A 115,343-nucleotide genomic window follows, 5' to 3' on the forward strand; every position below is an offset into this window, starting at 1 on the left:
AGAGATTCGGCTTTATCTTTTCCCAAGTAGTCCTCGAAAGACTTAACATTGTCCTGCTTGTTATTGCATGAAAACAAAAGTAAAATTATAATTAAGTATCTCATTTCTCCGAAGTATTGTGCCTAACGCTTGTGTAAATGCAGTAGCGCTGAACAAATATATAAATAATCAAAATTCATCAGCGCTATTGCATTTACACATTGTTAGGCGCTTGTTACATTCTCCTCATTTTAATCGGAGTTCGATTTTTCTTTTCTCAATGTCCAATTTAATCCAGTCTGCTGATTTTTCACTGGGTAAACAATCAATCAGATCAGAGTCGTTCGCATATCTGTCAATTGATAAAGGTCCGAATATAATGGTCATTTCATACTCATCTTGTCCATCGGGTCCAATAAATGCATTGGTAATTATTGTTCCTGTTTTTAGCAGCACTTCTTTGCTCAATTGAGATTCAACAGAAGGATACACAATACCATCGCACCAAAGTCCTTTCAATTGGCTGTCCTCCGAATTTTTAAATGTCCGTCCTATGTGGTACTCCAGGTGTTCGCAAAAATCCTTGTTGAATGATTCTGTATTATGGGTGTCCATCTGTCCTTAGTAACTTGCGCCTAACGGTCTGTGTATGCGCTGTGGCTTTTCCATCTTATAAAGTTAAAACTATTTTCGAAGCTATAGCGCATACACTTTGTTGCCGGCAGTTATTTTATATCAGGTTTCTTTCTCTCAAATCGTTAATTATTAAACTAAATATTCCTTTTAGTCTAAATGGAATATACGACCCAGTTGTTCTAAACACAATCCTTTGCCCGTTTCCATAAGATATTTCTATGCCAAGAGCCCAGTCGTCAATAGCACTATTTACTTTACTTGTGTCCAACTTGTGTATGTAAGTCCACTGAAACAAACTGTCAATTTTTCTTTTCTTTTCTCTCTCAATTGTAAACGTTTTTTCTTTATCCACCTTGCAATTATTAATCGGTTTGAATTGAATCAGTCCACTGTCAGTAATTCTTAGATTGAATTCTGGACAATCACCGAAACATTTTCCAGCGGTCAATTTTATCTCATTAAATTTTAATTTCTCAACGAACTCTAGCTGTCGAGAGTAGTATTTGTCTTCAAAAATTCCACCAGTAAGAATCAAACTGTCTTTGGTTAATTTTTTTATTCGCCTCGTCTTATTAATCTTTTCTCCAAATTCGCTAACGATAATTGTGTCCCCGTTAACTAAAAATTTTCCTTCTTGAGTAAGTCCACCGTCATGGATTGTATACAAAGTGTCATTTTTAAACTTGAGTCCAAAGTAGTCAATCGTTATCTCTTCTGGATTTTCAATAAATATCCAATCACCATTAATTGTTGGTGATTCAATTTTATTCTCAATCGAACAACCTATTAGTAATAGTCCTATGATTAGTAGTCTCATATGTCCAAAGATAATTGCCGGCAACGGAGCCGCTAAGAAACGTGGGGCTTTCAGAGTTCTTATCTGTCCGCCCGTGACAAACTAAACTACGAAGTTCTATGCTTGCTTTCAGTTCATGTCGCCCCATGTTTTCTTAGCGTTTGTTGTAGCACGTTTTTTTATTTTTTATTCTGGAATCCATCCATTTTCAAATCGTTCAAGTATTTTCTTCAATTCATTACTTCTGTCGTTTCCTTTCAGGTCGGTACAGATTATTGAAATGTTGTCTAAGTCAGCTGTCTCTGGTAAACAAGTTGCGAAGAAACAGTCCCAAAATGTGTCTGCAAGGGTTTCGTCATTGTGCCAAGTAGTCATTACTGAAATCGGCTCGTGATTTTCAACAACTTCCATTTGAGTAATAATTTCATCAAAAAGGTCATGAATTTTTTCTCCAAACTTTCCATGTCCTTTAAATTCCAAAATTCCGTTGTCAATTGAGTGTCGAACGAGTTTTTCAAACTTCTGATCATTTGGATCAATGTCCGAAGTTGCAAGACATAACCAATCCTTTTTTGGCAATTGGTCAAGCTGAAATTGGTCATAGTCGAACCAAAATACTTGTCGAGTTTGATATGTTCCGATTGGTTTCATTCTAATGTGCTACAACGCTAGTATATAAAACGTATGCGTTTTAAAACCTTCATCTTTGTCCCACGTTGCTGACGAAATTTAACAGCACGCACTTTAAGAACCTACAATACAGCATATGTTTTATATACATTGTTATAGGGCGTTTTTATTTCTGTCCACCAAGCCATATGCAGCCTCTCTTAAATGAGTATAGTTCGGTTGTCTCGTCAATCTTAGTTGTCCTGTGTGGCTTTCTTAAAGTCCTTGTAAACCATTTTTTAGATTCTTCAAAATCTGCCAGGGTTGAATAAAGTCCAGGTTCACCAACTTCATTATTGTCAAAATGATCTTCGTCTACACGCCAGTCCCAATTTAAATTTTCAATTCTACTTTTTATAGGACCGAAATTGTTGGGTTCTAATCTCGCAATATTGTCAGACTTAAAAAAAATATTTTCATAGTAGGAAATCTTGTCACCAACAGCACAGACAACTTGCGATTTTGAAAAACGTGGTTCATAAAGCCAAATTTTAAGATAGTATGATTGTCCTATTTTATCCAATTGTTTTTTCCATGAATCATAGATATCAATTAGACCACTTAACATTAAATATTTGGTCTTTCCTTTTGGCTCAGGTATGGCACTATCTATAATTGAAATGTCACACCAAGGATGCACAACAATGTCGATATGGTCTCCATTATACTTTTGAATTAAATCAAGTCTTAGGTCAAGATTTTTCAATCTCCATTCTTCGATATGCTTATGTCTTCTTCTGTGTCCTCGTATTTTTTGTTGTCTCACAATGTCGTCTTTAAAATGCCCTATAACGGGTCGCAGCTAAGAAACGTGGGGCTTTTCGAAGCAACTTCCTCTCCGCCTGTGACAAAAGTAGCTACGAAGAACGGAACTTGGGGTAACTACTGCCCGCCCCATGTTTTCTTAGGTGCTGTTAGCTACTGTTTCTTTTATTTTTATTTCATTAAATAGTCCAATTTGGATCAGAATAGCACTAGTCCACCAAGCATAATAAGTTCCACAATTGGAAAACCAAAGTCCAATATCATATTTTTGGAATCCCATATCTGCAACAAATTCCATCGTACAATTTCTGTCATTCAAAAACAAATAAGTCAATATTACAAGAACGACAAACGATATATACCAAGTCCATTTTTTGCTTTTTATAGATTTATAAATTAACCAAATAAAAAGGAATGTCACGAGAAGAAATGGATATAAAATCGAGGTAGCTCCAATTCCTAAAAGTGATCCATCGTCTGCTAAAAAGTCAATAAAGTGGTCAATTAAATCAAGTTGAGTCAAAAGTAGAAATGTAGAAAGATAAATTCCGATTAAATACTTTTTCATAAGAATCAACAAGAGAATAATAGGGAAAAGCAATAATCCATAAATGCCGTATCCTATTTGGTTACTTTTTGCAAAACTTATAATTGTTGCAAAGTCATAACTGGTTAATCTACTTGGTAAGAAAAACGACAACAGAAAAATCAGTACTGCAATTCCTATCAATATTTGTGTCGTTCTTGTCATTTTAAATAGTAGCTAACGGTCTGTGTATGCGCTGTGGCTTTTCCATCTTATAAAGTTAAAACTATTTTCGAAGCTATAGCGCATACACTTTGTTGCCGGCAGTTATTTTATATCAGGTTTCTTTCTCTCAAATCGTTAATTATTAAACTAAATATTCCTTTTAGTCTAAATGGAATATACGACCCAGTTGTTCTAAACACAATCCTTTGCCCGTTTCCATAAGATATTTCTATGCCAAGAGCCCAGTCGTCAATAGCACTATTTACTTTACTTGTGTCCAACTTGTGTATGTAAGTCCACTGAAACAAACTGTCAATTTTTCTTTTCTTTTCTCTCTCAATTGTAAACGTTTTTTCTTTATCCACCTTGCAATTATTAATCGGTTTGAATTGAATCAGTCCACTGTCAGTAATTCTTAGATTGAATTCTGGACAATCACCGAAACATTTTCCAGCGGTCAATTTTATCTCATTAAATTTTAATTTCTCAACGAACTCTAGCTGTCGAGAGTAGTATTTGTCTTCAAAAATTCCACCAGTAAGAATCAAACTGTCTTTGGTTAATTTTTTTATTCGCCTCGTCTTATTAATCTTTTCTCCAAATTCGCTAACGATAATTGTGTCCCCGTTAACTAAAAATTTTCCTTCTTGAGTAAGTCCACCGTCATGGATTGTATACAAAGTGTCATTTTTAAACTTGAGTCCAAAGTAGTCAATCGTTATCTCTTCTGGATTTTCAATAAATATCCAATCACCATTAATTGTTGGTGATTCAATTTTATTCTCAATCGAACAACCTATTAGTAATAGTCCTATGATTAGTAGTCTCATATGTCCAAAGATAATTGCCGGCAACGGTTAGTATATGAAAAGTAGGCGGTTACGAAGCACTAAACTTTCGGTTATGCACATACTTTGATACGAAGTAAAAGCCTTGATTTCACTACTATTTTGCCTATTTTTTATATACATTGTTGGCATTTCGTTTTTTTCAGAATTTAAATTTCATTTTATCTCTTTTGCCTAATTAATATAAGGCTGAGAACTATTATTTTAAAGGTCGTCTAACTAATTGGACGTTCTTGTCTACATTAAATGTGTTCACTTCTCTTGACTGGAATTTATTTTGAGTATGATATACATAACCAACTTCTCGTCCTAGAAGCTTACTTTCTTCTTCCATTAGCTTTATACGTGCAGGTTCAGCTTTAATTATACTCTTAAATGCACCTACAAAGTCTCCACTTCCAAGAGAAGTTAATAATCCGGTGCCCATATTAATAATAACTTCAATTATTGAATTTCGAGATTTAAGCTTATGTATCTTGTATTGTCTGTTATATTCACTTAATAGATAATCGTATTCATCTTTAATTTCATTTACATCGAATTCGGATTTTGAGACCTTGTTAATCCAATTAACCAAAGCGAGGTACTTATTTCTAATTTCTTCGTCAGATTTGTAATCTAATATTGCCTCCCAAGGAGTTCCTGGTTCAGGTTCAGGTATATCACCCAAAATCAAATTTATGACATTCGCCTTCTTATTCTCTATAGGGGTAGTTGGATTGATTCTCAGAAATGGATAGAAGTCATCATTTGTCTTTTTACTCAGATAAATGGCATCTAAGCGTGCCGATAGATCGCTTGCTAAGAAATTATCAAAAAAGAACTCTTGTCTTAATTTTTCAATTTCTTCTGGGGTGTAATCTGAAAGCTTTACTTTTTTCGACTTTTTTGAGTTTGGTAAAGAAAAATTTGAAAGAACATTTTTTAATTCTAGTTGAATATCGTTGACGGTTTTATTGTTTTCAGGATTATCAAATTTTTCAAAATTATAAGGAAATACTTCTATGACTTTCTTATCAATTAGATATTCCATTGTGGTTTTTTGATAATTTAAGTATTCAGGAGTACTACCCTCAAAAAGAAGACTTAAGGACGCTTCGCAAACATAAATTTTATCATAAAGCAATGATATCTTCTTTAAGTATGGTTCGTCTAAAAACTCGCTAAATGTCTCAAAGGGATAAACAATATTCTTTCCCATAAATGTGATTATTAGATTGTCAGTTCAATGAATGCCAACACTTGTGTTTACAGCATTCCCGCTACCTTATTGCGTCTATATCGTCCTTGTCCACAGGCCTTCGGGGTTCTGATGTGACCAAATTAATAATTTCGTCTATCCCGTCAAGAGGACTTTGAATAGTTTTGTTGGAAATAGACAGCACATGGGTATAGATTTCGGTTGTCTTACTGCTTTCATGCCCCAGTAGGGCCTGGACGTAGCGTAGATTGGTCCCCTTTTGAAGTAGGTGGGTAGCAAAGCTATGTCGTAGCGTGTGCACAGTCGCCCAGGGATTGGAGTTGCTTTTCTCTACTGCCCGCCTAAAAACTGCCTGAATGCTCGTAGAGGAATATTGTCCACCCTCCTGCCCTTCAAAAAGCCAGTAGCTAGGTTTATATACTTTGTAATATTGCCTGAGAAGTACCAGCAATACTGGCGAAAGTACTGTTTTTCGATCTTTTTTGTTTTTGGCGCCTTTGATGAAAATGTAGCCTTCGTCGGAATGGATGTCTCGGTTCCTCAGTTTAATTGCCTCGCTGATTCTCAGTCCTGCACTGTAAATGAGCATCAGGATCGCCCGATGCTTGAGATTGTCCACACTTTGTAGGATTGCTTTTACCTCTTCCTGACTTAGAATATTGGGCAGGGTCAAGCTTTTCTTTGGGCGCTGGATCTCATAAGTCGTTCGCTCTCTACCCAGCACGTGCTCGTAGTAGGCTTTAATCGCATTTATCAGCGTGTTCTGAGCGCTCTCCGAAATCTTATATTTGGTAATCTGATGATATACGAAGGCTTCTATTTCTTCCTTGGTGATGTCTGTTAGATCCCGGCTTTCAAAGAATCCTAAGAACTGCGACAAGGAAGAAGCGTAATTCTTTACCGTGGAAGGACTGTAGGCTTTTAGCGTGAGCTTCTGCTCCAGATCAGCCAATGCCTGAATAGATTGCCCGTTTAAGGCTTTTACTGGAGTGGATACCTTTTTTTCATCCTGTTTGATTTCAAACTTGCCCCGATAGACCCGTTGAAGCAATTCCCAGTTTTCTTTGGTATTGACTAGACTCCAGAGTTTTTGTTGGGGATGGTAGTAGCTTGTAGCCAATTTCTTTAACAATTCGCGTTCAGCTTTAAGCTGATAAGGTATGAAAACCTTAAACCGGCCAGCTCTGTGATGTGGCATAAACAATAAAATCCGATCCATAGCTTTTTTGAAAGCTTAGGTAGGAAATGAAAAATCATTAGCCGGTAATTAGTCGATTGTAGTCGAATGTAATCGTTTGTTGTCGAATAATTCCCCATCGTGGTTTGTGTTCTCACAGACCCACTTACTCCATTTTTCCCTAGAAAATCTGCTGATACATCTCCTCCAGCTTGCTCAGCGCAACGACTTCGATCTTGTATTTGCTTAAGTCGAGTCCCTTGACCGCATATTTGGAGACGACAATCTTCTTGAAGCCCAGCTTCTCTGCTTCCGCGATGCGGTTTTCTATGCGCGAAACCGCACGGATTTCTCCACCCAAGCCTACTTCTCCCGCGAAGGAAATATGCTCAGAAACAGGCGTATCCTCATAGCTGGAGATCAAAGATGCGCACACCGCCAAGTCTAGCCCCGGATCGTCCACACGAAGACCTCCAGCCACATTCAGAAATACGTCCTGCTGGCCAAGTCGCATTCCACCTCGCTTTTCCAACACGGCCAAAAGCATATTGAGCCGCTTGGCGTCATGGCCGGTGCTGCTGCGCTGGGGCGTGCCGTAGGTCGCCGGACTGACTAGAGACTGGATCTCGATGAGCAGTGGGCGGTTGCCCTCCATCATCGCGCCGATGGCGACTCCATTGAGCACTTCCTCGCGCTGGGTAAGCAGGATCTCGGAGGGGTTGGACACGGCGCGAAGACCCTCGGCTCGCATCTCGTAGATGCCCAGTTCGTGGGTGGAGCCAAATCGGTTCTTTGAGGTGCGGAGTATGCGATAAGTCAGGTGTCGATCTCCCTCAAACTGCAGCACGGTGTCCACCATGTGTTCCAAGACTTTTGGGCCGGCGATGGAGCCGTCCTTGGTGATATGCCCGATCAGGAATACAGGCGTTCCCGTTTCCTTGGCAAATTTCATCAGCTCAGCCGTGCACTCTCTGACTTGGGACACCGATCCCGCTGCCGATTCCACATACTGGCTGTTGAGTGTTTGTATCGAGTCGATGACCAAAAAGTCCGGTTTCAGAACCTCGATCTGCTGGAAAATCTGCTGGGTGTTCGTCTCGGAGAGCACGTAGCAGTCTGGGTTTTGGGCTTCCATGCGGTCTGCCCGCATCTTGATCTGCGCTTCGCTCTCCTCGCCGGAAACGTAAAGGATGGTTTTTCCCTTCAGCACCAAAGCGATCTGCAGCATCAGGGTAGACTTGCCGATACCTGGTTCCCCGCCGATCAAAACCAGCGAACCCGGTACGATCCCGCCTCCCAGCACCCGATCCAATTCCGGATCGCCAGTCACCCATCGCGCTTGTTCCTCGTACTTGACTTCGGCGATTTTCTGGGGTGTGCTGGCTTTCTTCAAAGTCGAGCCAGACGGTTTCCAGCTGCCTTTTCCACTTTCCTCCTTTTGGATGATTTCTTCCACGTAGGTGTTCCACTCCCCGCAAGCGGGGCATCGACCGATCCACTTGGGGCTTTGCGCGCCGCAGTTTTGGCAGAAAAAGGAGGTTTTGGTTTTGGCCATTTTTGGATGGTGATTTTTGATTTCAATATTTGGCAATCCTAAGTAGAAGACCTTTCGACTCCGCTCAAGGTGACAAAAAAGGCTAGTGGCTAGAATTCAATATTTTAATGCGCCTGTAGCCAATCCGTACCCACGCCGACTTCGACCTCGATGGGTACGTTGAGTTTGATGGCATTGGACATCAGGCTGGGGATATGCTGCTTCAGCAAGTCGATTTCGTCCTTGTGTGCGTCGAATACCAATTCATCGTGCACTTGGAGGATCATCTTGGACTGGAGTTTTTCTTTTTTCATCCACTCGTGCACATGGATCATGGCGACCTTAATCAGGTCGGCGGCTGATCCCTGGAGAGGTGCATTGATCGCGTTTCGCTCGGCAAAGCCGCGGGTGGTGATATTGCGGCTGTTGATGTCACGCAGGTAGCGACGGCGACCGAGGATGGTTTCGACAAATTCTGTTTGCTGGGCCTTTTGGATCGCTCCGTCCATGTAGTCTTTCACCGCGGGAAACTCCATGAAATAGGCGTCGATGATTTCCTTGGCTTCGGCCCTTGGGATAGACAATCGCTGGGAAAGCCCGAAAGCCGAGATTCCGTAAATGATCCCAAAATTGGCCGTTTTGGCCTTTCTTCTCATATCGGAAGTGACATCTTCCAAAGGCACTTTAAAGATCTTGGCAGCGGTGGTGGAGTGGATGTCGCGGCCGTTTTTGAAAGCGTCCAGCATGGATTCGTCTCCCGAAAACTCGGCCATGAGCCGTAGCTCGATTTGGGAATAATCCGCAGAAAGCAGGAGATGATTTTCATCCCTTGGTACAAAAGCCTTGCGGATCTCGCGTCCCCGAGCTGTGCGGATTGGAATGTTTTGCAGGTTGGGGTTGATGGAGGAAAGCCTTCCGGTAGCCGCCACAAATTGGTTGTAGGTCGTGTGGATTCTGCCGGTTTTTGGATTGATCATAGTTGGCAAAGCATCCACGTAGGTGGACTTCAACTTGACCATCTGTCGGAAATCCAAGATGGCCTCGGCAATTGGATGCTCGTTGGCCAGCCTGCTGAGAATCTCCTCTCCCGTGGCGTATTGGCCGGTTTTGGTCTTTTTGGCCTTGGGGTCGAGTTTCATTTTTTCGAAAAGCACATCACCCAATTGCTTGGGTGAGGCGAGGTTGAAGCGCACACCAGCAAGCTCATAGACTCGTTTTTCAATTTCTTTACTTTCTGTGTCCAGAAGCACAGAAAGCTCCGCCAGGCTTTGCGTATCGATACGAACTCCCTCAAACTCCATTGCCGCCAGCACCTCAATCAGCGGGTTTTCCACCTCGTCAAAGAGCTTGGTCAGTCCATTGGTATTAAGGATTGGGTCGAATTTCTCCTTCAACCTCAGCGTGATATCGGCGTCTTCGGCAGCGTATGCGGTGACTTCGTCCTCGTCCACGTCCCGCATGTTGCTTTGGCCTTTTCCTTTTTTGCCAATCAGTTCGGTGATGGAGACAGGCTTGTAGTGGAGGTATTGCTGGGCCAGCCAGTCCATGCCGTGCTTGCCGTCTGGATCGATGAGGTAGTGGGCCAGCATGGTGTCATAGATTTTTCCTTTGACTTCGATACCGTAGTTCTTTAGCACCAGTATGTCGTACTTGATGTTTTGGCCGATCTTGACGATGGACTCATTCTCGAAGAAAGGGCGAAGAAGTTCAAGTACTCCCTGAACTTCTTTTTGGTCCTCCGTGACAGGAATATAGTAGGCCTCTCCCGACACATAGGAAAAGGAAAGTCCCACCAATTCGGCTTTCATCGGGTCTAGGTCGGTAGTCTCTGTGTCAAAGCAAACTTCATCCTGAAGTAAAAGGTAGTCGACCAACTCCCGAACCTGCTCTATTCCTTTGATTTTATGGTAGTTGTGTACATTTCCCCAAATGGTGTCCAAGACGGGAGGCGGGCCGATTTCCAGTGTCGTGTCGGGAGCATCGCCTTCGGTTTCAATCGTTACAGTTGCCACGGGAGCGGCGGGTGCGCCGAAAAGGTCCATTTGGGCGGGCGCGTTGATCGACGCTTTTTTGGCACCGGGATCCTTAAAAATCCTCGCGGCCAAGGTTCTGAATTCGAGTTCGGTGAAGATCGCCCTCAGTTTTTCCTCGTCAAATCCCTCGTAGCGCAGGTCCGCCTCGTCAAAGTCAACCGGTACATCGATCTTGATCGTCGCGAGCTCTTTGGACAAAAGGCCTTGCTGCGCAAAATTCTCCACATTTTCCCTTTGCTTGCCCTTGAGCTTGTCCACGTTGGCGATGAGGCCTTCCACGGTGCCATATTCCTTTAGGAGTTTGACGGCGGTCTTTTCGCCGATTCCAGGGATCCCGGGGATATTGTCCACCGCATCGCCCATGAGGCCGAGGATGTCCCTGACCTGATCCACATGGCTGATATCCCACTTGGCGCAGACCTGCTTTGGCCCCATGATGTCTACCCCATTTCCCAAAAAGGAAGGCTTGTAGAGAAAAATGTGCTCGTCTACTATCTGCCCATAATCCTTGTCCGGGGTCATCATGTATACCGTAAACATTTCCCTTTCGGCCTTCTTTGCCAAAGTTCCAATGATATCGTCGGCTTCAAAGCCGTCCAATTCCAAAAGCGGTATCCTAAAAGCCTTGACGATTTCCTTCACCCAAGGGATAGCGGTGGTGATATCCTCTGGCTGTTCCTGGCGATTAGCCTTGTAGGGTTCGTACTGCGCATGCCTAAAAGTTGGGGCTTTGGTATCAAATGCCACCCCAATGTGTGTAGGTTTTTCCTTATCCAATACCTCGACCAGTGTGTTGGTAAAACCCAGCATGACTCCGGTGTTCAATCCTTTGGAGTTGATTCTGGGGTTTTTGCTAAAGGCAAAATGAGCCCTGTAGATCAGGGCCATCGCATCGAGTAAAAATAGCTTACAGGCTTGTTTTTGGGACATTTCTGGACTTTCGTTTAAAATTCGGGAAGGGGGGAATAAGGCTTCTAAGTTACAATTTTTCCGGTACGGGCTTTCCCGGATTTGTTTTTCGGACAGGAGATGACGCAGCCTTGGAACCGATTTTGCCTTTTTACGGCAGAACAACAGCCAAGCATTATGAAAAACTTTATCCTATTACTCGCACTTTTCTTTACCGTCAACGCCGCTGACGCGGCTATTGATGCTAAGCCCGGCAAGACACCCAAAACAGAACTGACGGAAGCCCAGCTGATCCGAAAGGCAGAAATGGAAGCCCGCCTCGCGGAAATCAAGGCGATGGATTTCAAATCCATGAGCAAGTCCGAAATCAAGGAAATCAAGGAAGAAATGAAGCTGATGAAAGAGGAAGCTAGAGCAACCGGCAACGGGATCTACCTCTCGGTTGGCGCTATCATTATCATCATCCTGCTGCTGATCTTGCTTGTGTAAAAAGGCTTTAGTCCTTTATATCAATCGGGAAGATGGTTTGTTTTCGACACCGTCTTCCCGTTTTTTTTTGGCTAGCTGGGAAAAGAGATTTTTGTCTCCGTCGCTTCAATCTATTTCGGAGCTTCGGATTGGTTTAGGTAGTTTCTTACTTGCAGTGCCCGGAGAAAAGTCAAGATCAGCGGAATCAGCCAAAGGAGTTCATTAAAGACCAATTGGAAAATGCTCCGCTTGTTCCATCCCAAATCGGGCGCAAAGCCCAAGGTAAACCAGCTTGCTGAGATAAGCTTTCCGGTGATGCCGGCCAAGATCAGCCAAACCCAGCTGACCGGGTAAAAAGCGGAGACAAAGATCACCAGGCCAACCACCAGTCCAAAGGAGCCGAAATAGTTGGAAGGCATAGCCTCAAGGTCAGCGCTTCCCATTGCCATCCATTTCAGCAGCTCCAGCCCAAACCACTTGTAAAAAGCCGACCAAGCAATCGTGTAGATGCCTGCCAAAAGCAGCAGGCCTCGAAAATGCATGGGGAAAATGGGGAAGGGCGGTTTTTGGTCCATGGGGTATTTGATTTGTTGGGCGATTTCAACACCTTACGGATAGTTGATTTTTTTGGCATCGTTACAAAACTATCCAATGAAACTTAAAAACCGCTCGCAGTCCCGCGCTTTTCTGGCTTTAGGCGCTATGGCATTCCTGGCTTTGGGATTTACCTTGGGAAGGAATGCGGGGGAAATCACCCCTGCTACCATTGATTCCGCCGGCGAGCTGATCGGCCTGACCTTTTCTCCCCAGGAAAAGGACAGCATGGTCAATACACTCACGAACCAGCGGAATAACTTTGAAATCCTTCGGCAAACCAAGCTGGAAAACTCCGTAGGACCTTCGCTTGTTTTCAATCCCTTGCCGCAGGGCTTTTTCCCCAGCCAAGTGCAACAAGAATACGATTGGGGACTAACGACCTCTGTGGCCTTGCCATCTAAGGAAAGCGACATTGCCTTTTTGCCAGTCCATCAGCTGGCAGTTCTGATCAAAAACAAACAACTCAGTTCTGAGCGTCTCACCCAGATCTACCTTGATAGAATCAAGACCTATTCAGATACGCTCCAGTGCCTAATCACGCTCTTGGAGGAGCCTGCTTTGAAGCAAGCCCGAGCAATGGATGCCGAATTGGCGGCTGGAAAATACCGCGGTCCACTGCATGGCATACCCTATGGGGTCAAAGATCTGCTGGCCGTAAAAGGAACCAAGACCACTTGGGGCGCCAATCCATATAAAGAACAAAGTATAGATGAGACGGCTACGGTGGTCCAAAAACTGGAAGAAGCCGGAGGGGTTTTGGTTGGGAAATTTACGCTTGGCGCGCTGGCCATGGGAGACGTGTGGTATGGAGGCGTGACCAAAAATCCCTGGAATCTGAAGCAAGGATCGAGCGGTTCTTCGGCGGGATCGGCTTCTGCGGTCAGTGCCGGTTTGGTCCCCTTTGCCATTGGTACTGAGACTTTGGGGTCGATAGTTTCGCCTTCGACGCGCAACGGAGTGACGGGCCTTCGGCCGACTTTTGGCCGGGTCAGCCGGCATGGAGCGATGGCGCTGAGCTGGTCTATGGATAAGATCGGCCCGATATCCAGATCGGCAGTTGACAATGCCATCGTACTCTCGATCATACATGGAATCGACGAAAAAGATCCCTCGACCATTCCCTCGGCTTTCAACTATTCGGCAAGAAACGAAGTCAAACAACTCAAGATCGGCTACTTCAAATCCTTTTTTGAAGGGGACCGCCCAAACCTAAAAAATGACCAGGCTGTGTTGGAGGTGCTGCGGGCGCAGGGCATCGAGCTTCACCCGCTCGAGCTCAAGCCCAGTGTCAACCCCGCACCGATTGTGAATATGCTGATGGTTGAGGGTGCAGCGGCCTTTGACGAGTTGACCAGGTTGGATCTGGACGATCAGCTGGTGGCGCAGCATCGCAATGCCTGGCCCAATATTTTCCGCTCGGCAAGATTCATTCCGGCAGTTGAATATGTCCAGATGAGCCGGCAGCGTACGGTTTTAATCCAGGAGATGCATACGCTCATGAAGGATTATGATGTGATCGTTACTCCCTCCTTTGCAGGGCAGCAGCTTCAGATTACCAACCTCACTGGCCATCCGGCCCTTTGCCTGCCCAACGGTTTTTCAGAGAACGGAAGTCCTACCTCCATCACGCTTCTTGCCAATCTTTTCGATGAAGAGAAACTGATCATGCTGGGAAGGCTGATCCAAGAGAATTCGGATTGGCAGGCCAAGCGACCTCCGATGTTTGACCAATAAGAAAACCGGAGACATTGCCCTTTTGCTGATCCGAACGAAAAAGATCCGCCAATTGGCTTGGCGGACTTTTTTCTGAATTCAGATTTTATCGAATCGCCCCGGAAATCTTGATATGGGTAGGGTCGAGGAACCAAACCTTTTGGGTGGTTTCGATAGCGTAATGGTCTATCTTTTCTGTGGCTTGATTCATGTAGAGCTCTCCGACGGTTATACTTGAGAAAAAGAGATTTTTATCGGTGGTGCGGATACTGATAGCTACAGGATATTCTTTGATATACCTGATTTTTATCTCCTTCACTTTTCCCTTTGAGTCTGGCAACAGCCTGTGGATAAGGTATTCCCCCTCGGTCTCTGTGGAATAAGAAAGCGCAAGTGCGGGGGTATTGATATCGGCGCTGTAAAACGCCTCAAACTCCTCTTTCCAATCTTGCAGGGAAAATGTCTTGTCCACCGTAGTTTCCTCGCCGTTGATTTCTGAAATCTTGGTGACCGTCGCACCGTCCAGCTTGGCTAGCTCCAAATCCACAAAGCCGCTCAGGTTGAAGTAAGGCAGCTTCTCCATTTTTTTGTCGGCTTGGCCTGATGTACAGGAAAAGGCTGCCCAGATGAGCAGCCCGAATAGCAGTTGATTTTTCAGATTCATTAGTTTAAGAGGATATCTCCGGTCATTTCTCCCGGGATAGCAATACCCATCAGTTTTAGAATAGTAGGCGCCAGGTCTCCCAATTTACCATCTTTGACTCCGAGCTGCTCCTGATCATCCACCATGATCACGGGGACGAGGTTGGTGGTGTGGGCGGTATTTGGTGTGCCGTCTTCGTTGATCATCATATCTGAGTTGCCGTGGTCGGCAATCACGATAGTCGTGTAGCCATTGGCCAGGGCGTTGGTGATGACGCTCTGGGCACATTCGTCCACGGCCTCGCAGGCTTTGACCGCGGCGTCGAAGTCACCCGTGTGGCCTACCATGTCGGCATTGGCAAAATTGAGGCAGATAAAATCAGCGCTTTTCTTTTTCAGCTCCGTGTTGATCTTGGAGGCGATTTCATAGGCACTCATTTCCGGCTTGAGGTCATAGGTAGCGACTTTCGGCGATGGGCAGAGGATTCTGCTTTCTCCGTCAAACTCCGTCTCCCTTCCTCCCGAAAAAAAGAAGGTCACGTGGGGATATTTCTCAGTCTCGGCGATGCGGATCTGCTTTTTGCCCGCTTTTTCCAGTACCTCGCCAAGTGTGTTGTTGAGGTTGTCTTTTTCGAAAAGCACCTGCACTCCCTGAAAAGTGTCGTCGTAGTTGGTGAAGGTGACGTAGTCGACGTGGAGCTTTTTCATGTTGTAGTCCTCAAAATCTTTCTGGGTGAGGACTTGGGTGATTTCCCTACCTCTATCAGTCCGGAAGTTGAAGCAGATCACCAAGTCGCCTTCCTCGATGGTAGCGAGTGGTTTGTTGTTTGGTCCTACATGGATGATGGGGCGGATGAATTCGTCGGTGACATTATTGTCGTAGGATTTTTTGATCGCGGCGAGGATGTCTTTCGACTTTTCGCCTTCTCCTTTCACCATGGCATCGTAGGCGAGCTTCACTCTTTCCCAGCGGTTGTCTCGATCCATGGCATAATACCTGCCAACCACGGATGCAATTTGGCCGGCGGAGTTTTGGAGGTGTTGCTGCAGGTCTGCCAAGTACTTGATGCCTCCTTTTGGATCGGTGTCGCGACCGTCGGTAAAAGCGTGGATGAAGACCTGCTCCATGTTGTGGAACTTGGCTGCGTCGCAGAGGCCTTTGAGGTGTTCTATGTGGGCATGGACGCCACCGTCAGAAACCAGTCCGATGAAATGCGCTTTTTTGCCGGCGGCTTTGGTTTTGGCAAAAGCCTCGGCCAAGACCGGATGGGTATTGAGTTCACCGTCGGCTACGGCAAGATTGATTTTGACCAAGTCCTGAAAAACGATCCTGCCGGCGCCAATGTTCATATGGCCTACTTCGGAATTTCCCATCTGACCTTCGGGAAGTCCCACTGCAAGTCCGGAAGCTTCTAGCTTGGCATGCGGATATTTGGTGTAAAGGCTGTCCACAAATGGCGTTTTGGCTTTGTCAATTGCAGAAACCGCTGGGTTGGTAGCGATGCCCCAACCATCCAAAATCATCAATAAAACTTTCTTGTCCATGCGGCAAATATATTACTTTTCAGTCCAAACTTCCCCCCGGTATTCAATTGTAAGCGCACGTATCCTGCTTTCTTTTCGCTCGGGGAAATAAGATCCGCCTCGGTTTTTTTTGGCTTGGAATTTGCCAACTAAGGCTGATGCAAGTGCTAAGTCTTATTTTATCGGTTTTCCTTTGGATCTCGGTTCCAGAGCTAGAAGGAACTCCGGACGCCAATATAGGGCCTGTCGTATCTGCTCTGGAAAGTGGTTCCAGCAGCGATTTGGCTCGTTTTTTTGACTCCAGCATTTCCATGAACGTCAATGGGCAGCAAGGCGAGTACTCCAAAAACCAAGCGGAGATCGTCCTTCGTGATTTTTTCAAGAAGCATCCCTCCCGCGGTTTTGCCTTGGTATTCCAAAACGAAAACCCAGGCAGTCTCAGTACCTACGTAGGAGAATATTCCAGTAGCCAGGGCAAATTCCAGGTTTTTATCAAGGTTTCCCAAAATGCGAGTGACTTCCGGATTTACAGCCTGGATTTTGTAAAAAGTTAACCGCGAATGCTCAAGCCAGTAGTTTTGGCTATTTTTGCGGCATGAAGCCAAGTTACCTCAGTTCAGACGCCCTCCAGAATTTTATCCAATTGGCACTCTCAGAAGACATCGGCCCCGGAGACTATTCGGCTTTGGCTTCAATTCCCGCCGACAAAACTGGGAAGGCCCAACTCCTGATCAAGGATGATGGAATCTTAGCCGGAATGGAGCTTGCTGGTGAAATCTTCAAAGCCGTTGATCCGAGACTTGAGGTTGAATTTTTGAAAAAAGACGGGGATGAAATCAAGGCTGGTGACATAGGATTGATGGTGACTGGTCCTTCCGCTTCCATTCTTTCTGCAGAGCGATTGGTGCTCAACTGCATGCAGCGCATGAGCGGTATCGCCACCAAGACCCACCGTCTTACCCAACTGATTTCGCATACCAAAGCCAGGCTGATGGACACCCGCAAGACTACGCCAAACTTCCGCCTGATGGAAAAGTGGGCGGTATATATCGGTGGAGGCATCAACCACCGCTTTGCGCTTTATGATATGGTCATGCTTAAGGACAACCACGTGGATTTTGCCGGTGGCATACGAGCTGCAATTGAGCGTACCCAGGCCTATTTGGCCGAAAACAAGCTCGACTTGAAGATCGAAATTGAAACCCGTGATCTGAATGAAGTGCGCCAAGTATTGGAGGTCGGCGGCGTGGACTACATCATGCTCGACAACATGGACTATGCGACCATGCGGGAGGCTGTGCGGATGATAAATGGTAAATATCCTACCGAGGCTTCCGGGGGAATTACCGATGAGACACTCGCTCCAGTGGCTGAATGCGGCGTGGACTTTATTTCCATGGGTGCCTTGACCTACTCGGTTACAGCGCTGGACATGAGCCTGAAGGCGGTTTGATAACAAAGACGAAGAAAGCATCTGGCTGCTCTTCTCTCGCCAAGACGCTAGAGACGCAGAGAAATTGAAAGCCAAGACCTTCCTTTCGGTTTCTCTCTTTGCGCCTTTTCGTCTCTGCGAGACAACCTGTTTTCTTGCCAGAGAATACAAGAGGGGGGCATTCCCTGCTACTTAAGAAAATCCACATTTCTTCTCAGTCCCGCATACTTCGCGCGCTTGACAGCCGATTTCGCAAAGACCCGCTTGAAGGTTTCTTCGGTCATTTCCTTCCATTCCCTTTGTGAAAAATCCAACAGCTCGGGGCTGGGTTGGAATCTAGGCTCTTGATTGGGTTTGGAAAAGCGGTTCCATGGGCATACGTCTTGGCAGATGTCGCAGCCAAAGGCCCAGTTTTCCATTTTCCCAGCAAATTCATCCGGGATCGCATCCTTCAGTTCGATAGTCAGGTAGGAAATGCAGCGTGAGCCGTCCACTGTTCCGGGATTTACGATGGCATCGGTGGGGCAGGCATCGATGCAGGCAGTGCAGGTGCCGCAGTAGTCTTTGGCCAAGGGAGTATCCGGAGCGGCTTCAAGATCGATAATCAGCTCTGCGAGAAAGAAAAAACTCCCCATTTCCCGATTGAGCAAGAGGCTGTTCTTCCCCAGCCAACCCAGACCTGCTTTCTGAGCCCACTGCCGCTCCATTACCGGCGCTGAGTCTACAAAAGAGCGCCCATTGATTTCCCCGATTTCTTCCCGGAGACTTTCGAGAAATTCGGTCAATTTCTCTCGGATCACGAGGTGATAATCCTCGCCGTAGGCGTATTTGGCCAGCTTGATGTCGGATTTTCCTTCGGAAAGCTTCTGGCTCGGATAGTAGTTGTAGATCAGGGAGACGACGGTTTTGGCGCCTTCAACGAGCTGGGTGGGGTCGAGGCGCTTGTCAAAATGGTTGGCGAGGTAGCCCATCTTGCCCTGGTAGTTTTGGCTTAGCCAATGCTCCAGTCGGGGGGCCTCTGACTCCAAGAATTCCGCCTTGGCTATGCCGCAGTAGTCAAAGCCCAGCCGCTTGGCGGTGGACTTGAGGATAGCGGCGTTTTTTTCGGCGGAACTCATGGGGCAAAGATAGGGGACTTGGCTTGTGGGCCAATTCCTGAAAAGCATATGAAAAAATTGATTCCTAGATTTGATTTTTTATTCCGAAATAATTAGACTCAAAAAATTTTTAACCACACTTACCTAATATTTTATGAAAGACAATTTTGCCCCCCCTAATTACAATTTTCTGATCTTGCCCATCTTAATGGTGATTTTAACTATCTTGGGATTTGCCTGCGTAGAAAACAATGAAACCCCTGAAATTAATAGGGTGTCGAATATTGCCGATCTACAAAATTACGTCAGCAAGAATTTCCGTTTTTCGGAATTGGATGAAACAACCCTCTCTTGGTCTTCCGCCATTTTGAAGGATAGTCTAGAGAAAACGTTTTTTGATATTCCTTTTGGGCAATCCTATGATTCATCGGATTTAGCTTACATCTTTAGGTTGACTGGTGAAATGAAAAATTCGGAAGTTTTAAGCTCCCAAATCGTGCGGATGCAGACTTTTGATCAAGACCTTTCGTTTAGGGATTTGGAAGGAGAGAATGCCCACGAAAACTTCAATGGGATCAAAATATTTTATTCCATTATTGGTGAGTTTGCTTACTATGAAATTTACAAGGACGGAGTTTCTGCCCAAGTAGGAACAGACATTCAAAGCAAGGCTACTGAAAATAGTAAGGGCTTCGGGTATGAAAACTTCAATATGCCAGTCGGAGATTGCGGACAGATTACTAATAAACATTGTGAAAGAGTCTGTTATTACTTTATGTCTGGTGCCGCAAAGAAATATTTTGCCTGTTCCACTTGGGAATGCTCAAGTACAGTAGTAGACGCTTGCCCTGGTGGAGGCGGGAGTGGTGGAGGATCTGGTTCCAATAGCTATAGTACTGATGAAAAAGCTAACTTCAAGTATCCGCCTGGCTCCAATTACGAAACGGAGTATACTAAGCTGACGGAGTACATCAAAAATAAAATCCCACTTTTGAAGACAAACTCAACGATTATTAATGCCATCCAAGGGATAACTGGTCTTACGGTGGAAGAGATTCAGCAAGATTTTGAATGGGGGGAAGGCCCAACAATCTGGGTGGAACAATTGGATAATTATGCTCCAAATACTTCTAGCAACACATTGGCGTTGTTTGACCCCACCCATCCAAATCGTCTATTTATTGATGAGGACTTAGTAATGGAGCTAGAAACTGGGTCTTCGATTATGAATTCAGACGCGTTAATATTTTTAATTGGAGTTTCAATTCTGCATGAGTATGTACACTACGGTGATTTTAATCAGGGTGTGTACAATGAAATTGAAGAGGGAAATCTATTTGAAGAGTCTGTCTATGGAACGCGAATTACTAGAAGTAATGCAGGAGATTTTATTTTAAAAAGATGATAGCACTATGAAGCAACTAATATTTCTAACAACTTTACTTTCACTAAGATTGATTGAGCTTCCTGTTTGTAAGGATTGCCCATTGGAAACGGCCAAGATGATCCAGCAGATGCTAGACCACGAGCGCTTTGATAATCACAGGTCAAGCAGAAGGCAATATTATATCCAGAAAAATGACTTAATTCCCGCCAATCTTGATATCGAATTTGGGAATAAAAAAATTCTAGTAACTAAGGCTGATACTGGGGCAGTTTTCAAAGTCAAACGTTTGGAAAATACAGAGGATGGCAATCCTGTTTTGAGTCTTTTTCTTGTCAACGACAATTTGGACGCGTGGAGCACTTTCGAATGCCAAGACGGTGTGTGGAAAATGGCCAGTTTCAAATACGTGGTCTATTGAAAAACTAACATGAAGGAGCCGAAATCCTAAGCGCGAAATCCCATGCACATCAAATTAGCTCTAATCATGTTTTTCTCTGTTGTCACATTCAGGCTAGAACTTCCCTGTACGGTGGAAGCGATGCTGTAGCAGGTTTTGGCCCAGCAGCTATTTGATTCCCAAAGAGGATCAGACAGCGACTATTATTTGTTCGAAAACGAGTTGACAGAGGGATGTGAATCCGTAAAATTTGGAGCAAAGATGCTTGAGCGCTCAAACTCCAGAGAGGGAAACGTGTTTGTCATCGAAGGGCTGGAATTCGATTCCCTGAAAAATCAGGCAAATATGAAGGTTTTCCTGGAGGGTGAAAAGCTATTGATCAATGCATGGTTTCTGCGATCGGGGGAAGGGTGGAAGCTTGAAAAGCTGAGTTTTGTTGAGACTTGAAAGCTAACAAGTAAAACAAAGCAGCCCGAGACACTCTTTCTCGGGCTGTTTTGCTTAAATAACCTCGGTCTGTGGGGACACAGACCGGATGAGCAGAGGCTTTTACCTCGCGTAGATTTTCAGTTGTCGCATCGCCCAAGGCTGATCGCCTTTTTCGGTGGTTTGGATTTTGAGGAATCGGCCTTTTGCCTGTGCTTTAAGTCGGAGGGTGTTGAGGCCTTTTACACCGGTTCCACTGCCGACTTCGGTCCAGCTTTTTCCATCTGAAGATACGGAGACGGTGTACTTTATTGGGAACTGCTCAGCGCCGGAGTCAAATTCCAATTCTGCGAATTGCTGGTCCTTGGGAAGCTCTACTTGGAACCACATGCTCGGCTCTTGGGCTGTCTCAGTCTTCCAGCCCTTGAAGCTAAACGCATAGGAAGGATCTTTGGTCGAACCCACTCCCTGAAGTGCGGTGCTGCTGGCACTTACTTTCCAGTTGTCTTGCGGGAAAAGTGCCTTTGGAATCTCGCCTACCAGCTCGTCGTAATTGTAATTGGATTCACGGCTGGCAGTTTCCTTGCGAATTTGCGCGACATAGTCCGGATCGACGAAACTGCCTTTGTTGCCAAACTCATTGCGGATGTAAGATACCACCGAGGCAACCCACTGGTCGTCATTGCTGCTCATGGAGATCATCACGCCCTCATATTCTTTGCCCTCGATAGCTCCCGTGAGTCCATGAAGTAGGGTTTTCACGGCATATTCAGGATGGCCCATGATGCGGGGTGAACCAGAGAATGCAGGCGCAATCAGTTCTCCTCCACCGGTTGGAGTACCCAGGCCTTTTGGACCGTGGCAGGTAGCGCAGTAGCTGTCAAAGATGGTTTTGCCTTGGGCGAAAAGCGCCTGTTCTTTAGTACTGTACTTTGTAGCCGCTGCTTTCTTGGCTTCGGCTTCTCTTTCCAAAAGTTGGGATGCAACCAATTGGATGCCTTTCGAATGGTTTGTTTTGAGGCTTGACTGTAGTAGCTTTTCCACGTCGTCGATTTTCAGCAAATACGCGCTTTGTACTGCCTGGATCGCCACTTCTGGATTGGAATCGGAGGCAAGACCGCGGTAGTCTTCCGCTAGACTTTTCTCCCCGTATTTGTAAAGTGTCTCGCTGGCACGCAAAGCTTGAATGCGAATAGCCGGGCTTGGATCTTTCATCAGCTTTCTCACCAAATCGACATTCAGCACGCCCAGGCCTTCCAGCGTCCAAAGCGCATGGATTCTCGCCAGCTCGTTGGAGGAGGAGTTCACCATTTTTTCCAATTCACCAGCTACCGATTTGTCCTGGCGGAGGATGATATTTTGCTGGGCTTGGTCTCTCCACCAGCCGTTGGGATGCTCGAGGTGCTTCACCAGTTCGGCCGTCGTCTCGTCATACATGCGCGGCTTCTCTTTGCTTCGAGGCATGCCCTCATAGGTCAGTCTCCAGATCCTTCCGTTGCCGATGACGTCATCCATTTGGTACTGCTGGATCTTGGTACGCAAGTAGCTGCCGTCTTGAGTCCAGTTCCCCTCTTGGATGATGCCGCGATACATATCGACTATGTACATAGTGCCATCCGGAGCGGTGGCCATGTCCACGGGTCGGAAAAGAGGATCGGTGGACTGGATAAATTCCGATTCGGAGTCCTTGTATTGGTTTTGGAGGTAGGTAAGGCCTTCTTTTTTGTCGGATCTGACCTGTCGAACGATTCGGGCGACCGGCTCTCCATAGAAGTATTGTCCGACCAGTTCCTTGGGCAGCTTATCACCGCGGAAGACATCATTTCCTGCCGACCCGGTTACATTGTTGAGCGAACCGTCAGGTTTGGTTTCCCGCATTCCCGGCTCGAAGTCGGCTAACTTCACCAAGCTGTATGGCTCGCGGAAGCCTTCTTGAAACTGGCCCTCTACGCGAAAGTTGCCATAAACCAACGGAAACTGGAAGCTTTGCGGTACGCCCCCGGCCCCGTCTTGGAACCACATTTGGCCATAGTTGTCTTGCGTTACGCCCCATTGTCCCCAAGGATTTCCCGTAGGCTCCTGGATGACTCCGTCGGGAGTCCAGCGAATTCTTCGGGAGTTGTAGGTGCTGTACATCCAGTTGTCCATGGTCCAGGTGAGGAAGGAAGTTTGGTGCTCCACGTTTCCGGATCGGCCTAGGCCTGTGGCAAAAAGCTCCTTTTTGTCGGCTTTACCATCGCCGTCCGTGTCCGTGAATTTGTAGACATGGTCCTCGTTGGACTCCATGGAAAGGATCGTGTTCGGTCCAAAAGGAACCACGAATCTTGGGAACACCAAGCTGTCCAAGAAGACGACACCTGTCTCATACACGCCATCATCGTCCTTGTCTTCCCATCTTGAGATCCTGGAAGTCGCAAAAAGTTCTCCGTTGGCATCGATATCCTGCATATAGCTTCGCAGCTCCAGCACGTACATCCGCCCATTGCCGTCAAACTGGATCGCCGCAGGTTCGCGGATTTGCGGTTCGGAGAGGATGGGCTCCATCTTATAGCCAGGCTTCAGCACAAAGGATTTAGCTTCCTCGTTTGCGGAAACCGGGATTACCGGCGGAGCCGGGGTTAGATCGATGCCTTTCCAGCGGGGAGACTCCATGTCCGCATCTGCGGGAATCTCAATGGCTGGGTAGGGAGCTTCTGCCCGTTTGGGATCCATGCTTTCCGCAGGGGAGATATCAAAAGGCGATCTCTCCGGAGTACAGCTGGCGAATGCCACCAGGGAAGCGCAGGAGAGCACAAGGAGTTCTTTGGATAAATGCATCAACAATAGGGTCTGGTCCTGGCCGAAAGATTTGCAACTCTGGCCATTTGGTTTTTTGGAAGGGGCCAAAATAGTCGATTTTGTCCTGAAGTAGGTACCGCAAAAGTAATTTTTCGGGCTACTGAACTTTCGAGATGATTGAAAAGACATGGCTGGTCACTTTAAGTCCCGTCAAAGAAATCGGGGCAGGAATTCAGCACTTTCCTGGGTTTTACACGTATCTTTATTTTAAACACGTGTATTTATGAAGACGAAACTTACACTGACGATCAAGAAGGAAATCGTAGAACAAGCGAAAAGAAAAGCAGCGAGCCGAGGAATCTCTCTGTCCAGACTGATAGAGGAAATTTTTGAGAAAGATGATGCGGACCTTCAGACCTCGGAATCACAACTTGCCGCCAAACGGCTGTTGAAAAGATTGGAGGAAATGGAGGCCACCCGGGCACCCCAAGAATCCGAAAAAGTCGCTTTGACCCGTTATTTGAAAGAAAAATATGGTTAAGATTTTTTTGGATACCAATGTGGTCTTGGACATTTTGGGAAAAAGGGAGCCTTTTTACGGGGACGCTAAATCGTTTCTAGAGCTACACGCCAATGGCCTTGCAAGGCTCCAGATTGCCGAATGTAGTTTGGGCAATCTTTACGACTTGGCCTTCAATGTTTACAAACTCCCTCATGCCGAGTTTACGATGAGTGAGCTCATTATGGCTTGCGAGATCGTGTCCGGCGGAAAACAGGCGATTTATGGGTCGTTGAACTCAACTTTCAAAGACAAGGAAGATGCCTTGCAATACTACACGGCCCTGGCCAACAAATCCGACTTTCTGATCACTAGGGACAAAAAGGATTTCAAATATGCCAGCGATATTCCGGTGATGACTCCCAATGAGTTTTTCTCTTCCTAGTCCAGCTCAGGTTTTTCGCTTCATATCAGGCCTGTCCTGGTACCACTGTTCTTCAAAAGTCTCCGGAATGTCTACTGGGGCAGCGAGCACCCTCCAGACCATCCAGACAATCAGGATAGGGCTGGCCAAAAAAATCCCCCAGATCAGGAGATGGGCGATATCAATCCTGATCAAGGTGACAAAGACGATCAAAATCCCCGTCACAATTCCCACACAAGTCAAATCGTTTTTCATCTTTTCGGGAATTTTCTCTGTTATATTAAACTCGAATAGCCCACCTCTTGTTATCTCTCGGTATGAAAGGATTTCGGTTTACACAATATGTACCTCCTCAGGATCCTGAGAAAAACACCTTCGAAAACCTCCTGAATATCTTTTTGCAGTTGGTGACGATGACAGGAGGTGATGCGGCCGAGGCACTTAGCTGGCTGAGCAATCTGGATAAGCGCTATGGTCTTACCAATCCAAACTACGGCATCGGTGATTTTATCGAAGAACTGAAAAGCAAAGGATATCTCACAGAGGAAAACCAAAAAGGTGAATTCAAGATCACCGGAAAGTCGGAACAGACGATCCGAAAAAACGCACTGGAGGAAATCTTCGGGAAACTGAAGCGGGGAAAATCCGGGCAGCACAAGACGACCCACTCCGGCATTGGCGACGAACGCGGAACTGATCGTCGGGCCTTCGAGTTTGGGGACAATCTGGACCAGATCGCATTAACAGATTCTTTGAGAAATGCCCAAGCAAACCATGGCTTTTCTGGAGATTATCTACTGACTGAGGACGATCTGGAGGTGATGGAAAATGAGCAAAGGTCTCAGACCTCCACCGTGCTGATGATCGACATTTCACACTCCATGATTCTCTACGGGGAAGACCGGATCACGCCTGCGAAAAAGGTTGCGATGGCGCTGGCTGAGCTGATCAAGACCCGCTACCCAAAAGACACCTTGGACGTGATTGTCTTCGGTAATGACGCTTGGCAGATTGAAATCAAGGATCTGCCTTATCTCCAAGTCGGCCCTTACCATACCAACACGGTTGCTGGACTGGAGCTGGCGATGGACCTGCTGAGAAGGAGAAAGAATCCCAACAAGCAGATTTTCATGATCACCGATGGGAAGCCTACCTGCCTGAAAGTCGGAATCAAATACTACAAGAATGCTTTCGGCATTGATAGCAAAATTTTGGGCGAAACCCTGAAATTGGCTGCCCAATGTAGAAAGCTAAAAATACCGGTGACTACCTTCATGATCGCGTCGGACCCCTATCTGAAGGAATTTGTGAAGGAATTTACCAAAGTAAATAATGGGAACGCTTACTACAGTAGCCTCAAGGGGCTCGGCGACCTGATTTTTGAAGATTATAGACGAAACCGAACCAAACGTTTTTAACCCACATGGACTACCAAAAACTGAGCGGAAAAGAACTTACCCAAATCAAAACCTTAGGCCAGCTCAAGGCATCTGGTTACCAGCCCAAATCCATCAAAGAAGAACTTCGAGACAATTTGATCCTAAAAATAAAGAGAAAGGAAAATGTCTTTGAAGGAATCTGGGGCTATGAGGATACGGTCATTCCCGACATAGAGCGGGCCATTCTTTCCCGGCACAACATCAATCTCCTCGGGCTTCGCGGCCAAGCCAAAACAAGGATTGCCCGGTTGATGACGCAACTCTTAGACGAATATGTCCCGGTTGTCTATGGATCGGAATTGAACGATGATCCCATGAATCCGCTTTCCTCCTTCGGGAAACGAATGGTGGAGGAGCGGGGCGATGATATGCCGATTTTCTGGATGCATCGAGACGAGCGCTATACCGAGAAACTGGCCACGCCTGATGTATCCGTAGCCGATCTGATCGGGGATGTGGATCCTATCAAAGCCGCTACCATGAGACTGAGCTACAATGACGAGCGGGTGATCCACTACGGTCTCGTGCCCAGATCGAATCGCTGCATTTTTGTGATCAACGAACTTCCAGACTTGCAAGCAAGAATTCAAGTCGCCTTGTTCAATATCCTGCAGGAAGGGGACATTCAGATTCGCGGCTTCAAGCTCCGACTTCCTTTGGATATCCAATTTGTGTTCACTGCAAACCCGGAGGATTACACCAACAGGGGAAGTATTGTGACACCGCTCAAGGACCGAATCGAAAGCCAAATCATCACCCATTATCCTAAATCCATCGCTATAGGCCGTCGCATCACTGCCCAGGAAGCCAACCTTGGCGGAAAGCCCGTGGAGAATATCCACGTGCCAGAACTGATGAAAGACCTCATCGAGCAGATCGCAATCGAAGCCAGAGGCTCCGAGTATGTGGATGAGAAAAGCGGCGTGTCAGCGCGTCTGACCATTTCTGCCTACGAAAACCTCATCTCCGCAGCGGAAAGAAGACTCTATCTCAATGGTGAAAGTAATACCGTGGTGCGGATCGCAGATTTGATCGGGGTGATTCCCGCTATTACCGGAAAAGTCGAACTGGTATACGAAGGCGAACAGGAAGGCGCGGGACTAGTTGCCTACAATTTGATTGGGAAGGCGATTCGCACACAATTTGTCAATTATTTCCCCTCGCCGGAGCAAAAGAAAAAGGACAAAAGCGGCAATCCCTACGTAATCCCGCTGGCTTGGTTTGGAGAGGGACATGAGCTTGACATCCTCGCCTCTCAGCCGGACAAGGTATACAAAAGCCTCCTTCATTCTGTGCCTGGTCTCGAGGAGGTCGTTACACAGATGGTCAAAAATCTACCCGAAAAGGAGAAAGAGTTCTTTATGGAGTTTGCGCTTCACGGGTTGGCAGAATATTCTCAGCTGAGCAAGAAAATGCTGGATACGGGCTTACAGTTTAAGGACCTGTTCAGCTCGATGTTTGACATGGGAGGAGATGAGGATCTCGAGGAAGACGATTTGTGAGTTTATTCACCGCGAAGACGTTGAGAAGGCGGAGATAATCAAAAAATGAATAGGCGTTCTCTGCGACTCTGCGGCAATAAAATCTACCTCACATGGAGCAGGATCAAGGCGATCAATGCAGGAAGTCCCTGCACTAAAAAGACCTTCTTGGTGGCTGTCAACGCTCCGTAAATTCCGGCGATGAGTACGCAAGTCAGGAAAAATATTGCGACGTAGAAGGACCAATGGTGATCCTCGATCAGCAGGGACCAAACCAGACCCGCCGCCAAAAAGCCGTTGTAAAGCCCCTGATTGGCGGCGAGGATTTTCGTTTTGGGGAAAACCTCTGGCGGGATCTGCTTGAAAGTCTTTCGCCCGATGGTGTCCCAGGCGAACATTTCGAAGTACAAAAAATACAGATGGAGAGCGGCTATGGCTGCAATCAGGATGTCGGCGAGGAGTTGCATGTTTTTATTTGGAAGATAGCGAAAAAGGCCATTAGTCCACAGACGACAGACCACCGCTGAAACCGCCGACCGGGGTGCTGTGGACTGTTGGCAGTCGTCCGTCGACCGAAAAAGCTATCTTTGCGCCATGCCAGACATCCAGCTTCCTCCGGCCTTTGAGTCCCAGATGCTCAAGCTACTCGGCGATGCCGAATTTGAGCAGTTCAAAAACGCGATCGATCAGCCCTCCCGTACTTCCATCCGACTCAATCCCGCCAAGCCTTTCTCTCTAGCCTGGTCCAAAACGCCCATTCCTTGGTCAAAGGAAGGGTATTTTTTAGAGGAAAGACCCAGCTTCACGCTTGATCCAGCCATCCATGCCGGAGCCTACTATGTCCAGGAGGCTTCTTCCATGTTTATCGAGCACATTCTCAATTCACTCGAGGTTCCCAAAGGACTTTTCTTGGATCTTTCTGCAGCTCCGGGAGGAAAAAGTACGCTTCTTTCCAGCTATTTAGGTACAGACGGACTTTTGGTTGCCAATGAAGTGATCCAAGCCAGAGCCCAGATTCTGAAGGAAAACCTCATCAAATGGGGGCTTGGAAATGCCGTGGTCACCAACAACGATCCGGATCATTTTGAACCCTTGGAAGGATTTTTTGACTTGGTGCTGGTGGATGCGCCCTGCTCGGGTGAGGGGATGTTTCGTAAGGATCCTCAGGCCCGGGAAGAATGGTCGCCAGACAATGTCCAACTTTGCTCCGCCCGCCAAAAGCGCATCATGGACAAAGCCGGCACCCTAGTCAAGGGTGGTGGTTATCTGATCTACTCTACCTGTACTTTTAACGAAGCTGAAAACGAGGACATGATCCGTTTCCTCACCGAGGAATTTGCCTTTGAGCCCGTGAGGATTCAGTTAGAAGGGGATTGGAATATCGTCGAAAGCTCTGTGGAGACCGACGACGGTATGTTCTACGGTTACCGTTTTTTCCCGCATCGGGTGCAGGGAGAGGGATTTTTCATTACTGTATTGAAAAGACCCGACTCGGTCTCCAGCCAAGAGCCGGGGAAGATCAAAGATTTTAAGCATCCGGTGCTCAAGGGAGTTTCGGAAAAGGAGTCAGAGCAGCTTGATCAAGAACTCGTCTTTGACGGAACAGGGAAGTACTATACGCTTAATGACTCTTATTTCCGAATCCAGCGGGCGTTTTTTCGACACTTCGAGAAGCTCAGTCAGGTGCTCAGTCTGCGTTATTTTGGCGTAGAGCTTGGGAAAAAGCAAAAGCAGGACTGGATTCCCTCCCATGAATGGGCACTTTCACTTTTGCCCAAAAACCAATTCCCGAGCCATGAACTCAGCCTCGAACAGGCCTTGGAGTTCCTTCGGAAAAATGATTTCGAACTGGAAAATCTACCCACTGGCTGGGTGTTGATGACGTACCAAAACCTGCCTTTAGGTTGGGTGAAAAATCTGGGCAATCGCGTCAACAACTATTATCCGAAGGAGTGGCGGATTAGGATGTAATCCATTATCAATTTCTGCAAACTTGCCAGTAATCGAATTTACCTCTTCACAGGGGCTGGAAGACCGATGACGGAAGACCGAAGTTTCGGCAATCCCAGCATTAATCGTTTTTTGTGTTAGGTACGGTCATGTACCGGCGTGAAAGCTAATATTCTTATCAATTAAAAATCTGAATGAGGATACTTCCGTCTTCGGTCTCCCCTCTTCCAGCTTTTACTCCTTCACAAACTCAAACCTCGCCCACTGCTTTCGATGCCTCAATTCATTTCCTACGTTCAAGAATGGAGGCAGGTAAACCAGTTTTTCCAGCCGGATTTCATGGATGCCTGAAGAGAGGTGGCCAATGGGAATCTGTCCAAACAGGGCCTTTTGTCCGGTGTGGCCGGCGGTTACCTTTACCCATTTCTCTGCTTCCACCAGGGAGTCATTGAGATAGATTTGGTATTGGTCGATGAGCGATTCCACCTTTTTCCATTGGATCGTGTCAGACTGTAGGAGCTCGTTCATGTTTGGGATGGAGTTCTCCTCCCGCTCATACCGCGCCAGATACAAATCCATCACCTCGCCGCTTATTTTCTTGTTCGGAGTCCACATCCGCGCAAAACGTTTTTTCCCGGAATTGAATTCCTCAAAGTAGCCCCTATCGTCTGGCCATGCATAGTGAGAATCAGAAGTGTTGACGCTGGCTTGGTAAGAGGAGAATCCCTCGATATCCTGTGCAATAAATGGTGATGCCAGCACGATCAAGCCAACAGAAAACACGACAAAAAACCATCTTCCCAGGTTGCTTTGGTAGATGGCCCCGACCGTGCCACTCATGCTTTTGCCCACCATGTTTTTGATTTTGAACCTCTCCCCGGCAAAAGAGCCAACAGCAAATACAAGCATCGACAAAATGAAGACGATATAGACCACCTGAAAGTCAAGGTTGAAAACCAGGTAAATGCCAATCAGAACAAGGAGGTACAGCGTGATCGAAAAAATGGGGATGACGACGCCAATCGGTGCACCATAGAGCATGCTGCACCATTGTTCCAGCTTCAGGAGATAGTATTGTGGGGGACGGTAATCTACCGATTGGGAGTATTTGAATAGCTTTTCTTTCACAATACCATTGGGAAAAGCATAGGTGATGCCCAGCATTCCCGCCCAGACAAAGCGCATCACCAAGTGGCTGACCAGAAAGATCTTGAAAACCGAAATGATCACGGAAAAATAAACCAGGATCAGCTGTGCCGGAATCTGCTCCAAGCCATAGTCCTGAATCAGGATGATGGAAATGTCAAACAATCGGGAGGGAATCACAAAAAGTACCGCTAGGGATATACCCGATATGATCACCTCGGGCTCCCAGCTGTTTTTCTGCAAGTTTTCCAGCCAGGTCATGTCCTGCTGTTTTTTGATTGGGGATTCTTCCATGGAAAATTTGAATAAGCTATTTACTGCCTTTGATCCACTCGAACACCTGCTGCTTGGGAAGTGCTTCGATGCGGTGGCCGTCTTTGCCGGTCATGGTTTCCGCTGCAAAGAGCGAATTGACGATGGCCTCTTCGGTTGCCTCGATCACCGCGAGGAAAAGTGCCGTCATGTCGTCGTTGGCCAAAAATTCAGCGTTAAGGAGTTTTTGGGATGGATTGGAGTAAGGGATTCGAAGCTTTTCGTTTGTGGAAAAAGCAATTACATAGTCCCCCGATCCATTGGAGGCGATGCCTCCCGTCTTGGCTAAGCCCATCATCGCCCGCTGTGCCATACGCTCTAGGTTTCGCTCCAGCACGGGCGCGTCCGTGGCGACGACGATCATGCAGCTGCCATCGGATTTTTCCAGAGCGTCTTTAAATGGATATCGGCCTAGTTTCTCTCCGACGGGAACACCTGAAATCTGGAGATTGCCTCCAAAATTGGTCTGTACCAACACGCCCACGGTGTAGCCGCCAAGCGGTTCGGGCAGTTTGCGGGATGCGGTTCCGATACCTCCTTTCCAGCCAAAACAAACCGTGCCCGTGCCCGCGCCCACATTTCCTTCCAAAACAGGACCGGATTTGGCCGAGGAGATGGCTTGTATGACTTCATCCGAAGAAATGTGCATCCCCCGGATGTCATTCAGATAGCCGTCGTTGGTCTCGCCGACCAGGGCATTGGCTGATTGGACGTTTTCATTTCCTGGCTGTGCCAAAGAATAACGGACTGCACCCTCGATTCCGGCTGCGACGCTAAGCGTGTTGGTGAGGATGATTGGGGATTCGATTGTTCCCAATTCCTGCACTTGGGTCACCCCAGCCAACTTGCCAAAACCGTTGCCAACGAAGATAGCGCCGGGTACTTTCTCTTGGAAAAGGTTGCCTTCATGAGGAAGGATGGCCGTAACACCGGTGCGGATGTTGTCTCCTTCGACTTTGGTAAGATGACCGACTTTCAGTCCTGCCACATCGGTGATAGCGTTGAGGGGACCCGTGGGCAGCACGCCAAACGGTAGGCCTAGCTCTCTTGGCCGGGTTTGGGCGAATGAAAGACTGATGGGAAAAAGGAGTAAAAGCAGGAGATAAGGCCGCCCCATTTTATTTTTTGGAGAACATTGAAAAAACATCGTGCAAAACTTAGGATCATCTAGCTTGTCAATAGCTGAGCCAGCCAGTTTTTAAAGCTAGCAATTTTGTCAAAAATATCGGGCGTATGGCTCATGGCGAATTTCTTGGGGGACTTTTCCCCAAGAAATCAATCTGGAAGACCCCTCTCAAACCTTGGCTTATTTTGGGAATTTTGAGTAAAATCACCAGAGAAAAATGGTCGTAATGGAAGAGCTTCTGAATGATGAGGATTTGGAAAAATCCCAAAAGAAAAAAGCAAGGAAACTGATCCAACTGGAGAGAACGCGGACTGCCTTTGAGCGACTTCAGCTTGCTTGGGTACGTACCGCGATGACTTTTCTGGGAATCGGCATCGCGATCTATGAATTTTTCTATCGACGTATGGAGTCGGGTCAAAAGCCTCTTTTTGAATCCTTTACCGGGCAGGAGCTCGCCTTGACGCTGTATTGCATCGCGATGCTCGTCTTAGTTCTTTCTCTTCGCCAGCACCGCGTCAGCATGGCCAAACTAAAAGAGAGCTTCCCTCAAAGCCGTTATTCTGTCGCCGCGCTTTTGTCAATGATTCTCCTTTCCCTTTGCATCTTCATGGCGGCATTGCTGGTCTCTCGATCCTTTGTTTTCTGACTATTTGGCGACAATCCAATAGTTCAAATATCCGCTGGGTGTCTCCAAGACGATTTTGTAAAAGTCTGATGTTATCCCCTTACTGGGAATCGTTGCGTTCCCTTGGTCTAGTTGTACTTCACCCATCAGCCAATAGTTGTCCAAGCCACCTGTTTGGAAGTGGTTGGTCGTGCTGACCCAGACTCTAGCGGTTTTTCCTGATGAATATGGCTTCCACGCCAACTTGAAGTTCCCGTCAACCAATTCGGCCTTCAGATCTGTGGCTTCGATAGACCCGACAAACGGGCTACCGTCCAATTCCATGGCTATCCTTTTGGGCAGCTCCAGTCCTAAATGGCGGGCGATGCTCGGAAAGATATCCACCATCTCCGCGGACGCGCCGAAGTGGGAATTCAGATGTTGTGCGTTGGTGGCGATCCATATTGTGCGTTCCCGTTCGCTGTGACCGCCGTGCCCGAATCCATCGGCGGTGCGGCCATGATCCGTCGTGATGACGATCAGCCAGTCTTCGTCAAAATTCTTTTCCCGATATTGGATGGCCTCCCAAACTCGCCCGATTTGGGTGTCAGCCTTTTGCACCCCGTCCACCATCTGGGGACTATTGCCAAAGGTGTGGCCCATGTCGTCAGAGTATTCGAGATACATCCACGATAGGTCTGGGGCTTTCTCGCGAATATAGCGGGCAGCCTCTTTGGATACCGTTTCGTCGATTTGATGAATGTGGGATCGGTCTTTTTGATGGGGAAAACTCAAGGTGTCCAGCTCAAATCCATCAAAATAGTAGTCAAAGGCAAAATTGCCGGTCTGGGGTAGGTTGTCGCCCACAAGTTTGGTTCGGTTGTCCAGCCAAGTGGAAAATATAGCAGTCTGCCGTGATGGTTTAGCTTCCTTGAAAGCGCGGAAGATCGTCCAATAGTGATAGTTTGGATCTTCGATACCGTTTCCCCAGACGTTGTGTTTGTTAGCCCAAACACCCGTCAGCAGAGAGTTGTAGCCCACTGCGGAGATCGTGGGGGTCTGGCTGTAGGTGCCGACGTCCCCACCCATCAGGGCCTTGGTAAATCCTCCGATTTTGCTGATCTGATCAATGTTGGGAGTAGGGACAGTATCCACCACATCGGCAGGAATGCCGTCTACGATGATGAAGAGCGCTTTTTTGGTTATTTGTTGAGCGATTGCAGGGATCATGAGGAACCCTAATGCAAAGGCGAGTACTATTTTTTTCATCTTGAATAAAAAAGACAAACGCCGATAGAATGGCGATTGGGTCTCGGTATGTTTTATTGGTCAATCTAGTAAATGAAAGCCAGCGATCTGATGTAGTCCCGAGATCGCTGGCTCGAATTTAGGTCACTTGTTTATTCCCACCCGTAGATCTGGACCAAATTTGGATTCAACACCATCTGCTGCATGGGTACGGGTCGATAGTAATATTTGGGTTCTTCGAAGTTTCTTGCCTTTGTCTCGGTTACCATATTGCCGCCGCCTTCGCCATTTTCAAGGAAGACGTCCACATTTTCAGAGATAAGGCCGGCCTTATAATAGATCAGCGCCACGCCCAGGCTGTTCTTTTCCTTGGCATCGCCCACAGGAATCGTAGTGTCTTTGTCCACCAGAATGATATCCTCCACTCCGTCTCCGGTCATGTCATATTTTCCGAGTCCGGGGAAGTACATTCCTTGGGGAATCTGCTCCAGCAGTTTGCCTGCATGCCAGCGCATCAGGTCGTCATAGCGAAAGCCTTCCATCGCAAGCTCGACTCTTCTTTCTCTCCGTATCTCAAGCAGTACACCCAGGTTTGATCCGCTTAGATTGGGATATTTTGCGGCTTGAAATTGGTCGGGATTGGCATTGGCAGCGGACATGACCAAGGCGGGCATACCGACACGTGACCTGAGGAGATTGATGGTATTGTCCAGATCTGCTTGCGACAACTGCTCCAGTTCGGCTTTGGCCTCTGCTAGAGTCAGCAAGATCTCGGCATAGCGATAGACTGGAAAATCCACACTTGCACGATCTACGTTGTTGGTGGTATTCTTGAACCCCTTCAATTGATGATAGCCAGTGAAGTTTTTATTCAAAGTCTGGATGTATGGAGTCGTATTCGGCTCTCTGATCCAACCAGGATAGGCCATGGTCTGCATCAATCGTGGATCCCGATTCTGAAACTCTTCCACAAAACCTTTAGCCTTGAAATTTGCTTGTTCTGTATACGGCGTTCCGTCGCTCATGAGGTAGGACATGACCATATCCCGGGAAGGTGACTGCTCATAGTCCCCAAAAATGCCGGTATTGTTATCGCTGCTTCTATCCTTGTTCACGTCGTAGGCATTCACCAAAATAACTTCTGGATTGCCGACGAGGTTGGTACTGTTGAAAAGTGTAGCGTAGTCTTGGTTTGGTTTTCCGGTAGAGTAAAGTGAAAACTTCCCCGAGTTTAGCACATCGGTAGCCTGGTCTACGGCTATCTGCAAAAACTGACCTGAGGTTCCCCCAAGACCAAGTTCTGTATGGTATTTTCTATAAGTACCTTCATAGAGCGCCAATCTGGCGTAGAAGGCCTTTACAGCCCATACATTGGGAGTACCTTCGGGGCTAGTCTCGCGGACATGTTCCGCAGCATACTCTAGGTCTTCCAGTACATTGGCCATCACTTGCTCCCTAGAATCCTGCGTTTTGTAGAGGTCCTCGTCTCCAGGATTCAGGGTCTTGTCATACCAAGGTACATTGGAATACCTCTTGATCATGCCGAAGTAGAATTGTGCCCGATAGTATCTTGCCAAGCCCACATAGTGTGCTACGGCTTCATCGGGGGCAGTGGCTTTTTGGTAATTGTCCAGGAAATAGTTGATGTTCCTCAGCCTAGCCCAGTCCCAGCCAGAAGTGATCGTTTGAGAGGAAGGCGAGCCGGTCATGATGTTTTTGATCTCTATGGCGCCGGTGGTTGCCATGTTGTCGCTACTTTGGTCGGCGAGGTAGTTGCCCATGCCCGGCATGGAAAGCAGTCCGTTGACATACAGTTCCAAGTCCTCTTCGGATTTGAAAAACGCTTCCGGGGAAATGGAGGTCTGAGGGTATCTGTCCATGAAATCGTCCTGACAAGAGGACATTGCGAAACAAATTCCGATGATTGCGATATATTTTTTCATGATGCTGTTCTCTTTGATTATAGATCGATGTTTACCCCAAAAGAGTACTTGCGCTGAAATGGATAGGCCCAGCCGTAGCCGTCGTTGATGGCTTCCGGATCGACAAACTTCTTGATGGAAGAAAACTCAAACAGATTCTCCCCAGAGACAAAAATCCGTATTCTTTGCACATTGATCCGGCTGGTCATTGCCTCTGGGAAAGTATATCCAAAGGTTACGTTTTTGATCCGCAGGTAAGCGGCATTCAACAAATAGCGGGTTTGTGGGATATCTAGACCCGCTCCGTAGTTGGCATCGGCAAGCCAAGACTGTAGGACGGGAAAGTTGGAATCCAAATTTGCGTCTGCGAGTCCCGCGTCGATGTAGGATTGCGAGTGCTGCGCCATCAACGCAGGATCGTCGGCTTCCGCTCTATAGAAGTCCAGATTCCAAGGATACACGTTGGCATAGGGCTGCTGGTAGGGTCCCCAGAAAAGATAGTGTCTCGGATAGTAGTCTCTTTTACCAACGCCTTGAAGAAACAGGGATAGGTCGAATCCATTCCAAGAGACATCGAAATTGGCCCCGTATCGGTAGCGAGCGGTACTGTTGCCGATCAGCTGAAGGTCTTTGGGATCATCAGAGGAAAGACCCTTTTCGATTTTTCCGTCTCCGTTCAAGTCCACATATTTTGGCCAGCCAGGGACTATGTCCAGCGCGCCCCAGGGAACAATGGCAGACTGGTCCAGCTCGGCGATTTCATCTTCGTTTTGGAAAAGGCCGTCGCTGACCAAGCCCCACATCTCGCCGGTGTATTGGCCCACTCGGTAGTTGGAGAACAGATTTTGGTCGTTTTGAAATCTGGTGATCTGTGATCTGGAGTCAGATAGTATCAGCCTTGTGCCGAAATTGATAGGTTTGGAAGTACTTCCAAAATTGTCCCGGTATTCCAGGGAAACCTCAAAGCCTTTGGTCCGCAAGTCGGCAGCATTTTGCTTGGGAGGACTGGTGCCCAGCACACCCGGCAGCTCGACGGGGTCGGTCAGCATGCCCTTGGTGTCCCTGATAAAATAGTCGAATGAACCGATGATCTTGTCGTTGGCCAGGCCAAAGTCCAGTCCGAAGTTGCTGGTCACGACTTCTTCCCAGGTGTAAAAGTCAGGGTCAACCGCCAGAGGAGGAGACGAAGTGATGACTGTCTGACGATTGCCGTTGATCAGGTAGCTGGACAGACCAGTAGGCAGGGACTGGATGTATCCAAAGTCACTCACGTTTTGGTTGCCCAGAGCACCATAAGACGCACGCAGTTTAAATGTCGAAATGGTGTTGGTGAGTCCCGAGAAAAACTCTTCATCCATCATCAGCCAAGAGCCCGACACGGAAGGGAAAAATCCCCAACGGGATGATTTGGGAAAGCGTGATGAGCCATCATATCTCCCGTTCAATTCAAAAATGTAACGGTTTTTGAAGGTGTAATTTGCCCGGCCGAACACGCTTTGGGTTGCAAAGGTGCTGTAGCTGGGCGTGATAAAGGCATCGCCTGTCGTTAGTCCAATATATGGCAAGGAGGAGGAAATCAGGATACGCTTTTCTGCCTGGATGGAGCTATACACATAGCTTTGCTGATTGTATCCACCGAGAATTCCAAAACTATGGTCACCGATTGTTTTGGAGTATCGTCCATAAATATCCAAGATGATATCCGAGAGATCTCCGTTTCGCTCAACCACGGAGCCGTCTCCGCCTTCGGATCGAATGTCCTCAGGACCGTACCCGATCTGGAATTTTGTCCTGTCCCAATGATACTTCCACTGCTCCCTCTTGAAGCTGGCATTGGCATTGAAAGTCAGATCGCCGTTCAGGAAGGTCGCGGTATTTCGCAGGATGTTGTGAAAGCCAAACATAGTTTCCTGGTTTTGGCCACCGTCGGTCAGTCTTCCTGCCAGCCTTCCCGCGTCGGTGTTGGCCCAAGTCCCGTCGGGATTGACCGCTACATCCGTTGGCTTCAGGTAGTAGATGTCTGTGAGACTGGTGGTAGGATCGGCTCTCTCCGTTTGATAGATGTTGAGGTTGTTGTCCACATTGAGCCATTTGAGCGGATTCACCGTTACTCTGGCTCGCATGGAATACCGATCCCAGTAGTCTTCGGCCAGTTTGTTCATCCCGTTTTCATTGGTATAGTCACCGGAGATGTAATATCCAACTGGAGCTTTGCCCCCGCTGCTACCACTGATGGACAGGCTATGGTTCATCGAGAATGATGAATTGTTGAAAAAGTATCCGTACCAATCGTTGTTTCCCATGTATGCCCAGCGGTCGGGATTTACAGGATCCAGTCTTGTGTCAGGTATCGATGAATCTTCAGATCTTTCCTTTGCCCATTGGTAATGTGCATCAGAGTAGTTGACATAGTCCCAAGGGGTATTGTTGGTGGAGGTTTCCAATACCCTGGAGAAAATATAAGGGTCTGTCACCGGCTCTGGGAGTACGGTGGGTTTGCCCCAAGCGAAGTAGTTGTTGTAGCTGATCTGCTGCTTGCCCTCCTGACCTTTTTTTGTGGTGATCAAGATAACGCCAAATGCCGCTCTCGCGCCGTAGATTGCGGCAGAGGCGGCATCCCTCAGCACGGAATACGACTCGATATCGGAAGGGTTGAGACGTAGTAGGTCGCTGTTGTTTCCCGCCACACCGTCTATGACGATCAGTGGCCCACCCCCATTTATGGAAGTGAATCCCCGTATGTTGATGTTTGGCACTGTGCCCGGCTTGCCCCCGAGATAGGTGATGTTCAATCCTGGACTGGCACCTTGGAGACCCTGTACCAAGTTGGCGATCGGCCGATCTATCAGTTGATCCCCGGAGATTTGGTCTACGGCTCCGGTCACATTGATTTTTTTCTGCGTTCCGTAGCCGACGACGACGACTTGCTCAAGGAGCGTGTCCTCCTCTTCCAGTTGGACGTTGACCGTCGTCCTGCCATCCAACAGCACTTCGACTGTTTGGTATCCGATAAATGAGAACACCAAAGCTGCATCAGCCGTCGAGGTCTGGATCGTGAATTCCCCGTTGAGATCTGTGATTACACCGTTTTGGCTATTCTTCTCCAAAACCGATACTCCTGGCATTGCCGCTCCTGCTGGATCGGTCACCGCTCCTTTGACTACCGTCTGCGCTAGCGAGTGAAATACCATGGCCAAAGACAACATCAGAAGTAGTCCCAGCCTTTTGAGCTCAGATGCCAGCGCTGGCCGCTCTTGTAGATTTTGTTTCATAGCATTTAAAGTTGATACCTCTCCCTTCCCTGAATGCTCACAATTCGGAAGGATAGAAATATATTTAGATTGAACATTCATTCAATACTAAATACTGTAAATGAATAAAAAAAGACTTTTGATGAATAAATACTGATTTAACTGCCAGATAATATTCTCATAAAGTTGGGGCTTCCAAATTATCTGAAAGTAACGGAGGGGTAATCCGCGGATCTTTTTCCTAAAAATGACCAATGACAGCTTGAAATTTCGAAAAGCTTGGAATACAGGTATTTTCGAAGTCGTCTTCCCGTCGGTCTATGGCTGAAGTTTTACGATTTTTTTCAAAAACCTCTTTGCAATCTTGGATCAGGCCAAAGGGTAGTAGGTGTTTTCAACTTCGCCATTTTCGAAAAGCTCGAGTATCGCATAGCCGGGGGGAGTTTCGAGATAATATTGCTTGCCTGCTGAAAACTCGTCGCCCTCGCCCCACCAGAACCCGCTCAGGGAGCCATTGCAGTAGTAGTGCACGCCGTTGTACCAAGCACGGTCCAACATATGTTGGTGTCCGCTGAGGCAGACCTTTACCTTGTCCCGGTGCTTGTAAAATAGGGTTTTTAATTCTCGGTGATCTTTGTGCTGTCCTCCCACGAGCGCCTCTGTGACGGAAGTGATGGGAAAGTGCGACATCACCAGAGTCGGCGTATTGGGAGCAAGGGAATCGAGGTCTTTTTTAAGCCAAGCCATTTGTTCCTCGCCGATGCTGATTCCCTCATGATTGCCATCCAAGATGATGAAGTGCCAGTTGCCTTTGTCAAAACTATAGTAGGCGGCGGAAATCCCCAGTCGTTTGACGACATAGGGCTTACCATACATTGCATCGGTTTTGTCTGTAACATCCCACCAAGGGTCGTGATTTCCAATGCAGCTGTAAACCTCAAAGTCCGAGATCTCATTTCTGAAGAGATCCCACGCGTCCCATTGTTCCAGCGTCCGTTGTTTGCTCACTCCATCGTAGGATGCGTCATGTATACTGTCTCCACCATTGAGAAAGAAATCCGGCTGATGGGATTTTACCTTTTTGAGCCAGGCAATCGCCCGCTCCGGTATATTTTCCTCCGGGCGGATATGGACGTCTGTGATATGGGCGACTTTTAGCGATCGTCCTTTTGGATGCTTCCCGGCAAGTACTTCGCCCGACGTTAAAAGTGATCCTGCGGCAATTCCCGCCATTCCGAAAAAGTCTCGTCTTTTCATAGCTAGTTTTGGTATCTGATTGTTTGAAATTATGCCTCCCAATTTTCTTGGGTGGATTTTGTTTTTGTGGAAATTATTTTTTTCAGATGCTGCCAAAAAACATTGGGAAATCTGATTTCGGTCTATAAATTGAACAATTGTTCAATATTATATTTCGAAATATAAAATCCAAGTTCTCAGAAAAACAAAAAATCAAGGTTATTCTTGTATTAAGAAATCAAAAGATATGAAGGAGAAAATCTCGACCGCTAGAAAACAGGAGATCATCGAGGGATTTTACAGGCTCTCTGTCATCCATGGCCTGGAGAACACTTCGATTGCCAAAATCGGTAAATATCTGGATATGCCGCCAAGCCTGATCATGCACTATTTTCCCACCAAAGACATTCTGATTTCGAATTTGATTGATTTTATCCTGGAAAAATACCTGCTGATCTATCAGCCCATCATCAAGGAACTCGAGGTGAGCAAAAATGCGGACTCCACCTTGATCGTCGAGACCCTGTTTTCCAGAAATTGGAATCTGCTTTTTGACGACGGCGTGTTTTACAGTTGTTTTGCGCTGATTTTCAGGAATGAAAAAATCAAAAAAGAATACCGAATACTCCACAAGAAACTGAGGGAATCGCTAAAGGAAATCCTGGACAGCAACCCGGACATGGAGGGAAGGGATACCGCCGTTCTTGCAGAGCAGATTTTTGTAGTCGTGGAGGGTGCCTATTATTACCTCTCGATGTTTGATGACGAGGCTGACTATAACCTCAAAGTCGGGTATTTCAAAAATCAGGTCTACGATTTACTGCGAAAAACTGCCGTCCAGCAGTTGTAGATCGCCATGAGGGCTATTCCCGCCCAAACGACGTTGACCAAAATATTCGCTGTGTCCCGGAAGTGGATGGCATTCACTACTAAGCAGATTGCTCCGAGCAGGTTCAAAACGTGGTATTTTGCCTGATTTTGCTTCCAAATTCCTTTGGATAGCAGATAGTAAGAAAGGATAAAAAGGATGGCGCCAACCCAACCGATCAGTTCAAACAGCATAACTAGTTTAGTTTTTGGAAATTTTTGCCGACGCCATCATGCTCAGATCTTTCCCGGAGAATTGCGTAAATATAATCGGCTAAAGAAATTTGAGCTGCAAATTCTCCCAATATCCAAGTCCTTAGTTATATTCGGAGGCAAATCCCAACTTCGCTTATGCTGAAAAAACAGCGCTTCGAGGCTTTTATTTCCCATTTTTCCGAAAACATGCCCGCCGCCGAGACGGAGCTGCACTACGAAAACCCCTTCCAGTTATTGGTCGCCGTAGTCCTATCCGCCCAGTGTACCGACAAGCGGATCAATATGGTCACTCCCGCGTTGTTCCGGGATTTTCCGACTCCCGAGCATCTGGCGGCTTCCCATTTTGACGAGCTCTATCCCTATATCAAATCCGTATCCTACCCGAGCAACAAGACCAAGCACTTGCTGGGATTGGGGAAAATGCTGGCGGAGGATTTCGGAAGCGAGATTCCCTCGACGGTGCCAGAACTGATCAAGCTGCCTGGCGTGGGGCGCAAGACTGCCAACGTCATCACCTCGGTCGTTTGGAATCAGCCCAATATGGCGGTGGATACGCATGTGTTTCGGGTGTCGCGAAGACTAGGCCTCGTGCCAATGACTGCAAAAACTCCCCTTGAAGTCGAAAAGCAACTCGTGAAGCATATTCCAAGGCAATATATCCACCTTGCACACCATTGGTTGATCTTGCATGGTCGCTACATCTGTCTTGCCCGGCGGCCTAAATGTGAAGAATGCGCGATCACACATTTTTGCAGATTTTTCGAGAAAAACCAGGGCAAAACCGTACTTGACCAGCAGGATTTCTGATGTGTGGCATTCATCTGATATGGGGAAAGGGTGCAAATCGGCACGCGATCCAAAAGCTCGTTGATGCTGCCAATCACCGGGGTCCGGATCAATCCGCAATATATTCTCCTTGGGCGGGACTGTGGATCGGCGTCAATCGGCTGAAAATCCTCCATCCTGGTCCTGACGCGGATCAGCCCTTTTGGGCTCCTGATGGGAAAAGCCTGCTGGTCTTCAACGGCGAGATCTACAATTTTCAAAAGTTGCGAAGCCTGCTCACCAAGATGGGGGTGGAGTTTGCAACACAATCCGACACCGAGGTTTTGCTCCACTATCTCAGACATTTCGGCCAAAATGGCCTGAAGAATCTTGAGGGAATGTTTACCCTAATGTATGTCAACCTAGTGAGCCGTTCAGTCTTGGTGGCGGCGGACAGGAACGGGGAAAAGCCACTCTACTACTTTCAAAGCCAAGAGACTCTGGTTATTTCTTCAGAAGTTCGGGGGATTGTGAGCCTGCAGGAATTTAGACCAGACTGGGAGCAGATAGAGCACTACTTCTATTTTCGGACTCCCCTTCCCGGCAAAACTTTTTTCCGCGGCATTAGAGCTTGGAAGCCGGGAAGACACAGCCTGATCCACAGACACGACACGTTTAGATGGGATACGATTTCGCTACCGAAGGAGCCAAACAGCCTCCCTAGTCAAGCGCTTTTTGCAAAGGTTCTGGAAGAATCAGTGCTGCGCCAGTTTCAAGCGGATGTGCCGGTGGGTATTTTGCTGAGCGGTGGAACAGATAGCACATTGCTATATAGTCTTTGGTATCAAAATACAGGAACCAAGCTACCCGCCTACACCGTGCAGTTTGAAAAGAAATATCGCGCAAAATACGCAGATGGAGATGCCTCCCTTCGGGTCGCCAAGGAAGTGCCCATGGATCATCGTCTCGTCGCGGTTGACCAGAGATTTTTTTTTGAATATTGGGAGGAATACCTTCGGAGTGTCGATCTACCGATTGGGGATTCGGCCGGGTTTCTGACCTGGATGATAGGTAAAAATGCCAAGCCTGAGACCAAAGTCCTGATTTCCGGAGCTGGCGCTGACGAACTTTGGGGTGGATACCAGCGCCATGCCGCGTTTTCCAGATATTTGGCGCAGAACGCTTTTTGGAACCGATGGGCAGGCATTCTAAAAAAATTGCCCTTGGGCAGAGGCTGGGGGAAGTACATGGCCGCGATAGACCCGGATCCCAACCAGACTTTTTTGAATTTCACCGCTTTGCAAAATCCTCCTGCAGATATGGCGGCCGATTACGCCCGAATTTTCAATGGAAATCTTCCGGAATTCAAACGGATGCTGGATTTTGACCGACAGGTCTATTTGGTCCAGGATATCTTGAAAATCCACGACAATGCGCTCATGGCGCATGGCATCGAAGGACGATCCCCCTACTTAGATGCTTCGATTTTGGGCCTTTGGAGAAAAGTAGATGATCCGACTTTGCTTACAGGAAAACCCTGGATCAGGAATATCCTAAGGGAAAGAGGACTCGCCTGGGTGGCGGATCGGAGAAAATTTGGCTTTGGTTTACCACTTGAAGAGTGGCTAAACACAAAAAACGAATTCTCGCTCCGGGTATTCGATTCCTTGAAGACTTTTGAAAAAAGCCATGGAGAACACCTGTCACCCACCATCCGGCAGGTTTTGCAAAAGCCCGAGCAGTCAGCCAAAAACCAATTTTTGACGCTCTATAATCTGTTTCTGTTGGCAGAATGGGCGAAATTGCATGATCTATGAGAGTCGTGTATGTCCACCAGTATTTTCGCACTCCCGACCAGGGAGGCGCCGTGCGTTCCTATCACTTGGCCAAAGGCCTGGTGGAGGCCGGAATCCGCGTGGATATGATCACCGCCCATAATCGCCCTGGATACGACCAGTGCTGGATTGACGGGATACGAGTCCACTACCTTCCCGTGCCCTATGATCAAAACTTTGGGTTTCTGAAGCGAATTCTGGCTTTTTGGAGCTTTGTGAAGAAGGCCAAAAAGCTGCTCAGAAAGCTTTCCCGACCGGATTTGCTCTACATCACTTCGACCCCCTTGACCACCGGGCTAGTTGGTCTTTGGGCAAAAAAGGAGATGGCCCTGCCCTATATCTTTGAGGTGAGGGATCTATGGCCGGAAGCTCCGATCCAAGTTGGTGCCATCCGAAATTCGATTTTGAAAAGATTGCTTTATTCCCTCGAGAAGAGGATTTATGACCAATCGTTGAGCTTGGTAGCCCTTTCTCCTGGAATAGCTTCACACATTCGAAGGTCAAGCTCTGGAAAAGTGGTCGCACTGCTGCCCAATTTTTCCGACTTGACAACTTTTTTCCCTAAAGAGCGAAATGAAAAACTTGCCAAGGAACTCGGCCTCAGTGGGAGACTGACGATCGCATACACAGGTGCGCTGGGATTGGTGAATGCGGTCGAGGAATTGTTGGATTTGGCTGAATTGGCCCAAAAGCGTGGAAAAGACTGGGATTTTCTGATCATGGGAGCGGGCAGCCACGCCCAGAAATTAATAAACCTCAGCTCTTTGAAGAGTCTGTATAACGTCCACTTTATCCCTTTTGGGTCGAAATATGAAGTGAATGAGATCCTAAATCTAAGTGACATGGCCTGGATTTCCTTCGCACATTTGCCGGTTTTGAAAACGAATAGCCCAAACAAGTTTTTTGACGCGCTTGCAGCAGGCAAGGCCATTCTCGTCAACCACAAGGGCTGGGTTTATGACTTGGTAAAAACACACGACCTTGGCATTCCCTGTTTGCCGGGAAAGATAGAAGTTGCTTTTTCCAAACTGGAGACTTTGGCGGAGGATAGGGCCGAATTGGACAAAATGGGAGAAAACTCCCGAAAGCTGGCAGAAACTTTTTTTTCCAAGGAAATCGCAATCAGCCGAATGCTGGAGATAGTCAATCCCAAGCCAAAACCTACTCTGGGCGGCGAGGCCGATATCCGGATTGCCTAAATATGGTCTCGGCATTAGACTCCCGCATCAGCTCTGGTAGCGGCACATCCCGATTTGCCTGATAGTCGTCCACTATATTCCATCCCAGCCATCTTCCCAGTCGGCCAGGAGCTTTCGTGGAGATGGCATCGGTGAAGGGGGCTTCCCCGATGTACTTGCGGATTTCGAAGGGATTAGTCTCATAGAGCAGCTCGTTTTCCACGAAGTGCGACCAGATAAATTCCTCGTTGTCGTAGGTTTCGGCTAGCTCTTCAGGAGTATAGCCGATAATGTATTGCTCGGGCGTGCAAGGCATGATGGCTTTCACAAAATGATAGGCTTTGCCATAATAGATCATTTCCGAAAGCAAGGTGTTATCCTGGGGATTGATGGCATTGTACTGCGAGGAAATCGCCAAAACGATCATGGGCACTAGGAAAGGCTTTTCGTAGCGCTCAGCCATATACCTCGCGATGTCCGGTTGAAAACTGTGGTCAGCCGGCAAAAAGTAATCGAGACCGATCACGATCATGTCTTGAGTCACGACCAAGTCAGAGTTTAGACCCGACACGAAGGTGTACACCTTGGGTGTCTTGAAGTCCGGGAAATAATGCTTGATGTATTTGAATGCGTTGGTCAGGTCACGTTGGATATCTGAAATATCGGGGAATTCCGCCTTCACCGAGTCATATAAAACACGCATAGCTGAGTCCTGGTGGATCGCCAAAAGGCTCGATGCAAGCGAGTCTGGCGAGGGATAGTTTTTTTGCTCGAGATAGACTTCTGCAAATTCAGGATACTTTTCCAGGAGAAAGACAAAGTCCTTTGTGGTATTAGCTTTGAAAAATTCATCTTCCAGCCTCGTAATATTCAGCTCAAGTTCTTGGACCAAGATCTCTGGGTCGAGTTCGCAGCTTTGGTTTTTTTCGCCGCAGGCAAATGCAAAAAGCAGCACTGCGATCGGATATATACAACGGATTAGCCTCATGGGTAAAGGGTTTCAATTCCAAAAGTAAGGAATCAAATCTAATCCCTCGAAACGACGGCGTAGGTGGATTGGGATCTACCCGGTTGTATCTTCTCGTTGGATTGCCGTATTTTCCCGGGTGAAAAACAAATGGATCACCGGGCTGGCGTTTTTTCGGTACCTGACTTTCCAAAAAGTCGTCAACTTCCTTCTTTTGCGAAGCTCTTTTTACATAAGCCAGTTGATGCAGAAACCGGTGATGTGGGGAAAACCCACGACACTTAGCATCGAACCCACCACCAGCTGCAACCTTCGTTGTCCGGAGTGTCCTTCAGGGCTTCGGTCTTTTACGCGTCCTACAGGCATGCTTCATGAAAAGCTCTTCGAGCGAGTGATAGAGCAGGCGAAAAGCCATCTCGCCTGGCTTCACTTGTACTTTCAGGGAGAGCCTTTCCTCAATCCCCGCTTTTTGGAGATGGTTAGGTATGCTGACGAAAGGGGAATTTTCACTTCCACTTCCACCAATGCGCATTTCCTTGGTGAAAAGCAGGTTGCGGGTATTTTGGGGAGTGGTCTGAAACAGCTGATCGTCTCGATGGACGGGATCACGCAAGAAGTGTATGAAAGCTATCGGATCGGAGGAACGCTGGAAAAAGTGCAGGACGGTCTGAGACTTTTGCTTTCAGAGCGGGAAAAGGCCGGTCTTCGTTTCCCCAGGATTATACTCCAGTTTTTGGTCACGGGGCAAAATGAACGACAGATTCCAGCGCTGCGGACGTGGGCCAAGGAAGTAGGCGTGGACGAGCTTCAGCTCAAGACTGCCCAAATCTATGACTATGAAAGCGGTTCGGACTTGATTCCCTCTGACTTGGGCTTTTCCCGCTACATTCCAGCCGGGGAGGGGAAATGGAAGCTGAAAAACAAGCCCGAAAACAGATGCTGGAAAATGTGGCAGGGTGCCGTCGTGACCTGGGATGGCAAAGTTGTACCCTGTTGTTTTGACAAGGACGCGGAGCATGTGATGGGAGAGCTTAGGACGGGTTCATTGGGGTCGATCTGGAATTCAGAGGCCTATGCGGCTTTCCGGAGACAACTATTGGGCGACCGAAGCCAGATTGAGATTTGCAGGAATTGCACTGAGTAGATCGGCGCTATTGGCCCCGATGCCTACATTTTGGAGCTATATTTGGTAGAATTAAGAAATTCACGGATTTTTAGATCCCAATTTGCCCGATATTCACCCGGAACAGTCTTTCTACACATGATTTTATTTACGAGAATCTGGTATTTTTTTGCCTTAGTCATCTTACTGATAGTTTCAGCACCACAGACAATTGCCCAGCAAAACACCGATCTGACGACCATCAGAGTGGACGAACTCTCGGATCAACAGGTTTCGGAGTTGGTCAATCGCGCAAATGAAGCGGGACTGGGCGTGGATGAATTTCTCCAAATGGCGCAACTTCGCGGCATGCCTTCAGCAGAGGTTGAGAAATTGCGAAGCCGGATTCAGGGTTTGGATACAAGTGGCTCCGCCAAGCGTAATACGAACGCCTCCAGAAGGGAACCTCGGCAGCAGCTCGATATGAACGAAATCACCCGGGGTCTCTACCAACCCCAAGCCGAGCTTCTGTCAGATACGCCAAGCAGCGATATTTTTGGCACCGCTCTTTTTTACCAAAAAAATCGACGTCTGAGCTTTGAGCCAAGTCTGAACCAAGCCACACCAAAAGGGTACATCCTAGGGCCAGGCGACGTGGTCTTTGTGGATATCTATGGGCAATCGGAGCAATATTACGAAGCAACGGTCAATCCGGACGGATTTATTCTCTTGGACAATATCGGGCCGGTACCGGTATCCGGCAAAAGCATAGAAGCGGCCACCGAAATCATCAAAAATCGGGTGGGCAGATTCTACCCGGGACTATCGGGCAGTAATCCCAATACCTTTCTCCAGGTGACGCTGGGCAATGTGCGCACGATCAAAGTGCATATCCTTGGAGAGGTCAGACTGCCGGGGACTTTTACTTTGAGTGCATTCTCCACGGCATTCAATGCGCTCTACGCTGCGGGAGGGCCAAACGAAAACGGAACCATGCGGGCCATCAAGCTCGTGCGGAACGGCCAGACGGTTGCCGAGATCGACATCTACGACCTGCTGATTAAGGGCACGGCTAACTTGGACGTGCAGCTCCAGGATCAGGATGTGATCTTGGTTTCTCCTTTTCTGTCTAGGGTAAAAGTCAACGGGGAGGTAAAACGACCCATGACCTTTGAGATAGGCGAAGAGGACACCTTTGAAGATCTTCTCGACTACGCAGGTGGCTTTACCGATGTCGCTTTCAAGGACCGTGTGGCCATTTCCCGAATCACCGGAAACCAGCGCTCCGTGTCTGATGTCTACCAAAGCCAATTCGGTATGTTTATCCTCAAAGGCGGAGATGAAATCACCGTTAGCAGAATTCTCGACCGCTATAGCAACCGAGTTCAGATCAAAGGAGCGGTGTATCGGGAAGGAATATTTGCACTTTCCGAGGGTCTAACTCTATCTCGATTGATCAAAAATGCCGAGGGTCTTAGAGGCGATGCCTACACCGAGCGGGCAAGTATCCTGCGGACCAAAGCGGATCTCAGCTCCGAGATGATCGAAGTCAACTTGAAAAATGTTTTGGCAGGCACAGCTCCAGATATCGTGTTGCAGCGCGAAGACGTCGTCCGCATTTCCAGTATCTACGATATTCAAAACGAGCGCTACGTGCAGATCTTGGGTGAGGTGAAGAAGCCTGGAACCTATCCCTTTTCCGAATCCATGAAGATCGAGGAACTGATCATTCTCGCTGGGGGCTTACAAGAATCCGCGAATCCCCAGGATATCGAGATAGCCAGAAGACTGGAAGATTCGGATTTGGGCACGCTATCGGACATCATCCCCAGCAGGGTCAATGCAGATCTCTCGATCAGCACTGACTCACCTTCGCTTCAGCCATTTGACCAGGTGATCGTGAGAAAAAGAGCAAACTTCACGATGCAAAGGCTCGTGGCAGTGGAAGGGCAAGTGAACGCGCCGGGGATCTTTGCCATCCAGAATAGCGTAGAGCGGATCTCTGACTTGGTGAAAAGAGCCGGAGGGCTCAATCAGTTTGCCTACGCAAAAGGGGCGACCCTAATCCGTAGAACGGAGTTTTTCAATACAGAGTCCGAACAGATCCGACGACAGCGCAATCTGGAAGCGCTCAAAATGCGACTGATCGAGGACCCGAACAATTCGGAAGCCCAGGAGGAACTGCTACAGCGACTGTTCAGAGATCTTCCCAAGGAGAAAGTAAATCCGGTCGATACCTTGTTGGCCAATGCCAAAAAGGAATCGCTGGACCAGATTGCCGCGGGCACGCCGGGATTTGCGGTGAAGCTCAAGGAGTCCGAAGCCGTGGCCATTGACTTGGCCAAAATCATCCAAAATCCAGGCTCGGACGATGACTTGATTTTGGAAGAAGGAGATATTCTATCCGTTCCCAAGTTGCTGCAGACCGTGAGGATGCGGGGAGACGTGGTGTACCCGACGACCCTTCGCTACGAAAGCGGACGCAGCTTAAAGCATTATATCAACAGTGCGGGTGGTTTCGAACGCCGCGCAAACAAAAAACAAACCTATGTCGTCTACGCCAATGGAGCCGTGAAGAGGACTAAAGGCTTGTTCGGAATCAAGAATTTCCCGCCGGTAGAGCCGGGAGCTGAAGTCATCGTCCCTACCAAAGGGCCGAAGGTTCCGCTCCGCCTCGGAGAGATCGTAGGAATTACTACAGGCTTGGCAACCTTGGCTTTGGTCGTTTCTCAAATCAACTGGTAATGGCAGGATCAAAGCATTTTTCGGATAGTCAGTTTACACTTAAAGAGGTGATCCAAAACCTAGGAGAGTGGTTTGCTTTTTTTCTTTCCCAATGGAAAGTTCTCCTACTCGCCGCCATACTTGGCTTGGGCCTCGGCGTCTTGGCTTCTATCATCAAAAAACCCGTGTTTCATGCCGAAACGTCTTTCGTATTAGAGGAAGGCGATGCTGGAGGTATAAGCCAAATGTCTGGTTTGGCCTCACTGGTTGGCGTGAATCTCGGCTCGCTTGGCAGTACGAGCGGGCTTTTTCAAGGTGACAACATCATGGAGCTGTACCGGTCAGACCGAATGCTCGGTGAGACATTGCTTAGTCCATTTCAGGATGATCAAATGCTGATTGACCGATATGTGAGTTTTCAGGAGCTGGACGAAAAATGGGCATCCAAGGTAGATTTTGCTTCCCTTGATTTCTCCATTCCCAGGGAAGAATTCAGCGTCACCCAAGACTCTGTGGTCAAAGAAGTCGCAAAGCTGATTCGTGAAAACCAGCTTAACGTCGCCAAGCCTGACCGCAAGCTAAGCATCATTCAGGTGAGCATCTCATCGAAGGACGAGCTTTTCGCCAAGGCATTTAATGAAAAACTGGTGGAGAAGGTCAACTCCTTCTACTTCGAAACCAAAACAAAAAAGACAGGAGAAAACCTGTCCATCTTACAGTCACAGGCGGACTCCGTGAGAAGTATCCTGGACGAAAGCGTGAACGCCTACGCTGTCGCAACTGACCGCGTCCCCAACGCCAACCCGCTGATGAGTTCGGCAACGGTGGAGAGCAAAAAGCGCCAGATCGATGTGCAGGCGACCGGTGCCGTGTATCAGGAGATCGTCAAAAACTTGGAAATCGCCAAGGTCAACCACCGCAATAACTCCCCGCTGATCCAAATCATCGACTCTCCCAGACTGCCCTTGGAGCGCTCCGAGATCCGGCTGGTGAAAGGAATGGTGCTGGGAGCGGTGATAGGGGGGCTGTTGGCATTTTTTGGATTGTATTTTCGCAGGCTTTATGAAAAGCATGTGCGGGAAAGCTGAGCCTAAGCTGACATGTTTGAAAAACTAAACCAGCTCCTCCCTCTCGGAAATTTTATCCGGAACAAGTCGATCCAAAACTTCCTGTTCCTCGCCTTCATCCAGTCTTCCAATGTGCTGATTTCCATCATTTCGATGCCCCTGCTGATCCAAAGTATAGGAGTGGACCAGTTTGGCCTAGTCAATCTTTCGCTATCGGTGATTGTTATACTGAATATCCTGGTGGGTTTTGGTTATAATCTTAACGCTCCTAGGGAAGTGGCGATCAATCAGCAAAACAAAGAGGCGCTATCGCACATCGTTTCCAATATTTTTTCCGCAAAGTTTTTGTTGGCTGGATTTGCATCATTGGTCATTATGGTTGGCGTTTTTGGCTTGGGGCTCTTCAGCGAGTATCGTATAATTTTGGTCTATTCCTTACTTCTCCTTTTTTCAGAGGCTACCCTCCCCCTTTGGTTTTTTCAGGGTATGGAAAAAATGAAGCTCGTTTCCATCGCCAACGTCTTTTCCAAACTGCTTTTCCTGTTGGGCATTGTTTTGTTTATCCATTCTCCCGGGCAAAGTAAATGGGTCAACTTCATGCTGGGCTTTTTGGGTCTGGGGATCAATCTTTTCCTCCTTATATATATTCACATTTTTCTGGAGATAAAGCTTTATAAACCGGAGTTTTCGGCCATCTGGAAAAGCCTAAGGTCTAATGTTCTCTTGTTCTTTTCCAATCTCGGAAGTCACATCGCGGTAAATGGAGGATTGATTGTTCTGAGTTTTTTCTCTACGGCGGAGACCTTGGGTATGTATAGTCTTGCCGAGCGAGTGATCATGGTCATGAGGATAGTGCCCGCACTCATCGTGCAGGCGATATTCCCAAATGCTGCCAAACTGTACGCCACAGACCTTCCGGGATTTCTGGCTTTTTCCACCAAAGTATTGATGATATCAATTACTGTTTGCGCGGTGTTGTCTATCGGGACCTATTTGGGAGCGGAGATTATCATAGAGATCCTTTCCAGAAGATCCCTTCCGCAGTCAGTAAGGGTACTAAAAATACTGGCATTTGTCCCTTTATTGGCCTCCGCCAACATATTCAACATTATCTTATTTCTCATAAATGATCAAAAACAGCTCCTTTTCACCACTTCTTGGCTGATGTGTGGATACATGCTGATGGTCTCGGTATTCGCGGCTAACTATTATGGGGAAATAGGCCTTGCTATTGCGCTACTTTCCACTGAAATGGTCGTTTTTTTCATCTCTTGTTTTTTCAATTGGAAGTACAATCGGGTTCTGATGAATGAGCTTTTTTCGACTTATCGTTAGAGAAAAGCAGCCGTTCTTTCAGTTTGGACTGTATATTTGAGCGCAAATAGAATGTTTAACAGGCTCCTGATTTTGGATTTTTGTCCTCCATGACTTCCTCTTCTTTTCCCTCCGTCGCCGTAATCTTGATCAATTGGAATAATTACGAGGATTCGAAGAAATGCCTGATTTCGCTCCAAAAATGCACCTACGATAATTTTCTTCCGATTGTAGTCGACAACTTTTCCCAAGACGGTTCGACCCAAAAGCTGGCAAGTGAGTTTCAGGATTTTGCCCATTTCATTTTTAACCAAGAGAACCTCGGATTTAGCGGTGGAAACAATGTCGGGTTTCGATATGCGCTGGAACATGGATTCGACTATGCCATGGAGCTTAACAACGACACGGAGGTGGAGCCTGATTTTCTTGAGAAGCTTGTCTTTTCCATCCACGACAAGAAGGATTTCGCGGCAGCCCAACCCTTGATTTACTATAATCAGCAAAGAAGGCATATCATTTGGAATGCCGGAGGGAAACTCATCCCCCAGTTGGGACTCTCACTTACCAAAATGGAAGGAAAGACCAAGCCGGAATCCCTGCATGGGCAAGAAACAGACTGGATCACAGGCTGCGCATTCTTCATCAAAACAAGCGTCTTAAAAGAAACTGGTCTGCTTAAGGAATTTTTCTTTTTTGGTTCATTCGAGGATGTGGATCTGTCGACAAGGATCAGAAATGCGGGCTACAAACTATGGTTTGAGCCCTCCTCGGTCATCTACCATTCCGTGGGAAACTCGTCCAGCTCGAAGGTTAAAGGAAAAGAGGGATTTCTAAACCCCCGCGTTCACTATCTTGCGCAGCGAAACCAAATGATCTATATCAAACAGCATACAAGTCCAATATTCATCCCATTGGCGGTTTTGGTTCAACTTGGAAAAATGGGAGCCTACACCGGATACTTTCTGGCCCGATGGAGGCCAAACAAGTTGAAACTTGCTTGGCGGGGATTTTGGGACGGCTTACTAAAAACCTACCATGATTAATTTAGATTTTCTTGAAAAAGAGGCGGCCACTTTTCAATCCGCCAAACCGTTTCCCCACCTGATCATCGATGATTTTGTTGACGAGTCGATTGCTGTAACGCTGTCTTCAGAGTTTCCCAATATTGACGACGCAGGTCTCTTCAGCTATTCCAACCCCCTTGAGAAAAAATCCGCGCTGAACGACTGGAACCGGTTTCCCTCCACTACCTACAAATTTTTGGAGTATCTATGCTCTGAATCGGTGGTAGCTAGGCTGAGCCAAATCCTGGGAATCAAGCTTTACCCCGATTTTGGCCTGCACGGAGGGGGATGGCACATGCATCCGGATGGGGGAAAGCTCAATCCACACCTAGACTACAGCATCCACCCCAAGCTGGGGCTTCAGCGTAGGATCAATTTGATCATCTATCTTTCCCAAGATTGGCAACCTGACTTTGGAGGGCATTTTGGCTTGTGGAGCAACGATCCGAAGACCAGTTCGCCTTTGCGTCTGGAAAGCGAGGTCGAGATTAAATTTAATCGGGCGGTGATCTTCGACACGACCTTTATGTCCTGGCATGGCTTGAGCAGACAAGTGAGTACCGATGGGAAGAATATCCGAAAGTCACTTGCCGTGTACTACCTATGTGATCCTCCTTCAGACGTAGCCAGCCGTGAGCGTGCCCTCTACGCGCCGACTGAAGATCAGAAAAACAACCCTGAAATCGAGGATTTTATCCGAAAACGCGCGGATAGCCAACTCTACAAGGATCACTATGTAAGCAAAAAGTAAGCTCCCAATTGGGGGAAAAATAAGCTAGTCCAATGTTCCAAGCCTCTCTCTGTCGTATCACATCGCCTAAAGGCATTTGCCGCTCGACAGCGACAGCGCTGCTTTACTCCCCAAGGTTCCTAACCCCTTGGAAAGTCGAAATGTCATCTGCGCTAAACCCCCAAACGCTGCCCGGATGGCCCTAATAATATTCCTCATACTGGCGGTGATCGTAGGGATGGGTTTTCTCTGGATACTGAAGGAGATGATCTTCAAGGGGAAATGGGCATGGTTTGTGTTTTTTCTGGCAGCTTATCTTCCTTTCTATATCACCAGCTTAAGCATTACCTTCCTGGCAACCCGCTCGCCTGAAGTAGTCGCTTTGTTTCAAGCGCTCAAGGAAGTCGTCGTACTCGTCGCGCTCTTGGTTTTTATCTTCTACCAAAAGAACATTTTTCAGTATCCCTTTCGTCTCCAGTCAACAGACTGGCTGATGCTTGCGCTGTTGAGCCTGGCTTTTCTATATCTATTACTGCCGCTTGGCGAGGCCTCTTTTATCAACAAGGCGCTGTACTACAAAAGTATGCTGATCCCCGGATTCGTCTATTTTTTGGGAAGAAACACACGCTTTGCAGACTTCGAGATCGGATGGCTCTTTCGCATCATCTTCGTGGTTGCGATCGGGGCATTTGCGCTCAATTGCATTGAGCACTTCGTTTTGGATGCCCACCTGCAGCAGTTCAGCGGCTATGCACTGTACAACCAGGCGATCAACGACATTGAGCCCACAGGAAATTTTGGGCTGACTTGGACTTTTGAGACCCAGGCTGTGACGAAGCGACTCGCCAGCTTCTTTTCTGATCCTTTGGAATTGGCGAGCTCGGTTTTGATGGGCTTCACAGCTGCACTGATCTGGTTTTTGACCTCAAAGAAAGAATACAGTTGGCCCTATCTGCTGGTAATGCTGTGTTCATTGGGCAGCTTGGTGTTTTCCTCCTCCCGGGCTGCTTTCGGAGCCTTTTTTATTATGCTTTTCTTTGTGGCCTTGGTTTTCAAACTTTACAAGCTGATCGGCTTGGGCTTTTTAGCGCTCTTCGTTTTCGTGGCGTACATACTCTTTTTCGCCTCTGAGGATTTCTATTACTTCGTCTTGGACACATTGACCTTTGAGAGCGACTCCAGTGTGGGACATGTGGTCGAGTGGCTGTTGGCATTGGACTCCATGTTTGCCAGTCCCTTGGGTATAGGCTTGGCGATGAGCGGAAATTTTGGAAGTGTGACCGATGAGCTGCGGGTCGGGGGCGAAAACCAATTCCTGATCTATGGAGTCCAGCTGGGCTGGTTGGGGATGATGCTGTTTATTTTCCTGCTCGCTTCCGGGGTAAAAAACTCCATAAACGTATTCCGAAACACAGACAATCTGGGAATAGCCCGAATCGCATTTACGGGAGCAGTAGTCAAAGTGGGATTGCTTTTACCTCTTTTCACGGCAAACGTAGAGATTTATACCTACGTCTCCTGGATATCCTGGTGGATGATCGGAACCAGTGTCAACGAATATTCCCATCTAAAAAAATCCAAAACAGCCTTACATGATCCTTCATAAAATTTGCCCGATCTGCCAGTCCGACAGTCTAAGAGGCTACGCGATCGACACCTACAGAAAGGGTCCCCATATCTCGAGGGTACAATGCAACGCGTGCAAACTCGTCTTTGCCAATCCAATGGCAGATGAGAAAGAGCTCGTGCAATATTACACGCAGTACTATGAAAAAGACCGCTATGAGGCGATGGATTACAAGTCCTTGATCGAAGCACATTTTGCCAGAATCAAAAACCTCACACCGGAAGCTATCAAAGGTGAAGCGAGATATCTTCGTGGGCTACAGTCTGGATCCAGATTTTTGGATGTGGGTTGCGGCTTGGGATTAGGTTTGGCCTATGCCAATCAGCTTGGATGTGATTTGTATGCTACCGAATTCGACCAAGGAGCACTCGATTTTGTCTCGGATCATTTTAGTGTCAAGACCTTCAGGGGAGATCTTTGGTCAGCTTCCTTTCCAAATGATTCCTTTGACTTTATCCACATTTCCCATGTAATTGAGCATGTGCTGGACCCACGGGCCTATGTGCGGGAAATGAAGCGAATCCTGAAACCGGGGGGAAAGGTTGCCATCGGGACACCGGATATTTCGAGTAGTCTCTACAGACTCCATCGCTGGACGAAGCTGTTGAGATTAGAAGTGCCTGATGTAATCGATGGGCTGGAACACACCTTCATCTTTCCCAAATCGGTGTTGAGAGCACTTTGTGAATCTGAAGGTTTGAAGCCCATCGACCACTTCACCCATTCCCTGGGAGAAAAAATCGGCAATTTGATCCGCTATAAGATGCCACTTAGTAAAAAAGTCAATCGCCTGATTCAGAATTTCTTTCAGGTTAATCAGTGGATAATTTGCCAAAAATAGGCCTTGAGTGGGTTATGGTCACAAACCGAGAGTTTTGAATACCAAGCTCAAGACTTGATTTGATTTATTGGAGATTCGGATCTCTTACCTAAAAAATTTAACGATGGATAATATTGAACTTTTGGAGTTGGAGATTGCCAACACAGTGGGTGCAGTTGCCAATGAGCAGGTGTACTTTGATTTTCACCGGAAACGGTACAGAAGGTTTGATCAATTTTTGGAAAAAACCATCCCTGATTCCAAGGCCGAATTGAAGGTCTTAAATATAGGCAGCCATTACCTGCACACTTCAATCCTGCTTGCCCAAAGAGGCTACCAAGTGGATGCCATGGATGTGGCTGAGTTTTGGGATATGGATTTTGTTCAGGCCCGAGGCAGGAAGTTTGGACTGAATCCTATTGTGAACAACGATATCTCCAGGATGGAGGCTTTTGTTAATGTCGTAGACCACTATGACTTGGTCGTGTTTACCGAGATCATGGAGCATATCACCTTCAATCCGATTCTGTTCTGGAAAAGAATCTATCAGATCTTGAAGCCTAGCGGAATGATCTACATCTCCACACCCAACGCTTTTGCACTACCCAACTATATCCGCAATCTCAAGAACACCCTGCTGATGAAGTCAATCGGCATCACGGTGGATGATATCCTGTCCAAAGTGACCTATGGACACCACTGGAAGGAATACTCCCCAAGGGAGATCAAGACCTATTTTCAAAGACTCTCACCCGACTTTGAGGTACAGATTCATCCCTATCATTACGTGACCCACGAGCTGAAGCCACCATACTTTGTGTTCAAGCTTCTTTCGAGGATAGGCAACACGACCAAGATTTTTGCCGACGATTTGGAAGTTATTGTTTCTCTCAAGCAGAAAGCCTATTGGAGTATCAAGGAGCCGGAATATTGAGAGAAATAATGTTAGGGCAAATTTGGAACATAATAGAAACTTAAAGTTAAAAAATTGGGGTTAAACCGACTGGAGTATTCATTTATTCGATCTCCGCTATTTCGTGCTATATCCTCTTATAAGAAAGGTCTGGTTGATATATGTCGCTATATTGAAAGCCAGGGATGAAAAACTCATTGCCATCATTTCGCAATTCGTAGTGAATCTCATAGGATGAGCGTACAGCATTGTTCTTTTGCAGTTCTTCTTTATTAGTGATGGGTTCGGCGGTGATGGAATAGGGCGCATGGTAGAATTCATTGCTTTCTACGATTATCGTGGATATTGTTGCGCGGAATTTGGCTTTCTCGAATGATTCCCACCGGATAAAATTCCCTGATTCAGAGTTTCTGATAAATCGCTCTATCTCCAAATCCCCACTTTTTGAAAAACTGTAGACTGTTACATATTCTTCATTTGCAACTTGACGTTCAGCTGAAGAACTTTCAAATTGTCCGATCAGTGGCTGATAGATTGGATCCTGCTCCTTTTCGCAAGATGAAAATGATAACAGAAGAAATAAAAACAATGAGACCACGTTTGGATTTTTCATGATTTTGAGATCAATATTGGTTGGAAAAGAAACAGTCAGTTTTATGACGTAAATTTAGATTGGTTTGCTACAACTGCCAAAAAAAACTCTGGCGCTAACATGGTGAATTTTGTTGGAAGTCATCGTTCGCCTGAAACAGAAATCTCAGTGGAGCAGCGCTAGAGTATTGATGATGCTGTACGGTTATTCAGAAGTACACAGCCAATATCTTGTACTACGAAACCTATAATTTGACGATGGAGAAGACTGGCAAAGTCTTTGGGTGAATCTGATTATCTTTGCCCAAAATTCATCGGTTTGAAAGTTCTTCTCGATCTCCAATACCTCAACGTCGCATCTACCGGAATCAAAACCTACATGCTGGAGCTAGCCCATGCAGCCAGAGCCTATCCGCATCCGGAGATTGAATGGATTTTTACCCACGAGACTGAAGAAAGACTTGCAGACCAGACCTATAGAGGTACACAAAGCAAGATTCAAAAGCTGAACTTCCACTTGGATTATTTCCGGTGGAAGGAATTTCAACTTCCCGATTTGGTCAAGAAATACCAGGCTGATGTGCTCCTCTGTCCGGACTTCGTCTCCCCGGCGGCATCCTTGCCGTGCAGGAGACTGACGGTCATCCATGATGCTTTTTTTTGGCAAATGCCCCAAAACTACCCAAGGTGGTGGAGGAAGTATTTTCTCAGTCTAATCAGAAAAGGACTCAAAGAAAATACCGAGATCATCACGACGACTGAATATTCGAAAAACTCCCTCCTCGAACATCTTGGATCCTCGCTGCCGATTTCGGTCGTCTATCAGGCACCGAAATTTTTGAATGGGGTTACTCCATCCTCCTCCTTGCTTGCTGCCCATAATCTTGTCAAAGGAGGTTATTTTCTCCATATCGGCACCTTTGACAAACGGAAAAACCTACCCTTGCTGGTTCGAGCCTACGCCGACTTTTTATCCAAGAGCCAATCCAGTAAAAAGCTTGTCCTAGCGGGCGGACCAGGACAGAGCAAGGTGATGAATGACTTGCCCCATGTCGAAAAATTAGTCGAGAGCTTGGGACTCCAGGAAAAGGTAATCCTGCCAGGATATCTGGATGATACGGAAATACGAGCACTGTACGAGGAAGCCTTTGCTTATGTTTTTCCTTCTGAAAATGAGGGCTTTGGGATTCCCGTACTCGAAGCGATGGGCTTTGGGGTGCCAGTGATCCATTCCGATCAGCCTGCCTTGATGGAGGTGGCGGGAGCAGCAGGCTTGCCCTTCTCTACCGGATCGGAGTCAAACTTGACAGAAAAAATGATACTTTTGGAACGTGAAACAGACCTGAGATCCAGCTTGGTTCATGCCGGGATGGCCAGGTCCAAAGATTTTTCCGCACAAAAATTCATAACAGCTTTTCAAGAGATTATTCTTCGTTCGCCACTAGCCAGATGAGGCAAATTACCTGTCCTGTATGCAATACCCCGCCCGAAAATAGACCGGAATCCCAATCCGTCTGTAAGTGTGTATGCTGTGGGTTGTATTGGACCTATTTGCCGGAAGAAGTGGACGCAGAGGCCCTTTACTCGGACGAAGTCTATGCGGTGGTGGACAATAGAAAGAGTCTTTTTGAACGGATAATTTTTTCTGAGGCAAGAAAAGTTCTCAGAAGGGCGAGAGAAATATTTCCGACTGCGGAAAATGTGTTGGATTTTGGTTCGGGCAAGGGACAATTCTTGGCTGTAGCCAAAGAAAATGCTTGGAACGGGTTGGGAATTGAAACTGCTGCTGAGAGAAGTGGTTTTGCCCGGTCAAAATATCAGGTTGAAGTGTTGACTGAATTCTACCGGGGTGGGGTCATCCAAAATGGGAACTTTGACTTGATTACACTCAATCATGTCCTGGAGCACTTGCCGCATCCCATGGTATTAATGTTCGAGCTGCTTGGGAACAATTTGGCCTCCAATGGAGTGGCTTACATAGAAGTGCCGAGAGCTGACTCCTGGCAAGCCCGAATCTCTGGAAAAAATTGGATGCATTGGGATATTCCAAAACATTTGACCCATTGGACAGAGTCAGGCTTAGAGAGGGAGTTTTCCAAGATTGGCTTTCATAAAGTAGCCGCGCGCGGGCTGTCGGTCCATTTGGGGATTTTGGGAATGGTACAGGCCTTGCTTTCCATATTGGGGTACCAAAAGAACATCATCCTACAACTGAAGCGGGGAAAATCTATTGGCCTTTTGTTGTTGATTGGGCTTGTCTTGCCCTTTGCCTCAACTATTGAGCTGCTTTCTATCGTATTTGACAAGTCCGGAATAGTAGGAGTTTATCTGAAGAAAAATGGCTAAACCGCGGAATATACTGGTACTCCAAAGCTCCTCAGACCTCTATGGTACTGGGAAAATCATCCTGCAAGTGCTCCGCCTATACCAGCGCGAGGGCATCAATGCCGTGGTGTTGCTTACCGGGCCAGGGCCGCTAGAGCCCATTTTGAGAGCCGAAGGTTTTACGGTATACATTCAGAATTTGGGGATTCTAAGAAGAAAATATGTGAGCCCTGCCGGACTGGTCAACCGCTTTGGTAAAAACTTCCAAGCTTTCCGATTTCTGACCGAGCTGCATAATAAATATGAGTTTGAGCTGGTGTACTCGAACACGCTGGCGGTAATAGTAGGAGCCTATTGGGCCAAAAAAAACAAGGTGCCCCATCAGTGGCATATCCATGAGATTTTTCCGGGTCCGAGACCTCTGGTGAAGTTCGTGTGTAGTTTGATGGACAAGACCACGCCGAGTCCGATAGCGGTCTCACGTGCCGTGGCAAATCATTGGCAGCCCCTGCTCAAGAAATCCCGAATCGAAGTCATCCACAACGGCATCCCCTACGATGAGTTTTTGGAGGCACTTCCCAATGCGAAAGCTAAGGTAGGCCTACCGCAAGAGCAGCTGATCGTAGGAATGGTCGGCCGGGTGAACCCGCATAAGGGACAATCTTTTTTTCTCGAGATGGCGGAGCAGATTGCAAGAAAGTATTCAAACGTCCACTTTATTCTGGTTGGAGATCCATTTTCGGGCTACGAGCCAATTCTGGAAGAACTGAAGCAAAAGATAGTGGACAAAAAACTGGGAGACCGGGTATCTTATCTGGGCTATCGGACGGATGTGCCTGATTTGATGAGGGCTATGGATATCTTCGTACTCCCTTCCACATTCCAAGATCCTTTTCCCACCGTGGTTTTGGAAGCCATGGCCTCTGCGCTGCCCGTAGTAGCGACAGATTCGGGAGGATCGGTGGAAATGGTCGTCGATGGAGAAACAGGATTTTTGATACCCGTCGGAAATGTGGACATTGCGGCCGAAGCGCTGGAAAAATTGATAAAAAACCCTGAATTACGTTCGGAATTCGGAATGGCTGGAAGGAAACGGGTGCTTTCGGAATACAGTCTCGAAGCATTCGAAGAAAAAATGAAATCCATTTATGGCAAAATCTAAAAAGAAGCTGAAAGTAGCCATTATGGGCGCTAAAGGCTACCCCTATGTGTATGGCGGTTATGATACGATGGTACGGGAACTCGGAGAAAGGCTGGTACACAAGGGGGTGCACGTAAGAGTCTATAACCATCGCGCGCTTTTCCCACAAAAACCCCGCTATGTCAACGGAATCGAATGCATCTATACTCCAGCTATCGAGTCCAAGTATTTCACACAGCTTTCCCATTCCTTTTTTTCGATGATCCACGCCTGCCTTTCGGATGTCGATGTGATTTTTGTAGTCAACAGTGCTAACGGACCGTTTGGAATGATATCCAGGTTTTTCCGCAAGCCTACACTGATCAATGTCGATGGTCTGGAGTGGCTAAGGCCCAAATGGAGAGGTTTTGGCTCCAAGTACTTCTTTTGGGCTTCCCGCATGGCCACCAAATATTACGATCGAATCATCAATGACTCTTTCGAGATGGAGCGGGTGTATAAGGAGCTGTTTAACGCCAAGTCTCGAGTTATTGCCTATGGGGCTAACCCACTGGAGATTACCGATCCCTCTTACATCGAAAAATGGGGAATTAGTTCGCAGGAGTATTTTCTTATTGTCGGCAGACTAATTCCGGACAACAATGCAGACATTATAATCCGGGGATTTCTCCAATCCGATACCAAAAGGAAGTTGGTCATCGTGGGCGATGTTCCCTTCATGGACGACTATGCGTCGCTTCTCAAAAACATTGAAGACGAACGACTTCTTTTCTTGGGCTATGTAACCGACAGCAATGAGTTGGCGGCTTGGTACTCCCATTGTTACGCCTATTTCCACGGCCATGAATACGGAGGTACCAATCCCGCAATGCTCAAAGCCCTGGGCTATGGATGCGCGATCTTGGCGCTGGATACACCTTTCAACCAGGAAATGCTTCAGGAAGGTAAGCATGGCTGGTACTTCAATAAGGACGAAAAATCGATCAAGGATATCGTCGAGGCAGCGGAAAGTAGCCCCAAGAGAATGGAATATTTCCGCTCAATTGCTCGAACAGGCCTGGTAAAACGATACAACTGGGACTATGTTACCGAGCAATATCTGGAAGTATTCCAAGACTTGGCTGGGTTCAAAATAGAAATTCCCTCACCAGAACCCGTCAAGGTTGAAAAAATGATTCCTTGAGATTCCTTTGTTTAGAATTTGTATTTTGAGTCAAAATTAGACTGATATCTTTTCATCTTTAAACTCTTTAACCACATGATCAGAAAAGCAACCGCCGTATGGAATGGAAGCGGCAAAGAAGGCAAGGGCCATCTCACCACGGCCAGTACGGTTCTCAACAAAACCCAATATTCCTTCAATACCAGATTTGAAGACGGAGTTGGCACAAATCCAGAGGAATTAGTGGCGGCGGCTCACGCGGGCTGCTTTGCGATGAAGCTCAGCTTCAACCTTTCCGGAGCGAATTTTCCTCCAAAGGAACTTGAAGTGACTTCCAACATTACCTTCGAGGAAGGAACATTGAAGAAGTCCCATCTGGTGCTGAAGGCCTCTGTTGAGGGCATTTCCGAAGAAAAGTTTGCCGAACTGGTGAAGGATGCCGAAGAAAACTGTCCCATCTCCAAAGCACTGAATATGGAGATCAGCACAGAATACACGCTCAACGGTTGATTCCTACAATCGGTCGACAGGATAAAAGAGCAGGCACTAAGCCTGCTTTTTTCATTTCCACCGGAAGTTTCTCCAGCTTTCCTGCTGTTTGGGATTGAGAAAAGTCCAAGCCACAAAGCGGCTCTGTTTATTGCCTTGGGCCATCGGTATGGTTTTTTGCTCGCTTGCTCCGATTTTCTTGAGCAGGTTTTCTATAGACTTGAGATTAGCTGATTTTGACACCAGTGTGGTAAACCAAAATACCTGATTTTTGAACCTGCCGCTTTCCGAGATCATCTTTCGGATGAATTCCAGCTCACCACCGGCTGTCCAAAGCTCTGCCGCTTGACCTCCAAAGTTCAACTTGGCTTCGTGGACCTCTTTTCCAGTGAGGTTTTGCACTTTTCTTCTGCTGCCGGCTTGGGCTGCCTCTTGTGACTCATGAAAGGGCGGATTGCAAAGTGTCAGGTCAAAAAACTCATCTTGTCGAATGATTCCTTCATAGATTTTGTCCGGGCTGGCTTGGCTTCTCAAGTCGATTTTTTTCAACCGGGGATTTTTCCCCAAAATCAATCTGCCTGAATCCACGGCCTTTGGATTGAGCTCAGAACCGACAAAAGTCCATCCGTAGCTCAGATGGCCCAAAATCGGATAGATCAAATTGGCTCCCGTGCCGATATCCAAAATTTGGATTTTGTGTCCCTCGGGATTCTTCCCATGATTTGAGGCGGCTAGCAGATCCGCCAAATGATGAATATAGTCCGCCCGGCCGGGGATAGGTGGGCAAAGGAAGCCATCCGGAATATCCCAAAAGTCAATCCCATAGTGGTGTTTTAACAGCGCTTGGTTTAGGGCTTTTACGGCATTGGGATTGGAAAAATCCAGACTGAGATTTCCAAATTCGTTCTGGACTACAAATGGCCCGAGTGTTGGAAAACTGGCGGAAAGTGCCTCCAAATCATATCCGCCTTGGTGAAGATTGCGGGGATGGAGTCGGGGTTTTTCCTCTTTTTTCATCCTCAAATCTATAAATCAATCCACTTCAAACACCAGCTTCATCGTGATGGAGGCAGTTTTGTTCTTCGCTGAGGTATTGAAGGTGCCTCCCCAAGAGTAGTCTTCACCTGAGTTTTGACCCGTGATTTGGAAAATACCCATGTTGGCAGTGATCAGGTCACCAAGTTTGGCCTTCGAGTTTTCGGCGATACGTTCTGCTCTCACTCGCCCATCTTCAGTTGCCTTGGCGATCATCTCGAGTTTGAGGGATTCCAGCTGTGTATAGTAGTAACGGGGAGGCTGTGAGTAGAAGGTGATCCCCTGATTGAGTAGCTCGGTTATTTCCCGGCTGATTTTCTCGACTTTTTCCACTTCCTTGGATTCGATGACCAGGGTCTGGCTGAGTTGATAGCCTGTGAAGGTTTGCCCCGCGTAGGTGCCGTTAGCCGCGTAATTTTGCTGATAGAGCGGACTCGTTGTCACAGCGTTGAAGACAAGCTGCTCTTCAGGTATCCCTTTCGACTTTAAATATTGGGTCACCGCGGATTTGTCTCTTTCCAGACTGGCGTAGGCTTCTTTCAAATCACCGCTTTCCCTCGAAAAATTGCCCTCCCATACGATGAGGTCCGATGTGAAATTTTGCTCGCCCAAGCCAGTCACGGTGACCGTGCCCTGAGGGCGGTTGCGGTTGATCACCGCATTGCCCAGAACAAAGGCCGCAATGACAATCGCGATAGAGAAGAGGATGGAGGAAAGATTGGCTTTCATTGCGCTAAAAGTTGGGTTTATGGAAGATAGGACTTTTACATTTCGTGATCAAACGCAAAAAACCCACCGTTTTGGCGGGTTCAAAATTGCGTTGGGGATTTTTAACGTCTAGAGTACGCGGTTTTTATATTCTTGGGTTTTCGGGTTTTGCAGATCGATCAGATAGCCGTTGACGACAGCATATTTGAGTTGCCCGTCTTTGGAGAGAAAGAAATTTGGAGCTGAGCCCGTCATCCAGCCCCCGGAGACTTTTTCGGTGCTTTTCAGTACTTGGATGGGTAAGTTGTGAAGTTGCCGCGCGGTACCGTTTTTCACTTTGGCAGCCAAAAAACCGCCACGAAGCAATTCCAGGGCTTTTTCTTGGGAAATACTCTCTACGCTTTCAAAAGCCTCGGGATAAACCTTTCCTAGGGTGAACTCCATGCCCGTGGCATCCAGTGTCTCAAATCCAAAATAAACCTGCATATCGCCCAAATCGTCGATGGAGCCGGATACATAGTAGGATCCGTTAGCCTCGGATTCTCTCCTTCTGATCACCAGATCGATAGGGTATGGCTTTCCATTGACCTTCACCTGCATCTCGTTGATCATCAGATCCACCAGCTGCATGCCATTGTCAGGGATAGCAAAGTACTGCTCGGTGCTGTAGTTTTCGTAGCCCTTGGTGGCGATTTGGTGTAGGGCGTTGAGGATAATCATAAAGTTGATCTTTCTGATCTCCTGCTTTTCCGGATCATTGGGATAGCCACCCGACTCGATGAGGATGGTGCTGGTGCCCCATTTTTGGATATTGTCCCCAAAGGCCCGTGGCTCAAAGGCATCGTCGTACTTCCCAACACCGCCTGGGATCAGCTCTTGCAGCAACTCGTTCATCCCTGCGATAGTCTTCATTGCCCGACCGCGTACTTCGTTGATTTCGGTCTCGTAGTTATATGCGGGGGCCAAAAGCGAGATGGTTGCCTGCTTTGGCGTGTTGACCACGTTATAATAGGTCTGCTGGTCGTGGAGGTTAAAGCCAAACTCCGGCTCGAAGTCATCGCGGGCTTTTTTTAAAATCACCGCCTCCGGAGAAATCTGGGAGATGGCATCCCGATTCAGGTCGATGTCCAGGGAATTTCTACGCTTAAAAGCCTCTGCTCCATCGGGGTTGATCATAGGGATGAATTTGAGGTTCAGTTCCGAATTCAAGAGATTCCTCAACTCGTCGTTTCCATCATTTTTCCCCTCGAGGAAATTGAAAAGGTCAAAAAGTGCCATGGTGGCCGTGCTTTCGTTTCCATGCATTTGCGACCATAGCATTACCTTGATACTTCCATTGCCCCAGTCTAGGGAGGATATACTTCTTGCGTCGACCGACTCCCCGAGTTTTTCGACCTTAAAAGCTGAGGCATGTTTTTGGATCAGCGGCTGCAGGTCGGCGTGTTTGAATCTGCGGTGGGCAATTGCAGGTTCCTTGTATTTTTCATAGACAGACTGCAATTGACTGACCGGAAGTTTAGAGTAGGTTTTTTGGGCAAAACCCAGATTGGCCGTAAGGGCCAACAGAAAGAGAGTTTGGGTCAAAAATTTAAGGGACTTGGCAATGTTCATAGGATAATTCATTCAAACTGTGTTAAAACTAGCCATTCGAGTGAAACTATAGTGTGTATTTTTGTCAATCGCTGAAAAATCGTGCCATGAAATTAAGCTACCAAGTATACGACCTGCCGCTGAAGCATACCTTCACCATCGCCCACCAAAGCCGAGACGTACAGGATACGCTCATTGTCAAGCTGGAGGCTGACGGGTTTTTGGGTTTGGGTGAATCCACGACCAATCCTTTCTACGGCATGACTGTAGAAAATATGAGTGCCTGCCTAGAGGACTTTCGGCCTGTTGTCGAGAAGGGAGCCTGGAAAAGCCCGGAAGAACTTTGGGAGCTGGGCAGGGAGGTTTTCCACAACAATCCCTTTGCGCAGTGTGCATTGGATATGGCAGCATGGGATTGGTTTTCAAAGAAGCAGGGAAAGAAACTATACGAATACCTAAATCTTGATCCGAAGAAAATTCCTACGACCAATTTTACCATCGGCATAGATACAGTCGAGAAGATGGTCTCAAAAATGAAGGAAGTTGACTGGCCGATCTACAAAATCAAACTTGGAACCGAAAATGACCTGGAGATCGTGAGGGCGCTGCGCAAACATACCGATTCCATCTTCCGGATCGACGCCAATTGTGCATGGACCGCTGAGCAGGCTATCAGAAATTCCGAGGAACTGGCCAAACTTGGTGTAGAATTTATGGAGCAGCCTCTGGGCAAAGACGACCTTGAGGGCATGAAAGAAGTCTACGGGCATTCCAAACTACCGGTCATGGCAGATGAAAGCTGCATAGTGGAGAGCGACGTAAAGAAGTGCCACGGGCTTTTCCACGCCATCAACGTCAAGCTGGTCAAGGCAGGGGGAATCACACCTGGGCTCAGAATGATCAAAGAAGCCAAGTCTTTGGGGATGAAGACCATGGTCGGTTGCATGACTGAATCGTCAGTTGGCATCACGGCCATCGCACACATTGCGCCCCTGCTTGACTACGTGGATATGGATGGGGCCATGCTCTTGGCCCGGGATCCTGCCAAAGGGGTGACTATTACTCCCGAGAAAGTAACCTTTCCTGACGGGTCGGGGATCGGGGCGGAATTGGTGGGGTAGATAGCAAAATCCCGAAGCATTTACCTCGGGACTGTCAAGTTTTTTGTCTGGCGTTTGGATGTTTACATCTACTTGCTCAATCACCCTTCTCCCACGATCAGCTTAAAACCCTCCCCGTGTACGGTGATGATCTGCACTTTGGGATCGTCCTTGAGGATTTTGCGGATTTTACTGAGATAGACGTCCATGGAGCGGGCGTTGAAGTAGCTGTCATCACCCCAGATCTGCTTAAGGGCATGGCTGCGGTTGACTAGCTTATTGATTTCAGAAGCGAGCAGGCGAATCAACTCGTTTTCCTTCGAGGTCAGTTTGTGCTTTCCTTCAGGACCTTCGATGAACTGCTCATCGTAGTGAAGTACAAAGTCCCCAAAAGTATAGGTTTTCAGGGCGTTGACTTCATTGGATTTCTGGGTTCTGCGAAGTATGGCCGTGATCCGTAGGAGCAATTCTTCCATGCTGAAAGGCTTGGTGAGATAGTCGTCAGCACCAATCTTCAGCCCCTCGATGATGTCATCCTTTTGGTTTTTCGCTGTTAGGAAAAGAACCGGAAGATCCTCCTGTACTTTTTTGATCTCCCTGGCAAGGGTGAAGCCGTCCTTTTTAGGCATCATAATATCCAACAGGCAGAGATCATACTTGTCCTTTTTGAATTTGTTCCAGCCCTCTTCTCCGTCCCGGCAAAGGGTGGGTTCGTAGCCCTTCATTTCCAAGTATTCTTTCAGGATGTCGCCCAGGTTTGGGTCGTCTTCTACGACTAGTAGTCTTGCCTTGCTCATTGTTTTTTGGGTAGGTTAATGGTAAAGGTACTTCCTTTTCCCAATTCTGATTGTACGTGAATTTCGCCTTTGTGGGCTTCCAGCATGGTTTTCACATAGGATAACCCCAGTCCGAAGCCTTTTACGTCGTGGACATTGCCGGTGGGCACGCGGTAAAATTTGTCGAATATTTTTTTGACTGCATCCTTACTCATCCCTATGCCCTGATCCTTGATAGTCACCACTACCTGATCTGCATCATCCCAGGCCTCCACCCGTATCACCGGATTTTCCCTGGAGTATTTGTTGGCATTGTCCATCAGGTTGTTGAAGATATGGGTGAGGTGGAAAGCGTCGCCTTGGATTTCCGGATTTCTCAATTTGTTGACAAAATCGATTTTGCCGCCGCGTTTTTCGATCTGAAGGCTGATATGGTCCACCGTGCTCTCCAGAAGCTCGGAAAGATTGACGGATTCCAGCTTGAGGTTAAAATCCTTTTTGTCCAAGGCTGCAGCTTGCAAGACCTTTTCTACTTGGGTAACCAGCCTTTTGTTCTCGTCTTTGATGATGCCCAGGTAGCGGGATCGAAACTTGTCCTGGGCGGATAGTTCCGGATCCTGAAGTGCCTCCACCGCCAAGCTGACCGTAGCGAGGGGAGTCTTGAATTCATGGGTCATGTTGTTGATAAAGTCGTTTTTGGTGTCGGACAACGCTTTTTGGCGAATGATGACCTTGATGGCGTAGATGAAGCAAAATACGATCACCAGGATGAACACGATCGAGCTTGATATGGGCAGCCAGACTTGGCGGATCACGTGGCTGTTTTTCTCGGGGAAAAAAACGAAAAGGAAATTATCCTTGCCAAGTATGTCATTTGGAAACAGCTTGGCTTGAACGCCCTGACTTTTAAGCCGAACGGGGTCGGCAACTTTCCCTATCGGCATAATCTCCGATTTGTCGTTGAGTAGCCCAAGCTCAAAATCTTGGGAAATGCCTTTTTCGATCAATTGCTTTTTCAACAACTTTCTCACAAAGCCGGTATCCAACCTATCCAAAATAGCCTGCTGTCCCTCCGCCAGCTCAGCAAAAGCTTGATTCATCAGTTCGATTTTCAAGTTGGTTTTGCGGATCTTGTCTAGGGCGTCGTCAGTGATGTTGATTTCCCCCCTTATTCCGGACGGGCTGGATTGGGCCCTTCTTGGATAGCCTTGGTTTTTGCTCATGTAGTCGAGTTGCCGTTCTTTTTCCTCCAGCAGGATCTGCATTTCGTCGGGGGTAAACATGGTCGAGGCGATCTCCGGAGTCATGTAGGCAAAGAAAGTCTCCAGCTCGGAAAGGACTGAGATATCCACACCCCTAGAAAGCAACATCCTGCGGAATGTAGCGCTGACTTGTGGCACGGAATAAGAAAGCATCGTGTCGACCAAGGATGGACGATTATAGGATGTTACCGCCTCAATACTGAGTTCGATGGGGTCGATTTTTTTAAATACAGTCTCTTGGAGTGCGGAGTCAAGGATAAGCTTGTTCAGTACGATGTCGCTTGCTTCCCCCTTTTCCAGCTCGGCTATCGTACCAGACAGCGCTTGCAGCACGTTTTGGTCAAAGCGCTCTTGGTTGATCCGGATGGCATTGCTGATCCAGTAGGATTGGAAGGCCATCAATCCAAAACTTGCCAGAGACATCAGGACTACGATCAGGGTGATACTTCCTTTGGTCATGTTACAAATTTAGAGTGATTCGGAGGGTGGGCACATTGCTTAACATGTTTTAACTCAGGCCTTCTTAGATCCCGAATGTATTATTCAAACAATCAGCGTATTCTTGTCGTAGAGTTTCTAGTTTTCTTAATTACACTAAATCCAAAAAAAGGGGAGCTTCTTGCTTCCCTTTTTTATTGAATAGGTAACTTGCGCCCTCAAATTCAAAAACCTAGTTGCCGTGCCAAATCCTACGCACATTCAGGGCGTGTCGATCGCCTCTCTTGCCGATCAGTTCGGCACTCCGCTTTACATCTACGATGGCGAAAAAATAGCCGCCCAAGTCAAGACGTTACAGGAGGCTTTTTCCGCGGTGCCCTTGAAAATCAAATATGCCACTAAGGCGCTTTCCAATGTCAATATCCTCAAGCTGATCCGAAACGCCGGGGCAGGCGTAGATGCCGTGTCCATCGAAGAGGTAAAACTTGGCATGATGGCTGGCTACACCGCTCCAGAGATTATGTACACACCAAGCGGAGTAGCTTTTGCTGAAATTCAAGAGGCGGTCGAGCTGGGGATTATGATCAACTTGGACAGCCTTCCTCTGATGGAGCAGTTTGGGCAAACGTATGGCGGCAAAATCCCCGCCTGCATTCGCATCAATCCACATATCATGGCCGGCGGTAACCTAAAAATCTCCACGGGCCACAAGGAGAGCAAGTTTGGCATTTCGATAGAACTATTGCCAAAGATCCTAGAAACGGTGGAAAAGTATCAGCTACAAATCGTGGGGCTCCATATCCATACAGGTTCGGATATCTTGGATGCTGAAGTATTTTTGAGAGGAGGGAATGTACTATTCGAAGCTGCATTCCGGTTTCCTGACCTGAAGTTTCTCGATTTTGGAGGAGGGTTTAAGGTAGCCTATAAGCCCAATGACGTTTCCACCGACGTGATGGAAGTGGGCAAAAAGGTTGGCGAAGCTTTTCAGGCTTTTTGCAAGCAATACGGAAGACAGTTGGAACTCTGGTTGGAGCCGGGCAAATTTCTAGTCAGCGAAGCAGGATATTTGTTGGTTAGGACAAATGTCGTCAAGGAGTCGCCTAGTGTCACATTCGTGGGCGTGGACTCTGGATTGAATCACCTGATCCGACCAATGATGTATGATGCCTACCATAGCCTCTACAATCTGAGTAATCCTGATGGGGAAAAGTCCAAGTACAACGTCGTCGGATATATCTGCGAGACAGACACAATCGCATCCCACAGGGAGCTGAATGAGGTCAAGGCGGGTGATTTGCTGGTGATCAAAAATGCGGGTGCGTATGGCTACAGCATGGCTTCCAACTACAATTCGCGACTAAGGCCAGCAGAGGTGTTGATATGGAACGGAAAAGCTCAGCTGATCCGCAGGCGCGAAGAATTTGAGGATTTGATTCGAAATCAGGAAATAATTGAATTTTAAACCAAAGGCGCCGACATCGGCGCCTTTGGTATAATTATTGAGTTTCATGCTGTTTAAAGTAGCGGAAAGTCGAGCTTTCTCGCTAGACGTGAGGTTGAGACCGAATGATTGCTAGCCCCAATCCTAAGCCCTGGTAGTTTCATCTTCTTATTTATTAAAAATCAACCCGTATATAAAGTATTGATTATAACTTTGTTGCGGGCTTGAGGATTGGTTTATGCCAAATAGAATAGTTGGGATATGGGTATTGTTTTTGGGGCTCTTGAGTAGTGTGCACTTGAGCGCCCAAGACGTGCAATATTCCCAATTTTATGCGGCGCCGCTCTATCTCAACCCTGCGCTCACCGGCGCTACAGAACTCACCCGTATCGGTGTCAACTACCGAAACCAATGGCCAGGTTTGGACCACAGTTTCAATTCTTACTCAGCCTATATCGATCACTATATTTTTGACTACAATAGTGGTATTGGCTTGATATTCAACGGAAATCAGGAGAGTATGGCCAATCTGTCTACCAATGAAATTGGGCTAAGTTATTCCTACCGGCTACGACTGGGCGAAAGTTTTTTTTTCCGAGTGGGCGGGCAAGTCAGCTATATGCAGCGGGATGCCTTCTTTTCTGATTTGGTATTCGGCTCCATGATCGATATTGTCAATGGCAGCGTAGGGAGCATTACCGATGAACTCAACGGGGTACCGCTGGATAGCCGCTATTCCTTTGTGGACTATGCGGTGGGCGGGATGTTTTACAACGACAAGTTCTGGCTAGGGGCATCTGCGCATCACCTGACTGAGCCCAATATTTCTTTTGTGGATGACCAGACAAGTGTATTGCCAATGAAGGTATCCTTGCAAGGCGGCTACAAGATTGATCTTGTTCCCGGTAGGAGGGATTATTTCACCCACAATTACCAAGAAAGATCTGTTTCCTTTGCCTTTAACTTCAAGCAACAGGATCCATTTAGCCAGCTGGATGTGGGTGCACAGCTATTTTTGCAGCCTTTGGTTCTTGGTCTTTGGTACCGCGGACTTCCGACCAAAAACAACCTGCCAAACAATGAAGCGGTGATCGCCTTGGTGGGGATGGCGCTAGACAGCGGTCTGGATATTGGCTATTCCTATGATGTCACCACGTCGAAGCTTGGCCAAAAAAACAGTGGAGGAGCCCATGAGATCTCCATTCGCTACACCTTCCTCTGGGGAGATCCCAACTCTAGAAACCAGCGATCCAGAATTGTTCCCTGCTTTAGGTATTGATAGTAGCGAATTAAACGGAAAAGTCGACATTGATACTCTTTTTAAGGCTTTTTTCAGAACACTTCTTCCTATTCTGCGGGGAAACGGGGAAATAGGAATTCTCTATTCACTAGCGCCTGAAGCCATTTCATCGTCTTTAGTCGAAGCTTGTTCGAATGAAATTCTCATTTTTGGCAGTGTTTGGGGATAGTTTTTCTGAAGGAACTCAACCATCTTTTCCCTTACATGTACCCGGAGGTCCCATGCAGTTGGGGAATTTCGGGCAGATACCAAAATCCGACTTTCAACAGTCCGCTCTTTGGCATCCGTCACTTGGAGAACTTTCACTTTCTTGTCCCAAAGTGGGGTGTTTTCCAAGATGCGGTCCAGCTCGGCACGCATCGCGTCAAAAGGAACGGTATAGTCTGTATAGATAAATACTGACCCGATGATTTCAGCAGAAGTTCGCGTCCAGTTTTGAAAAGGTTTTTCCAAAAAATAGGTAGAAGGCAAGACTAGCCTCCGTTGGTCCCAGATTCTCACTACCACGTAATTCAGGTTGATTTCCTCGATCCATCCCCATTCCCCTTCTACGACCACCGCGTCGTCTAGCCGGAAAGGTTGGGTAAACGCAATTTGGATTCCTGCGATGAGCGTTCCGATTGCTTTTTGTGCCGAAAAGCCGATGATAATTCCCGCAACTCCAGCTGAGGCAAAGAGACCAACACCGACCTGGCGAACGGCTTCAAAAGAAACCAAAATCAAACCCAAGCCGATGAGGATGATCAGGAAGTTGGCAATTTTTGCAAGGATGTTGATCTGCGTATATACTTTCCTTGCTCGGAGATTATTCTCCTCAGTGAGGTCAAAATGCTTCAGAAAGATACGCCTGAGAATTTTGACCGCCTCCAAAAAGCACCATGTAAAACCACAGATAATCAGGATGGTGTTCAGATGAGGCAAATACGAAAAGGGAAATTCCCAATTCTTGGAGCTTTCGCCAAAGTAGATTTTGGAGAATCCCAAAATCAGAGTTACCAGAAACGGGAGGATCAGGCGTCTATATTTTCTTAGTTTCATCGGATTTGGCAGATTCAAAAATCAAAAGCGAGCAAGAGCTGCAAATCAGGTGATTTTGGGCACGGAAAGTAGAAAGTAGGCAATAGAAGCCACTTATTCAAGTTTGGATACAAATTGATCGCAGGGGATCGGCACGAGGTTCACTTCATGTCCATAGTCCAGCGAGTCGATATTTTTGTACGTGACTACTCCGTCTAACTCTTGGATATCGCCATAGCCCTCTTTCCACCCTTCTTCGAAGCGTTTGAAAACCACCTGCCTCGTACTGGTGTCACCCTCCGACAAGAAGGTATATTCTGCGATGAGTAGAGAGTCTCTCAGAGTGCCTTCTATCGTTCCCCAGCTCTTGTCCTTCTCGAAAAACAAATAGGCGAGCTCACCGCTGACGTTCACCTCTTCCGGCTGGATTCTCAGGCGAATCGTATCATTTCCGTTTACATATTGGAAACAGTCCTCTCTGATCTCCGCGGTGGCGACACTGTCTGGGGAAAAATGGGCATCAATTGGGGAATCTTCCTTGGGGCCTTTACAGGCTATAGTAGCCAAAATAGCGCCTATGAGCAAGAATTGTGTTTTCATGGCTAATTATCAGTTGCTTAGGTAGGTAAGGGTACAAAAAAACCGCCAAAGAGGCGGTCTTTACTTTCTTGAATTCGATTGTCATGGGTCTAGTCCCCAATCCACTCTGCTACAAAGAGATTGGTATCGCGGGTTCCACCGTTGTTTCTATTGGAGGCAAAGACGAGATGTTTTCCATCATTGGAAAAGACCGGAAAGGCATCGAAAGTCCCGTCATGTGTGATTCGGGTTAGGCCCGTTCCGTCCAGATTGATCATGAACAGATTGAAGGGAAATCCACGCTCGGTCCGGTGATTGGAAGCGAAGATCAGTTTTTCACCAGATGGATGGAAAAACGGCGCCCAATTGGCTTTACCAAGGCTGGTGATTTTTCGGATATCCGTTCCATCCGCATTGGCTACATAGAGCTCCATATCCGTGGGTTTGACTAGTCCCTCCTTGAGCAAGTCTTTGTATTCCTTGATTTCTTCGTCCGTTTGGGGTCTAGAGGCTCTCCAGACCAACTTCGTGCCGTCAGGAGAGAAAAAAGCACCTCCGTCATATCCCAAATCTGAGGTAATTTGCTTCACGTCACTTCCATCGATGTTCATAGTATACAGCTCCAAATCGCCCGTGCGCATGGAAGTGAAAACGATTTTGTCGCCCTTTGCAGAAACGGTGGCTTCAGCATCGTAGCCTGGTTCGCTGGTCAATTGATTCAGGATATTTCCGTCCAAATCAGCCGTGAAGATGTCAAATGAGTCATAGATCGGCCAAACGTATTTGCCATCCGATCTTCTTTCAGGCACCGGAGGACAAGTCTCGCCTCCTAGGTGAGTGGAAGCGTAGACAAAGGTTTTATCTCCGGGGAGAAAATAAGAGCATGTTGTACGTCCTAGACCTGTGGAGATTTTTTTCGGGACATTCGCCTTTAGGTCATCGTTTTCCCAATTCACGTAAAACATCTGATCGCATTCGTTGCCCCATCTTGCAAAATCGGACTGAAAGACGAGCATAGAGTCGTCAAATGACCAATACGCCTCCGCATTATTCCCGCCGAATGTAATCTGCTTAATGTTTTTGAGGTATTTCATCTCGTCTGGATGAAGGAGTAGGGAGTCGGAAGCGGAGTGTGGCTCGGGCGCCGAAGCTTCGGTGGTTTCACTCTTTGGGTTACAGGCAAAAGCTGCAAGCAGGGCGACAGCAAGCAAAGATCTCATTTGGCTAATTAGAATGGTTATAAATTGCTGAGCGAAGATACCAATTATTATCTTTGAGCCGAATCCAAACTAATAATGAAGACTAACTTAAAATATTATGTAATTCTGGCTGTTGCCGGTGGGCTTTTCTTCAGCTGCGATCCTGCTCCGACGGACGAAACTTTGCTTGCAGGCTTAAAATCTGACGTGACTTATTTGGCGGCTGATGATTTGGGCGGAAGAGCCATCGGCACGGAAGGAGAGCAAAAAGCCTCCGAATATCTGGCGAAAGAATTTGAAAAAATCGGGCTGGAGCCTAAAGGCACGGAAGGCTTTTTCCAACCTTTTACCGTTTCCAAGCCCTCCAATCCGCACGAGGAGGCTGTCATTGGTACCGACGGTGATGGAGTGACAGGCAGAAATGTCGTCGCATTTTTGGACAAAAAGGCTGACAAGACCATCGTGATTGGGGCCCATTTTGACCACCTGGGCATGGGAGGTCAGGGATCGCTTCACCGCGGAGACTCCGCCATCCACAACGGGGCTGATGACAATGCTTCCGGCACCGCAGCTTTATTGGCTTTGGCGAAAATCCTAAAGCACGAAGAGCTCCAAAGCAATGTGTTGTTTATCGCTTTTTCCGGCGAAGAAAACGGCCTTTGGGGCTCTAATTATTTTGTGAAAAACCCAACAGTCGACCTCACCACCGTCAATTTCATGATCAACATGGACATGGTCGGGAGATTGAAAGAAGATAATTCTTTGGCAATTAACGGTGTGGGAACCAGCCCGAGCTTTTCTCCGGTTTTCGACACCATCAATTCCGACAGCCTGAAGCTAGTGACTTCGGAATCTGGCGTGGGACCATCTGACCACACGTCTTTTTACCTTCAGGATCTTCCTGTGTTGCATTTTTTCACTGGGCAGCATGAGGATTATCATAAGCCAAGCGACGATTCTGATCTAATCAATTATGAAGGTTTGGTAAAAGTGGTGAGATACATTTCCAGAGTTGTACTGGCGCTGAATCCAGAGGAAAAATTGGCCTTTACCAAAACCAAAGATTCAAGTGACAATCCAAGATTTACTGTTTCCATGGGTGTAGTTCCAGACTATATGTATGATGGCAAAGGGATGCGAATCGATGGCGTCTCCGAAGACAAGCCCGCACAAACTGCTGGTTTGCTAAAAGGCGATGTGGTTGTCCAGTTGGGTGATTCCACAGTTACTGATATGATGAGCTACATGCGTGCTTTGAGTGTTTTCCAAAAAGGTGATTCCACCAAGGTCACCGTGGAAAGAGCTGGACAAAAAATCGACGCAACGATTAAGTTTTAAACTTTGAATTCGAAAGGCTAAGCCAAAATGCCTCGAAGAAATTCGGGGCATTTTTGTTTGTAGCGGAAAGTTGACTTTCCCCGTTTCGATACTATCTATTGACCAAAATGCCTTTGGCATGAAAAGAAACTTTTACTTCTTAGTTTTCGCAGTTTTTTTAATTACTTCCTGCAAGGATGACGAAGCTCCTCGGAGCTTTTTGAACGGAACCTATGAGAGAACCGGCATCATTTCCGAAACAGGAATTTACTATGTGCTCCAGTACATCTTTACCGTTGACGGTACTTTTGAGCGGATTACCCTAGTGAGGCAAGATGGGCTACTGCTCGGCTATAACTACTACGCCAAGGGCACCTTTAAGCTGCGGGGCGAAGAATTTACACTACTGCATGTGCAGATGGCTGGCCTGAATTATGAGGATTATCCTGAGGGCTATGTGGAAAGTTTGGATTTGCTGGAGGACTACAGCATCGAGCCAATGGAGTCAAAAGGTACTTTGAGGCAAATTGACAGGGGCGAAAAGATAGCTATTTTGATGGAATGCAACGACGTGATCGGCTATTCTTCCATGTGCATTGGAGAACAGGTTTTTGAAAAAGTTGACTAGCAAAAAGGCCTCTGAGATATCTCAGAGGCCTTTCTACTATTTGATCGGATTAGCAGCGACCCCTTCAAAAGTCATCTTGATCGGCTTGATTGTTCCGTCTTCGTTGAATTCCATCATGTCGATGCAGGTCACCCTATGGTCTCTTCCCTCATTGGGGATTGGACGACGGTGATAGACCATGTACCATTCGTCGGAACCGGGCTTTTGGATGACAGAGTTGTGTCCTGCGCCGGTGGCGATGGTGGTGTCAGCTTCGAGAATGGTGCCGATTCTGCGGTAAGGGCCAGTTGCTTTGTCCGCCATGGCATAAGCCACCTTATAGCTGTCGTTAGTCCAGCCACCCTCAGACCACATGAGGTAGTAGACGCCATTTCTTAAAAACATAAAAGGGCCCTCTACATAGCCCTCAGGCGTGATTTCGTGGAAAAGCTCCCCGTCTTCCCAAGGTTCAAAGCCGGTGAAATCTGTATTTAACTTGCCGATGTTGCAATGGCTCCAGCCTCCGTAGAAAAAGTAGTGCGTGCCATCGGTGTCTTTAAAGACAAACTGGTCGATAGGTTGGGCGCCGTTGTGGAAATCTGAAAGCAGCGGCTTGCTAAGGTAGTCTCGAAACGGACCCCCTGGACTGTCCGCCACCGCCACTCCGATGCCACCAAAATGGTTGATATCATTGTTGGGGTCATAGCCTGGACGCTCGGGCGTGAGCGGATCGTTGGCCGCGAAAAAGAGGTAATACTTGCCGTCTTTTTCGATGGCGGCCGGAGCCCACATGGCTTGTTTAGCCCACTTGACCGCTGAAGAGTCCAGGATGCGTTCGTGCTTTTCCCAAGTCACGAGGTCTTTGGAGGAAAAAGCATCGAAATGCATCTGCTCCTCAAAGGCTGCCGAAAAGGTAGGGTAGACCCAATATTCTTCTCCAAAGACTACCCCCTCAGGGTCGGCATACCAGCCATCGAAGATGGGATTGCCGGAGGGCTTTTTCTCAACGATTTCAGTATTTTCTTCTTTTTGCGGAGAGGAGCAAGCAAAGCTGACAAGGGTGACGGCAAGTAAAAGTTGGTTGATCTTCATGTTGAAATATTCGATGAGAGGTAAAAATGGCAATTTTTGCCCCAAATTTCCCAACTACTCTCCCACTTCAGTCGAATTTCGCTGCAATTCAGTCCCACTTTTTGACACTTCAGTCACCTTTGGTTTTTTACCTCGGCTGGACTGCGCAGTTTTGGTTCAAATACGAATCGAAATGAAGATCCGCCTGATACTTTTCTTCTACTTTTTCCTCAGCCAAACCCTGGTCTTCGCTCAGACGATTGTTTCCGGTACAGTCTTAGACGAAAAGTCCAAACCTCTCCCAGGCGTGAACATCTTCATCAAAGGGAGTTTTGACGGAGCCAGTAGCGATGCAGAAGGAGAATTCACCTTCGAAACCGGCGAATCTGGCGAGCAAATTCTCGTCTGCACCATGATGGGTTTTGAATCGCAGGAGATTTCAGTTCAACTGTCAGGAGCCCAACTGAGGCTGCAAAGCCTAATACTTCGAGAAGAATTCAACGAGCTCAACGCCGTGACCATCTCCGCGGGGGCCATGGAAGCTTCCGATGAAAAAAAGTCGGTCATCCTTCGACCTTTGGACATCGTGACCACTCCATCCGCCAACGGGGACATCATCGGTGCGTTCCAGACTCTGCCTGGTACCAGTACCGTGGGAAATGACGGACGACTCTTCGTACGTGGAGGCGATGCCAGCGAAGTGGGGATCTACATCGACGGGCTGAAAGTCGCCAATTCATACGGCACTACCGCCGCCAATGTCCCAACCCGCAACCGATTCAACCCCAACCTCTTCAAAGGAACTTTCTTTTCCACCGGCGGCTATTCGGCTGAATATGGTCAAGCGCTTTCTTCTGCACTTGCAATGAATACCAAAGATGTCGCAGCTCGCAGTCAAGGAGATCTTTCGGTGCTTTCCGTAGGCGCAGGCTACTCTCATACCCTGGCAAACGACAAACAGAGTATATCGCTAAGCGGAAACATCCTCGATTTGACACCTTATCAAGCCTTGGTCAAACAAAACTTCGAGTGGGAGCGAGCACCTCACGGTTGGGATCTTGAGCTTGCGGCGCAAAGCAAACTGAGCAAAGGGGGAATGCTGAAGGTGCTTGCCCGTACCGAAGCGGGAGGGATGGAAGTTTGGCAGGCGCTACCGGGAATCGATGGAAAGGGAGTACTGGTCAACCTGAAGAATCGCTACTCCTATGCCCAGACCAACTGGAGAAAGGCTTATGACAAGGGCTGGACGCTGTTTGCGGGAGCATCCTTTTCCCACAATAAAGATCAGATCCGCTACGACTCGGCGGAGATCGATCGGAGCAATGACCTCAGCCACTTGAAATTGACCGCAGTCAAGGACTTTTCCGGGCGGGTTTCGGCCAAAAACGGGGCGGAGCTTTTTGTCCATTCCTATGCGGAAAATTTGGTGAGATCTCAACTCAGTCGGAGTTTTGAGGACCAAGAGACGTATCTCTTCACCGAGTGGGATTGGTACCTGAGCCGAAAGTTTGTCCTGCGTGGAGGCTTGCGAACCGGCTATTCTTCCTTGGCGGAAAAAGGCTGGCTTGACCCACGGGCATCGCTGGCCTATCAAGTTTCGGAAAACGGCACCTTGTCATTGGCCGCCGGACGATTCCATCAGTTGCCTGTGGATAACTTTCGGGTTTTGAATCCTAACCTACAGAATTCCCAGGCTAAGCATCTGATTTTAAACTATCTACTTCAGAAGGATGGGCTTACTTTTCGTGCCGAAACCTTCTACAAGTCCTATGACAAACTGGTCGTTTTCCAAGGAAATCCACAAAGCCCCAGCCTACTGCAAAACGGAGGAGAAGGCTATGCGCAGGGATTTGACGTCTTCTTCCGTGACCGAAAGAGCCTTAAAAATACCGACTATTGGATCACCTACAGTTTTGTGGACAGCAAGCGTAGCTACAATCAATACCAGGCCCAAGTGCGGCCGGATTTTGCTCCAAAGCATAATTTTTCGGTCGTGGTGAAGCATTTTGTATCCTCGCTGAAGTCGCAGATCGGAGCCTCCTTTTCCTTCAATGACGGCTATGCCTATACCAATCCAAATCTCCCCGGGGAGATGAACTCTAAGACCGACGCCTACCAAAACCTCAGCCTGAGCTGGAGTTATCTTCCCAAACCCAATCTGATTGTCCATGCGGCTGTCACCAATGTGATGGGTGCTGACAATATCTTCGGCTACACCTATACGGCACGACCAGACGAGACTGGCCAATACGGTTCTCTGCCCATTGAGCAGTCCGCTCCACGCTTCATCGTGGTCGGCGTATTTCTGACACTTTCCAAAGACAAAAACGCAAACATGCTAAACAACCTCTAATTCTTCTACTATGAAAAAGTTATCCACAACCCTCGCCTTGGCAATAACCTTTGTTTTCTCCGCTTTTTGCGTCGATCCGGCTTATGAAAATGCCATGAAAAAACAGGTAGCTGCCATGAAAACCATCCGTACGCTGGAGGAATGCCAAGCGGTGACCAATGCCTTTCTTAGAATCGCTGAGGCAAAGCCCGAAGAGTGGCTCCCTCTCTACTATGCCGCCTATCTTCAAACGACGGCGGTTTTCCGCTTCGATGTCAACAAAGACCAATACCTAGACCAAGCGATGGAACTGGTAGAAAAGGCCGAGAAAGTCGCTGTGGATAACTCAGAAGTCACCGCTATGAAAGGCTATGTCTTGATGGGTAAAATCTCCATCGATCCTGCTTCCCGGGGCCAAAGCCTGAGCCCCCAGGTGATGCAGTTGTATGGAAAGGCGATCAATCTGGACCGGGAAAATCCCCGAGCCCTGATGCTTATGGCACAGATGGAACAGGGAATGGCTCAGTTTTTTGGTCAGGGACCGGAGAAGGCTTGTGGATTGGCTAGAAACGCCCTCGATCTCTATGCCAAGGAAGAGGCCAAAGTGAGCGGAGACTATATTCTCCCTACTTGGGGCAAAGGGCAGGCGGAGCAGGTGGCAGACGCATGCAAATAATAGATTTATGTTGATTGCTAAACCAACTCCAGTCTCCGGCATGGGTCGGAGACTGGCTTTTGCCTTCTGATTGATTTGGATAACCCTTTTTGACTATCTTCCGAAATGACACCAACCGCTGACGGGGCAGGCTGCAGAAGCCGGAGCAATTTCTGGTACGATACCAGAAAGTTCATCTTAATCAACTTGGGAATTGCTTTTTCCATTCAAGTGGTATTCTGTGCCACTTGTTTCTTTTCGTTGGAGGGAATCAAGAATATGATTCCTGACTTTATTTTTTCCTTCTTCGTCTCGGTTGTGCTTAGCTGGGGAGGCAGTCGTGTTGAGCATTTTCTTGATCCTCGAGTATCTTGGATCCATACTCCTGTAAAGCGGCTTTTGTTGACCACCATCCTCTATCTCGCCTATGCCTTTATCGGGTGTTTTCTCATCGTTTTTTCCTATTCATGGATAGTAAACAAATTTCCCCTAACGCAGATTCCTTGGATGCACATTCTGCGCTTCAGTTTGATGCCGATGTATATCGCTTTGGCATTCATGGCAATTTTCACCACCCGTTCTTGGCTGCTGGAGTGGAGAAAATCTGCAATAGAAGCCGAACAGCTTCGCTCCGAGATGCTTGCCAGCCAAAACCAAAGCCTCAAAGACCAGCTCAATCCGCACTTTCTCTTCAACTCACTCAATACGCTTTCCAATCTGGTCTATGAGGATGCTGACCGCTCAGCGGCCTTTATCCAAAAGCTTTCCCGGATCTACCGCTATGTACTGGAGGTGCAGCAAGAGGAGCTCGTGCCCCTAGCTAGCGAACTCGACTTTGCCCGCAATTTTCTGGAGCTTCACAAAATACGTTTTGGGGAAAACCTGAACTTCAGCATCAAGGTCCCGGATGGCCAAGGTCTTTTCTTGCCTCCGCTTTCTCTGCAGTTATTGCTCGAAAATGCCATTAAACATAACATCGCCTCAAACGAAAATCCGCTCTTCATCCAAATAATCCAAAAGGGGCAAGAGCTGTGGATAAGTAACACGCTCCAACCCAAAACCAGCCAAAGTGAGCCCTCGACGGGAATCGGACTGAACAATATCCAATCCCGCTACCTGCTTCTGAGCAAGGCGCAGCCTGAGGTGATTCGAGCCGAGCATGAGTATCTGGTCAAACTGCCCCTACTGACTATACAGCAATGAAGATACTGATCATCGAAGACGAAAAGCCTGCAGCTGCCCGTTTGGAAAGGCTACTGGCAGGCCTTTTTCCGGAGGCGGAATTCGGGGAAAATATCGATACCGTTACCATGGCCGTCCGTTGGTTTGGGGAAAACACAGCTCCAGATCTTATTTTTTGCGATATACAGCTTGCTGATGGGATTAGTTTTGAGATTTTCGATAAGGTAAAAGTAGCTGCGCCCGTGATCTTCACCACAGCCTTCGACCAATACGCAATCCGGGCTTTTCAGGTGAATGCCATCGACTATCTGCTGAAGCCCATCGATCCCGTCGAGCTCTCGAGAGCTGTGGATAAGTTCAAGTCCCGACAGGTAAAACCCGTGTTGGATTTGGAACTATTGAAAGGGCTGCTCCAGCCGGAGAAGAAAGTGTTCAAAACCCGGTTTTTAGTCCGTTATGGTGAGAAGATCCAAAGCGTCGCAGTTGAGGATGTCGCTTTCTTTTTTAGCGAAGAGCGGGTGAGCTTTTTACAAACCGTTGCTGGGAAAAAGTATGTTTTGGACGCCACACTGGAGCAGGTGGAAAGCCAGGTAGACCCTACACACTTTTTCCGTCTCAACCGAAAATACCTGGCCAAGGTCGATGCAGTCGAAGAAGTCTTGACCTACTCCAATAGCCGTCTGAAGGTCAAGCTCAGCAATTGCGCAGACCAGGACATCCTAATCAGCCGCGAGAAGGTAGGTGATCTAAAGGAGTGGCTGGATCAGTGACCTGTTAAATTTTGTGTCCACCTCGTCCGAAATCCCCGTTTTTGGCGTTTTATTTTTTCTAGATTCCGGCTATGAAACTCCTTTTGCTTAAGCTACCCGTTCTTTTCGGATTTATTGTAGCTGCGTGCAGTACGCAAACCAGCCCTGATTTAGCTGTGGAAACGGCTGCTTCTTTTGCAGAGGTGGCAGATGCGCCCCCGTCAGGCCAGTCTGGTGAAGATGTGCCGCTTGCGGAGCGGAAGGTAATCAGGGAAGGGGAGATTTATTTTGAGTGCAGCGATATCCAGGAGACGAGTACTTTTCTCCGAAATGAGGTGTCCGCGTCCAAAGGCTATATCTCAAACGAGTCATCCAACAGCTACGGGGAGCGAACCGAAAGGCGCATGAGCTTGCGTATTCCCTCCGATCAGCTAGATGGGCTGCTGCAAAAGATCCAGTCTCACGCAGTCCATATCGAGAATATGAACATCCGGAGTGAGGATGTGACGGAGCAGTACATCGATGTGGAAGCCCGGCTGAAGACCAAAAAAGAGCTGGAAACCCGGTACATGGAGCTGCTGAAGCAGGCCCGCAACGTGGAGGAGATCCTTGGCCTGGAGCGTGAGCTTGCCAATGTGCGAGGGGAAATCGAATCCATGCAGGGACGGCTTAACTACCTGGGAGATCGGGTGGCGCTCAGTACGCTCACCGTTTCGTTTTATGTGGAGGGAGCTAGGGAGTTTGGCTTTTTGAAAAAAGCAACCGAGGGAATCGGAGCCGGCTGGGAAAATCTGCTGTGGTTTGTGGTGTTTCTGATCAATCTCTGGCCCTTTGTGCTCTTTTTTGGGGTCTTGCTTTTTTGGCTTTTGAGGAGGAAAAAGACCCCTCCTCCAATGAGATAGATTTTGTCGTTGATATTTTGACCAGCCGGAAAAATGCCAAACCCTCCAAGAGTTTCAAACCCTTGGAGGTTTGTGAGCGTCCTATGTAAACAAGTCGATCAGGTTCTTTTTGAAATATTCGGCGCTGTCCTTCACACTTTGCAGGGGATTTTGGGCAAAGTTTCCTCCTTGCTCTATGTAGTAATATTTCATGCCCGAGAGAGAAGCATCCGGCAAGATCTTGGTGTAGTCGATTGAGCCGTTTCCCATCTCCGTGTAGTCCCTGCTGACCTTGTGCATGTCTTTGATATGCCACATGACGAAGCGGCCAGGAGCTTTCAGAAAAAGGTCATGAGCCGAGAGGGGTGAGCTGTGCGCCACCCAATAGAGATCGACCTGGAGTTTGACCAAATCAGGATCGGTATTATTCAGGATGATGTCATAGCCATTTTCGCCGTTGTGGTCGATAAATTCAAAGTCGTGATTATGGTAGGCGAAGCCCAAATTGGCTTGGGATACCCGTTCGCCGATTGCATTCAGCTTGTCAGTCAGCAGTTTGAACTTTTCGATAGATCGCGATTCTGGATCCAGCCAGGGCCAAGTGATATACTTTTGACCCAAAGCATGCGCCCCTAAGATGCACTGGTCGGTATAGCGCATGAGCTCATCGTTAGAGCCATTGAAATGTTTGATAAAATCATAGTGGCCGCTGGTACTCGTGAGGGAGTTGTCCTCCAGTACTTTTTTGAAATCAGCTGCTGGCATTCCGTAAAACCTGTTTGCAGGGCCATCATAACCATAGATTTCCGTATCCTGGTAGCCAAATCCGGCGACGGCTTGGAGTGTCTTTTTCGGATCTTCCGCCATCGGCTGCCTGATGGTAAAAAGCTGAAGGCCCATTTTGTAGGTATTTGCTTTTGAAAAATCAAAGCCGGAAAGTCCAAGGCTGGCAAGGGAAAAGGCAAAGCCGGTTTGCTTGATGAAATCGCGTCGGGAAGACATAAGGAGGAGGTTAGGTTTGGGTCAAATTTGATGGTTGGTAGGAAGTGTTCTAAATATACGATTGCAAAGGAAATTAGTCGTAATGGAAGAGGGGCGGATGATTCTTCACTTTTCAAAAAGCCTTTATCTTTAGTAAAATGTCACATGAACACCACCATCACCACGAATCCGGGAAAAACCTGAAGACAGCTTTTTTCCTGAATCTTGCTTTTACGCTCATCGAGCTGGTCGGAGGATGGTATGTCAATAGCGTCTCGATCGTGTCGGATGCGGTGCATGATTTTGGGGACTCGCTTTCCCTGGGGACTTCCTGGTATCTGGATAATCTTTCGAAAAAGAAGGCGACTGATTCCTACTCATTTGGCTATCGTCGGTTTTCCCTACTTGGAGCAGTGATCAATGCGATTGTGTTAATCTTGGGTTCGGTCTTTGTGATACGAGAAGCTATCCTGCGACTCATGAGCCCAGAAGAGTCCGACGCGCAGGGTATGCTCTATTTTGCGCTCTTGGGAGTATCGGTCAACGGGTATGCTGCCTGGAAACTCAGTAAGGGGAAAACCCTCAACGAGCGCGTGATCTCCTGGCACTTAATCGAAGACGTGCTGGGTTGGGTGGCTGTTTTGATTGTGTCGGTCGTGCTGCTTTACTACCCCAATCCCTACCTTGATCCGGGCCTATCGCTGCTGATATCGGTTTACATCCTCTGGAATGTGGCCAAAAGACTCCAGGAGACCATCTTTCTTTTTCTTCAGGGCCAGCCAGCAGACGTGGATAAGTCAGGCATTGAAGCCGAAATCCGCCAAATCCCATATGTAGAATCCACCCATCACACGCACATTTGGTCTCTCGATGGGGAGCACCACGTCTTCACCACCCATGTGAAGCTCAAGCCCATTTCTTCTTTGGATGATTTGCTTGCGGTGAAAAACCAACTCAAGCGCATCATGAAGAAGCACCCTTTTGAACATTACACCATCGAAACGGAAATCGATCGGGAAGACTGCGTTCTGCTCAAGGGAGGGCAACACTCACCGCACTGACATGAAAATATTTCACTTGATAAAGCCGGTGTAGGACATCGGATCCTTGCTGTTGCTGGTAATCCTGAGAGAGGCATTTCCGGAAGTTTGGATCGTGAGAAATATCGACCGGACGTCGTTGGACTCCTTGGGTTCGATCGTAATATCCCAGCCCCCTTTTTTTCGGGGTTTTACAGTGTAGTCATATTCAGAAAAGTCGAATTTTAGCCCAATGTCGGTACTACCCGGAGTACCTTGATATGACCTGCCAAAGAAGGGTAGGTTTCCAGATACCTTTTCTCGACTTACTTCCAGTGTGTAGCCGGGGTCTAGCTGGATCATCCTTCCCCGCATACCCGAAGCTTGCCGCCCTTCAAACACGAAGGTTTTGGTGTCTACGGCTTCCTGCAATTTTTCAGGATCGTTTTGCTGGGCTATGGCTGCTGTGCTCAGCATGAGACAAAAAAGGAGGAGATACGCAAGCTTATTCATATGTCTGCGGAGTTTGATAGAAGCTTTAATTTAGCGAGATTTTATCAAAATTGGATTTCTCGAAAATCATGGACGGCGGATTCCAAAAAGCGCCGAGTGGTCCTAAGTTTTCATCGATTTCCCTGAATTCAAAACTGATTTTCGTCATGATTTTTGGCGGATGCTCAGTATACATTTGGTTTGGACAACATTGTTTATAGCCAACAAAAACTACACAGCGCTTATGAGACACGCACTTCTATTGGGATTTGGTCTTACATTTTTCTTGGGAGCTGCTCATGCTCAGGTCTTTTCCAACCGGGAAGTGGGCGAAAAAAATGAACGGATCATAGACAGTGTCAAAATGGCGGAATATCCCTACGCTTTGCCCATTTTGGGTGATAAGGCGGTGGGCTTGGGATTTGAGCTACCGTATTCGGCGGGTCTGAGCGTGCAATATTTTTGGCAGGAATCCGATCTGATAATCGAGAACATGTCCATAGGCTTCAATGGGAGCCAGATGGTAAATGTAGACGAGATTGTTCGCTTTGATGTTGCCCGGGCCAAGGCTAGCTCCCTGACCGTTAGGCCTGACGTGTGGTTGTTTCCCTTTCTCAACGTGTATGGGATTTTGGGAAAATCCCAAGCTTCTACGGAGGTTGGATTTGGAGTCTATCTGCCAGATGGAGAAAATGATTTCAGCGAGGTACTATCGGCCAGCACCTTGGTGGAGTTCAACGCGACCAGTTTCGGGCTTGGTATGACGCCCACGGTTGGTGTTGCGGGCGGGTTTATCGCCTTGGATATGAATGTGGCCTGGACAGATGTGCCCCAATTGAACAAACCCGCAAAGACCTTTGTCTTTGGACCCAGGTTTGGGAAGCGGTTTGATCTGAAGAAACCTGAGCAGAATATCGCGGTTTGGGTGGGAGGCTTTCGCGTGAAGCTCAATTCTGAGACGGTTGGTTCCATTGCACTCGACGAAGTCTTTGATACTTCAGCTTGGGGATCTCGGGTGGACGAGGGGATCGAAAAGGTGGAAAACGCCCAAACTAGCGTAGACGACTGGTGGAACGGTCTGAGCCAAGCGCAACAAAACAACCCGATAAACAAAGCCAAGTACAACAAGGCAAACCAGATATTGGGCACGGCGAGTGAGTTTTTGGTTGCGGCCGACGGAGCCCTAAGCAATGTCGCCAATTCCACGGTCCAATATTCTATGGACAAACGTCCAGCTGACATGTGGAACTTTATCGTGGGAAGCCAGTTTCAGATCAACAAGCACCTAATGCTCCGGGCTGAATATGGTTTTTTGAGTTCTAGGGTTCAATTTATCGGTGGTTTGCAGTATAGGTTTGGCCTATAGTCTTCCCTTGGGGGAAAGGAGGTACGCGCAGCATAAAAAGAGAGGCTGTCCGATAAGGGCAGCCTCTATAAATTTAAGAAGGGAATGACTAGTCCACTACGGCAGTGTTCACTGTCGGTGCCTCTTTAGTCCAAGAGCTCACGTCGAGTTTTCGCGGAGTGGGCAAGACCTCATCCAAGGTATTTCCGTCATATACTCGGCCATTTTTCACCACATGGGTGATGGTGTTTGTGTTTCGGATGTTTTCCAGAGGGTTTTTGTCCATGATTACGAGATCGGCTAGCTTTCCTACTTCGATGCTGCCTAGATCCTGATCCAAGCCCAAAGCTTCGGCACCGAGGATGGTCGCTGTCTTCATAGCATCGAGGTTACTCATTCCTCCGCTCGCGACAGACCAAAGTTCCCAATGGTAGCCCAAGCCCTGCAACTGACCGTGGGAACCAATGCCGGCAAGGCCACCCTGAGATACTACCGAGTTGACGCCTTTTGCATGTTTCTGGAAGACGTGGTCTTCCGGGGCAAACCAGCCGCCTAGGCTTCCTACACGCCGTCTGGCTTTAGAGTTCATCTCGTTGTAGGGAGTGAAGCGATTCAGTTTAGGATCGTGGAGCGGGCTTTCGGTAGTATAGTAGAAATTCTCCGCCCACGGACCTCCATAGGCCACCAAAAGAGTCGGCGTATAGGCCATCTTGCTCTCTGCGAGGGTCTGCGTCACATCGCTATAAAGAGGATAAATTGGAATGGCATGCTCATGCCCAGGATAGCCATCAAACAGCTGGGTCATATTTAACTTAAAATCCAAACCGCCCTCAGTCGTAGGCATCAGCTTTTGTTCATTGGCAGCCATGATCACCCATTGGCGGTGTTGGCGATTGCCTACCAGGTACATTTTGATGTATTGGGTGTTGTAATACTTGCTGTACTGCTTGAGGACATTCTTGGTCTGGTCCAGGGACTTCATGTTGTACATCCAGTATCCGACACCTGGCCCAGTCGAGTAGACGCGCGGACCAGGCACCACGCCCGCTTCTACCATATCTCCATAGGTGAGGACATCAGTGGTAGCGGTTTGGGGATCTCGGGTTGTAGTCACGCCATAGGCGAGATTTGCAGCGTAGATCCACACGGTGTTCTTGTGCAGCCCCCAGGTCGGCCACATGTGAGCATGGGTATCGACAAAGCCCGGCGTGATCGTTTTTCCGGAAGCATCGATGACTTTTGCGTTTCCAGCGTTCAGGGACCCGGTGGGACCGACAGCCTTGATACGGTTGTTTTCAATGAGTATATCTCCGTTTTCGATAACCTCGGCTCCCTTCATGGTGACGATTCTAGCATTTTTCAGGAGTATGCTGCCGTTCGGGATGTCCTTGGCAAAATACACCTTGACCTGTTTTTCGTCGGGCTTGTAGGTTTCCTTTTCTTTGAGCTGAGCCTTGTAAACGCTATCCGCCTTGAATTTTTCTTTGTCGGCTTTGAAGAGTGAGTCGATTCGCTTCTTGTCTGCTTTGGCCAAGGAGTCCGCAAGTTTTACCGCATCCTCACCCTTGGCTTTCAGGCTGGCCACACTGTCCGCATCGGCGAGGGTCTTGGCTTTTTTGACTGCCTTCACAGAATCTTCTACAAACTGCGCTCGGTCAATGTCGTAAACCCAATGGCCATTTCCCAGTGACCAGTGTACCTTTTTACCATCAGCCTCCCATGCGGGCCATTCCCCACCGATCTCGGTCAGTTGACGTGAAGGGAAATTGCTGCTTGAGGGATCTGCAACATTGATGGTTGGAACCTTGCCGGCCGTGGGGATAGTCACCACGTAAACGTTGTTGTTGACTTGTGCCAACGCCTTATTCCCGACCGGTGCCATATAAATGGTGCTGGCGCTGGCAGGCATCATTTGCGGCTCGCGGGAGTTGGAGCCATCCGGAAGCATGCAATAGTTGACTGCGTCAGCATTTGAAATAGGCTTGCCCATCACGTAGCGTACGGTGGAGGCCTCTTCCAAGCTGGCATGCTCGTGGTCCGAATGGGGATCGGCAGCAGAGCCAAAGGGCGTAATGCCCGTGATTTTGGCGTAGACTTTTTCATCAGTTCCATCCCACTTCACGCTGAGAAGTGCTCCGCCTGGACCGTTTAGGAATATTCTGGAAGTGTCTTGGGTGAAGTGCGGATTTCCATAGTTCCCCGCGTCCATGATTTTTCTAAATGATCCGCCCGATGCTGGTATCCAGGCCAATATCGCCTCTGCCCCACTTATTCCAGGCCCTTCTGACTCCTGTAGCAAACGATTAGATCCCTTATAAACCACGATTTTATTGTTGGGACCCCAGATTGGAGAATAGTATAGGGAGGATTCTGTGGTCAATCGGGTGACCGACCCCCGACCTGCAAGAGATGCCTTGTAGAGATGTCCCCCGTTTTTTTCCTCCCAACTCGTAAATATCAACTGGGTACCATCTGGACTCCAAGATGGCATGGCTTCTGTAAATTCATTCGTTGTGACACGCTTCGGAGTTCCGTCTGGATAATCCATCACATAGAGCCTATTAAGAGCCGTAAAGGCAAGTTTTTTTCCGTCTGGCGAAGGGACGGCATCCCGGATTTGCGTTGCAAGCTTTGCTGTGGTGTCTTTGATTTCGTAGTTGAAATAAAGCCGCGGGCCCATTGCCAGCTTGACGTCAGCTTCAAACGGTATCTCCACGGCGCCGGTGCCATCAACTGAAAGCTTCCAGATTTTTCCACCGTAGGAAGCGATAATGTTTTTGCTGTCTGGAGTGAAGGCCATGGCCGGAAGTACCCCCTGCGGTGCAATTGATTCCTGTTCGTCACGCTGGACAGGGTAGGCTAGCCATTTTTCGTCACCTGTCTTGAGATTTCTGAGGACCAGGCCAGTCTTGTCTTCCCAGCGGGTGCCGTACACCAGCCATTGACCGTCTTTGCTCAGCGTCGGCGTGAAGGCAGAACCATATCTGGAGGTAATGGTGCTCAACTCTCCTTTTTCAAAGTCATAAGTGCCAATTTGGTACTGAGGTAAAAGCGCATTGTAGTTCCAAGACCCGAACCTTTGGGAGAAATAGATTTTTTTGCCGTCGGGACTTACGAATGGGTCGATGGTCTTCATCGAGGTTGGATTTTCGTTCAGCTGGATTCCCCCACCTCCATCTTTGTGATACATCCATAGTTTTGAGATTCTGCGGCCCTTCGAGACGATGATGTATTCTCCGTCCGGGGTCCAGTGAGCTCCAGGAACATCACCGTTTTTGTCCTTGGTGATTTGGACCGTGTCCTTTTTGACCTGGTCGATATACCATAAGTTATCGCTGCCTGCTCTGTCGGAGGTAAACAGGATTTTGTCTCCGTCGGGAGAAAATCTTGGATGGGTTTCGTAGGCGATTCCGGTTGTGATTGGTGTCGCTTTACCTCCTTCGATGGGAAGGGTGTAGATGTCACCCATGAGGTCAAAGGCTATCGTTTTGCCATCGGGACTCACATCAACACTCATCCAAGTGCCTTCTTTTGCGGTGAATTTTACTTCGCGCTCCGGTTTCAGGGGAAGATCCTTGAATTTGGGGTAGTTCAGGCTGTCTTTTTTCGAGCTATCGGCCTTTGCGTTTGACTCGCGATTGAGGGGGAAAAGCTCTCCTCCTGGTCTGGGAACCAAAGCTGCGAAACTGACCGAAATACCGAGAGCGACTAAAAGCGCGGGTTGGGTAAGTTTTCTCATATGATTTGAATTTGGACGATTAATCTACTGGGAATCTTTGGTTTTTTGCAATACCTCCCAGTCACTGGGTGAAAATCGATCGAATTCGGACGTTTCCCGAAATTATATTCGTTTCAGCGACATTGGGACATGGCTGTTGTAAACGGCCCGTCCTGCTCGTTTTCGGGATCAATGAAAAAGCAGTTGATGCGATTCACAGTTAGTTGCCAGAACTGTGATTTTGCCAACGCCCGAAAGGTGGTTTTCACGGTGGGTTTGGCGCAATTGCAACGCTGAAATGACCCGATCACTGTGGGGCGAAAAACATGGGTTTAACCCAATACTTCAAAAACGGTCACTGGGTTGGCCTTGTTTTTCAGCTTCATTTCCCCGACGACTTGGACATCAAACGTCTCCTTGATCGTTTCGGCACAACGGTCTAGAATAAGAATTTGGTTTGGACCCGCTGCATTCTGTAGCCGGGAGGCGATATTCACCGCATCGCCGATGACCGTATAGTCGAGTCGCTTGAGGGACTTTGACCCAATATTACCGGATACCATTTCACCGGAATTGATGCCAATAGATACTTGGGGGCGGAAATGGGTCTCCGCAGAATATTCGGGTATCGCCTCCATCTTTTTTCTGATAGCGAGGCAGGCGTTGACCGCTCGGATAAGATGATCGGAGCCTTGGAATACCGCCATGACTGCGTCTCCGATAAACTTATCCACACTGCCTTTTTGGTCGATGATCTCCCGCACCATCAGATCAAAATATTCGTTGAGCAGGCCTACGACGGTATTGGGTTCTTCATTTTCGGATATTCTCGTAAAACCTACCAGGTCGATGAATGCAACGGACGCGTCAATCGTTTCATTTTCCATTAGGGCGGACTCGATCTCTTTTCCTCCCATAAAATTCAAGACCGTCTCATCCACATACATTCTCAGGATATTGTTTTCCCTCATGGCTTGCAGTGTTCCTTTGATCTGGTTGATGTAGCCAAGGGTTTTTTCGATGGTTATTTCGAGATCCTGAAAATCCACTGGCTTGGTCACAAAGTCGAAAGCGCCCAAATTCATGGCCTTTCTGATATTTTCCATATCTCCATAGGCAGAGATGATGATAGTCTTTACCAGCGGATTTTTTTCCTTGGTGTTGGACAGCAGCGTGAGACCATCCATCACAGGCATGTTGATGTCGCTCAGGATCATGTCCACGTCCGGATTATCGCGGAGTGTGTCCATCGCCAGTTGGCCATTAAGCGCAAATAGCATTTCGTACTCTCCGGCTCGGATTTTTTGTCGATACTTCTGTCGAAAAAGCATCTCCAAATCCTCCTCGTCATCGACTACCAGAATTTTCGCCATCTTATCGGTTAGTTAGCAATTCAGCGATTTCGTTTTTCAGGGAGTCAAAGTCAACTGGCTTGGTAAAAAATCCTTTTGCTCCAGAATTGATCGCTTTGTTGTAGTTTTCTCTGTCTCCGTATGCCGAAATCATGCTTACTAATATATGGGGAAATTTGCTTTTGATCTTTGACAAAAGTTCTAGGCCATTCATTCCTGGCATGTTGATGTCCGAAAATACGTAGACAATCTCGGGGTTGCCAGAATTTCCCAATACATCCAAGGCTTGTTCGCCAGAAAAGGCAAATTCCACCTCAAGCAGATTGGATTTGATCTCTCGCCTGAATTTTTGAAGGAACATGATTTCTACATCCTGTTCATCATCCACAATCAAAATCTTCATTGTAAAAAAAGTTAAGTTGATACGCTGGGTAGTAAAGTTCTGAGCCTTTCGAAATTCAGGCCAATGTCCCTCTGAGGCTACGCCCGATAGCGTTGCCAAAAAGCAAACGACCAAGGCGCAACGTGCTAGACCTATCTAGTCCCAAATAGCGCTATGTGCAGTCCGTCATTTCAATATTCGATGATAGACCTGGATATTTCATGCTCCGAATCAGATACCGACAGTTGTCCACCGAAAACAGGGACAGGGCACTAATTTAACTTTATATCCGGATCCTTCCGCATATTAATTTGCGGTATGAAAGCGAAAAACTGTTTTTTGCAAAATACTTCCTTTGATCTGTAGAGCGAGAGTTATTTGCCACTGGTGAGCGCCGCAATCTCCAACTTCAATTTTTCGAAATCGACAGGTTTCGTAAAAAAGCCTTTGGCACCGGAGCTCATTGCTTTGTCGTAGTTCTCTTGGTCTCCATAGGCTGAAATCATGCTCACTTGAATTGCTGGAAACCGGGATTTGATTTCTTCCAACAATTCCAGTCCACTCATTCCTGGCATATTGATGTCGGAGAATACGTACACAAACTTTGGAGGGTCTTCGCTATTGAGGAGGTCAAGCGCTTCTTGTCCTGAAAAGGCGAAGGCGAGTTCCAGGTGGCCACTCTTGATTTCTTTCCTGAACTTCTGGCGGAAAAGATCTTCCACGTCTCGCTCATCGTCTACAAATAGAATTTTCATGGGGTTGGTTGGTTTTCTTTTGCTCGGCCAAGGGCTTCGGTCAGTTGTGTACCAAAATATGCTAGGCTGAGCCGGACAGCCTAATCTGTTTCGGGTTTATTCGGTTGATTTTGGCAGTAGAATGCTAAAGCAGGTGAATTTTCCTTCCTCGGATTTTATTTCCAAGGTTCCCTCATGGGACTTGATGATGTCGTGGGTAATACTGAGTCCCAATCCGGTTCCTTCTGTACCCTTTTTCGTGGTAAAAAAAGGCATGAGTAGCTTATCCCGAATCTGATCGGGAACCCCAGGTCCATTGTCCTCGACTTCGATCAGGACCTTGTCTCCAAGATCACGGGTGCGTATTTCCACTTTGGCTTTGTATTCCGGATTCTTGGCGGATAGTTTTTCCCTCATCGCATCAAAGGCATTTTTGACCAAATTGAGGATCACTCGGCTGAAATCTTCCGAATTGAGTTTGATCTTTGGCAGGTTTTCATCCAGGGATAGCTGTATATCCACATTGATAGGATTGGGATTGGCACGCATGCCGTGAAAGGCAAGATTGGAATACTCCCGGATGAGTGCGTTCAGATCGGTGGGATCCATGGTGCCGGTACCGCCACGGGAGTGCATCAGCATAGATCTGACGATGCTGTCGGCACGGGAGCCGTGGTGTCGGATTTTGGCGAGGTTGGATTTGATGTTTTCCAGCAAGTCGAGGATATTTTCCTTTTCGGGGCTGTCCGGGATTTTTGGCATTTCCTCGCTGATTTCGTGGAGGAAGTCGGCGCTGAGCTCTGAGAAGTTGTTGACAAAGTTGAGCGGGTTTTTGATCTCGTGAGCAATGCCCGCAGTGAGCTGGCCAAGCGACGCAAGTTTTTCTTGCTGGATGAGTTGCTCTTGGGTAGCCCTAAGATGATCCAAGGCGTGTTGGAGTTCTTCTTTTTGGCTGAGGATTTCGGAAGTTCTTTCCGCCACCAGGAGTTCTAGCTGGCTTTTCTGCTCTTCAGTCTGGCGAAGTTGCCTTTCCTGTTCTTTGGTGATGATGCGTTCGATTTCGATCTCTTTCATCTGTTTCCGGTGGTTGAGCCACATGGTCACTGCCCAGATAAACGCAAATACACCAGCTGCATCGAGGTAGTTTTCGACGATTTCAAAAATCGCGGGACTGATGGTTCTGACTAGGTACTCCAGCAATTTGACGCCGACGATGGGCAGGGGAGTGATGGCAAGGGTCTTCAGGTAGACCAGTTCGGGGGTATTCAGCATCAGATAGATGACAGCCCCCACTAGCACAAAGGACAGCAGTTCAAAGAGAATCTCGGGAGGAGCATTGGAGATGCCCAAAGCGATGAGCACTCCTGCGGCGATCATGCCATACTTGAAGTACCGATGGAGGCGCTCCGGAAATTCCTGTGCACCGGAGCTTTTCTTCAGGTAGTAGAGTAGGGAAAGTGAGATCAGGTTGATCAGGATCATAGTACTCGACGGCGTTTCTTAAGGTTGGGTGGAAAAGTGTTCGACAAAAAGAGTTCTAGCTTCGTAGGATTTCGCCGATTTCCCTCCTCAGGGATTCGAAATCAACGGGCTTTGTATAAAATCCCCTTGCGCCAGACCTCATCGCTTTCCGGTAATTGTCGGCATCGCCATAGGCTGAAATCATGTTGACGCGTAGCTGCGGGAAGCGGTCTTTGATGATGTCAAGCATCTCCAGTCCACTCATCCCGGGCATGTTGATGTCGGAGAAAACGCTGGCTACTTGGGGCGGATTGTTTTTTTCCAAAATTTCAAGTGCCTCCTTTCCGGAAAAAGCAAACAGCAACTCCAAGCCTTCGTTTCGGATTTCTTTGCGGAATTTCTGGCGAAAAAGAGCTTCCACATCGCGCTCATCGTCTACTACAAGGATTTTCATAGGGTAAAAGTTAGGTTTTTTAAACCGGTAAAAAAACGGTGAACGTGGTAAACTCACCGAGCACCGACTTGACATCCAGTTCGCCGCCATGCGCTTTCGCTATATCGTAGCTCAGAGACAGGCCCAATCCCGTGCCATGACCGGCGGGTTTAGTAGTAAAAAATGGCTGAAAGATTTTGCCGATGATTGACTGGGGAATGCCGGGACCATTGTCAGTCACCGAGATCTTCAGCCATTCCTTCGACTTGCCATCCTTCTCGATTTTGGCGGTGACCTTTACTTTTGGCTTTACTTCCGGGTTTTCTCTCCTGAAGTCCGGATTGGCGCAGGCATAAAAGGCATTGTTGCACAAATTGAGCAACAATCTGGAAATGTCCTGCGCTACGAGATTGACTTGGGGAAGGTCGGCCTGAAGTTCTGTTTCAAAGTCTGCACTAAAGGTCTTGTCCCGAGCCCTCATCCCGTGGAAGGATAGGCGGAGGCATTCATTAATTAGGTTTTTGACGTCTGTTTGGACTTTCTCGCCGGTGCTGGCCCTGCTGTGTTCCAGCATGCCTTTGACGATAGAGTCCGCCCTTTTACCATGCTGGGCGATCTTGCCCATATTGACCTGGATGTCTGAGAGGATTTCATCCAAGAGCTGCGGGTCTTGTTCTTCGGGTTTTTTGGCACGTTCCTGCTGGATCTCTTGGATCAGCTCGGTGCTGAGCTCAGAGAAGTTGGTCACGAAGTTCAACGGGTTCTGGATCTCGTGGGCAATGCCGGCGGTAAGTTCGCCGAGAGATGCCATTTTTTCGGCTTGGATGAGTTGTGCTTGTGCCGCCTTCAGCTGACTTAGCGCTTTCTCAAGCGCCTCGTTTTTGGAGGCAATTTCGTTGGTTTTCTCTTGAAGTGCGTGATAGGCCTTGTCTAGGTTCTTTTTGTTTCGGAACTCCACAAATAGAACTATCAGGAAAGCGACCAATCCAGCGCAGGCGGAGAAAATGACCCATCGCTGCCGAAGGCTCGCTCTCTCATATTCCATCGCCCTTTTTGAAAACTCATACTCCGCTTCCAGGGAGGCGGTAAGGCGCTGGGAATGGGAGGTGTTGATGCTGTCGTTGTATGACTTGAAAAGCTGAAAGCTTTTGAGTGCTTCCTCAAAATTCCCCTGATCTTCGTAGATCCTCGAAAGCAATTCATTTGCGTTTCGCATGAGCATGGGCTGGGCCATCGTTTCGGCCTGCGCCAAGCCTTGTTTTCCAAGGTCCAAAGCCTCCTCAGCCTTGCCATTTTTATAGTAAAGGCCAGCCAAGCCAATTAATGAATGCGCGTAGGGCACCCCGTAGCCATTGGCCTGGGACATCGAGATGGACTGGAGGTAAAGCTGCTCTGCTTTTTCCGTGCTGTCGAGTTCAGAATAGATGTCGGCAAGTGTTCGTGAGGTCATTTCGATGAACTCGGGGCTTTCCAATTCCATGGCAGACTGGTAGGCGATTTTGAGGTTTTTCAGCGCTTCCATCGGCCTCTTTTGCTTGAGCTCCACATCACCGATATTGTTGTAGGCAAGAATTACCCTGCCTTGGTTTCCAACGACTTGGTAGATTGCGAGCATTTCCCGGTATTTTTCTTTGGCATCGTCCAGCTTGTCCAGCTCGAAATAGATGAGGGCGATGTTGTTGAGTGCTGCCGCTTTGACATTGGAGTTTTTGGTTTGATCGGCTCCTTTTATGGCTTCATAAAAGGTATTCAATGCTTCGGCATAGTTGCCGAGATTATAGTTTACTAGCCCGATATTGTTCAGGATGCCCGGAACGAGAACTTCACCTTCCAAGCCTTTGGCAATTGCCAATGCACTAGTATAGTACTCGATAGAGCCAATGAAATCACCTTTGTTTTGAAGGGCATTTCCGTAGATTTTCAGCGCCTCGGCCTCCCCCGTTTTATAGTTTGCCTCGCGGCAAAGCTGGAGCTGAATATCAAGAAAGCGAATCGCGCTGTCTGGACTGCTCTCTGCCAAAATAAACCCAAGCTCATTGCCCTTGTTGAGATAGGCTGTGTCCGAGGCATAGCCTGGTACTCTTTCCAATCTGTCCATGTCCGCTTTCAAGCTCTCTGCCGTTTGGGAATGACCAGGAAGATAAGGCAGCAGATAGGCGCAAATTGCAAAAACAGCGATAGCCTGCTTCATACACCTCAGATCTCCAATGGAATGTTTCATGGCTTGATAAAAATTGGTTTTAGGTCCGAAGGGCTCTGTTTGACCATATTAATAAGCAATATAATTTGGATTTATATTCAAAAAAATTATATTTAGCATATAAAATTTGCATTTTATGTATCTACATACCCCGATTTCCCACGTAAGAGCTGATTTCGCGAAGCTTTTTTTTCTAGCGGCGATAGTTATTGCCACGGATTCAGAGGATGAGGAAGAAAACCAAGACGATTCGCCAGCTGAGGAGGAGCCAAACGTGGAGGAGCCTTCTGAAGGCGAGACCCGAGGTGGCGGAGATTCTTCATCATTTTCGGTTGATCCAGCGAGAACGGACTTGGTCGATCCCGCAAGGACAAGACGTGTTGATCCAGCACGTACCAGGTAGGATCTATATTTAGAAGTCGTCTCTATTATCGTCCCTTCGAGGAGGGTTGGGTTTGAGTTTTTTGCCAACTAAGCTTAGAAAAGTGACTTTTTTTTGCCGCTTCTCCAATTTTTTTAAGTTCCGAGTGAGCGTGGCCAAGTCCAAGACTCGGTTTGCCGGCCAGATCGTACATGGCAAATATTTTTCCCTAGTCCCCAACTAGTTTCAATGGGAAATTTTTCCCACAATATCTGCCTGATATCGTTATTGCAGAATTAATGTTTATATTAAATACACTATGCCTGTATTTAATTCTGAGTTTTTAAGATTATAGTAACCCAAGATAACTATGAAACCGACTGATGTCCGGAATCCGGAATATTACCACAAGGTGGTAGACTGCCAGTACGCCTGTCCGGCACATACTCCCGTGCCGGAATATATCCGACTGATAGCAGCGGAGAAATATACGGAGGCCTATATGATCAATTGGGAGTCCAATGTTTTTCCCGGCATCTTGGGGCGTACCTGTGACCGACCCTGTGAGCCCGCCTGTAGAAGGGTCAGAGTAGAAGAAGAGCCGGTCGCCATCTGTAGGCTGAAGAGAGTTGCCGCAGATCAGAAAGGTGAGGTCAGGCAATTGATGCCTCAGGCCCCGTTTCCGAAAAATGGCAAAAAGGTGGCGTTGATTGGGGGTGGGCCCGCCTCCCTTACCGTTGCCAGGGACTTGGCGCCCCTGGGTTATGAGATTCACTTGTTTGACGAGCAGATTGCTGGAGGAGGGATGATGCGAAGCCAGATTCCTTCTTTTCGCCTTCCTGAGAAGGTATTGAACGAAGAAGTGGACTATATCCTGGACATGGGAATTCATACCCAGTTTTTAACCTATGTGAGCAGCCTACGGGAAGTGCTGGCAAAAGAGTACGATGCAGTTTTCGTAGGTACCGGAGCTCCTAGAGGCAAGGATCTGCCAAAGCTCCCCGGTCGTCAAGAAGGAGCCGCATCCATCCATATAGGGATCGAATGGCTTGCGAGTGTGGCCTTTGAGCATACCAAATCCATTTCCAAAAAAGTCATCGTACTAGGAGGGGGTAATACAGCCATGGATTGCTGCAGGACCGCCCGGAGATTGGGGGGTAAAAGTGTCAAAGTGGTTGTAAGGAGCCCTTTTGCCGAGATGAAGGCCTCTCCCTGGGAAAAGGAGGATGCCATGCACGAAGACATCGAGATTTTTGACAACCATGTGCCGGTCAGTTTCGAACTGAAAGACGGAGTGCTAGTAGGAATGAAATTCCAGAAAGTGCGTGCAGTCTATGACGAAAAGGGAAAAAGACAGCTACTTCCTACCGGCGAGCCGGATGTGTTTATAGAAGCGGACGAAGTCCTGATAGCGATAGGCCAGCAAAACAGTTTTCCCTGGATCGAGCGTGACTTGGGTTTGGATTTTGATGAATGGGATATGCCTGTAGTCGACAGGAAGACTTTTCAATCGACTCACCCCCAAGTTTTTTTTGGAGGTGACGCGGCTTTTGGCCCCGAGAATGTCATCACTGCAGTTGCCCATGGCCATCAGGCAGCAGTTTCCATCCATCTGTTTTGCCAAGGAAAGAATCTAATGGATCGGCCCGATCCTTTCACCAATTTGGTGAGCCAGAAAATGGGAATCCATGAATGGAGCTATGACAGCCAGATCGCGGCAGACCATCGCTATCTCGTGCCCCAGGCCAAAAAATCCGTCACCTTGAAGGATCGCAAGCAGGAAGTTGAGTTGGGATTTGAAGTCCAAACAGCTCAAAAGGAAACTCAACGATGCCTCAACTGCGATGTCCAGACAGTGTTCACGGAGGATAGGTGCATAGAGTGTGATGCCTGTATGGACGTTTGTCCCACTTCCTGCATCACGTTTACAGTAAACGAGGACGAAAGCCAACTCAGGAAGAACTTGTTGGTTCCCGCGGAGAATCTTACCCAAGGCCTTTTGGTCTCCGAAACGCTAAAAACCGGGCGTGTTATGGTAAAAGACGAAGACGTTTGTCTCCACTGTGGACTTTGCGCGGAGCGCTGTCCGACCTCCGCTTGGGACATGCAGCGTTATTTCTATAGCGTGACCAAAGCCTACCAGATGCCCGCACCATTCCCAGCCCTCAAAAAATGAACAATCGTATCAATGATTTTATCGTCCGTTTTGCCAATGTAAACGGGACAGGATCAGCCAGCGCCAACTTTCTGTTTGCCAAGACTGTCTTTAGAATGGGTATTCCTGTCACCCCAAAAAACATTTTTCCTTCCAATATTCAGGGCCTACCGACCTGGTATGAGGTGAGAGTCAGCGAAAAGGGCTATCTGGGGCGGAGAGAGGGGATAGATTTGCTGGTCTGTGTCAATCCCCAAAGCATGGCCAAGGATGTATTGAGCGTAAATGAAGGCGGATATTTCATTTTTGACAGCACCAAAAAACTCAACCCCGAGTATCGCCGGGAAGGGATCCACTACCTCGGTATCCCGATGATGGAGATGGCCAACGCCGCTTTTGACGATCCACGCAAAAGACAGCTTTTGAAAAATATCATCTACGTGGGAGCGCTAGCAAAACTGCTGGCCATGGATGAATCGATTATCCGCCAGCTGATCGAAGAGCAGTTTGAGGGTAAAAAATCCCTTATCGAGGCCAATTTCAAAGCCCTCAGCTTGGGAATCGATTATGTGGAAAAGCACTACGAATACCCTCTTTCCTTCAAACTCGAAAAAAGAGAGCTGTTGGGAGAAAAGATTCTGGTTGATGGAAATACCGCATGCGGTCTGGGTGCAGTCTACGGAGGTGCCACGGTAATGGCATGGTATCCGATCACTCCTTCCACCTCGGTGGCTGAGGCTTACGAGAATTTTTGCAAGCAGTTTAGAAAGACCGAGGGAGGCGAAAACAACTTTGCGATCGTCCAAGCGGAAGATGAGCTGGCAGCGATGGGGATGGTCATCGGCGCAAACTGGAATGGAGCGCGTGCGTTCACCGCCACTTCGGGTCCTGGTGTTTCGTTAATGAGTGAATTCTTGGGGCTGGCCTATTTCGCAGAAGTTCCTGCTGTGCTGATCGACGTGCAGCGGGCAGGACCGAGCACCGGGATGCCGACACGCACTCAGCAATCCGATCTGCTCGCGGCAGCATTTGCATCCCATGGTGACACTAAGCACATCTTGCTTTTGCCTGCCACGCCCAAGGAGTGCTTTGAGATGACCGCCGAAAGTTTTGACCTCGCTGAGCAATTGCAGACTCCCGTAATACTGCTGACAGATCTCGATCTTGGGATGAACGACCATGTGAGCGAGCCATTTGAATGGGACGTTAAAAGAAAATATAAACGGGGGAAGGTTCTGACTGCGGAGGAACTGGAAGGCATCGGCAAATTTGGTCGATATCTGGACTCCGACGGCGACGGGATTCCGTACCGTACCTATCCAGGAACACACCCAACGAAGGGAGCATTTTTTACCCGTGGAACCTCCAAGGATGAATATGCAGCCTACACGGAAGATGGGGCAGCCTACAAAAGGAACATGGATCGGCTGACGCGAAAGTGGGAGACAGTCAAGAAGTTGGTTCCAAAGGCCGAAATCAGTATTTCCTCCAAACCAGAGGCCATAGGATTGTTGTTTTTTGGCACCTCCACTTTTTCATCAGAGGAGGCCAAAGACCTTCTCAACGAAGAGGGTATTGCCGTGGATTCTATTCGGATCAGGGCTTTCCCCTTTGGAAAGGAAGTGGTTGATTTCGTGGAAAGCCATGCTACCATATTCGTGGTCGAGCAAAATAGAGATGCACAGATGCGCAAAATGCTGATCATGGAGATGGATTGCCTCCCCAAGAAGTTGGTGCCAGTACTCAACTACGACGGAATGCCAATCACTGCTGATGCGATCTGCCAGCAAATAGTCCAATACCTAAACCCAAAAAGACTTTCCAATCATGAGCTATCTAAAACCGCTGTTTAGCCATCCCAAGCTTCCCAAAAACAAACTCGGCTACACGCTGAAGGAATACGAAGGATCCTTGTCGACCCTATGTGCGGGCTGCGGCCATGACAGCATCAGTGCGGCCATAGTCAGAGCCTGTTTCGAACTCTCCATCGAGCCGCATTTGGTGGCGAAGATCTCCGGGATTGGCTGCTCCTCAAAGACGCCCACCTACTTTTTGGGCAATTCCCATGGGTTTAACTCCGTGCATGGCCGGATGCCTTCCGTCGCTACCGGCGCAAATATGGCAAATCGGGATTTGGTCTATTTTGGGGTGTCTGGAGACGGAGATTCAGCATCCATCGGCATGGGACAATTTGTCCACGTCATACGTAGGAATCTGAATATGGTCTATGTGGTGATGAACAATGGCTGCTATGGATTGACAAAAGGACAAGACTCCGCTACGGCCGATCAGGGATCCAAAAACAAATCAGGATCAATTAATCCTTTTCAGGCTATAGATTTGGCCAGCATGGCAATTGAACTGGGAGCGTCTTTTGTGGCACAGAGCTTTAGCGGAGACAAGCAGCAGCTCATTCCTTTGCTCAAAGCGGCTATTAAACATCCAGGCTTTGCGTTCCTAAATGTGATTTCCCCCTGCGTCACGTTCAACAACAACCCAGGATCGACAAAGTCATACGATTACGTGCGGGAGCACATTGATGCGACTTCGGCAAAAGATTTGGTTCCGGGCAAAAACGAAATCAAAATAAAGTATGAGGCTGGAATGTCGACACAGGTCGAAATGCACGATGGTTCTGAGATACAGCTGAATAAGTTGGCTTTGGATTGGGATCCGGAAGACCGGAATTCCGCGGTGAATGCACTCCAAAAAGCCAGGGCCAAGGATGAAATCTTGACCGGGCTACTCTACGCCAATACAGACTGGAACGATCTCCATCGGACTCTGAAGACGACTAAAACGCCACTCAATCAATTGAAGGAAAATGAACTATGTCCGGGGATTAAAGTTTTAAACCAGGTCAATGCGAGTTTCAGGTAAGTGATCTTCTATTTTGGCTTCAGCTATAAGGTGTTTGCGCTGGGCTTGGTCGAAGGAGGTTGCAAATTGCGTGAGCTCAATTTATAATCTGGCTTATTTTAAAAGATCTAACCGCCATCCCTCTTCGCAGATTTGATAGGTAAATAAAAAGCCGGCCACTTTCCAGGGGCCGGCTTTGACTGTTGTAAGGATATGGTTTTTACTGTCCCACCATGAAAATCGCGTTGCTGAGCACCAGTTTTCCACTTTCCCAGAATCCCCTGAAAATGGGATTGTCCACAAAGTAGACAATCTGGCCTCGTCCCTGCGGCTCGACACCGATCGCAAGGGATTGCCCCATTTTGGATTTGATCTTGTAGCCGATGTACCCAGTTCGATAGGAGTCGTTGGATGCGATGATACCCGCATTTACCCCGCCAGAGAGGTAGACAAAGTGGTTGGAGTTGTTTTTTAGCGAATAGATCTTTCCTCCAGTACCATAGCCAAGAGGGTGGGTTTGGTCCATCTTGACTTCATAGATCGCACCCGCCGTGCCGGAGGAAATCTCCAACCGCTCGCCCTCCATATAGGGTTCTAGCCTCTCCTTTTTGGTAAGCTCGGTTGCTTCTTTTTCGGCTGCCTTTTTCTCTTCTTCTGAATCATAGGTCTTCAAGGCAAAGCCTTCCTTATTGGCGAAGAGATTCAGCGCAGCATCCAGTGCAATCAACTTTCCGCCAGCCTTCACCCAGTCGGTGATTTTTTGTTGCGAGTTTGCGTTGAGAGCAGATCCGAAGGTGGAGGGAATGATAAGGACATCGTATTTGCTCAGGTCGTAGCCGCCCATGGTGCCGGCATCCAGGGTGACCAATGGGTAGTTTAGTTCTTTTTCGAAAAAATGCCAAATCTCCCCAAAGCTCAGGGAGGAGGTTCCGCTTCCTCCGACTAGCGCCACGTTGGGAGACTTGATCGCCTTGATGTTAGGAGAGCCAAAGTCTTTTCCTTTGTCCATATAGCCGGTCTGGGTGGTAGCCAGCTTTACTCCAAATTTGTTGGCTGCGTCGCTCACTTTTTTGTCAAACTCTGCGACATACTCATTGCCTCCTTTGGTGATGATCAGGGAGCCTGCCGGAAAGCTTTTCCCCTCGACTTCAAAAGGATATTCGGCGTATTTCACCCTGATTTTCGCATTGAGCAGCGCGGCTAAAAAAGCCGCATCCCTGGTTCCTTGCCACTGGGCTAAATAGGCTACCGGAGTTTTACCGACGGGATTTGAGACTGCGGAGGGCTTTACGTAGGCTGCTGCGGCATCTAGCTTGGTCTCCAGCGCATAGGCACTGACACCATAGGCGTACGGCAGAGCCCAGCTGGTGATGTCGTAGGTGATGGAGTCATTGAGCGAGGGACTTGGTTCGAAAAGCACTTGGGTCAGGACTGACCTAGGCTGGTATGCATTGATGACGATGTCGTTTTCGGCTGTAGAGAAGGTGACTCCGGTTTTTCCGCTTTGATACTCAAAACCTTTCAGTCCGGATTTGGCGCCGGCCTTGCCATAGCGGATCCCGTTTTTGTCCAAGAGCTCGAGCAGCTTGGCGACTTGCGCTGGATTGCTTTCCCCCTTGATCACAAAACTCTTGTACTTGCCTTTGGGGCTGGTGGAGTTTGTCTTAAAATAGGCGGCAAACTCGGCCACCAGTTTTTTTGCGTTTTGGCTGGTCACCTCTGCTGCAGACATGGCAGCGGTGTAGTGGCCCGCGATGCGGCTACTTAGCGTCACGGTATCACCTAGGGAATTGTAACCGCCGATGCCGGCTCTTCCGCCACCGCCTTGTTCGATGGTCATGCCGATGGCTCCGTTGTACATGGGATAGGTGTCGCCATAAGAAGGGTAGAGGAGATCAAAGCGCTCCTTGGTGAAGTAAAACCTTCCCATTTCGTCGAAGTATCTTGCGGTATTTCTGCCGAAAATATCCTGGAACTCATGCTGGAAGGGAGTCAGCTGCTCATGTAAGGGCTCCGCGGCAGGAGCCATATAGAAGGGATGATCAATTCCCTGCTCGTGGAAATCCAAGTGCAGCTGTGGCATCCACTGCTGGTAGATCTTCAATCGATGCTGGGACTCTACCTGTACCTGCCAGGCCCAGTCTCTATTCAAATCAAAAAGGTAGTGGTTTGCGCGTCCTCCCGGCCAAGGTTCGTTGTGCTCCTGTGACTGGAGATCTGGCTGAAGAGTCGTATTCATTTTCTGGTTATACCAATTGGAGTATCGGTCACGCCCGTCTGGATTGATGCAGGGATCGAGGATGATGACCTGATTTTTCAGCCATTCTTGGGACTTCTCGTTATTGGGGTTAGCGAGCGTGTAAAAGGAAGAAATCGCCGCTTCCATTCCCACGGACTCATTCCCGTGAACGTTGAAGGACATCCAGTTGATGGGGATCTCGCTGTTGGGCGTACCATCCATTACGCCCGCCCGCTTGAGGTTGTCGGTGCGGATTTCCTCCAGCTTGGCCATGTTTTCCGGACTGGAAAGGATGGCGATGATCAGTGGTCGTTTCTCGTTGGTCTCACCATATTGGATGAGTTTGATGTTGGGATTTTGCGAGGCTACATGCTCGAAGTAGTCCACCATGCGATGGTGTGGGGTAAAGCGATCCCCAGGCTTATAACCCAAAAACTGCTCTGGAGTCTGGATCTGGGCAAAAGCTGCCCAGATAATTGACATGGCTAAGGCAAATGAGAGGAAAATTTTCTTCATAAGGGTAGGTTGGATTCCAATTGGGAAGATAAAAGCTTTTTACCCTTGATGGTCAGCCGCCGGCAAAATTGCTTTTGAAAAACTCGGCGCTTGTCCAATCTTTAGGATTCGCCGAGTCTAAGCTGCGCTCTTATTTCAACGTCCTCAGTTTTTCCAAAAGATCTTCTGAGGACACCAAAAGCTTTTCCATCGCTGGAGGGAGTTCTGACGATAGTTCGCTTTCCATCTGGTTTAAGGCCTCCATGACCTTGGTCTTCAGGGATTTTCCAGGATAGGTCAGATGAATGGACACGGTGCGCTCATCCTCTTCACCTCGTTTTCGCTTGAGAAGGTTTTGGCTTTCCAGCTTTTTCAAAAGTGGTGTGAGCGTTCCGGAGTCCAGATTCATTTTTGCACCCAATTCATTAACTCTGAGGCCATCCTCGTCCCAAAGAATGGAAAGCGCAAAGAATTGTGGATAAGTGAGGCCAAAATTGTTTAGTTGCTTTTGAATCCGCTGAATTAACAAACGAGAGCAAGAGTAGAGGTTGCGCGATAGGTCGAGTATGGGAAATTCTGAATCCGCCATTCCAAAAATAATGATTGGATACAAACTACTTGTTTTCAATTCATAAAACAAGAAGCTAGCTGATTTTCAGTAGTATCTCCCTATCATAGGATGATCCACAATCGCCTTTTTCAAAGCCAGAGCGTCGATTGTTCCGGGGACTTTATAGGCGATTTTGCCACCGGGCTCTATGAGCAAAGTTATGGGGAGGCTGCCATCCCAATCCTCGCCCACTACCTTGATCACCTCATATTTGTCCTCGGTGTCCATCAGGTAGTTCGGAATAGCCGAGGCCTTGCCCTTCAAGAATTTCAGGGCTTTGTCAAATTGGTCTGGTGTATCCATGCTGACCGAGACAAACTGAAAATCCCGCTCTCCATACATGCGCTGCATAGTAATGAACTCGGGATACTCGATGATACAGGGTCCGCACCATGTCGCCCAGAAGTTGACTAAGAGGAGCTCGTCGGTGTTGTTTTTGAGCAAATCAGCCAAACCATTTGGACTCAGCTTTTCCAGATTGACTGGTTTTTCCTGCCAAGCCTTGTTTGTCTTGATGGTGTAGTCGTTTTTCCAGGCCCATTTCATGGAGCAGCCAAAGGCAGGAGTCTGGGCCATTTCGGCTGGTAAAGCCTCTCCCTCAAGCGTCGTCTCGATCGCGTTTCTCAGGTCTTCCGCGTTGCCAGTGCCCGGTTTTTCCTTCGCATCTATACGACCTGAGTAAGATAGTTTTCGTTTTTTGTCAAAAACAAAAACATGCGGCGTGGCTGTGGGTCCATAGGCCAGGGAAAATTGGTGGGTGTCTCCGTCGTATAGGTAAGGAAAATTGTAGGACTTATCCACAGCTCGGATTTTCATCTCCTCATAGTAGTCGCCCAGATCCGTATATCCCAATTCCTCCGGCAGCACGGCGATGGGACTATTGGTAGAGATGGCGACAAAGGCCACGGATTTGCCCTTATATTCATCTACTAGGCTGATAAAACGATCCTCATAGGCTTGGGCTGTTGGGCAGTGGTTGCAGGTAAAATTCACCACCAACACATCGGCATCCTCAAAATCTTCTAGACTATAGAATTTTCCATCGACATCAGGTAAGCGGAAGTGTGGGGCCGGATCGCCGATTGCCAACTTGGCAATCGGCTGCTCTGCGACGACCTGTGGATCTGGGACAAATTGCTCCGTGGTTTCAGCTGTCTCCTTCGTCGATGTCTCTGAGCTCTTCCCACATCCGAAAAACAGAAGGACTGTGGATAAGTATAGAATGGCTAGCTTGGATTTTTTTCGGGTGTAATTCATCGGTAGTGTGGATAAGTGCGGATTTCTATATTAGCGAAAACCCGTTTTGATAGGGGTAATGCAGTCTGGTATTGGCGTCCAGATCGGTGAATTCCTGGTTAATTGGATCCCATTTAAGGGGTCTGTTCATCTCATGGGCGATGTTTCCGATGGTACAAACACTACAGGTGCTATGCCCGATTTCAACTGGCACGATTGGATCTTTCCTCTTTCGAATACAATCAATGAAGTCGACATGATGTGCTCCAAAAGTGAAGTTTTCCGGCTCCTTTCCGATTTCAAGTTCTTTTAGTGAAGTATCGTAATTGCCTCTGGAGACCTTGATCCAGCCTTTTTCTCCCATGAACTTCACGCCCTGACGGCCTTCGTCAAACTTAGTGATCAACATTTCTGCTCCATTGGCATATTTATAGGTCAGCGGCGCACCTTCAGTCATCGGTATGACTTCTACAGGACCATTTCTATCCATGCTTAGTCCCCATTGGGCCACATCGATCATATGGGCGCCCCAATCCGTCATCAGTCCTCCGCCTGTCTCTTTATACCAGCGCCAAGCTCCCCAAGCTGCTTCATTTTTCTCGGGGTCTAAAGAGATTCCCGGATTGAGTAGATCGTTGAAGTGGAGCGAGGGGATTGGTCCGAGCCACTTTTTCCAATCCAAACCCTGCGGAATGGATTCCTCGGCAAGGTCATAAGGCTTAGGATGCGGATTTTCTCCCACGTAGACGAGAACTTGGAATATCTCTCCAAGGCGCCCTTTCTGCACATGCATGGCAGCCGTTTGAAAATTAACGGCGGCACGTTGCATGCTGCCCACTGCAAGGACGACTCCATTAGAGCGAACAGCCTTGATCAGTTCCTGACCTTCCTTGATAGTGAAAGTCAGAGGTTTTTCTAAATAGATATCTTTTTTTGCTTTGCAAGCATCGATCGCCATGAGGGCATGCCAATGGTCTGGAGATGCAATCACGACGGCGTCTACTTCAGGATTTTCTAGAAGCTCCTTATAGTCAGCATACAGTTTTGGAGCTGAGATGGGCTTCCCAGCTTCTGTTTGGTTTTTCTTGACACGAAGCGCAAATCTTTCCAATTTGACAGCATAGACATCTGCGCCAGCGACAACTTCAACTCCGGGGATTTTCATGAAATTGTTTAGAAGGCCCATGGCCTGCCTCCCCACTCCAATAAAGCCCAGTCTTACTCTTTCATGGGCTACGCGGAATAGTGGTTGGGGAGTGGAAGCTAGTCCAAGTTGGGGGATAAGACCGATGCCGGCGGTAGTGAGGAGGCTTGCGCCTATAAATTTCCTTCTGGAAAAAGTTGATTTACTCATGCTGTAGGATTTTGGGTTTTTTGTATTTCTATGGAATAGTCGGAATAAATTAAGCCTTTTAGCGAGGGAAGTAAAATTTCGGCCATGCTATTTGTTCAAATAACCAGCAGGTTAGCTGGGTTCTTGTAAAAACGACCGCTAGCGGGAACTCATTTTTTATTTCATTGCTTAGCTTCATAGATTATTTCTATTGCAATGACCATCCAACAACTCGAATATTTGATAGCCGTCGACAAGCAAAGACATTTTGGAAACGCGGCCGAATCCTGCTTCGTCACCCAGCCTACCCTAAGTGCGCAGCTTGGAAAGCTGGAAAAAGAGCTGGGTGTGATCCTGTTTGACCGTAGCAAAATGCCCGTAATCCCAACGGAAATCGGGGTGCAGATCATCGCACAGGCAAAAAAGGTGGTATCCGAAAGCAAGGGTATCATGGAACTAGTGGCCCAGCTCAAAGGTGATATTTCGGGGACGATTAAGCTTGCCATCATACCCACATTGGCTCCCTATCTCTTGCATCTCTTTGTAAGGAAATTTTTGGAAAAATATCCCAACGTCAAACTCGAAGTGCAGGAGATGGTCACCGAGGAGATCGTCCGGAGGCTAAAAAACGACGAGCTCGACTTGGGAATCATCGTCACGCCGCTGGGGGAGTCCGGCGTGGTGGAGAAGCCCATGTTTTACGAAAAATTCTACGCCTACCTTTCTCAAGACCATCCGCTCTTGAAGGCGACGGAAGTGACAGTAAGCGACGTGAAGGCTGAAGATCTTTGGATCTTGCAGCAGGGACACTGTTTCCGGGATCAGGTGCTGAATTTCTGTGATCAGACCAGCTCTGGGCACAAAAATTTCCACTACGAGAGCGGATCACTGGAGGGGCTGAAAAACATGGTGAACCGCTACCAAGGAATGACCTTGCTACCGGAATTGGCCACGCATGAGCTGTCGGCGGAGGAAAAGACCAGGCTCAGGCCCTTCGTCGATCCTGTGCCTACTCGGGAAGTCAGCATTATTCTCAACCGCAGCTTTCTCAAGCAAAAGCTGGTGGAGCTGCTCTACAAAGAAATTACCGAAGCCATTCCTGCGGAGATGACGTCAAAGGCGCACGGTAAGATTGTTAGGTTTAAATAGTCAGAGCGTCACACCGCTAATGACCATATGAGAGAGAAGCTCGTTTTTTATTTTTCGGGCTCTCAAGATATCGGTTTGACTCGCCTCTACATTACCTAGTTGTCTATAAAGGGAGGACCTGGTTAGAAAATAGTCTTCGTTGTATGGATTAAGCGCAATGCACTGATCAATTAGTTTAAGCGCTTGCTCGTTATCTTTTGCTGAAATGGCCTCATTAGCCTTTTTGAATAAGGTGTGGACCGTGGAGTAGTCCGCCCCAAGGTTGAATTCTAAAATCACCAAGTACTTTTGATTAAGTCTTCGATCTCCCAGAAATTGTTTTTTCCAAGATTTTTGGATCAAATCAAAGGATCTGACTACCTCTTTTCGAAGAACAGGGTTGGGAGATTGGAGGATTTCGTATGACCTGAGTTCCCCGATTTGGTCGATATCCAAGGACACATATACTACCTCTTCAATCTTATTTTCTCGTGCTTCTCGCGGATATTTTAAAGTCTGAGCCAAAACGTCTTCAAAGTCTTGAGCCAAAGACACAATGCTAGGGGCTAGCAAGAGGACACGAATGTACAAAAGCGTTGAAATGACAGAGGTAACCATGCGATTTGGGACGACTAAGTTTATGTAAGGCTATTGTTTTTTGAGAACGTAGCGATCGGCCAAATCCCCCTCGATTTTGTTTCCACTTCTGTCCAAGTGCCAGATTTGGTTTTCGCCCACTTTGTATTTGCCGGGAGCGTTGCCGATGAGACCTTGAAGCGTCACGACTGAGCCACTCTCGTCCCAAGTGAACTTGCCAGTGAAAATCTCTTCCAAATCATCATTGAGGCCCATGTGGTGGGTTTTTAGGACAAAAGTACCGTCTTGCTTGAGCGTGACCCAAGTCTCGATGCCCTCACAGCTGGCACAAGGAAGCGTCGCAAAGTAGGTGCCTGGCCAATCCAAAGCATTTTGGGAATTGTCTCCGATCGGAAGATCCGCGGTGATTTCCTCATTCGGTCTGCTCTCAGTGGCGACAACTTCCTCTTTTTTTTCGGATTTTGAGCACGAAAAAGTCAGCGACAAAAACAGGGAAAGAAGTAAAATATTCCGATTCATTGACTGGGGGTTTGATCTCCAAAGTTAAGGGATGTCGTCTTTTAGACCAACCGCCTGCTATCGTAGGACAGTCTCTGTTCGCCGTGTGACCTGTCCATAAACAACCACGTCAAACTCGGAAAGCACCTTCTTTTTGGTGAGGCGGGAATTCATGTAATCTTTTTGGGCCTGTTCTGTGTTTCCCAATTGGCGATGGGCTTCTGATCGTAGTTGATAGTTTTTGTAATCGTAAGGCTGTTTTTCGATTAGCTGATCCAGGACTTTCAATGCTTTTTCGGGCTTTCCCTTTTCGATGTAGCCCTCTGCCACTTTTTTATAGTCGGCGGGTGGTCCGTTGGTTCCTCCAAATTCAAAATCGAAGCAAATCAGGTATCGCGCATTCACTGGACGATTTTCAAGGATCGCCGGACTCCACAGTGCAGAGCCAAGAGAGAACACCTCCAGAACATTGTTTTGGAAATAATTGGGCGCCTCTTCCACCAAAAACAAGCTATCCAGGTTTCCCTCTGGGCCAATTTTTACAGACAGCACGATTCTGGCACTTTCCTGAGCCCTAAGTCCTTCTGCGGGATACTTCAGGTTTTTTGAGAAAAACTCTTCCCAGATTTTTCGATCGGTAAGGGTTGAGTCCTCTTGCATTTGTCTGGCAGCTAAGTGTGAGGAAAGGAACGTGAAAAAGACAAGTAATGTAATAGACAGCAAACGCATAATATCCGATGAGGGTATTTGCTAAACTAAAGTCTTCCTCTCAATTTTCAAAATACGCGCAGAGGGAAGCGTATATTGGTTCTCAGGTTTTGGAGTTTGGATTCTTTACAATTGCTCGGGGAATCAGGTTTTGGGAAATCTGATCTTCCAAGTTCTAGAAGAAACTGACTTGGTTTTCGTATGGCGCTTAGGCTTGATTGTCAGATCTAAAAGTCCCGATATGCCAAAGAACTCCTGCGGGGTCGATGATGAAAAACTCGGCCCCCCAGACCTGCTGCTTGATCGGCATCACTTTCACGCCATGGAATTTTCCGGGGAGATCCAGTGCGGTGACTTTATCAAAATAGGCTTCCAAGTCGTCCACCTCAAGGAAGACCATGGAGTTTTCGCACCATTCCTTCTCATAGTATTCCTGCAGGTAAAAGCCGATACCCGGTGAGATGGAGACATAGGCAAAACCCTTGCCGTGGTGGCGGAGCTCAAATTCCAAGATTTCATAGAAGCGACAGCTTTCTCCAAAATCCTTCGCACCAACAAAAGTCCGTATGGATTTTCCAGGCTGGATCATACGCCAAATTGCGTTAAGTGGTGGTCGAGATGCTTGTAAAACTGGTTGTTCCATTCCTGAGCGGTCATCTTGCCGAAAGAGAGCGATTCCTTACCCTCGAAGTGATCCCGCCCCAAAGCCAATGTATGCTCTAAATACTTGATGAGTCGGTCTTTTTCTTCTTGAAAATCACGGCGGTCGGCAATGATAAAAGCGGGGGCTGTCCGTATATTCTTGGAATAGGGTACTTCGTTGACCACGCCTTTTTTCACAAACGATTTCAGCAAAAAACGCATCAGCGCATTGGGCTTGGGATGCTTGTTGGTAAAAGCCATCTCATAGGCGACGTTGCAGTGGGCGAGCATTTGGTCTACGCTCATTTCTCCCCAAAGAGCCGGGGATTCTGGTTTTAGTTGGTTGATTCTTTCCACCAGTTCGGAGGTGACGAGCGGGTCAAAAATGTTTTTCATGAGCGTGAATTTGAGAGAGTTCTAAGGTAAGCATGATTTTTCATCAGTGTAAAAATTTTGAAATTAAAATAGTTTATAATGTAAACCAATTTATATTTGTTCCGTTCAAATGGAAAAACGAGCAACACTATGGAAAAAGAACTGAGTAGCAAAGAGTCCCTAACCTTGATCACGGAAATGATCAACAGGGCAAAAAGGGAGACGGCAGGAGATGGTGGATTTCAGATGCGCTTGTGGGGCTGGGTGATCGCGATCTGCAATTTCGGTCACTTCACCTTGGACGAGTTGGGGTACGAGCATCCGTATTACATTTGGTTTTTGGTAGTTCCGGCGGCGGCGGTGAGTTTTTGGAAGGGATTTGAAATCGCGAGAAAGGCCCGTGTCAAGTCCCATGTGAGCCATGTGATCAACCAAGTGTGGATCATGGTATTCGTTGGGATCATGATCACCTTGGCTTTTATGCCGGTCATTGGCTATAACCAAAACCCCATCATCCTGATCCTGTCAGGAATAGGTATGTGGACAACTGGTTCCCTGATCCGGGTGAATTTGGTTCGTGGTGGAGGAGTGTTACTTTTGCTCGCTGCCGTGATCGGATTTATGCTGCCTGTCAAGGCACAATACCTCTTGTCCGGTGTTGCTATGGTTTTGGGCTATCTTTTGCCCGGATATTATTTGACTACCAACAGCCGTGAGCGTGTTTAAGCCACTTGATCCCCTATTGCACTCCCAACTCCGCCTAGCGGTAATGTCATTGCTCATCAGTGTTGAGGAGGCGGAATTTACCTTTCTCAAGGAAAAAACCGAAGCCACTGCGGGCAATCTCAGCGTTCAACTCGACAAGCTGGAGAAAGCGGGATATATCGGGATCGAAAAATCCTTTAAGGGAAAGCGTCCACTCACTACCTGTAGGATCACACAGGCTGGAGTCAAAGCTTTCGAGGAGTATGTGGAAAACCTCCGGAACTACATCGAGTAAAAAATTTGCGTTTTAAGTTTACAATGTAAACCAATTTACATCATGAAAAATCTATTGAAAATTGCCATGATTATCGGTTGTTGGCTTTCCTTTCAACTGCCAGCTTGGTCTCAGGCTGAGTATGAGCTAAACGAAGCGATCCAAAAGAAGATGTCCACACTTAGTTTTCTGGAGGGAAAATGGAAAGGCTCTGGCTGGATGATGGGACAGGATAGACAGAAAAAGACCTTTGTTCAGGAGGAGACAGTTGAGTTCAAGCTTAGTGGCACCTTACTCCAAGTGGAAGGAATGGGGAAATCCGGGGAGGCGGTAGTCCACAATGCCATCGCTTGGATTCATCCCGGCGAAAATGATGGGGAATTTCAGTTTACCTCCTTTCTGCAAAGCGGCTTGCATGGTACCTATCCGGCTAAGTTTGAAAACGGAAAGCTTATCTGGAAACCTGTGGAGCAGG

Annotated in this window: 104 protein-coding genes (1 of these 104 running past the window's edge); 51 read left to right on the forward strand and 53 right to left on the reverse strand. The window is 47.7% G+C overall.

All coding sequences use genetic code 11. From position 1 onward, the window contains the following. Positions 1-225: 225 nt before the first annotated feature. The 10 genes from J0A67_RS16245 to polA all read right to left on the reverse strand — a co-directional run bounded on the left by J0A67_RS16245 (position 226) and on the right by polA (position 11,319). Positions 226-594: a hypothetical protein gene (locus tag J0A67_RS16245; RefSeq protein WP_206570445.1), complete on the reverse strand. Its 369-nt coding sequence runs from the start codon at positions 592-594 to the stop codon at positions 226-228. A 115-nt stretch (positions 595-709) separates the two neighbouring features. Further along, complete coding sequence (locus J0A67_RS16250; RefSeq protein WP_206570446.1) at positions 710-1,432, reverse strand: DUF6438 domain-containing protein; 723 nt, start codon at positions 1,430-1,432, stop codon at positions 710-712. Between the two features lie 165 nt (positions 1,433-1,597). Further along, positions 1,598-2,062, reverse strand: a complete 465-nt coding sequence (locus J0A67_RS16255) for a DUF7684 family protein (protein ID WP_206570447.1) — start codon at positions 2,060-2,062, stop codon at positions 1,598-1,600. A gap of 145 nt (positions 2,063-2,207) precedes the next feature. Further along, positions 2,208-2,846, reverse strand: coding sequence for a hypothetical protein (locus J0A67_RS16260; RefSeq protein WP_206570448.1), 639 nt, complete (start codon positions 2,844-2,846; stop codon positions 2,208-2,210). A gap of 138 nt (positions 2,847-2,984) precedes the next feature. Further along, the gene (locus tag J0A67_RS16265; RefSeq protein WP_206570449.1) at positions 2,985-3,596 is read right to left on the reverse strand and encodes a hypothetical protein; all 612 of its coding nucleotides are present in this window, start codon (positions 3,594-3,596) and stop codon (positions 2,985-2,987) included. Positions 3,597-3,703: 107 nt separating this feature from the next. Then, positions 3,704-4,426, reverse strand: a complete 723-nt coding sequence (locus J0A67_RS16270) for a DUF6438 domain-containing protein (protein WP_206570446.1) — start codon at positions 4,424-4,426, stop codon at positions 3,704-3,706. Positions 4,427-4,643: 217 nt separating this feature from the next. Next, complete coding sequence (locus J0A67_RS16275; RefSeq protein ID WP_206570450.1) at positions 4,644-5,645, reverse strand: hypothetical protein; 1,002 nt, start codon at positions 5,643-5,645, stop codon at positions 4,644-4,646. 61 nt (positions 5,646-5,706) lie between these two features. Further along, positions 5,707-6,777 carry a tyrosine-type recombinase/integrase gene (locus J0A67_RS16280; RefSeq protein WP_206570451.1) on the reverse strand — a complete coding sequence of 357 codons (1,071 nt, stop codon included), beginning with the start codon at positions 6,775-6,777 and terminating at the stop codon, positions 5,707-5,709. Positions 6,778-7,003: 226 nt separating this feature from the next. Next, the gene (gene radA, locus J0A67_RS16285; RefSeq protein WP_206570452.1) at positions 7,004-8,377 is read right to left on the reverse strand and encodes a DNA repair protein RadA; all 1,374 of its coding nucleotides are present in this window, start codon (positions 8,375-8,377) and stop codon (positions 7,004-7,006) included. Between the two features lie 104 nt (positions 8,378-8,481). Next, positions 8,482-11,319: a DNA polymerase I gene (gene polA / locus J0A67_RS16290; RefSeq protein ID WP_206570453.1), complete on the reverse strand. Its 2,838-nt coding sequence runs from the start codon at positions 11,317-11,319 to the stop codon at positions 8,482-8,484. Between the two features lie 156 nt (positions 11,320-11,475). Here polA and J0A67_RS16295 point away from each other — a divergent pair, with 156 nt between their 5' ends. Continuing rightward, positions 11,476-11,787, forward strand: coding sequence for a hypothetical protein (locus tag J0A67_RS16295; RefSeq protein WP_206570454.1), 312 nt, complete (start codon positions 11,476-11,478; stop codon positions 11,785-11,787). A 110-nt stretch (positions 11,788-11,897) separates the two neighbouring features. On the opposite strand, the gene J0A67_RS16300 is transcribed toward J0A67_RS16295, so the two are convergent. After that, the gene (locus J0A67_RS16300; protein WP_206570455.1) at positions 11,898-12,341 is read right to left on the reverse strand and encodes a hypothetical protein; all 444 of its coding nucleotides are present in this window, start codon (positions 12,339-12,341) and stop codon (positions 11,898-11,900) included. A 76-nt stretch (positions 12,342-12,417) separates the two neighbouring features. Between J0A67_RS16300 and J0A67_RS16305 the strand changes: the two genes are divergently transcribed. Beyond that, complete coding sequence (locus J0A67_RS16305) at positions 12,418-14,097, forward strand: amidase (protein ID WP_206570456.1); 1,680 nt, start codon at positions 12,418-12,420, stop codon at positions 14,095-14,097. Between the two features lie 85 nt (positions 14,098-14,182). On the opposite strand, the gene J0A67_RS16310 is transcribed toward J0A67_RS16305, so the two are convergent. Both J0A67_RS16310 and gpmI read right to left on the reverse strand, forming a co-directional pair. Next, complete coding sequence (locus J0A67_RS16310; protein WP_206570457.1) at positions 14,183-14,740, reverse strand: hypothetical protein; 558 nt, start codon at positions 14,738-14,740, stop codon at positions 14,183-14,185. Beyond that, positions 14,740-16,263, reverse strand: a complete 1,524-nt coding sequence (gene gpmI / locus J0A67_RS16315; protein ID WP_206570458.1) for a 2,3-bisphosphoglycerate-independent phosphoglycerate mutase — start codon at positions 16,261-16,263, stop codon at positions 14,740-14,742. The genes J0A67_RS16310 and gpmI overlap by 1 nt, the downstream gene beginning before the upstream one ends. A gap of 137 nt (positions 16,264-16,400) precedes the next feature. Between gpmI and J0A67_RS16320 the strand changes: the two genes are divergently transcribed. Together J0A67_RS16320 and nadC are read left to right on the forward strand one after the other, a co-directional pair. Then, positions 16,401-16,796 carry a DUF4783 domain-containing protein gene (locus J0A67_RS16320; RefSeq protein WP_206570459.1) on the forward strand — a complete coding sequence of 132 codons (396 nt, stop codon included), beginning with the start codon at positions 16,401-16,403 and terminating at the stop codon, positions 16,794-16,796. 41 nt (positions 16,797-16,837) lie between these two features. Beyond that, positions 16,838-17,695 carry a carboxylating nicotinate-nucleotide diphosphorylase gene (nadC, locus tag J0A67_RS16325; RefSeq protein WP_206570460.1) on the forward strand — a complete coding sequence of 286 codons (858 nt, stop codon included), beginning with the start codon at positions 16,838-16,840 and terminating at the stop codon, positions 17,693-17,695. A gap of 167 nt (positions 17,696-17,862) precedes the next feature. Here the strand turns inward: nadC and queG are convergent, their stop codons facing one another. Continuing rightward, positions 17,863-18,792: a tRNA epoxyqueuosine(34) reductase QueG gene (gene queG / locus J0A67_RS16330; protein ID WP_206570461.1), complete on the reverse strand. Its 930-nt coding sequence runs from the start codon at positions 18,790-18,792 to the stop codon at positions 17,863-17,865. A 133-nt stretch (positions 18,793-18,925) separates the two neighbouring features. Here queG and J0A67_RS16335 point away from each other — a divergent pair, with 133 nt between their 5' ends. The 3 genes from J0A67_RS16335 (at position 18,926) to J0A67_RS16345 (ending at position 21,002) form a co-directional block, all read left to right on the forward strand. Further along, complete coding sequence (locus J0A67_RS16335) at positions 18,926-20,176, forward strand: hypothetical protein (protein WP_206570462.1); 1,251 nt, start codon at positions 18,926-18,928, stop codon at positions 20,174-20,176. A gap of 7 nt (positions 20,177-20,183) precedes the next feature. Continuing rightward, positions 20,184-20,576: a hypothetical protein gene (locus J0A67_RS16340; RefSeq protein ID WP_206570463.1), complete on the forward strand. Its 393-nt coding sequence runs from the start codon at positions 20,184-20,186 to the stop codon at positions 20,574-20,576. Between the two features lie 240 nt (positions 20,577-20,816). Further along, positions 20,817-21,002, forward strand: coding sequence for a hypothetical protein (locus tag J0A67_RS16345; protein WP_206570464.1), 186 nt, complete (start codon positions 20,817-20,819; stop codon positions 21,000-21,002). 102 nt (positions 21,003-21,104) lie between these two features. Here J0A67_RS16345 and J0A67_RS16350 read toward each other — a convergent pair whose 3' ends face one another. Continuing rightward, positions 21,105-23,798 (reverse strand): DUF7133 domain-containing protein, encoded by a 2,694-nt coding sequence (locus J0A67_RS16350; RefSeq protein ID WP_206570465.1) that lies wholly within the window; start codon positions 23,796-23,798, stop codon positions 21,105-21,107. A 244-nt stretch (positions 23,799-24,042) separates the two neighbouring features. On the opposite strand from J0A67_RS16350, the gene J0A67_RS16355 reads away from it, so the two are divergent. Then, positions 24,043-24,300, forward strand: coding sequence for a DUF6364 family protein (locus tag J0A67_RS16355; protein ID WP_206570466.1), 258 nt, complete (start codon positions 24,043-24,045; stop codon positions 24,298-24,300). After that, the gene (locus tag J0A67_RS16360; RefSeq protein WP_206570467.1) at positions 24,293-24,703 is read left to right on the forward strand and encodes a type II toxin-antitoxin system VapC family toxin; all 411 of its coding nucleotides are present in this window, start codon (positions 24,293-24,295) and stop codon (positions 24,701-24,703) included. The genes J0A67_RS16355 and J0A67_RS16360 overlap by 8 nt, the downstream gene beginning before the upstream one ends. Before the next feature lie 6 nt (positions 24,704-24,709). Here J0A67_RS16360 and J0A67_RS16365 read toward each other — a convergent pair whose 3' ends face one another. Continuing rightward, the gene (locus tag J0A67_RS16365) at positions 24,710-24,937 is read right to left on the reverse strand and encodes a hypothetical protein (protein ID WP_206570468.1); all 228 of its coding nucleotides are present in this window, start codon (positions 24,935-24,937) and stop codon (positions 24,710-24,712) included. 62 nt (positions 24,938-24,999) lie between these two features. Here J0A67_RS16365 and J0A67_RS16370 point away from each other — a divergent pair, with 62 nt between their 5' ends. Both J0A67_RS16370 and J0A67_RS16375 read left to right on the forward strand, forming a co-directional pair. After that, positions 25,000-26,100, forward strand: coding sequence for a vWA domain-containing protein (locus J0A67_RS16370; protein ID WP_206570469.1), 1,101 nt, complete (start codon positions 25,000-25,002; stop codon positions 26,098-26,100). 5 nt (positions 26,101-26,105) lie between these two features. Further along, positions 26,106-27,623, forward strand: a complete 1,518-nt coding sequence (locus tag J0A67_RS16375; protein ID WP_206570470.1) for a magnesium chelatase — start codon at positions 26,106-26,108, stop codon at positions 27,621-27,623. A gap of 83 nt (positions 27,624-27,706) precedes the next feature. Here the strand turns inward: J0A67_RS16375 and J0A67_RS16380 are convergent, their stop codons facing one another. Then, positions 27,707-28,069 (reverse strand): DUF1304 domain-containing protein, encoded by a 363-nt coding sequence (locus J0A67_RS16380; RefSeq protein ID WP_206570471.1) that lies wholly within the window; start codon positions 28,067-28,069, stop codon positions 27,707-27,709. 127 nt (positions 28,070-28,196) lie between these two features. Between J0A67_RS16380 and J0A67_RS16385 the strand changes: the two genes are divergently transcribed. Further along, positions 28,197-29,573 (forward strand): methyltransferase RsmF C-terminal domain-like protein, encoded by a 1,377-nt coding sequence (locus tag J0A67_RS16385; RefSeq protein ID WP_206570472.1) that lies wholly within the window; start codon positions 28,197-28,199, stop codon positions 29,571-29,573. A gap of 213 nt (positions 29,574-29,786) precedes the next feature. Here the strand turns inward: J0A67_RS16385 and J0A67_RS16390 are convergent, their stop codons facing one another. Next, positions 29,787-30,992: a hypothetical protein gene (locus J0A67_RS16390; protein WP_206570473.1), complete on the reverse strand. Its 1,206-nt coding sequence runs from the start codon at positions 30,990-30,992 to the stop codon at positions 29,787-29,789. 16 nt (positions 30,993-31,008) lie between these two features. After that, positions 31,009-32,127 (reverse strand): DmpA family aminopeptidase, encoded by a 1,119-nt coding sequence (locus tag J0A67_RS16395; RefSeq protein WP_206570474.1) that lies wholly within the window; start codon positions 32,125-32,127, stop codon positions 31,009-31,011. A gap of 235 nt (positions 32,128-32,362) precedes the next feature. Here J0A67_RS16395 and J0A67_RS16400 point away from each other — a divergent pair, with 235 nt between their 5' ends. Then, entirely contained in the window at positions 32,363-32,782 is a 420-nt protein-coding gene (locus J0A67_RS16400; RefSeq protein WP_206570475.1) for a YidH family protein, read from the forward strand. On the opposite strand, the gene J0A67_RS16405 is transcribed toward J0A67_RS16400, so the two are convergent. From J0A67_RS16405 to J0A67_RS16420, 4 genes are all read right to left on the reverse strand, one after another. Further along, a complete protein-coding gene (locus J0A67_RS16405; protein WP_206570476.1) occupies positions 32,783-34,009 on the reverse strand; it encodes an alkaline phosphatase family protein in 1,227 nt (408 codons plus the stop codon). A gap of 131 nt (positions 34,010-34,140) precedes the next feature. Continuing rightward, positions 34,141-35,931: a RagB/SusD family nutrient uptake outer membrane protein gene (locus tag J0A67_RS16410; RefSeq protein ID WP_206570477.1), complete on the reverse strand. Its 1,791-nt coding sequence runs from the start codon at positions 35,929-35,931 to the stop codon at positions 34,141-34,143. 17 nt (positions 35,932-35,948) lie between these two features. Then, positions 35,949-39,182 (reverse strand): SusC/RagA family TonB-linked outer membrane protein, encoded by a 3,234-nt coding sequence (locus J0A67_RS16415; protein ID WP_206570478.1) that lies wholly within the window; start codon positions 39,180-39,182, stop codon positions 35,949-35,951. Positions 39,183-39,530: 348 nt separating this feature from the next. Beyond that, positions 39,531-40,418, reverse strand: a complete 888-nt coding sequence (locus J0A67_RS16420) for a metallophosphoesterase family protein (RefSeq protein ID WP_241265235.1) — start codon at positions 40,416-40,418, stop codon at positions 39,531-39,533. 226 nt (positions 40,419-40,644) lie between these two features. Between J0A67_RS16420 and J0A67_RS16425 the strand changes: the two genes are divergently transcribed. After that, on the forward strand, positions 40,645-41,247 hold the full coding sequence (locus J0A67_RS16425) for a TetR family transcriptional regulator (protein ID WP_206570479.1): 603 nt from the start codon (positions 40,645-40,647) through the stop codon (positions 41,245-41,247). Here the strand turns inward: J0A67_RS16425 and J0A67_RS16430 are convergent. After that, positions 41,208-41,459, reverse strand: coding sequence for a CBU_0592 family membrane protein (locus tag J0A67_RS16430; protein WP_206570480.1), 252 nt, complete (start codon positions 41,457-41,459; stop codon positions 41,208-41,210). The two genes, J0A67_RS16425 and J0A67_RS16430, sit on opposite strands and share 40 nt — an antisense overlap. 156 nt (positions 41,460-41,615) lie before the next feature. Here J0A67_RS16430 and nth point away from each other — a divergent pair, with 156 nt between their 5' ends. From nth to J0A67_RS16445, 3 genes are read left to right on the forward strand one after another with little or no spacing between them, the layout of a single operon-like run. Beyond that, positions 41,616-42,287 (forward strand): endonuclease III, encoded by a 672-nt coding sequence (gene nth, locus J0A67_RS16435; RefSeq protein WP_206570481.1) that lies wholly within the window; start codon positions 41,616-41,618, stop codon positions 42,285-42,287. Then, the gene (gene asnB, locus J0A67_RS16440; protein WP_206570482.1) at positions 42,287-44,062 is read left to right on the forward strand and encodes an asparagine synthase (glutamine-hydrolyzing); all 1,776 of its coding nucleotides are present in this window, start codon (positions 42,287-42,289) and stop codon (positions 44,060-44,062) included. Before nth ends, asnB begins: the two co-directional genes overlap by 1 nt. Next, positions 44,059-45,279: a glycosyltransferase family 4 protein gene (locus J0A67_RS16445; RefSeq protein WP_206570483.1), complete on the forward strand. Its 1,221-nt coding sequence runs from the start codon at positions 44,059-44,061 to the stop codon at positions 45,277-45,279. Before asnB ends, J0A67_RS16445 begins: the two co-directional genes overlap by 4 nt. Here J0A67_RS16445 and gldB read toward each other — a convergent pair. Further along, positions 45,242-46,246, reverse strand: a complete 1,005-nt coding sequence (gene gldB / locus J0A67_RS16450) for a gliding motility lipoprotein GldB (protein WP_206570484.1) — start codon at positions 46,244-46,246, stop codon at positions 45,242-45,244. The two genes, J0A67_RS16445 and gldB, sit on opposite strands and share 38 nt — an antisense overlap. A 118-nt stretch (positions 46,247-46,364) precedes the next feature. On the opposite strand from gldB, the gene J0A67_RS16455 reads away from it, so the two are divergent. From J0A67_RS16455 to J0A67_RS16495, 9 genes are all read left to right on the forward strand, one after another. Then, positions 46,365-47,369, forward strand: a complete 1,005-nt coding sequence (locus tag J0A67_RS16455) for a radical SAM/SPASM domain-containing protein (RefSeq protein WP_206570485.1) — start codon at positions 46,365-46,367, stop codon at positions 47,367-47,369. Between the two features lie 117 nt (positions 47,370-47,486). After that, entirely contained in the window at positions 47,487-50,072 is a 2,586-nt protein-coding gene (locus J0A67_RS16460) for an SLBB domain-containing protein (protein WP_206570486.1), read from the forward strand. Further along, a complete protein-coding gene (locus J0A67_RS16465; RefSeq protein ID WP_206570487.1) occupies positions 50,072-51,139 on the forward strand; it encodes an exopolysaccharide biosynthesis protein in 1,068 nt (355 codons plus the stop codon). Before J0A67_RS16460 ends, J0A67_RS16465 begins: the two co-directional genes overlap by 1 nt. Positions 51,140-51,151: 12 nt before the next feature. Then, the gene (locus tag J0A67_RS16470) at positions 51,152-52,453 is read left to right on the forward strand and encodes an oligosaccharide flippase family protein (RefSeq protein ID WP_206570488.1); all 1,302 of its coding nucleotides are present in this window, start codon (positions 51,152-51,154) and stop codon (positions 52,451-52,453) included. Between the two features lie 89 nt (positions 52,454-52,542). Next, positions 52,543-53,475 (forward strand): glycosyltransferase family 2 protein, encoded by a 933-nt coding sequence (locus J0A67_RS16475; protein ID WP_206570489.1) that lies wholly within the window; start codon positions 52,543-52,545, stop codon positions 53,473-53,475. Further along, positions 53,468-54,247, forward strand: a complete 780-nt coding sequence (locus tag J0A67_RS16480; protein ID WP_206570490.1) for a 2OG-Fe(II) oxygenase — start codon at positions 53,468-53,470, stop codon at positions 54,245-54,247. The genes J0A67_RS16475 and J0A67_RS16480 overlap by 8 nt, the downstream gene beginning before the upstream one ends. Positions 54,248-54,422: 175 nt before the next feature. Next, a complete protein-coding gene (locus J0A67_RS16485; protein WP_206570491.1) occupies positions 54,423-55,832 on the forward strand; it encodes an O-antigen ligase family protein in 1,410 nt (469 codons plus the stop codon). Next, on the forward strand, positions 55,819-56,694 hold the full coding sequence (locus tag J0A67_RS16490; protein WP_206570492.1) for a class I SAM-dependent methyltransferase: 876 nt from the start codon (positions 55,819-55,821) through the stop codon (positions 56,692-56,694). Before J0A67_RS16485 ends, J0A67_RS16490 begins: the two co-directional genes overlap by 14 nt. A gap of 103 nt (positions 56,695-56,797) precedes the next feature. Next, entirely contained in the window at positions 56,798-57,607 is an 810-nt protein-coding gene (locus J0A67_RS16495) for a class I SAM-dependent methyltransferase (protein ID WP_206570493.1), read from the forward strand. Between the two features lie 106 nt (positions 57,608-57,713). On the opposite strand, the gene J0A67_RS16500 is transcribed toward J0A67_RS16495, so the two are convergent. After that, on the reverse strand, positions 57,714-58,199 hold the full coding sequence (locus tag J0A67_RS16500) for a hypothetical protein (protein WP_206570494.1): 486 nt from the start codon (positions 58,197-58,199) through the stop codon (positions 57,714-57,716). Positions 58,200-58,496: 297 nt separating this feature from the next. On the opposite strand from J0A67_RS16500, the gene J0A67_RS16505 reads away from it, so the two are divergent. The 5 genes from J0A67_RS16505 to J0A67_RS16525 all read left to right on the forward strand — a co-directional run bounded on the left by J0A67_RS16505 (position 58,497) and on the right by J0A67_RS16525 (position 63,315). Further along, positions 58,497-59,630, forward strand: a complete 1,134-nt coding sequence (locus J0A67_RS16505; RefSeq protein WP_206570495.1) for a glycosyltransferase family 4 protein — start codon at positions 58,497-58,499, stop codon at positions 59,628-59,630. A gap of 83 nt (positions 59,631-59,713) precedes the next feature. After that, entirely contained in the window at positions 59,714-60,523 is an 810-nt protein-coding gene (locus tag J0A67_RS16510; RefSeq protein ID WP_241265236.1) for a class I SAM-dependent methyltransferase, read from the forward strand. Beyond that, positions 60,516-61,664 carry a glycosyltransferase family 4 protein gene (locus J0A67_RS16515; protein ID WP_206570497.1) on the forward strand — a complete coding sequence of 383 codons (1,149 nt, stop codon included), beginning with the start codon at positions 60,516-60,518 and terminating at the stop codon, positions 61,662-61,664. The genes J0A67_RS16510 and J0A67_RS16515 overlap by 8 nt, the downstream gene beginning before the upstream one ends. Further along, a complete protein-coding gene (locus J0A67_RS16520; RefSeq protein WP_206570498.1) occupies positions 61,651-62,826 on the forward strand; it encodes a DUF1972 domain-containing protein in 1,176 nt (391 codons plus the stop codon). Before J0A67_RS16515 ends, J0A67_RS16520 begins: the two co-directional genes overlap by 14 nt. Before the next feature lie 75 nt (positions 62,827-62,901). After that, on the forward strand, positions 62,902-63,315 hold the full coding sequence (locus J0A67_RS16525) for an OsmC family protein (RefSeq protein ID WP_206570499.1): 414 nt from the start codon (positions 62,902-62,904) through the stop codon (positions 63,313-63,315). A gap of 51 nt (positions 63,316-63,366) precedes the next feature. Here the strand turns inward: J0A67_RS16525 and rlmF are convergent, their stop codons facing one another. From rlmF to J0A67_RS16540, 3 genes are all read right to left on the reverse strand, one after another. Next, positions 63,367-64,311 carry a 23S rRNA (adenine(1618)-N(6))-methyltransferase RlmF gene (gene rlmF / locus J0A67_RS16530; RefSeq protein ID WP_206570500.1) on the reverse strand — a complete coding sequence of 315 codons (945 nt, stop codon included), beginning with the start codon at positions 64,309-64,311 and terminating at the stop codon, positions 63,367-63,369. A 15-nt stretch (positions 64,312-64,326) separates the two neighbouring features. Next, positions 64,327-65,058, reverse strand: a complete 732-nt coding sequence (locus J0A67_RS16535) for an SIMPL domain-containing protein (RefSeq protein WP_206570501.1) — start codon at positions 65,056-65,058, stop codon at positions 64,327-64,329. A 108-nt stretch (positions 65,059-65,166) separates the two neighbouring features. Then, a complete protein-coding gene (locus tag J0A67_RS16540; RefSeq protein ID WP_241265237.1) occupies positions 65,167-66,660 on the reverse strand; it encodes a M14 family zinc carboxypeptidase in 1,494 nt (497 codons plus the stop codon). 74 nt (positions 66,661-66,734) lie between these two features. Between J0A67_RS16540 and J0A67_RS16545 the strand changes: the two genes are divergently transcribed. Then, positions 66,735-67,748, forward strand: coding sequence for a dipeptide epimerase (locus J0A67_RS16545; protein WP_206570502.1), 1,014 nt, complete (start codon positions 66,735-66,737; stop codon positions 67,746-67,748). Between the two features lie 80 nt (positions 67,749-67,828). Here J0A67_RS16545 and J0A67_RS16550 read toward each other — a convergent pair whose 3' ends face one another. Continuing rightward, complete coding sequence (locus tag J0A67_RS16550; protein WP_206570503.1) at positions 67,829-68,524, reverse strand: response regulator transcription factor; 696 nt, start codon at positions 68,522-68,524, stop codon at positions 67,829-67,831. Further along, on the reverse strand, positions 68,521-70,224 hold the full coding sequence (locus J0A67_RS16555) for a sensor histidine kinase (protein ID WP_206570504.1): 1,704 nt from the start codon (positions 70,222-70,224) through the stop codon (positions 68,521-68,523). The genes J0A67_RS16550 and J0A67_RS16555 overlap by 4 nt, the downstream gene beginning before the upstream one ends. A gap of 220 nt (positions 70,225-70,444) precedes the next feature. On the opposite strand from J0A67_RS16555, the gene lysA reads away from it, so the two are divergent. Then, a complete protein-coding gene (gene lysA / locus J0A67_RS16560) occupies positions 70,445-71,668 on the forward strand; it encodes a diaminopimelate decarboxylase (RefSeq protein ID WP_206570505.1) in 1,224 nt (407 codons plus the stop codon). Positions 71,669-71,885: 217 nt separating this feature from the next. Further along, positions 71,886-72,926 carry a PorP/SprF family type IX secretion system membrane protein gene (locus tag J0A67_RS16565; RefSeq protein ID WP_206570506.1) on the forward strand — a complete coding sequence of 347 codons (1,041 nt, stop codon included), beginning with the start codon at positions 71,886-71,888 and terminating at the stop codon, positions 72,924-72,926. A gap of 102 nt (positions 72,927-73,028) precedes the next feature. Here J0A67_RS16565 and J0A67_RS16570 read toward each other — a convergent pair whose 3' ends face one another. From J0A67_RS16570 to J0A67_RS16580, 3 genes are all read right to left on the reverse strand, one after another. Further along, entirely contained in the window at positions 73,029-73,985 is a 957-nt protein-coding gene (locus tag J0A67_RS16570; RefSeq protein ID WP_206570507.1) for a mechanosensitive ion channel family protein, read from the reverse strand. Positions 73,986-74,078: 93 nt separating this feature from the next. Then, positions 74,079-74,564: a hypothetical protein gene (locus J0A67_RS16575; protein WP_206570508.1), complete on the reverse strand. Its 486-nt coding sequence runs from the start codon at positions 74,562-74,564 to the stop codon at positions 74,079-74,081. 89 nt (positions 74,565-74,653) lie between these two features. Further along, entirely contained in the window at positions 74,654-75,763 is a 1,110-nt protein-coding gene (locus J0A67_RS16580; protein WP_206570509.1) for a TolB family protein, read from the reverse strand. A gap of 75 nt (positions 75,764-75,838) precedes the next feature. Here J0A67_RS16580 and J0A67_RS16585 point away from each other — a divergent pair, with 75 nt between their 5' ends. Both J0A67_RS16585 and J0A67_RS16590 read left to right on the forward strand, forming a co-directional pair. Next, positions 75,839-77,080 carry a M20/M25/M40 family metallo-hydrolase gene (locus J0A67_RS16585; RefSeq protein WP_206570510.1) on the forward strand — a complete coding sequence of 414 codons (1,242 nt, stop codon included), beginning with the start codon at positions 75,839-75,841 and terminating at the stop codon, positions 77,078-77,080. 118 nt (positions 77,081-77,198) lie between these two features. Then, the gene (locus J0A67_RS16590; protein ID WP_206570511.1) at positions 77,199-77,687 is read left to right on the forward strand and encodes a hypothetical protein; all 489 of its coding nucleotides are present in this window, start codon (positions 77,199-77,201) and stop codon (positions 77,685-77,687) included. A gap of 36 nt (positions 77,688-77,723) precedes the next feature. Here the strand turns inward: J0A67_RS16590 and J0A67_RS16595 are convergent, their stop codons facing one another. Then, positions 77,724-78,758: a glycoside hydrolase family 43 protein gene (locus J0A67_RS16595; protein WP_206570512.1), complete on the reverse strand. Its 1,035-nt coding sequence runs from the start codon at positions 78,756-78,758 to the stop codon at positions 77,724-77,726. A 172-nt stretch (positions 78,759-78,930) separates the two neighbouring features. Between J0A67_RS16595 and J0A67_RS16600 the strand changes: the two genes are divergently transcribed. The 5 genes from J0A67_RS16600 (at position 78,931) to J0A67_RS16620 (ending at position 84,557) form a co-directional block, all read left to right on the forward strand. Then, a complete protein-coding gene (locus tag J0A67_RS16600; protein WP_206570513.1) occupies positions 78,931-81,090 on the forward strand; it encodes a TonB-dependent receptor in 2,160 nt (719 codons plus the stop codon). A gap of 10 nt (positions 81,091-81,100) precedes the next feature. Beyond that, complete coding sequence (locus tag J0A67_RS16605; RefSeq protein ID WP_206570514.1) at positions 81,101-81,745, forward strand: hypothetical protein; 645 nt, start codon at positions 81,101-81,103, stop codon at positions 81,743-81,745. Between the two features lie 105 nt (positions 81,746-81,850). Beyond that, a complete protein-coding gene (locus J0A67_RS16610; RefSeq protein ID WP_206570515.1) occupies positions 81,851-82,927 on the forward strand; it encodes a sensor histidine kinase in 1,077 nt (358 codons plus the stop codon). Further along, a complete protein-coding gene (locus tag J0A67_RS16615) occupies positions 82,924-83,676 on the forward strand; it encodes a LytR/AlgR family response regulator transcription factor (RefSeq protein ID WP_206570516.1) in 753 nt (250 codons plus the stop codon). Before J0A67_RS16610 ends, J0A67_RS16615 begins: the two co-directional genes overlap by 4 nt. 71 nt (positions 83,677-83,747) lie before the next feature. Next, positions 83,748-84,557, forward strand: a complete 810-nt coding sequence (locus J0A67_RS16620; protein WP_206570517.1) for a DUF4349 domain-containing protein — start codon at positions 83,748-83,750, stop codon at positions 84,555-84,557. Between the two features lie 81 nt (positions 84,558-84,638). Here the strand turns inward: J0A67_RS16620 and J0A67_RS16625 are convergent, their stop codons facing one another. After that, entirely contained in the window at positions 84,639-85,538 is a 900-nt protein-coding gene (locus J0A67_RS16625) for a sugar phosphate isomerase/epimerase family protein (RefSeq protein WP_206570518.1), read from the reverse strand. A 137-nt stretch (positions 85,539-85,675) separates the two neighbouring features. Between J0A67_RS16625 and J0A67_RS16630 the strand changes: the two genes are divergently transcribed. Further along, on the forward strand, positions 85,676-86,578 hold the full coding sequence (locus J0A67_RS16630) for a cation diffusion facilitator family transporter (RefSeq protein ID WP_206570519.1): 903 nt from the start codon (positions 85,676-85,678) through the stop codon (positions 86,576-86,578). Between the two features lie 12 nt (positions 86,579-86,590). On the opposite strand, the gene J0A67_RS16635 is transcribed toward J0A67_RS16630, so the two are convergent. Continuing rightward, positions 86,591-87,049 (reverse strand): DUF4251 domain-containing protein, encoded by a 459-nt coding sequence (locus J0A67_RS16635; protein WP_206570520.1) that lies wholly within the window; start codon positions 87,047-87,049, stop codon positions 86,591-86,593. 223 nt (positions 87,050-87,272) lie between these two features. Between J0A67_RS16635 and J0A67_RS16640 the strand changes: the two genes are divergently transcribed. Further along, complete coding sequence (locus J0A67_RS16640; protein ID WP_206570521.1) at positions 87,273-88,394, forward strand: hypothetical protein; 1,122 nt, start codon at positions 87,273-87,275, stop codon at positions 88,392-88,394. Between the two features lie 88 nt (positions 88,395-88,482). Here the strand turns inward: J0A67_RS16640 and J0A67_RS16645 are convergent, their stop codons facing one another. From J0A67_RS16645 to J0A67_RS16675, 7 genes are all read right to left on the reverse strand, one after another. Next, positions 88,483-92,112, reverse strand: coding sequence for an amidohydrolase family protein (locus tag J0A67_RS16645; RefSeq protein WP_206570522.1), 3,630 nt, complete (start codon positions 92,110-92,112; stop codon positions 88,483-88,485). A 311-nt stretch (positions 92,113-92,423) separates the two neighbouring features. Continuing rightward, positions 92,424-93,464 carry an adenylate/guanylate cyclase domain-containing protein gene (locus J0A67_RS16650; protein ID WP_206570523.1) on the reverse strand — a complete coding sequence of 347 codons (1,041 nt, stop codon included), beginning with the start codon at positions 93,462-93,464 and terminating at the stop codon, positions 92,424-92,426. A 1-nt stretch (position 93,465) separates the two neighbouring features. Then, on the reverse strand, positions 93,466-93,846 hold the full coding sequence (locus J0A67_RS16655; RefSeq protein WP_206570524.1) for a response regulator: 381 nt from the start codon (positions 93,844-93,846) through the stop codon (positions 93,466-93,468). A gap of 353 nt (positions 93,847-94,199) precedes the next feature. Continuing rightward, positions 94,200-94,580 (reverse strand): response regulator, encoded by a 381-nt coding sequence (locus tag J0A67_RS16660; protein ID WP_206570525.1) that lies wholly within the window; start codon positions 94,578-94,580, stop codon positions 94,200-94,202. Between the two features lie 96 nt (positions 94,581-94,676). Then, complete coding sequence (locus tag J0A67_RS16665; RefSeq protein WP_206570526.1) at positions 94,677-96,041, reverse strand: sensor histidine kinase; 1,365 nt, start codon at positions 96,039-96,041, stop codon at positions 94,677-94,679. A 55-nt stretch (positions 96,042-96,096) separates the two neighbouring features. Further along, positions 96,097-96,474 (reverse strand): response regulator, encoded by a 378-nt coding sequence (locus tag J0A67_RS16670; protein WP_206570527.1) that lies wholly within the window; start codon positions 96,472-96,474, stop codon positions 96,097-96,099. Between the two features lie 19 nt (positions 96,475-96,493). Next, positions 96,494-98,674, reverse strand: a complete 2,181-nt coding sequence (locus J0A67_RS16675; RefSeq protein ID WP_206570528.1) for a tetratricopeptide repeat-containing sensor histidine kinase — start codon at positions 98,672-98,674, stop codon at positions 96,494-96,496. Between the two features lie 115 nt (positions 98,675-98,789). Here J0A67_RS16675 and J0A67_RS16680 point away from each other — a divergent pair, with 115 nt between their 5' ends. The 4 genes from J0A67_RS16680 to J0A67_RS16695 all read left to right on the forward strand — a co-directional run bounded on the left by J0A67_RS16680 (position 98,790) and on the right by J0A67_RS16695 (position 104,049). Beyond that, positions 98,790-99,056, forward strand: coding sequence for a hypothetical protein (locus J0A67_RS16680; protein WP_206570529.1), 267 nt, complete (start codon positions 98,790-98,792; stop codon positions 99,054-99,056). Between the two features lie 328 nt (positions 99,057-99,384). After that, positions 99,385-101,190, forward strand: a complete 1,806-nt coding sequence (locus J0A67_RS16685) for an FAD-dependent oxidoreductase (protein ID WP_206570530.1) — start codon at positions 99,385-99,387, stop codon at positions 101,188-101,190. Beyond that, positions 101,187-103,022: a 2-oxoacid:acceptor oxidoreductase subunit alpha gene (locus tag J0A67_RS16690; protein ID WP_206570531.1), complete on the forward strand. Its 1,836-nt coding sequence runs from the start codon at positions 101,187-101,189 to the stop codon at positions 103,020-103,022. Before J0A67_RS16685 ends, J0A67_RS16690 begins: the two co-directional genes overlap by 4 nt. Continuing rightward, a complete protein-coding gene (locus J0A67_RS16695) occupies positions 102,997-104,049 on the forward strand; it encodes a 2-oxoacid:ferredoxin oxidoreductase subunit beta (RefSeq protein ID WP_206570532.1) in 1,053 nt (350 codons plus the stop codon). The genes J0A67_RS16690 and J0A67_RS16695 overlap by 26 nt, the downstream gene beginning before the upstream one ends. A gap of 199 nt (positions 104,050-104,248) precedes the next feature. On the opposite strand, the gene J0A67_RS16700 is transcribed toward J0A67_RS16695, so the two are convergent. The 4 genes from J0A67_RS16700 to J0A67_RS16715 all read right to left on the reverse strand — a co-directional run bounded on the left by J0A67_RS16700 (position 104,249) and on the right by J0A67_RS16715 (position 109,962). Continuing rightward, positions 104,249-106,783 carry a M14 family metallopeptidase gene (locus tag J0A67_RS16700; RefSeq protein WP_206570533.1) on the reverse strand — a complete coding sequence of 845 codons (2,535 nt, stop codon included), beginning with the start codon at positions 106,781-106,783 and terminating at the stop codon, positions 104,249-104,251. Positions 106,784-106,913: 130 nt separating this feature from the next. Next, a complete protein-coding gene (locus J0A67_RS16705; RefSeq protein WP_206570534.1) occupies positions 106,914-107,351 on the reverse strand; it encodes a MarR family winged helix-turn-helix transcriptional regulator in 438 nt (145 codons plus the stop codon). 66 nt (positions 107,352-107,417) lie between these two features. After that, positions 107,418-108,629: a redoxin domain-containing protein gene (locus J0A67_RS16710; RefSeq protein ID WP_206570535.1), complete on the reverse strand. Its 1,212-nt coding sequence runs from the start codon at positions 108,627-108,629 to the stop codon at positions 107,418-107,420. Between the two features lie 25 nt (positions 108,630-108,654). Continuing rightward, on the reverse strand, positions 108,655-109,962 hold the full coding sequence (locus tag J0A67_RS16715) for a Gfo/Idh/MocA family protein (RefSeq protein ID WP_206570536.1): 1,308 nt from the start codon (positions 109,960-109,962) through the stop codon (positions 108,655-108,657). Between the two features lie 195 nt (positions 109,963-110,157). Here J0A67_RS16715 and J0A67_RS16720 point away from each other — a divergent pair, with 195 nt between their 5' ends. Next, the gene (locus J0A67_RS16720; RefSeq protein WP_206570537.1) at positions 110,158-111,090 is read left to right on the forward strand and encodes a hydrogen peroxide-inducible genes activator; all 933 of its coding nucleotides are present in this window, start codon (positions 110,158-110,160) and stop codon (positions 111,088-111,090) included. Here J0A67_RS16720 and J0A67_RS16725 read toward each other — a convergent pair whose 3' ends face one another. The 5 genes from J0A67_RS16725 to J0A67_RS16745 all read right to left on the reverse strand — a co-directional run bounded on the left by J0A67_RS16725 (position 111,091) and on the right by J0A67_RS16745 (position 113,910). Beyond that, the gene (locus J0A67_RS16725) at positions 111,091-111,687 is read right to left on the reverse strand and encodes an energy transducer TonB (protein WP_206570538.1); all 597 of its coding nucleotides are present in this window, start codon (positions 111,685-111,687) and stop codon (positions 111,091-111,093) included. 30 nt (positions 111,688-111,717) lie between these two features. Further along, the gene (locus J0A67_RS16730) at positions 111,718-112,185 is read right to left on the reverse strand and encodes a copper resistance protein NlpE (RefSeq protein WP_206570539.1); all 468 of its coding nucleotides are present in this window, start codon (positions 112,183-112,185) and stop codon (positions 111,718-111,720) included. A gap of 57 nt (positions 112,186-112,242) precedes the next feature. Then, positions 112,243-112,824, reverse strand: a complete 582-nt coding sequence (locus J0A67_RS16735; protein WP_206570540.1) for an energy transducer TonB — start codon at positions 112,822-112,824, stop codon at positions 112,243-112,245. A gap of 256 nt (positions 112,825-113,080) precedes the next feature. After that, complete coding sequence (locus tag J0A67_RS16740; RefSeq protein WP_206570541.1) at positions 113,081-113,461, reverse strand: VOC family protein; 381 nt, start codon at positions 113,459-113,461, stop codon at positions 113,081-113,083. After that, the gene (locus J0A67_RS16745; protein WP_206570542.1) at positions 113,458-113,910 is read right to left on the reverse strand and encodes a DUF1569 domain-containing protein; all 453 of its coding nucleotides are present in this window, start codon (positions 113,908-113,910) and stop codon (positions 113,458-113,460) included. Before J0A67_RS16745 ends, J0A67_RS16740 begins: the two co-directional genes overlap by 4 nt. 129 nt (positions 113,911-114,039) lie before the next feature. Between J0A67_RS16745 and J0A67_RS16750 the strand changes: the two genes are divergently transcribed. The 3 genes in view from J0A67_RS16750 to J0A67_RS16760 are tightly spaced (at most 42 nt apart) and all read left to right on the forward strand, a layout consistent with a single transcriptional unit that may run on beyond the window. Beyond that, complete coding sequence (locus J0A67_RS16750) at positions 114,040-114,615, forward strand: hypothetical protein (protein WP_206570543.1); 576 nt, start codon at positions 114,040-114,042, stop codon at positions 114,613-114,615. Next, complete coding sequence (locus J0A67_RS16755; protein WP_317195068.1) at positions 114,608-114,889, forward strand: winged helix-turn-helix domain-containing protein; 282 nt, start codon at positions 114,608-114,610, stop codon at positions 114,887-114,889. The genes J0A67_RS16750 and J0A67_RS16755 overlap by 8 nt, the downstream gene beginning before the upstream one ends. Positions 114,890-114,931: 42 nt before the next feature. After that, a protein-coding gene (locus J0A67_RS16760; RefSeq protein WP_206570545.1) for a hypothetical protein crosses the window boundary here: on the forward strand, positions 114,932-115,343 show its 5' portion. 113 nt of this gene lie beyond the right edge of the window; only the first 412 of its 525 coding nucleotides appear in the window; its start codon is at positions 114,932-114,934; its stop codon lies off the right edge, out of view.

This window comes from Algoriphagus aestuariicola, from assembly GCF_017254835.1.
In the GTDB taxonomy this organism is placed as follows: domain Bacteria; phylum Bacteroidota; class Bacteroidia; order Cytophagales; family Cyclobacteriaceae; genus Algoriphagus; species Algoriphagus aestuariicola.

Excerpts from the sequence above, each read along its gene's own strand:
- J0A67_RS16480 (WP_206570490.1), top strand. The coding sequence starts at position 53,468 with ATGATTAATTTAGATTTTCTTGAAAAAGAGGCGGCCACTTTTCAATCC.
- J0A67_RS16645 (WP_206570522.1), bottom strand. The coding sequence starts at position 92,112 with ATGAGAAAACTTACCCAACCCGCGCTTTTAGTCGCTCTCGGTATTTCG.
- J0A67_RS16250 (WP_206570446.1), bottom strand. The coding sequence starts at position 1,432 with ATGAGACTACTAATCATAGGACTATTACTAATAGGTTGTTCGATTGAG.
- gldB (WP_206570484.1), bottom strand. The coding sequence starts at position 46,246 with ATGAGGCTAATCCGTTGTATATATCCGATCGCAGTGCTGCTTTTTGCA.
- J0A67_RS16430 (WP_206570480.1), bottom strand. The coding sequence starts at position 41,459 with ATGCTGTTTGAACTGATCGGTTGGGTTGGCGCCATCCTTTTTATCCTT.
- polA (WP_206570453.1), bottom strand. The coding sequence starts at position 11,319 with ATGTCCCAAAAACAAGCCTGTAAGCTATTTTTACTCGATGCGATGGCC.
- J0A67_RS16705 (WP_206570534.1), bottom strand. The coding sequence starts at position 107,351 with ATGGCGGATTCAGAATTTCCCATACTCGACCTATCGCGCAACCTCTAC.
- J0A67_RS16415 (WP_206570478.1), bottom strand. The coding sequence starts at position 39,182 with ATGAAACAAAATCTACAAGAGCGGCCAGCGCTGGCATCTGAGCTCAAA.
- J0A67_RS16350 (WP_206570465.1), bottom strand. The coding sequence starts at position 23,798 with ATGCATTTATCCAAAGAACTCCTTGTGCTCTCCTGCGCTTCCCTGGTG.
- J0A67_RS16590 (WP_206570511.1), top strand. The coding sequence starts at position 77,199 with ATGAAAAGAAACTTTTACTTCTTAGTTTTCGCAGTTTTTTTAATTACT.
- J0A67_RS16525 (WP_206570499.1), top strand. The coding sequence starts at position 62,902 with ATGATCAGAAAAGCAACCGCCGTATGGAATGGAAGCGGCAAAGAAGGC.
- J0A67_RS16610 (WP_206570515.1), top strand. The coding sequence starts at position 81,851 with ATGACACCAACCGCTGACGGGGCAGGCTGCAGAAGCCGGAGCAATTTC.
- J0A67_RS16420 (WP_241265235.1), bottom strand. The coding sequence starts at position 40,418 with ATGAAAAGACGAGACTTTTTCGGAATGGCGGGAATTGCCGCAGGATCA.
- J0A67_RS16680 (WP_206570529.1), top strand. The coding sequence starts at position 98,790 with ATGTATCTACATACCCCGATTTCCCACGTAAGAGCTGATTTCGCGAAG.
- J0A67_RS16335 (WP_206570462.1), top strand. The coding sequence starts at position 18,926 with ATGAAAGACAATTTTGCCCCCCCTAATTACAATTTTCTGATCTTGCCC.
- J0A67_RS16460 (WP_206570486.1), top strand. The coding sequence starts at position 47,487 with ATGATTTTATTTACGAGAATCTGGTATTTTTTTGCCTTAGTCATCTTA.
- J0A67_RS16265 (WP_206570449.1), bottom strand. The coding sequence starts at position 3,596 with ATGACAAGAACGACACAAATATTGATAGGAATTGCAGTACTGATTTTT.
- J0A67_RS16270 (WP_206570446.1), bottom strand. The coding sequence starts at position 4,426 with ATGAGACTACTAATCATAGGACTATTACTAATAGGTTGTTCGATTGAG.
- asnB (WP_206570482.1), top strand. The coding sequence starts at position 42,287 with ATGTGTGGCATTCATCTGATATGGGGAAAGGGTGCAAATCGGCACGCG.
- J0A67_RS16360 (WP_206570467.1), top strand. The coding sequence starts at position 24,293 with ATGGTTAAGATTTTTTTGGATACCAATGTGGTCTTGGACATTTTGGGA.
- J0A67_RS16570 (WP_206570507.1), bottom strand. The coding sequence starts at position 73,985 with ATGAAACTAAGAAAATATAGACGCCTGATCCTCCCGTTTCTGGTAACT.
- J0A67_RS16585 (WP_206570510.1), top strand. The coding sequence starts at position 75,839 with ATGAAGACTAACTTAAAATATTATGTAATTCTGGCTGTTGCCGGTGGG.
- J0A67_RS16425 (WP_206570479.1), top strand. The coding sequence starts at position 40,645 with ATGAAGGAGAAAATCTCGACCGCTAGAAAACAGGAGATCATCGAGGGA.
- J0A67_RS16490 (WP_206570492.1), top strand. The coding sequence starts at position 55,819 with ATGATCCTTCATAAAATTTGCCCGATCTGCCAGTCCGACAGTCTAAGA.
- J0A67_RS16305 (WP_206570456.1), top strand. The coding sequence starts at position 12,418 with ATGAAACTTAAAAACCGCTCGCAGTCCCGCGCTTTTCTGGCTTTAGGC.
- J0A67_RS16670 (WP_206570527.1), bottom strand. The coding sequence starts at position 96,474 with ATGAAAATCCTTGTAGTAGACGATGAGCGCGATGTGGAAGCTCTTTTT.
- J0A67_RS16625 (WP_206570518.1), bottom strand. The coding sequence starts at position 85,538 with ATGTCTTCCCGACGCGATTTCATCAAGCAAACCGGCTTTGCCTTTTCC.
- J0A67_RS16300 (WP_206570455.1), bottom strand. The coding sequence starts at position 12,341 with ATGGACCAAAAACCGCCCTTCCCCATTTTCCCCATGCATTTTCGAGGC.
- J0A67_RS16400 (WP_206570475.1), top strand. The coding sequence starts at position 32,363 with ATGGAAGAGCTTCTGAATGATGAGGATTTGGAAAAATCCCAAAAGAAA.
- J0A67_RS16345 (WP_206570464.1), top strand. The coding sequence starts at position 20,817 with ATGCTTGAGCGCTCAAACTCCAGAGAGGGAAACGTGTTTGTCATCGAA.
- J0A67_RS16615 (WP_206570516.1), top strand. The coding sequence starts at position 82,924 with ATGAAGATACTGATCATCGAAGACGAAAAGCCTGCAGCTGCCCGTTTG.
- J0A67_RS16735 (WP_206570540.1), bottom strand. The coding sequence starts at position 112,824 with ATGCAAGAGGACTCAACCCTTACCGATCGAAAAATCTGGGAAGAGTTT.
- J0A67_RS16370 (WP_206570469.1), top strand. The coding sequence starts at position 25,000 with ATGAAAGGATTTCGGTTTACACAATATGTACCTCCTCAGGATCCTGAG.
- J0A67_RS16295 (WP_206570454.1), top strand. The coding sequence starts at position 11,476 with ATGAAAAACTTTATCCTATTACTCGCACTTTTCTTTACCGTCAACGCC.
- J0A67_RS16715 (WP_206570536.1), bottom strand. The coding sequence starts at position 109,962 with ATGAGTAAATCAACTTTTTCCAGAAGGAAATTTATAGGCGCAAGCCTC.
- nth (WP_206570481.1), top strand. The coding sequence starts at position 41,616 with ATGCTGAAAAAACAGCGCTTCGAGGCTTTTATTTCCCATTTTTCCGAA.
- J0A67_RS16730 (WP_206570539.1), bottom strand. The coding sequence starts at position 112,185 with ATGAATCGGAATATTTTACTTCTTTCCCTGTTTTTGTCGCTGACTTTT.
- J0A67_RS16600 (WP_206570513.1), top strand. The coding sequence starts at position 78,931 with ATGAAGATCCGCCTGATACTTTTCTTCTACTTTTTCCTCAGCCAAACC.
- J0A67_RS16380 (WP_206570471.1), bottom strand. The coding sequence starts at position 28,069 with ATGCAACTCCTCGCCGACATCCTGATTGCAGCCATAGCCGCTCTCCAT.
- J0A67_RS16575 (WP_206570508.1), bottom strand. The coding sequence starts at position 74,564 with ATGAAAACACAATTCTTGCTCATAGGCGCTATTTTGGCTACTATAGCC.
- J0A67_RS16470 (WP_206570488.1), top strand. The coding sequence starts at position 51,152 with ATGTTTGAAAAACTAAACCAGCTCCTCCCTCTCGGAAATTTTATCCGG.
- J0A67_RS16640 (WP_206570521.1), top strand. The coding sequence starts at position 87,273 with ATGAGACACGCACTTCTATTGGGATTTGGTCTTACATTTTTCTTGGGA.
- J0A67_RS16475 (WP_206570489.1), top strand. The coding sequence starts at position 52,543 with ATGACTTCCTCTTCTTTTCCCTCCGTCGCCGTAATCTTGATCAATTGG.
- J0A67_RS16275 (WP_206570450.1), bottom strand. The coding sequence starts at position 5,645 with ATGGGAAAGAATATTGTTTATCCCTTTGAGACATTTAGCGAGTTTTTA.
- J0A67_RS16520 (WP_206570498.1), top strand. The coding sequence starts at position 61,651 with ATGGCAAAATCTAAAAAGAAGCTGAAAGTAGCCATTATGGGCGCTAAA.
- J0A67_RS16635 (WP_206570520.1), bottom strand. The coding sequence starts at position 87,049 with ATGAATAAGCTTGCGTATCTCCTCCTTTTTTGTCTCATGCTGAGCACA.
- J0A67_RS16655 (WP_206570524.1), bottom strand. The coding sequence starts at position 93,846 with ATGAAGATTTTGATTGTGGATGATGAACAGGATGTAGAAATCATGTTC.
- J0A67_RS16355 (WP_206570466.1), top strand. The coding sequence starts at position 24,043 with ATGAAGACGAAACTTACACTGACGATCAAGAAGGAAATCGTAGAACAA.
- J0A67_RS16660 (WP_206570525.1), bottom strand. The coding sequence starts at position 94,580 with ATGAAAATTCTATTTGTAGACGATGAGCGAGACGTGGAAGATCTTTTC.
- J0A67_RS16445 (WP_206570483.1), top strand. The coding sequence starts at position 44,059 with ATGAGAGTCGTGTATGTCCACCAGTATTTTCGCACTCCCGACCAGGGA.
- J0A67_RS16535 (WP_206570501.1), bottom strand. The coding sequence starts at position 65,058 with ATGAAAGCCAATCTTTCCTCCATCCTCTTCTCTATCGCGATTGTCATT.
- J0A67_RS16675 (WP_206570528.1), bottom strand. The coding sequence starts at position 98,674 with ATGAAACATTCCATTGGAGATCTGAGGTGTATGAAGCAGGCTATCGCT.
- J0A67_RS16580 (WP_206570509.1), bottom strand. The coding sequence starts at position 75,763 with ATGAGATCTTTGCTTGCTGTCGCCCTGCTTGCAGCTTTTGCCTGTAAC.
- J0A67_RS16540 (WP_241265237.1), bottom strand. The coding sequence starts at position 66,660 with ATGAATTATCCTATGAACATTGCCAAGTCCCTTAAATTTTTGACCCAA.
- gpmI (WP_206570458.1), bottom strand. The coding sequence starts at position 16,263 with ATGGACAAGAAAGTTTTATTGATGATTTTGGATGGTTGGGGCATCGCT.
- J0A67_RS16700 (WP_206570533.1), bottom strand. The coding sequence starts at position 106,783 with ATGAAGAAAATTTTCCTCTCATTTGCCTTAGCCATGTCAATTATCTGG.
- J0A67_RS16395 (WP_206570474.1), bottom strand. The coding sequence starts at position 32,127 with ATGGGGCGGCCTTATCTCCTGCTTTTACTCCTTTTTCCCATCAGTCTT.
- J0A67_RS16620 (WP_206570517.1), top strand. The coding sequence starts at position 83,748 with ATGAAACTCCTTTTGCTTAAGCTACCCGTTCTTTTCGGATTTATTGTA.
- J0A67_RS16665 (WP_206570526.1), bottom strand. The coding sequence starts at position 96,041 with ATGATCCTGATCAACCTGATCTCACTTTCCCTACTCTACTACCTGAAG.
- J0A67_RS16685 (WP_206570530.1), top strand. The coding sequence starts at position 99,385 with ATGAAACCGACTGATGTCCGGAATCCGGAATATTACCACAAGGTGGTA.
- J0A67_RS16550 (WP_206570503.1), bottom strand. The coding sequence starts at position 68,524 with ATGAGCAAGGCAAGACTACTAGTCGTAGAAGACGACCCAAACCTGGGC.
- J0A67_RS16605 (WP_206570514.1), top strand. The coding sequence starts at position 81,101 with ATGAAAAAGTTATCCACAACCCTCGCCTTGGCAATAACCTTTGTTTTC.
- J0A67_RS16565 (WP_206570506.1), top strand. The coding sequence starts at position 71,886 with ATGCCAAATAGAATAGTTGGGATATGGGTATTGTTTTTGGGGCTCTTG.
- J0A67_RS16245 (WP_206570445.1), bottom strand. The coding sequence starts at position 594 with ATGGACACCCATAATACAGAATCATTCAACAAGGATTTTTGCGAACAC.
- J0A67_RS16405 (WP_206570476.1), bottom strand. The coding sequence starts at position 34,009 with ATGAAAAAAATAGTACTCGCCTTTGCATTAGGGTTCCTCATGATCCCT.
- J0A67_RS16495 (WP_206570493.1), top strand. The coding sequence starts at position 56,798 with ATGGATAATATTGAACTTTTGGAGTTGGAGATTGCCAACACAGTGGGT.
- J0A67_RS16545 (WP_206570502.1), top strand. The coding sequence starts at position 66,735 with ATGAAATTAAGCTACCAAGTATACGACCTGCCGCTGAAGCATACCTTC.
- J0A67_RS16690 (WP_206570531.1), top strand. The coding sequence starts at position 101,187 with ATGAACAATCGTATCAATGATTTTATCGTCCGTTTTGCCAATGTAAAC.
- J0A67_RS16365 (WP_206570468.1), bottom strand. The coding sequence starts at position 24,937 with ATGAAAAACGATTTGACTTGTGTGGGAATTGTGACGGGGATTTTGATC.
- J0A67_RS16485 (WP_206570491.1), top strand. The coding sequence starts at position 54,423 with ATGGCCCTAATAATATTCCTCATACTGGCGGTGATCGTAGGGATGGGT.
- rlmF (WP_206570500.1), bottom strand. The coding sequence starts at position 64,311 with ATGAAAAAAGAGGAAAAACCCCGACTCCATCCCCGCAATCTTCACCAA.
- J0A67_RS16320 (WP_206570459.1), top strand. The coding sequence starts at position 16,401 with ATGCAAGTGCTAAGTCTTATTTTATCGGTTTTCCTTTGGATCTCGGTT.
- J0A67_RS16465 (WP_206570487.1), top strand. The coding sequence starts at position 50,072 with ATGGCAGGATCAAAGCATTTTTCGGATAGTCAGTTTACACTTAAAGAG.
- J0A67_RS16255 (WP_206570447.1), bottom strand. The coding sequence starts at position 2,062 with ATGAAACCAATCGGAACATATCAAACTCGACAAGTATTTTGGTTCGAC.
- J0A67_RS16390 (WP_206570473.1), bottom strand. The coding sequence starts at position 30,992 with ATGGAAGAATCCCCAATCAAAAAACAGCAGGACATGACCTGGCTGGAA.
- nadC (WP_206570460.1), top strand. The coding sequence starts at position 16,838 with ATGAAGCCAAGTTACCTCAGTTCAGACGCCCTCCAGAATTTTATCCAA.
- J0A67_RS16750 (WP_206570543.1), top strand. The coding sequence starts at position 114,040 with ATGGAAAAAGAACTGAGTAGCAAAGAGTCCCTAACCTTGATCACGGAA.
- J0A67_RS16595 (WP_206570512.1), bottom strand. The coding sequence starts at position 78,758 with ATGAAGATCAACCAACTTTTACTTGCCGTCACCCTTGTCAGCTTTGCT.
- J0A67_RS16745 (WP_206570542.1), bottom strand. The coding sequence starts at position 113,910 with ATGAAAAACATTTTTGACCCGCTCGTCACCTCCGAACTGGTGGAAAGA.
- J0A67_RS16650 (WP_206570523.1), bottom strand. The coding sequence starts at position 93,464 with ATGGCGAAAATTCTGGTAGTCGATGACGAGGAGGATTTGGAGATGCTT.
- J0A67_RS16340 (WP_206570463.1), top strand. The coding sequence starts at position 20,184 with ATGAAGCAACTAATATTTCTAACAACTTTACTTTCACTAAGATTGATT.
- J0A67_RS16740 (WP_206570541.1), bottom strand. The coding sequence starts at position 113,461 with ATGATCCAGCCTGGAAAATCCATACGGACTTTTGTTGGTGCGAAGGAT.
- J0A67_RS16695 (WP_206570532.1), top strand. The coding sequence starts at position 102,997 with ATGAGCTATCTAAAACCGCTGTTTAGCCATCCCAAGCTTCCCAAAAAC.
- J0A67_RS16310 (WP_206570457.1), bottom strand. The coding sequence starts at position 14,740 with ATGAATCTGAAAAATCAACTGCTATTCGGGCTGCTCATCTGGGCAGCC.
- J0A67_RS16710 (WP_206570535.1), bottom strand. The coding sequence starts at position 108,629 with ATGAATTACACCCGAAAAAAATCCAAGCTAGCCATTCTATACTTATCC.
- J0A67_RS16725 (WP_206570538.1), bottom strand. The coding sequence starts at position 111,687 with ATGGTTACCTCTGTCATTTCAACGCTTTTGTACATTCGTGTCCTCTTG.
- J0A67_RS16375 (WP_206570470.1), top strand. The coding sequence starts at position 26,106 with ATGGACTACCAAAAACTGAGCGGAAAAGAACTTACCCAAATCAAAACC.
- J0A67_RS16385 (WP_206570472.1), top strand. The coding sequence starts at position 28,197 with ATGCCAGACATCCAGCTTCCTCCGGCCTTTGAGTCCCAGATGCTCAAG.
- radA (WP_206570452.1), bottom strand. The coding sequence starts at position 8,377 with ATGGCCAAAACCAAAACCTCCTTTTTCTGCCAAAACTGCGGCGCGCAA.
- J0A67_RS16630 (WP_206570519.1), top strand. The coding sequence starts at position 85,676 with ATGTCACATGAACACCACCATCACCACGAATCCGGGAAAAACCTGAAG.
- queG (WP_206570461.1), bottom strand. The coding sequence starts at position 18,792 with ATGAGTTCCGCCGAAAAAAACGCCGCTATCCTCAAGTCCACCGCCAAG.
- J0A67_RS16515 (WP_206570497.1), top strand. The coding sequence starts at position 60,516 with ATGGCTAAACCGCGGAATATACTGGTACTCCAAAGCTCCTCAGACCTC.
- J0A67_RS16720 (WP_206570537.1), top strand. The coding sequence starts at position 110,158 with ATGACCATCCAACAACTCGAATATTTGATAGCCGTCGACAAGCAAAGA.
- J0A67_RS16410 (WP_206570477.1), bottom strand. The coding sequence starts at position 35,931 with ATGAAAAAATATATCGCAATCATCGGAATTTGTTTCGCAATGTCCTCT.
- J0A67_RS16500 (WP_206570494.1), bottom strand. The coding sequence starts at position 58,199 with ATGAAAAATCCAAACGTGGTCTCATTGTTTTTATTTCTTCTGTTATCA.
- J0A67_RS16555 (WP_206570504.1), bottom strand. The coding sequence starts at position 70,224 with ATGACCAAAGGAAGTATCACCCTGATCGTAGTCCTGATGTCTCTGGCA.